Here is a 103,082-nt window from a genome sequence, read left to right as displayed (position 1 = left end):
ATGAGAGGGCGTGGATTGAGCACTACCCAAGCACTGGTCGCACTAGCCCGCAAGCTTGCACGGGTGGTATTTGCTCTGTTGAAAAACCAGAGCGAATACTCACCCAAAGGCGTTTAGGGGCTAGGCATGAACCATAGAATCTCCCACAGGGATTTTGGGTGCGCTGAAGATTGTGGCCTTGCCCCGGACCATTGTGGGAGCGAGCCTGCTCGCGAAAGCGGTGTGTCATTCAACGTGGATATATCTGATCTGGCGCCTTCGCGGGCAAGCCCGCTCCCACAGGGGATTTGGGGTGCGACAAAGATTGCTGATCTGCCCCGGATCTTTGTAGGAGTGAGCCTGCTCGCGATAGCGCTGGGTCAGGCGATAAAGAGGTTGAATGTGCCGGCGCCTTCGCGGGCAAGCCCGCTCCCACAGGGATTTGGGGTGCGACAAAGATCGTAGATCTGCCCCGGATCACTGTGGGAGCGAGCCTGCTCGCGAAAGCGGTGTGTCATTCAATGTGGATGTATCTGATCTGGCGCCTTCGCGGGCAAGCCCGCTCCCACAGGGGATTTGGGGTGCGACAAAGATCGTAGGTTTGCCCCGGATCACTGTGGGAGCGAGCCTGCTCGCGAAAGCGATGGGTCAGGCGATGATGAGGTTGAACGTGCCGACGCCTTCGCGGGCAAACCCGCTCCCACAGGGATTTGAGTTGGATTGAAGAGTTGCGTTTGTCAGCGGTTGTATTTCAGCGCGTCGACAAACGCTGCAAACGCTGCGGAGCTCTGGCGCCTGTTCGGGTAATACAGGTGATAGCCCTGAAACGTCGGGCACCACTCTTCCAGCACTTCCACCAGTCGCCCGTCCGCCAGATACGGCGCGACCAATTGTTCGGGCACGTACGCCACGCCGATGCCGTCCACGGCGGCATTGAGCACATGCATGATGCTGTTGAACACCAGTTGCCCATCGACCTTCACGCTGAAATCCTGACCCTTGTGCGCAAACTCCCAGGCGTAAATCGCGCCGGCCGGTTGGTGGCGGATGTTGATGCAGGTGTGCTCCATCAACTGATGCGGCGTGGCGGGTTTCGGGTGGCGAGCGAAGTAATCCGGCGAGGCCACCACGGCCAGGCGCCAGTCCGGGCCGATGCGCACGGCGATCATGTCTTTGCTGATCGATTCACCGAGACGAATGCCGGCGTCGAAGCGTTCCTTGACCACATTGGTAAATCCGTAATCGACGTAAAACTCCAAGGTGATGTCCGGATAGTCCTGCAAAAACTGCGCAAGCATCGGCCGGATGCACAATTCAATCTGATCGTCCGTGCAGGAAACACGGATCGTGCCGCTGGGCTTGTCGCGCAATTCGCCGAGGGCTTCGAGCTCGGCGCTGATCTGCTCGAACAGCGGCGCAATCGAATGCATCAAGCGTTCGCCAGCCTCGGTCGGCGAGACATTGCGCGTTGTACGAGCGAGCAAGCGGATACCCAGACGCTGCTCCAGCGCGCGCACCGTATGACTCAGCGCAGACGGCGTGACGCCGAGGCGGGCGGCAGCCTTGGTGAAGCTTTGCTCCTGCGCCACCGCCAGAAAGGCCTGCAGGTCGTTGACTTTGGCGTTGCTCATTGCTGAATTTTTCTCAAAAGCACATGAAGATTACCGCTACTAATCAAGTTAAGCCTGATCCGTCAAGCTTTGCAGCCTGAGTAACGGGGCAGAAGTGCCTCGATGATTTCTTCTTCAAGACAGGTTTTCGCATGACGGCTCAAGTAATCGACACCCCGACAGCCCAGCCCATCGAAGCGTCCACTGACGGCGAACAACCGGCGTACTGGAGCGGTGTGTTCGCCATGACCTTGTGTGTCTTCGCGCTGATCGCCTCCGAGTTCATGCCGGTCAGTCTGCTAACGCCAATGGCTACGGACTTGCACATCAGCGAAGGTCTAGCCGGCTACGGCATCGCCCTCTCCGGCGCGTTCGCGGTGCTGACCAGCCTGACGATCAGCAGGCTCGCCGGCTCGATGGATCGCAAGCGCCTGTTGCTGCTGTTGACGGCGCTGATGTGCGCCTCCGGTTTGGTGGTGGGTCTGGCGCCCAATTACACGGTGTACATGATTGGCCGCGCATTGATCGGTGTGGTGATTGGCGGCTTCTGGTCGATGTCAGCGGCGTTGGCCATGCGTCTGGTGCCGTCCGCCAGCGTGCCCAAGGCATTGGCCATTTTTAACGGGGGCAATGCCCTGGCGACCGTCGTGGCGGCGCCGTTGGGCAGTTATCTGGGCAGTGTGATTGGCTGGCGCGGGGCGTTTTTCTGCCTGATACCCGTGGCGTTGATTGCGCTGCTCTGGCAATGGATCAGCTTGCCCGCGCTCCCGGCCGCGCCGCGCAAAGCCAGCGCAGCCAATGTTTTTGCGTTGTTCAAAAGCCGCCGGGTGGCATTCGGCATGCTCGGCGCAGGTCTGTTCTTCATGGGCCAGTTTGTGCTGTTCACTTACCTGCGACCGTTTCTGGAAACCGTGACCCGGGTCGATGTTTCGATGCTGTCGATCATCCTGCTGGTCATTGGTGTGGCCGGGTTTATCGGCACTGTGATCATCGGGTCGGTGCTGAAGTCAGGTCTGTACAGAGTAGTGATCGCCATTCCGCTGCTGATGGCGATGATTGCTGTGGCGCTGATCGGGCTGGGCAGTTCAGTGCTAGCAGTGTTCGTGTTGCTGGGCTTGTGGGGATTGATCGCCACGGCGGCGCCGGTAGGCTGGTGGTCGTGGCTGGCGCGCACGCTGCCCGACGATGCCGAAGCCGGCGGTGGGCTGATGGTGGCGGTGGTGCAGTTGTCGATTGCCTCGGGTTCTACCATCGGTGGTCTGCTGTTCGACGGCAGCGGTTATCGGCTGACGTTTTTCGCCAGCGCGGCATTGCTCGTGCTGGCGGCGCTGATGACCTGGCTGACGTCGCGGCAGACAGCCTGAATCAGCTTTCGGTGTTTTCGGCCGCCGCCTGCGCCGCTTCGGCTTCCAGCTTCAGGCGGTCGGCCTTGCAGATGTATTTGGGCTTTTTCGGCGCCAGTTTGGCATTGGCCTTTTTGGCCTTTTCCTTGAACAACTGCTGCAGCTTCTTTTGACGATTCATGATTTTTCGATCAGGGGTGGAGAGGGTGGGAATCCTGACGCAAGGCCGAGTGGTCAGCAAGAAGAAATCCACTAAGCTGAGCACATTCGCCCATACTCTAGAGCATCCCCCAACCGAAGGAATCGCACATGAGAAAAGCTCGCAGATTGATTACCGCGTTGTCTTGCCTCGCGCTGGTAATCGGCAGCACGACGGCACTGGCTGACCCCGGCAATGGCAAGGGGCAGGGTGGTCAGGGCGGCCAGGGCAACGGCAAGGGCAAACCGCAAAACATGCAGGATCACGGTAAACAGGGCGGGGGCGGCCAAGGCAATGGCAACAAGGGCCAGCAACACTCTGGCAATCGCGGCGGCGGGCCGAGCGTTGATCGCGGCGATATTCTCAGCAGCGTCGGCATCTATCGCGGCCAATACTGGAATCCGGGGCCGCCGCTGCCGCCGGGTATTCAAAAGAATCTGGCGCGGGGTAAACCGTTGCCCCCGGGCATCGCCAAGAAGCTGGACGGGCGAATGCTCGAACATCTGCCTCGTTATGACGGCTACGAATGGCGACAGGCGGGCACTGACCTCATTCTCGTTGCGCTGGCCACCGGGCTGATCTACGAGGTGCTCAACGGCGCGTTCGATTGATTGTTGAAAAAGGAGCGGCCGCACGTGCCGCTCCTTTTTTATGTGTGTATTGCTGCAGCCTTTGCAGCAATGAACTGCATTCAGGCTGGGTTGTTCGTTGAGTGCTGCGCTTTCAGACTGAGCTCAACGCTTAACAAATGAATGGAGATGACCATGGCCAACGCAATCCGCTTCAGCGAAACGGGCGCACCGGATGTCCTGCAATTGCACACTGTCAGCGAGCAAACCCCTGGGCTCGGCGAGGTCTGGCTGGAGCAAGCGGCGGTGGGCGTCAATTACCTCGATGTCAGCCAGCGCAAAGGTGCGGTGCCGGTGGCGTTGCCCTCGGGGCTGGGTCTGGAAGGCGCGGGTCGGGTGGCGGCGGTCGGTGCCGGTGTGAGCAATTTGCGCGTCGGTGATCGGGTCGCTTACGCCACTGGCCCCTTGGGCGGTTACGCCTCGGCGCGGCTGTTTCCGGCAGAGCGGCTGGTGAAGATTCCCGAAGAGTTGTCGTTCGAAGACGCGGCGGCGGTGTTGTTCAAAGGCATCACCGCGCAGTATCTGCTGAAAGCGACTTATCCGGTCGGGCCGGGCACGACGATGCTGCTTTACGGTGTCGCGGGAGGTCTGGGGGAAATCATGGTGCCGTGGGCCAAACACCTTGGCGCGACGGTGATCGGTGTGGTGTCGAAGCAGGCCAGTGTCGACAAGGCGCGCGAGTCCGGTTGTGACGAAGTGCTGGTGTTTGATGCCGAGACCCTCGCCGCCGATGTGGTGCGTATCACCGAGGGGCGCAAGGTCGATGTGGTGTATGACCCGATTGGTCGGGTGTCTTTTCAGGCCTCGCTGGACAGCTTGCGCCCACGCGGATTGATGGTCTCGTTCGGCGCGCAGACCGGCGCGCCGGCAGCGGTGGAAATGGCCACGCTGAACGCCAAGGGCTCGCTGTTCCTGACCCGTCCGTCGCTGGCCGCACACACCGCCACGACAGCTGAATATCAGGAGCGCGCGCAAGATGTGCTGGCCGCTGTTGCCGCCGGTATCATCACGCCGCAAATTCGCGCACGTTATTCATTGGCTGACGCGGCGCAAGCGCACGCCGATCTTGAATCGGGCCGATCATCAGGGGCGATCATTTTAAAACCATGAATCTGGATGTTCTGAGCAACCCGCACAGCGATGAAATCGCTGCTTTCCTGGCCGTCGCCGCGCAAGGCTCTTTTGTCGCGGCGGGGCGTTTGTTGCAGCGCCATCCGACCATCGTTTCCAAGCGCCTCGCGGCGATGGAGAAGCGACTGGGCGTGCGGTTGGTGGAACGCTCGACGCGACACGTGCGTATCACCGAGGCTGGCCTGCAACTCGAACAGCGCCTGCGCGCGGCCGTCGAGTTGATGAACGAAGCGCAGCAGCAAGCGGTGCAGGGTGCCAGCGAAGTACGCGGCACCCTGCGCCTGGCCTTGCCGGCGGCGATGGGGCGGTTATGGCTGGGGCCGCTGCTGCCGGAATTTCTCAAGGCTCACCCGCAGGTCTCGCTGGTCGCCGATTACAGCGAAGGCCTGGTCGACATCATCGAGCAGGGCTTCGACGCGGCTATTCGCATCGGCGAGCTTGATGACAATCGGCTGATTGCAAAAAAGCTCAGTGACCATCGACGGATTCTCTGCGCATCGCCGGCCTACATCGAGGCCCACGGCATGCCGCAAACCCCGCAGGATTTGCTGCAACACAATTGCCTGCGCTTCAGCGGGCTGGCGTCGTTCCCGCTGTGGCGTCTGCATCGCGGCAACGAAGTGCAGACCATTACGCCACACGGCAACCTGACCGCCAGCGACAGCGAATCCTTGCTCGCCGCCGCCCGCGCCGATGCCGGCATACTCGGTGCCGGCGACTGGCTGATGAGCCGCGATCTGGCGACAGGGCGGCTGATTCGCGTGCTGCCCGACTGGCATCTGGATTCGGCGGGCGGCGTTTATCTGGTCAGGCCGTCATCGCGGTTTCCAGCGGCGGCGGTGGTGGCGTTCAAGGAATGGATCGAAGCGAAATTCGATCCGGCGCCACCTTGGGCGGTTTGATCACAACCTGCATCAAGACCGACACTGACCCTGTGGGAGCGAGCCTGCTCGCGAAAGCGGAGTGTCAGTCATAGTTGATGTGGCTGACCTGACGCCTTCGCGAGCAGGCTCGCTCCCACAGGTTTCGTGGCTTGCTCAGAAACTCCCGAACGCCCAAATATCCAATGTGAGAGCGAGGGCCAGTTTGGGCGCCCAAAAAAGCCCGGCATCGCTGCCGGGCTTCGGTGTTTTCAGCGCTTTACGCAGCGATCTTGTTGGCTGCCATTTCCTTTTTGTGACTCGCTTTCATGGCTTCCATTTGCGCGCCCAGTTCCTCGAGCTTGGCCTTGCCCAGAAGCTTCTGCGCTTTCGGGAACATTTCCTGTTCTTCCTCTTCGATGTGGTGCTCCAGCAGTTCCTTGACCACTTTGACCCGACCAGCAAATTCCGGGGTGCCTGGATCGGTTTCTTTCAGATCAGGCAATACCAGTGAGTCCACGGTGCGGTGCTCTTCCTTGGCTTCGTAATACATGATGTCTTCTTCCTTGCTGCCGGCTTCCTTGAACGCAGGATAGAGAATCTCTTCTTCGAGGCGGGTGTGGATGGTGATTTCCATTTCCAGTTTGCCCAGCAACTCGACGCGTTTTTTCAGCGCGCGGTCGGTGGACTCACTCAGTTGGCTGAGGATGGCTTTGACTTTTTCATGGTCGGCTTTGAGAAGGTCGATGGCATTCATTTTTTGAGGCCTCTGCTTATCACGGATTGAACACAGCGTTCTTTTTTTCGCGCTGCTGTGTATTCAGGAAGAGGCTATCGCAGGACTCGTGCCAATTCGCCGACCAAGTCCACCCCGCGTAAATCAGGGCCTGACGGCGAAGCAGGCATAACGCCTTCGTGCAGGCTGCAAGATGTCCGCGTGGCGGGCATTGCATATAACAAGCCCGGCAAAAGCCGGGCTGTGGTGATACTTCAGACGGGCCTGCACCCGTGGGTCACCGGTTAGCCTGGGAAGGCGAAATGCGACCGACATGCTTGGGTCCCGCCAACGCCCAGGCGATCAGGCCGAACAGCGGCACGAACACGATCAGCACGATCCACACGCCTTTATTGCTCGATTTCCCCTCGCTTTTGCGCACCCGGTTGATGGCCCAAAGCTCGATCAGCACGAGAATGACCGCCAATACGATCCACACGGTTTCGATTTGCATAGGCTTAACTCCTGATGGTCTGTGCGTTAGGCGACGAGAGGGGCGTTGGGTTCATTCTTTTTGCCTGGGACAAGCGGACGCGGTGATACCCGGTTGCAAAATAGATGTCTGGTCGCCGCTGCGCCCTATATCCTCTGCGCCACACGTTTAGGCTGGAACAGGGACAGGGCAATGGCATTCAGGGTGATGGTCGTCGGTGGTTACGGCAATTTCGGCAGTATCGTTTGTCGGCATCTGGCGCAGATGCCAGAGATTGAACTGCTGCTGTCGGGCCGCGATGCGCGCAAGCTGCAACACAAGGTCGCCGAGCTGCAAGCGCAGTCGGGCCGAGCTTGCGAAGGCTGGTGCGGTGATGCGATGGGCGCAGGTTTTCAAGCGGCGTTGCGAGAGTTGAATATTCAGTTGGTGGTGCACACCGGCGGGCCGTTTCAGGGGCAGTCCTACGCGGTTGCTGAAAGCTGCATCGATGCCGGGGTCAATTACTGCGATCTGGCTGACTGCCGCACCTTCGTCAACGGCATTGATGTGCTCGACGCCCGCGCCAGGGAGGCTGGTGTGGCCGTGCTCAGCGGTTGCAGTTCGGTGCCGACCTTGTCTTCGGCGATCATCGATGAGCAGCGCTTGCGCTTCGCCCGAATCGACTCGATCGAGCATGGCATTTCTTCCTCGGCGAAGATGCCGGGCCTGTCCACAGTCGAAGGCGTGCTCGCCTACGCAGGCAAACCGATCAAACAATTGAAAAACGGCCAGGTTCACGAAGTATTGGGCTGGCTCGACCTGACCCTGCGCAGCATGCCGCAACTGGGCAAGCGGGTGCTGGCCAATGTCGATGTGCCTGACATGGATATTTTCGCACGCCGCTATGGCGCACAGACGCTGCGCTTCAAGGCTGGCGCCGGCCTGAAGCTCGGCGGTGTCGCCAACGCCTTGCTCGCGCAAGCCTTGCGCTTCGGTCTGGTGCGCGATCACGCGCGCTGGGCGGCGCGCCTGCATCGCTTGGGCACGTGGTTCGAACGCTTCGGTGATGGCAAAAGCGCGATGTACATCGATGTTCGCGGCATCGGTGTCGACGGCCAGCCGCTGAGCATGACCGCGCAACTCACCGCACTGAATGACAAAGGCCCGGAAATCCCCAGCTGCGCCGCCGTCGCCCTCGCGAGCAAAATGGCTCGGGGTTATGTACCGCAGGCCGGCGCGCGGCCGTGTGTTGGCGAAATCAGCGTCGATGAATATCTGGCGGCGATCAACGATCCGGCCAATCTGAGCCTGTCGGTTCAGTTCTTCGAAGGGCAGCGTTGAGATGCTCTATCTCTGCCTGAAGTACCTGCATGTAATCGCGGCGATTTTCCTCTTCGGTTTCGGCATGGGCTCCTACCTCTACCTGATCGCCGCCAGCCGCAGCGGCAACCCGCAGGTGATCGCCCATGTCGCACGAATGGTGGTGCGCTTTGATACGTGGATCACCACGCCGGCCGGGTTTGTGCAGGTCATTACCGGCTATCTGCTGATGAGGCTCTCGGGGCTTTCGATGAGCACCGAATGGCTGCTGACTTCGCTGATCATTTTCTTCTGTGTCGGCGCGTTGTGGCTGCCGGTGCTGGTATTGCAGAAGCGTTTGCAGAGCATGGCGCTGAGCGCGGGCGAGGGCGGCCTGCCTCTGGATGATCGCTACGCGAGCACGTACCGCTGGTGGTTCTGGATGGGCGTCGCCGGGTTCGCCGGGATGTTTGTCATCGTGCTGATGATGGTGACGAAGATGACGCCGCTGCAACTGATCGGGTCAGCCGTGGGCTTTTAGAAAACGGCTTTCATGATCCGCAGTCGGCAGCAGACAAGTGTCGTACTTGCCGAACAGCCGATAGCGGTTCAGCGCGATGCGATCGTAAGCCCAGTCGCGCAGACGACGGGGGAAGATCCGCAGCAGTTTCAGCGGCTGCCAGCGCGTTGGCAGTTGCCCGACCACTTCCAGGAATGCATCTGATCGCTCCCAATAATTGCGGTCGCGGATCACCGCCATGGTGTCGAACTCGTCCAGCGGCAAACCGGCCCACGCCAGCAAGGCCTGGCCCTCGGGCGATTGCACGGTCGCCAGCCGCACATGGCGCTGACGGTCATGGCGAATCAGAAAACGCGCCCAGCCGTTGCACAGTTTGCACACGCCGTCGAACAGCACCACGGTTTCGCCGGGCTTGAGCAATGGCGCGGGGGTGGGGCGGGTTTTCATGGCAGGCATCGGCGGATGTCCTTGGCGGCGGTTGTCGCGATCATAACCTTGATCATCGGACTATAAGAGTAGATCGCGCCGGTATTGCCCCGGCGATATGCCGTGCACGCGGCGGAAGGCAGCGCCAAACGCCGCGTCGGACAGGTAGCCCAGTGACGCGGCGACAGTAGCCACATTCTCCCGACCATTGCGCAAGCGGAACGCGGCCACGCGCATCCGCCAGCGCGTGGCGTACTCGACCGGCGCTACACCCATGCAAGTTTTGAATAACGCGGCGAAACCCGATCGCGACATGCAGGCCATCTCGGCCATTTGCGTCAGTCGCCAAGGCTTCTGCGGAGCAGCGTGAATGGCGCGCAACACGCCGGCAATCGCCGGTTCCCGCAGTCCGCCCAGCCAGGCCAGTTGTTCGGCATCCGCGCTGTTGATGTGATGGCGCAGCGCATGGATGAAGATCAGCCGCAGCAGGTCGTTGCACATCGCCTGCGAGCCAGGCTGATGCGACGGCCACTCGCGCCCCAGTTCATCCAACAGCCAGCCGAACGACGAAGCGCCTGCGGTTTCGGCACGAATGATCAGCGAGGTCGGCAGCACGTCGAGCAGCTCGGTTGCGCCGGGTCCCGACAGCGACACGCTGCCGCCCAGCAACTCGACTTCCTCGCCGACGCCAAAGGTCGCCGAGGCGCCGTCAAGGGCAAAAACATCCGCTGCATTCACCGCCTCGATGTCGGGGCCGCTGGCCAGAATGAACGGCGTGCGCGACACCACAAAACAGTCGCCGGCCTGCAACAGGCGCGCCGGCATGCCTTGCATGCGCAGCCAGCATTCGCCTCGTCGCACCACGTTGAATTTCAGTTCGATGGGTTGAAATCGCAGCGCCCAGACACCGCCCGCTTGCAAGCGAACCGAGCAGTCTGCGCGCAGTTCCGAGAGCGCCAATACGGCAGAAAGTGGATCGCCAGCAGGATTTTGGATGATCACGACAGAAACCTGGACTTATCAGACTGGTTCGTCCCGAGAGCTTAGCCAAGAATGAAGGCATTCGATAGCTCACTCAGGATTACGCCCATGGCCACGCTTCAACAACCTGTGCAATCACCGTTCAACGCCGCCAGCACAGCGGCTGAAGTCATGGCCGGCATTGATCTGCGCGGGCAACTCGTAGTGGTGACCGGCGGCTATTCCGGCCTCGGTCTGCTGACGGTAAAAAGCCTCGCGGCGGCAGGGGCGCAAATTATCGTGCCGGCCAGAGACACCGCGCGAGCTGAGGCTGCATTGGCTGGAGTGGACGGTGTCCGCGTGATGCACATGGACCTCATGCAGGCCGAGTCGGTGGCGGCGTTCAGCCACAGCGTGGTCAGCGCGGGTCAGCCAGTGTCCTTGCTGATCAACTGCGCCGGAATCATGGCCGCGCCGTTGCTGCGCGATGCCGATGGCCATGAAAGCCAGTTCGCGACCAACCATCTCGGTCATTACCGCCTGACCTGCGGCCTCTGGCCCGCGCTGGTCAAGGCTCGACGGGCGCGGGTGCTGTCGGTGTCATCGCGCGGGCATCAGATTGCCGGAGTCGATTTTGACGACATCGATTTCTCGCAGCGGCCGTATGACAAATGGGTCGCGTATGGCCAGTCGAAAACGGCCAATGCCTTGTTCGCGATTGCACTGGATCAGCGTGGGCGTAGCCATGGCGTCCGCGCATTCTCGTTGCATCCCGGGCAGATTCTGACGGATCTGGCACGGCACTTGAGCACAGCGGAACTTGCCGCATTCGACGCGCTGGATGAGCAGGGTCGGCCACGGCTGGATGCGCACAATGGACTGAAAACTGTCGAGCAAGGCGCGGCGACGGGGTTGTGGTGTGCGACCAGTGCATTGCTTGCGGATTTGGGTGGTGTGTATTGCGAAGACTGCAATGTTGCGCCGGTCAATGAACCGAAAGCAGGCCGCAAGGGTGTTGCGAAATGGGCGGCGGATGCTGAGCTGGCTGAGCGACTTTGGGCGGTGTCGGAGCTATGGACGGGGCTCACGGTCGCATAAATCGAGTCAAAGGCCAAAAGCCCCTCACCCTAACCCTCTCCCCAGAGGGAGAGGGGACTGACCGAGGTGTTTAGTAGAAATTCGCCGACCTGAAATACCGGGTCGAACTCAGGTTTTGAACAGCACCCAAATCTGCTCTCTCTCCCTCGGGAGAGGGCTGGGGTGAGGGGCTGCTCGATAGAGTTACTCCCCCAGCTTCGCCCAGAATTCCTCCGCCGAAGGGCTGATCGGTGCCGTCGGGCGAGTCAGGTGTATTTCCAGTGGAATATCCCAACTTTCATCCAGTGCCCTGACCAGACGCCCGTCAGCCATTTCCTGTTCGGTCAGGCTTTTCGGCAGCCAGGCCACGCCTTTGCTTTCCAGCGCCATCGACATCAGCACTGCGGCCAGATGGCTGCTGAACAGCGGTTTCAAATGCAGATAATCGGCCTTGCCGTGCAGTCTGTGGGCGACGATTCGGCCCAGGCCGGATTCGTGGGTGTAGGCCAGATAGGGCAGGGTTTCAGGCGACGTGCCGAACTGGGCTGAAGCACTCGCCAGCGGCACAAGTACGTCCTCGCCGACCTTCTTGCCAATGAACTGATCAGGCGCCAGTAATGGCGGAACGTCGGGGTGGCGATGGCATAGCAGGAACTGCACCTGGCCATGAATCAGCATCTGTTCGCACACGGCCATGCTGTCGGAATGCAGGCGAACCGCATCGATCGGCGCGCCACTTTCGGCGCTGCGCAACCAGCGTGGGAAGAAGGTGAATGACAGCGAGTGAGTGGCAGCGAACTGCAAGGTTTTCGCCGCCATGCCGGCCACTTCCTGAGCCTCGGAGCGCATGCGGTAAAGGCGTCTGGCCGCTTCCTGGGCGCTGGGCAGAATCTGCCGGCCGGCCTCGGTCAACGTCGCACCTTGCGGGGTGCGCACGAACAATTCCACACCCATCCAGTTCTCCAGCGAGCGCACTCGGCGACTGAACGCCGGCTGCGTCACATGGCGTGCTTCAGCGGCCCGGACAAAGCTGCCGTATTCGGCCAGCGCTGAAAAATCCTCAAGCCAAACCAGTTCCAAGGGCAATGCCTCCTGTGCATAGGGCGCGGCATTAATAGCATTGGGCGGGTGCCATCGCAAAGCATAACGTTGGGTCACCACAACAAGAGGAACCCGTCATGCGTATCGTCGATATCCGTGAAAAAACCGTCTCCATTGCTTCCCCGATCGCCAATGCCTACATCGATTTTTCGAAGATGACCTGCTCGGTCGTCGCGGTCATTACCGACGTGATTCGCGACGGCAAACCGGTCATCGGTTACGGCTTCAACTCCAACGGTCGCTACGGCCAGGGCGCGTTGATGCGCGATCGTTTTCTGGCGCGGATCACCGAGGCCGACCCGGAAACCCTGATTGATCACGAGAACAATAACCTCGATCCGTTCGCCATCTGGAAAACCCTGATGACCAACGAAAAACCAGGCGGGCATGGCGAGCGTTCAGTAGCGGTCGGCACCATCGATATGGCGGTGTGGGATGCGGTGGCGAAGATCGAAGGCAAGCCGCTGTATCGCCTGCTTGCCGATCGTTATCGCAACGGCGTCGCCGATGACAAAGTCTGGGTGTATGCGGCGGGTGGTTATTACTACCCGGGCAAGGACCAGAGCAAGCTCAAGGCGGAAATGCAGAGCTACCTGGACCGTGGCTATGACGTGGTCAAGATGAAGATTGGCGCGGTGCCGCTGGACGAAGATATCCGCCGCATTGAAGCGGTGCTCGAAGTGGTGGGCGACGGCCAGCGCCTGGCGGTCGACGCCAACGGCCGCTTCGATCTGCAGACCGGTATCGCCTACGCCGAAGCGATCAAGAAGTACAACCTGTTCTGGTACGAAGAAGTCGGCGACCCGCTGGATTATGCGCTCCAGGCCGAGCTGGCCAATCACTACGAACTGCCGATGGCCACCGGCGAAAACCTCTTCTCTCACCAGGATGCCCGCAATCTGTTGCGCCACGGCGGCATGCGCCCGGACCGCGACTACCTGCAATTCGACTGCGCGCTGTCCTACGGGCTCGTCGAGTACATGCGCACCCTGAAAGTGATGGAAGAGCTGGGTTGGTCTTCGCGTCGCGTAGTACCACATGGTGGTCACCAGATGTCGCTGAACATCGCCGCTGGTCTGCACCTGGGCGGCAACGAATCGTACCCGGACGTGTTCCAGCCATTCGGCGGTTTTGCCGATGGCATCCGCGTGGAGAACGGCTACGTCGGGCTGCCGGATATCCCGGGGGTAGGCTTCGAAGCCAAATCTGCGCTGTATGCCGTCATGCGTGAACTGGGCGAGGGCTGATTCGGTTTTATCTGCGGCCTCGATTTCCGAGGCCGCAGCTTCAGGCGTCATCCTCGACGCCAAAGCCACATGCCCACCACAACAATAAAATGAGGTGCTTCCGTGGAAACTTCAAAATCGCGCTGGTACAGCCAGCTCTATGTGCAAGTGCTGATCGGCATCGTCATCGGCGCTGCCATCGGATACTTCGTGCCGGACATCGGCGCCAAGCTGCAGCCGTTTGCCGACGGTTTCATCAAGCTGATCAAGATGCTCCTGGCGCCGATCATTTTCGGCACGGTGGTGGTCGGTATCGCCAAGATGGGCAGTATCAAGGAGGTCGGCCGCATCGGTGTGAAAGCGCTGATCTACTTCGAGATTCTTTCCACCATCGCTCTGGTGGTCGGCCTGATCGTAGTCAACGTGGTCAAGCCCGGCGCCGGCATGAACATCAACGCCGGCACCCTCGATGGCAGCGCTGTCAACAAATACAGCCAGGCGGCGAGCGAGCAGGGCGGCCTCGTCGAATTCTTCCTCAATATCATCCCGCATACCTTCCTCGGCGCCTTCTCCAACGGCGTGATGCTGCAAGTGATTCTGTTGTCGGTGCTGATGGGCGTCGCCTTGGTGCAAATGGGCGAAACCAGCAAACCGCTGATCAACACCATCGATCTGTTCCTCCAAGGTCTGTTCAAAATCGTCGCGATGGTCATGCGTCTGGCGCCGTTGGGCGCGGGGGCTGGCATGGCATTCACCATCGGCAAATACGGCATCGGCACTCTGCTGTCGCTGGGGCAGTTGCTGGTCGCGCTGTACATCACCACGCTGATCTTCATCGTCGTGGTACTGGGCGCGGTGGCGCGATGGTCGGGCATGCCGCTGATGCAGTTTCTACGTTATTTCAAAGATGAAATCCTGATCACCCTGGGCACCTGTTCGACCGAAGCGGTGCTGCCGCGAATGATGGTCAAACTGGAAAAGCTCGGCTGCAAGAAATCCGTGGTCGGCATGGTCCTGCCGACGGGCTACACCTTCAACGCGGACGGCACCTGCATTTACCTGACCATGGCGGCGATCTTCATCGCCCAGGCGACCAACACGCCGCTGACGTTCATGGATCAGATGATCCTGCTCGGCGTGTTCCTGCTGACCTCCAAGGGCTCGGCCGGTGTGGCGGGAGCAGGGTTCGTGACCTTGGCGGCCACGCTCACCACCATTCACTCGATACCTCTGGTGGGCCTGGTGTTGCTGTTGGGCATCGACCGCTTCCTCAACGAGGCGCGAGCGGTGACCAACCTGATTGGCAACGGCATCGGCACCATCGCCATTGCCAAGTGGGACAACTCCTTCGATGTCGAAGCGTGCGAGCGGGAAATCGCTGCCATGAAACACGCCAAGGCCGAACGTAAATCGATGCTGGCGCACAAGTAATCCGCGCAACGTGGCGATGTTGGCGACAGCTCGCCACGGTTTCCTGGCTAACCATCATGCGACGGCGATAGCGAAGTCATTTCGCAACTCCACAACTGCAAAAACGGCTGGCTGATACTAGCCGGCCCAACCCATCGGCTGACCAATTCGCACTTGCCATCCATGCATAACTGGTAATCGCCGGCCTGCGGGGTTCGGCCCAATTGCAGTGGTTGCAGCGGCGGCAAGTGGCGTCGGAAATGCCAACTGCCGTTCTCCAGTCGGGCATCGTCGGGTATCTCCATGCCAGCGCCGTTGCCGCGAACCCTGGCCTGCTCAAGAACCAGCCCTTGGGCCGTGACGCGGTAGTCCTCCTCCCAACGGATCTTTTCGATGCTGTGGTTCCATGCCAGGGTGAAGTTCGCTACCGGCAATTGTGCCCAAATGCTGCCGGCCAGACCCAGGCACAAGCCGATCATGCATTGGCCGCAGCGGCGCGCCGCGAGCGCCAGAGGTGTTGCACGATGACCAGAATCGCGAGTGCGAAGCCGATTTCATCGGTCACCGGCAGTGCCACGATCAGCAGGGCGCCGGCGCCGAGACTGAGCGCCCGTTCCCAGATCAGCATTTTCTGTTGCAGAAAACCGGTCGACGCCATGCCCCAGAGACCAACCGCCAGAAGAGTCTTGATCAGCATGTAGGCAGTCGCCCACAAGTTGTCGCCTTGCAGCATCAGTGCCGGGTTGTAGACCGCCATGAACGGGATGACGAAACCCGCCAGCGCAATGCGCACCGCCCACAGGCTGATCTTGAAGCCGCTTTCCTTGGCGATCGGCGCGGCGGCAAAACAGGCGAGGGCGACCGGGGGGGTCAGGTCGGCGAGGATGCCGAAGTAGAACACGAACATGTGCGACACGATCAGTGGCACGCCCAGCTCCAGCAGGGCGGGCGCGGCGATCGAGCTGGTGATGATGTAGTTGGGAATGGTCGGAATGCCCATCCCCAGCACCAGGCAGGTAATCATCGTCAGGATCAGCGACAGCAGCAGGTTGTCGCGGCCAATGGCGAGAATGTAGCCAGCGAACGTCGAAGCGACGCCGGTGAGCGAAACGATGCCGATAATGACGCCGACCAGTGCGCAGGCGATGCCCACCGGTACCGCGTGGCGGGCGCCCTCGACCAGCGCGTGCAGGCAGATCAGCAGCGTGTCGCGACCGCCCTTGATGAAAGCGCAGACCAGCACCAGGACGGCAATGACCGCAAAAATCACCGCGATGCCGAGCTGGAAAAAACCTGTGCAGAGCACGCCCAGGGCAATCCAGAACGCACAGCGCAGGCCAAAGCTGTGCACCCGGAAAATAATCGCCGAGCCGAGGATCACGATGGCGGTCAATGCCAGGCCGACCATGCCCGAGAACAGCGGTGTGCGCCCGGAAAACAGCAGGTAAACCAGAACCAGCAGAGGAATCAGCAAATACCAGCGGGCTTTCACCGCGCCCCATGCGCTCGGGCATTGGTCTTTGGGCAAGCCCTTGAGGTTGGAGCGCTTGGCTTCCAGATGGACCATCCAGAATACCGAGCCGAAATACAACAGGGCCGGTATCAGCGCCGCCTTGGCGATTTCGACGAAGGGCACATTGATGGTTTCAGCCATGATGAAGGCGACCGCGCCCATCACCGGAGGCATGATCTGGCTGCCCATGCTGGAGGTGGCTTCCACGCCGCCGGCGAACGCGGCGCGATAGCCAAAGCGCTTCATCAGCGGAATGGTGAATTGCCCGGTCGTCACGACGTTGGCGATCCCGGAGCCGGTGATCGTCCCCATCAGCGCCGACGAGGCCACGGCCACTTTCGCCGGGCCTCCCAGCTTGTGCCCGAACAAGCCCATGGCGAAGTCGGTAAACAGCTTGATCATGCCGGCTTGCTCAAGAAACGCGCCAAACAGGATGAACAGGAAAATGTAGGTCGCCGACACATAGGTCGGCGTGCCGTACAGCCCTTCGGTGCCGAACGACAGTTGATTGATGATCTGGTCGAAACCGTAGCCGCGATGGGCCAGTTCGCCGGGCAGGTATTCCCCGAACAGGCCGTACGCCAGGAACAACCCGCAAATCACCGGCAGCGCGATGCCCATCACCCGTCGCGCGGCTTCGAAGACCAGGGCAATCAATACGATGCCGATCATCAGGTCGGCCGAGGTGAGGTCACCGGAACGCTGGATCAGATCGGCCTCGAACACCCATTGATACAGCGCGGTAGCGATAGCGGCCAGGCTCAGCAGCCAGGCCAGCGGTTGCCACGGACGGTCTGTGCCGTGTGCCGGATAACTGAGAAACACCACCCACAGCAGGAAACCGACGTGCACCGCACGCAGCACCTGGCTGGAGAGAGGAGAGAAGGCTGCGGTGATGATCTGGAAAATCGAGAACAGCAACGCTACGTAAAACAGGGTTTTCGGCCAGTCCCGTGGGTTCGCGGAAATACCGTGATGCTCGTCACTCATTGCCTGCCTTCCTCATCACCACGCAAAGGAATCGACGCTGCAGTGGCCGTTACGCCACTGCGCACAAGCGCTTATAAAGCGCCTTTTTCCTTGTAGTAGCGCTCGGCCCCGGGGTGCAGCGCGATCGGCAGGTTTTTCGCAGCCGCTTCCAGCTTGATGTCCTTGGCCGCCGAATGGGAGTTACCCAAGCGCCCCAGGTTGTCGAACAGCAGGCGGGTCATGTCATAGACGACGTCATCCGGCAGGTCGGCGCGGGTCACCAGAATATTGGTGATTGCCACGGTGGGCACGGCTTCGGCCTGTCCGTCGTAGGTGTTGGCCGGGATCATTGCGCTCTGGTAGGCCGGATTGCCGATTTTTGCCACCACTTCACTCGGGATAGCCACGTAGTTCAGCGGCATCACCGACGACAGGTCACGAATGGCGGCCATGCCCAGTCCCGACGATTGCAGGGTGGCATCCAGTTGTCGGTTCTTGATCAGTTCCACCGATTCGGCAAACGGCAGATATTGCACCTTGCCCATGTCCTCGTAGGTCAGGCCGGCCGCTTTGAATATCGCCCGCGCATTCAATTCGGTGCCGGATTTTGGGGCGCCGACCGAGATGGTCTTGCCCTTGAGATCGGCGAGGCTTTTGATCCCCGACTCTTTGCTGGCGACGATTTGAATGTAATTGGGATAGGCACCGCCCAAGGCGCGCAACTTGGTCAGCGGTGTTTTGAAGCCTGCGTCTTCCACGCCGTTTTTGGCGTCGGCCACTGAGTCGCCCAAAGCCAGGGCCAATTCGCCGCGACCGGCCTGTAGCAGGTTGAGGTTTTCTACCGACGCTTTGGTGGCCTGCACCGATGTCTTCGAGCCGGCAATACCGTCGCTGTAGATTTGCGACAGACCGACCCCGATCGGGTAGTAAACCCCACTGGTTCCGCCGGTGAGAATATTGATGAACACGGGCGCGGCCTGCGCAGCACTGCTAAGGGTCAGCGTGGCGGCGGCCAGCAGGGCAAAGCGTGTTTTGACTCGCATGGGGGCACTTCTCCGTCTTGTTATGGTTTTAAGCAGAGTGATTGCACTCTAGTCGATCCCGGCTGAACGTGATCGCTACATCAGTTCATCCCCAGCCAGTTCGGTAGCACCAGTGAGATCCACGGTACGTAAGTAATCAGGATCAGGAACAGCAGCAGAATCATCAACCACGGCATCGCGGCTTTGACTGTGGCGGGCAAGGACATGCCGGTCACCGCCGAGGTCACGAACAGGTTCAGGCCCACCGGTGGCGTGATCAGGCCGATCTCAAGGTTGACCACCATGATGATGCCGAGGTGAATCGGATCGATGCCCAGTTTCATCGCGATGGGAAAGAGGATGGGCGCCAGGATCAGGATGATCGCTGACGGTTCCATGAACGCGCCGGCAATCAACAGCACAATGTTGACCATCAGCAGAAACGTCACCGGCGTCAGCCCGGCTTCGATCACCCAGGCAGTAATTTGTTGAGGTAACTGTTCGGTGGTCAGCACGTGGGCGAACAGCATGGCGTTGGCAATGATGAACATCAGCATGATGCTCAGCTTGGCCGAGTCGAGCAGAACCTTGGGTGTCTCGCGAAAGGTCAGATCCTTGTAGACGAACAAGGCGATGAAGGCCGAATAGACGGCTGCCACCGCGGCAGCTTCGGTCGGGGTGAACATGCCCGAATAGATGCCGCCGAGGATGATCACCATCAGCAACAGGCCCCATATTGCCTTGCGTGCCGTACTCAGAAACTCGCGAAGCGTCGCACGCGGCAAGGCGGGGAGATTTTTCTTCACCGCGACGATGTAGATCGCCACCATCAATGCGGTGCCCAGCAGCAGGCCAGGCACCACGCCGGCCATGAACAGCTTGCCCACGGAGGTTTCTGTAGCGGCGGCGTAAACCACCATCACAATCGACGGCGGGATCAGGATGCCCAGCGTACCGGCGTTGCAGATGATCCCTGCGCCGAACGCTTGCGGATAGCCGGAACGGACCATCCCGGCAATCGCAATCGAGCCCACCGCAGCGACCGTGGCGGGACTTGAACCGGAGAGGGCGGCAAACAGCATGCAGGCCAGCACCGCCGCGATGGCCAGGCCGCCGCGAATATGCCCGACACAGGCGTTGGCGAAGTCGATCAGCCGGCGGGCGACGCCGCCGGTGGTCATGAAGGCCCCGGCCAGCAGGAAAAACGGAATGGCCAGCAGCGTGTAGTGTTCCGAGGTCTCGAACAGTTTGATCGCCAGCGAGCGCACCGAGTCGGGACTGAAGAAAATGATTGTCAGGGAGCCGGCCAGGCCCAGTGAGATGGCGATCGGCACGCCGATGAACATCAAGGCGAACAAGGCCACGAACAGGAAGGCGATGGTCATGGCTTGTCATCCTCGTGTTCGGCAAGTTTCAGCGCGTCGGCCGCTTCATCGGCCAGCCCGAGGCCGGTCTGACGGTTGAGCAGGATGCGCAGGAGAATTTCAGCGAAGCGGATGAACACCAGCGCGAAGCCCAGCGGCACGATCAACCCGATATGCCACTGCATGACGCCGAAATGGCCGAGATCCTCGGCACCGATACCGGCGTTCATCAAGGTTTCGATCCATTCGAAGCTGGCGACGGCGAGCAGCCCCGCGTAGGCCAGACAGCACAGGCAGGCGAGGATGCCGATGTAACGCTGTACCGATCTGCGCGCCAGTTTGACCAGTGCGTCGACACCGATATGCCCGGCGGTGCGCACGCCATAAGCCAGGCCGAAAAAAATCAGCCAGCCGAACAGCGCTTTGGTCAGGGCAGTGCTCCAGGTCATGGCCTGCGCCATGCCCATGATCTGATCGCCAACGGCGAACAGCGGAACACTGGCCGCCGGCCAATGATCGGCGAGCCAGTAAAACAGACTGTAGAAATTGTTGAGGATCACGTAGACAAACGTGACGAGGGTCATGGCCGCAAGAAGGAAGACGATGAAGCCTTCCTCGAAGTGTTCCCAGATTCGCCGAAGCGCTTTCATGGATGGCATCTCACGTCGAGTGAAGACGGGCAGGCGCCGACGCAGCGGCGCCTGCCTTGCGATTATTGCGCCTGGTTTGCGGCTTCGGCGGCAGAGATCAGCTCAGCGCCGATTTCGCCTTCGAATTTCTTCCACACCGGTTTCATCGCATCGCGCCATTGCGCACGTTCTTCTGGCGTGAGGGTGATGATTTCCGTGGTTTTGGCGGCAAGAATGCGCTGCTTGTCACCCTCGTTCAGTTGCTGGGCTTCCTTGTTCACGTGGGTGGTGACTTCCATGACGATCTTGTCCAGTTCGCTGCGCACATCGGGTGGCAGGCCGTTCCAGAATTTGGTGTTGGTGATCAGCATGTAGTCCAGTACACCGTGGTTGGATTCGGTGATGTACTTCTGCACTTCATGCATCTTCTGGCTGTAGATGTTCGAGTAAGGATTCTCTGCGCCGTTGACCACACCGGTCTGCAGACCTTGGTATACCTCGGCAAAACTCATCTTGCGCGGATTGGCCCGCACCGCCTTGAACTGCTCCTCCAGCACCGCCGAGGCCTGCACCCGGAACTTCAGGCCGCGCGCATCCGCCGGTACACGCAGTGGTTTGTTGGCCGACAGTTGTTTCATGCCGTTGTGCCAATAAGCCAGGCCGGTGATGTTTTTGCTTTCCATGGATTTGAGCAGGCCCTGACCTTGCGGGCTCAGTTGAAAGCGGTCGACAGCGTTGATGTCGTTGAAGAGGAAGGGCAGGTCGAACAGCTGCACGGTCTTGGTGTACTGCTCGAACTTGGCCAGCGACGGCGCAATCATCTGCACATCGCCGAGCAACAGCGCTTCCATTTCCTTGCCGTCACCAAAGAGCGAGGAGTTGGGATACACCTCGACCTTGACCTTGCCCGGCAAGCGTTCCTCGACCAGTTTCTTGAACAGCAACGCACCTTGCCCCTTGGGCGTCTGGTCAGCGACCACATGCGAGAACTTGATGATCACCGGGTCTGCCGCCATGGCCGGGTTCATGCTGCTTACCGCCAAAGCGCAGGCAAGTGCGCTGAACAGAGATCTGAGCATCTGGGTGATTCCTCTTGTTTTTATTGTGATGACCGCTCGACGCGCTGAACGCGTTCAAGTGCCGAGACATGTTCAAGTCTAGGCAGAAATATCTGATTTGCCGGGGAATTGGCGAGAAAGGGTAAAACACCAACGAAAGGTCGAACTCTGATCCGCGCATTGAGCTCTGGCATGATGCATCCAGCCGAGCGAGCTCCCTTCAATGTTTCACCGCATTCTCGATGACCTGATCCCATGGCGGCGTGGCGGGGAACAGTTCAAGCAGGAACGCCGTGAACGCTTTGACATTCGGGCTACCGCGACGGCTCTCCGGCCACAGCGCGGTAATGGCGAAGCGTTCGACGGTGAACTGTGGCAGCACCGGGACCAGTTCGCCCCGACGAACATACGCCGCCGCGACGTAGTGCGGCGAAATACCGATGCCGCCGCCGGCAGCCAGCACCGCCGCGACCGCATCGCTGGCATCAACGGTGAAGGCCGCGTCGGGTGCCAGTTCCAACTGTCTGTCTCCGGCCAGATACGGCCAGCGCAAAGTCTGCCCGGTGCTTTGATAGCGGAAATTCACGCACTCGTGCTCGGCGAGATCCTCGGCCGTAAGCGGAGTACCCTTGCGCTGCAAATAGTCCGGCGAGGCAAACGCACCGATTCGATGTGGCCCAAGCGGCCGAGAGATGAGACGTGAGTCGGCAAGATTGCCAACCCGAACCGCGACATCAATGCCTTGCTCGATGAGGTCGGCATATTGATCGCCGAGCCGCAGATCGACCGTCACATTTGGATATTGCTCGCGAAACCTCGGCAGGGCTGGCGCGAGGATATTCAATCCGATGGGCAACGGCGCTGTGACTTTCAATACCCCCGAAGGCTCGGCGCGGGAGGCGACGGCGGCCTGATCGATGTCTTCGACTTCGCGCAGAATCCGCAGCGCCCGTTCGTAAAGATCACGGCCTTCCGGGGTGAGTACCAGCGAGCGGGTGGTGCGGGTAAACAGCATAAGCCCGAAATGCTCTTCGAGTCGTTGCACGCTTTTACTGATGGCCGACGGCGACACCGACAATGCTCGAGCGGCAGCCGTGTAGCTGCCCAGCGAAGCCGCGCGTGAAAAGGCGATAAGCCCGGTTAAACGATCCAATCCAATTTGTGCCTTCATGGCACTAGTAAAGCGACTTTCGGCCCAATTATCAATGTGGCTTCCAAACCGTAGTCTTTGCCCATCGAACGCCATTCAGGTGTTCCAGACGGAGACTCAGCATGAACATCAGCCAAAACCTGCCATCCACACTCAACGACAAAACCGTGGTCATTTTCGGCGGCACTTCCGGCATTGGCCTTGCCGCTGCGGTGCAAGCGAAAGCCGCCGGCGCCAAGGTCATCGTCATCGGTTCGAACGCCGCACGTGCCGAGCAGGCCGCCAGCGAACATGGGCTCGATGGCTGGCGCGCGGCCGACGTGACTGATAGCCAGGCTCTCGAAACTGCCCTGGCCGATATCCCTAAGGTCGATCACCTCGTTCTGCTCGCCGGCTCGTTTGTGGCTGGCACCGTGCTCGCGGCTGATCTCGATTATCTGCACCGCGCGTTCGATGAACGCATCTGGGCATCGATCAATGCGATTCGGGTTCTTGGCGACAGGCTGGCAAGAGACGGCTCGATCACGTTTATCTCCGGCTCTCTGGCTGATCGCCCGAATGCCTACGGCACCGCCGTGCTCGCCGCCGCCTCGGCAGCGATGGAAGCACTGGCTCGCGGTCTGGCTCTGGAATTGGCACCCGTGCGGGTCAACACGCTGTCGCCCGGCCCGATTAACACCCCGATTCTCGGCAAGGCACTGGGCGAGGGGCGTGATGCGTTCGTCGCTTCTCTTGAGCAGGTGCTGCCCCTGCATCGCCTCGGCACAGCCGCAGAGGCGGGTGCGGCAGCGGTGTTCCTGATGAGCAACACCTTCATGAACGGCGCCGTACTAAACATCGACGGCGGCGCACGCCTGGTTTGACCCACCCCACTTTTTTGAGAGCCTGAACATGACATCGTTATTCGATTCCCTGCGCCTCGGCGCGCTCGATTTGCCCAACCGTATCCTGATGGCGCCGATGACCCGGGCGCGCGGTACCCGTGAGCACGTCCCGACCGAGATGATGGTCGAGTATTACCGCCAGCGCGCCAGCGCCGGCCTGATCATTTCCGAAGCGATCGGCATCAGCCAGCAAGGTCTGGGCTGGCCGTACGCGACGGGCATCTGGTCGGCCGAACAGGTCGCCGGCTGGCGTAAGGTCACCGACGCAGTGCATGGCGCTGGTGGCCGGATCATCGCGCAGCTGTGGCACATGGGCCGGGTCGTGCACCCGAGTTTCCTTGGCGGCGGCCAGCCGGTTTCCGCATCGGTCACCACCGCGCCGGGGCAGGCGCATACGTATGCAGGCAAGCAGCCGTATACCCCGGCGCGCGCGTTACCCCTGGAAGAAATCCCTGCATTGCTGGAAGATTTCCGTCAAGCCACTCGCAACGCAATCGAGGCCGGTTTCGATGGCGTGCAGATCCACGCCGCCAACGGCTATCTGATCGACCAGTTCCTGCGTGACAGTGACAACTTCCGCAGCGATGCCTATGGCGGCTCGATCGACAACCGTATCCGCTTGCTCAAAGACGTGACCGAGGCGGTTGCTGGCGTCATCGGCGCCGACCGCACCGGCGTGCGCTTGACCCCAAGCAGCTATGAACAGGGCATCCGCGACAGTGATCCCGAAACACTGTTCATCCGCGCCGCCGAAGTGCTGTCATTGATCGGCATTGCTCATCTGGAAGTCCGCGAACCGCCGCTGGACGGCACCTTCGGCAAGTCCGAACGACCACCGCTGGCCGGGGCGATCCGCGAAGTGTTCAAAGGCGTGCTGATCCTCAATTCGGATTACGGTTTCGCCAGGGCTCAAGCGCAACTGGATGCCGGATTCGCCGATGCGATTGCGTTTGGACGGCCGTTTATTGCCAATCCAGATTTGCCGCTGCGATTCGCTCGGCAGTTGCCATTGGTGGAAAGCGAAATGAGCACGTGGTTCAGCCAGGGCAGGGAAGGGTATGTGGATTATCCGGGGCTGGATGGCATTTGAATTGAGCGTCAGTGCCAGTCGCCAAGGCAGTGCATGCCTTGGCGCGCTGGTCCGAAGGGGGGCTGACGTCTGCGCTGACAGACCTCAGCCCCTATCTCCGGGTATGGAAAGCAGATCTGCTCTGCTCAGTCAGACTCCCGTTGCCTTGATCAACAGCGAACCGCGCCGGCGCATGAGGGCGTAGTAAGCGCACGCAGGGCACAGCAAGCCAACGGCCCACGCCAGGTCGATGCCTTGCAGGCTGGTGGCAACAGGCCCGACGTACATCGAGGTGTTCATGAACGGAATTTCCAGAGCAATGGTGCAAAGGAATACTGCGATTGCTGTCCAGTTCACCCGACCGTAGATGCCTGCCGGATCGAAGATGTCGGCAATCCGGTAAACGCCTTTGCGCAGCGCGTAGTAATCGACAAGATTGATCGCCGTCCAGGGGATCAGAAAGTAGCTCATGAAAAAGATGAAATTCAGGAAGAACTGTAGAAAGTCGTCCTGCGCCAGAGTGCATAAACCGGTAGCGGTCGTGCAGATGATCAGCAGGAATCCCGCACGTACAGACGGGGTGATTTTGAGCGCAGAGAAAGGCTCGATCATCGTGACCGTCGACATGAAAGCGCCATACAGGTTGAACACGTTGATGGCGATCTGGCCGTAAAGCACGAATGCCACCATCAGCAGGGTGCCTCCTCCGAGCAGGCCTATCAGATGCAGCCCGACGTTATCGGAGAACCCCACCATGCCCTTGGCCAGTACGGCGCCTAACAACATCATCCAGCTTCCACCGATCACGGTACCGGCATAGCTGTACCAGAACACTTGGCGGGTGGATGTGGCGCTCGGCAAATAGCGAGAGTAGTCCGCCACGTAAGGTGCGTAGGACAATTGCCAAGTGACCGCGATGCTGACGGAGGCGAGGAAGCTGACCAGATTGAAACCCTGCGCGGTCCATTGGCCGGTCTCTATCGGCAGCGCGAGGGCGAGCAGGGTGGCGATGCCGAACACCGCAATCGAAATCAGCGAAAGCAGCTTCTGCACGCGATGAATCAATTGGTAGCCGAACAGCGCGACCAGGAAGCATGCCGCGCCCAGCAGAGCGATGTTGCCAGCGGTGCTCAACGGGCTCAGGTCGCTCACCGCCTGAGCAGCCAACAGCGTGTTGCTGACGAAAAAGCCCAAGTAAATAAGCATGACGAACAGCAGCGGGACGATGGCGCCGAAAACCCCGAATTGTGCCCGGCTCTGGATCATCTGCGGAATACCCAGTCTCGGCCCCTGCGCGGAGTGCGAAGCCATGAAGATTGCACCAATCAGCGAACCGATAAGAATCGATAGCGCACTCCAGAAAAGATTGAGTCCCAGGCTGATGGGCAACACTCCAGCCGCTACCGTGGTGATGTTGGCGTTGGCACCAAACCAGACGAAGAACAGGGAACGTGGCCGACCGTGACGCTCGCTCTCTGGGATAAAGTCGATGCTGCGTTTTTCAACTTTCATGTCTGTTCTCCGTTCAGCAGGCGTCGACGAGGCGGCGTTGAAAGCGCGCTACGACTTGTGGGAATTCATCTGGCTGGAAGGCGAGGTGATCGGGTTCTGCGGTTCGAAGCGATGTTGCCGGCTCGTTGTTCCAGCGTCTCGACAATTGCTCGGTGGTGAAGAGCTCCAGCCCGTACAGCCAGTTGGAAAGGATGAACAGTGCCGAGTAATGCGCTCCCTCTGTAGTCGCACTACAGGCGTCAGCGACAAGGCTGATCTGGAAGTCGTGCTGATAGGCGTCGAACAGACTGCTCATGACACACACATCCGTCAGCACGCCGATGACCACCAGGTGCTTGATGCCTCGGCGGTTGAGCATCTGAGCCAAACGGGTGCCGTGGAAGGCGCTGTAGCGGCGTTTATCGATGACGACGTCAGCGTCTCGAGGCGCCAGGGCGTCAATGATCTCGATCGCTGATGTGCCGGTGCGGTAAGTCGTTGGCCTGCCTTGGTCGTCTACCGGTTCGCCCAGCGCCAGATCGCGGCCCGGAGCGTCGTTGACATGGCGGGTATAGAAAATCGGGATATGCAACTGGCGAGCGCGATCGATCAGGGACGCGGCGTTATCGACCACTTGATCGAAGCGTTCGAGCGGGAAGCCATCTTCCTTTTGCATATCGATCACAAGCAAGGCGGTGTCTTGGTTCATCAGGTTTGTTCCGGATGCAGAGCGCCGGGCGAGCCGGAGGGACTCACCTGGAAACTCGGTAATGACGGTGCGCAGCGATTCGCCAAGGCGGAAACTGCGAGAGATCGAGAGAGACTCTCGTGGGGAGGTGTTACCTGACTATCTGCCAGAAACCGTTTTGCTTCGCGCTCACGCAGGATGGCAGCCGCGGCAGCACGATGGAGGACGAAGAGCGGAATCGACGGAGATAACGCGCCATGGCTGCACACGGCAACGCACACGCCGCGCTTGAAGAGCGGGTGTGAGCGTCGCCGAATTGTGCGGAGGATACAGGCATGGCCATAGACCTTGAGCGCGATATGCACTGGAGGAGCAAGATACGGGCCAAGCTGTGCAAGGCCTTCGAAGCCATTGAGCCAGAGCGGACCAAGCGTTTGAAACAGCGTTTTTTGGTATCTGGTATTCCATAATATTGTGTTACGTAGCGTAGCAGCGGCTTGCGTTCTTGCTCCCTTTTGAAGCAGATCCCTCCAGGTTTGCCGCGATCAACGCCGCGCCGTGCGCGTACTCACATCCACCCAGACCGCCAACACCAGAATGCTGCCCTTGACGATCATCTGCCAGTAGCTATCCACGTCGAGCATGGACATGCCGTTATCGAGGCTGGTGATCACCAGCGCGCCGAGGAGGGCGCCGTAGACGGTGCCGGAGCCGCCGCGCATGGAGGTGCCGCCGATGAAGCAGGCGGCGATGGCGTCGAGTTCGCCCATGCTGCCGGCGGACGGTGAGCCGGCGGCGAGGCGTGCGGTGTTGACCACGCCGGCGAGGGCGCACATCACGCCCATGATGCCGAAGATCCACAGCTTGACCGCTTGCACATTGATGCCGGACAGGCGCGTGGCTTCCATGTTGCTGCCGACCGAATAGACCCGGCGGCCGAACACGGTCTGGCTGGTGACGTAGCTGAACACACCGAGCAGAATCAGCAACAGCAGCACCGGCACGGGAATGCCGTCATAGCTGTTGAGGGTCTGGACGAAACCGGCCAGCACCGCGCCGATCACCAGCACGCGCACAACATCACGCACCAGCGAATGCGCCGCCAGGCCATGCAGGGCGCGGTTGCGGCGCTGTCTCCAGGTCAGAAAAATCGTCAGCACGAACAGCACAATCCCCAAACCAGTGCCGATCGCGTGGGGCAGATAACCCTGGCCGACGTAGACCAGTTCCGGCGAAACCGGGGCGATGGTGGTGCCGCCGGTGATCCCCAGCAAAATGCCGCGAAACGCCAACATGCCGCCCAGGCCGACGATAAAGGACGGTATGCGCAAGTACGCCGCCATGTAGCCGTTGGCGAGGCCGATCATCAGGCCGCACAGGGCGACCAGACTGAGATTCGCCAGCAGCGGAATGTGGTAGACCACGTCGAGTATCGCCGCGAGGCCACCGAGCAGGCCGAGCAATGAGCCCACCGACAAATCGATCTCGCCGCTGATGATCACCAGCACCATGCCGCAGGCGAGGATTCCGGTGATCGACATCTGCCGCAGCAGGTTGGAGAGGTTGCGCGGGGTGAGGAAGCCGCCCTCGGTCTGCCAGCTGAAGAACAGCCAGATCAGCACCACGGCAAATACCAGCGCGAGCATCTTGTAGCGGGTGAACAGTTGTTTGACCTGATTCATTTACGCGGTTTTCCGATCATTATTGTTATGGCTGCCGGGCTGGCTGAGGGCGGCGGCGAGTACCTGTTCCTGGGTCAGCTCATGGTTGACGAAGTCGCCGCGCAACTGGCCTTCGCCGATCACCAATACGCGGTCGGAGACGCCGAGTACTTCGGCCAGTTCCGACGAAACCATGATGATCGACACCCCTTCGGCGGCCAGCGCGCCCATCAACTTGTAGATCTCGTACTTGGCGCCGACATCCACGCCTCGGGTCGGCTCGTCGAGAATCAGTACGCGCGGTTTCGCCAGCAGCATTTTCGCCAGCACGGCTTTCTGCTGATTGCCGCCAGACAGGCTGGTGATCGGCAGGGACGGACTTGCGGTCTTCAGATGCAGACGGGAGATTTCCCGGTCGATGCAGCCCAGTTCGGCTTCGGCATCGATGCGGGTCATTTTCGAATAGCTCTCGAGCACGGCGAGGGTGATGTTCTGACCGATACCGAGATCCGGAATGATGCCTTGGCGCTTGCGGTCTTCGGGCACCAGGCACAGGCCGGCGCGGATCGCTTTCAGCGGCGTGCGCGTGTCGATTGGCTGGCCGTCCAGCCAGACTTCGCCCTCGTGGCGGCCGGGGTAAGCGCCGAACAGTGCGGTGACCAGCTCGGTGCGGCCGGCCCCGACCAGCCCGGCAATGCCAAGTATCTCGCCGCGCTTGAGGCTGAAGGAGATGTCGTCGACCCTTTTGCGCTTGGGGTTGTCGACGTCGTAGCAAGTAATGTGGCGCGCTTCGAAAATCACCTCGCCAATCTCGTGCGGCTCGCTGGGATAAAGGTTGCTCATTTCGCGGCCGACCATCTGCGTGATGATCTGTGGAATGTCCATGTCGGCCATGGCGGTGGTGGCGATGTGTTTGCCGTCGCGGATCACCGAAATGGTGTCGCACACGGCGGCGACTTCATCGAGTTTGTGCGAGATGTAGACGCAGGCGACGCCCTTGGCTTTGAGGTCGCGGATGATGTCGAGCAGCACTTCGATTTCCGAGCGGCTCAGGGCCGAGGAGGGTTCGTCGAGAATCAGCAGACGCGCCTGTTTGTTCAGGGCCTTGGCGATTTCCACCAGTTGCTGATAACCGCCGCCGTACTGCGAAACCGGCAGCGACACGTTCATGTCCGGCACTTTCAATTCACGCATCAAGGCTTCGGCGCGGTGGATCATCGCCGGGTAGTTCATGCGCCCGCCGGGCAGCGTCAGCTCATGGCCCATGAAGATGTTTTCCGCCACCGACAGATCCGGAACCAGGGTCAGTTCCTGATGGATGATGACGATGCCGGCGGCCTCGGTTTCGCTGATCGATTGCGCCCGGAGCGGTTGCCCGTCCCAGAGGATTTCACCGTCCCAGGTGCCATGGGGATAGACCGCCGAAAGGATCTTCATCAGCGTCGACTTGCCGGCGCCATTCTCGCCGCACAGGCCCACGCATTCACCGGGCCGGACCTTGATGTCGATGCCGTTGAGCGCTTTGACACCGCCGAAGGTTTTGACGATGCCGTTCATTTGCAGCAGATAGTCGGACATGGAAAAGGCTCGTATACCAGGGACATGAACACCAAAGAGCCCTTGTGGGAGCGAGCTTGCTCGCGAAAGCGTCAGTTCAAGCAATGCATCGCTGACTGATACACCGCCTTCGCGAGCAAGCTCGCTCCCACAGGGTTCTTTGCATAACCAGAGATTTGGGCTCTGGTTATTTCCCGGCAATCTGCGCCTTGGTGTAGAAGCCGTCCTGCTCGAGCAAGTCGATGTTGTCCTTGGTCAACGGCGTTGGCGTGAGCAAGATGGTGTCGACCTTTTTGCTGCCGTTGTCGTACTGCGAGGTGTAGGCGGGTTTCTCGTTGCGTGCCAGTTGCACCGAGAGCTTGGCCGCTTCCGAGGCGATGAGTTTCAGCGGTTTGTACACGGTCATGGTTTGCGTGCCGGCGATCACGCGTTTGACCGCTGCGAGGTCGGCGTCCTGACCGGAAATCGGCACCTTGCCGGCCAGTTGCTGCGCGGCCAATGCCTGGATGGCGCCGCCTGCGGTGGCGTCGTTGGAGGCGACGATGCCGTCGATTTTGTTGTTGTTACGGGTCAGGGCGTTTTCGACGATGCTCAGCGCTTCGGTCGGGTTCCATTCCTTGACCCACTGCTGGCCAACGATCTTGATGTCGCCCTTGTCGATGGCCGGTTGCAGCACCTTCATCTGGCCTTCACGGAGGATCTTGGCGTTGTTGTCGGTGGGCGCGCCACCCAGCAAGAAGTAATTACCCTTGGGCGCCGCTTTCAGCACGCCGCCGGCCTGCATTTCGCCGACCTTTTCGTTATCGAAGGAGATATAGGCGTCGACATCGGCGTTGAGAATCAGCCGGTCGTAAGACACCACTTTGATCCCGGCTTTCTTCGCCTCGGCCACGGCGTTGGTCAGCACTGTCGCGTTGAACGGCACGATGACGATCACGTCGACGCCGCGAGAGATGAGGTTTTCGATCTGGGAAATCTGCTTCTGCTCGTTGGCGTCCGCCGATTGCACGAAGACTTTGGCGTCCATTTTTTCCGCCGCCGCGACGAAGTAATCGCGGTCGCGCGACCAGCGTTCCAGACGCAGATCGTCAATGGAGAAACCGATTTTCGGGTGGGTGGCGTCGGCCATTACCGGCAGGGCCAACAACGCCAGGGCACTGGCCAACAGCGTACGTTTCAAGTTCTTCATGGTGGTGCGTCCTTTTATTTTTGTTGGAAAGACACGGCCTGACGATGAATCGGGCTGGTAGAACTGTAGAGAATCTGCCGACGCAGCAGGCACAGAATTGTCGTGCAATTGTCACAGCGTCGTTGCGTCGGCAGAGGGTCTCGGCGATCAGCGATAGAGATAGCGGTTGACGATGTTTTCGAGCATTTCCTGACGGCCACTGACGGCTTGCGGGTTCAGCTCGTTGGTAAACGCGTGCTCGGCCAGCGACTCGAGATTGAAGTCGCCCGCCATCACCGCTTGCCCGAACGGCTGACGCCAGCCGGCGTAGCGTTGATCCTTGAGCACTTGCAGTTGATCGTTCTCAACCATCGCGGCGGCGCGTTCCAGCGACAGGGCAAGAACATCCATGGCGCCGACGTGGCCGTGGAACAGGTCGATCTCGTCGAGGCTCTGCCGGCGCACCTTGGAGTCGAAGTTGAAACCGCCATTCTTGAAACCGCCGGCCTTGAGGATTTCATAGGTCGCCAGGGTCATTTCTTCGACGCTGTTGGGGAACTGGTCGGTGTCCCAGCCGTTCTGCGGATCGCCACGGTTGGCGTCGATGCTGCCGAAAATTCCCAGCGAGGCGGCGGTGGCGATTTCGTGATGAAAGCTATGGCCGGCCAGGGTCGCGTGGTTGGCCTCGATGTTGACCTTGATTTCCTTCTCCAGGCCGTACTGCTGGAGGAAGCCGAATACCGTAGCGCTGTCGTAATCGTACTGGTGCTTGGTCGGCTCCTGCGGCTTGGGTTCGATCAGCAGGTCACCGGTGAAACCGATCTTGTGCTTGTGCTCGACCACCATGCGCATGAAGCGCCCGAGTTGTTCGCGCTCACGTTTCAGGTCGGTATTGAGCAGGGTTTCGTAGCCTTCGCGACCGCCCCATAGCACGTAGTTGGAGCCCTTGAGCCGATGGGTTGCGTTCATTGCGCTGAACACTTGCGCGGCGGCGCAGGCGAACACTTCCGGATCGGGATTGCTCGCAGCGCCGGCGGCAAAACGCGGATTGCTGAAGCAGTTGGCGGTGCCCCAGAGCAGCTTGATGCCGCTTTGTTCCTGGTGCTGTTCGAGGCGATCGACCATTTGTGCGAAGTGTTCGCGGTACTCCTTCAGCGAATTGCCTTCGGGGGCGACGTCCGTGTCGTGAAAGCAGTAGTAATCGATGCCCAGTTTGCTGAAGAACTCGAATGCGGCTTGAGCCTTGCCGATGGCCAGTTCCATCGGTTCGCCACTGCGTTGCCAGGGGCGTTTGAAGGTGCCGGCACCGAACACGTCGGAGCCCGGCCAGACAAAGGTGTGCCAGTAGCAGGCGGCCATGCGCAGGTGTTCGCGCATGGGTTTGCCGAGGATCAGTTTGTCGGCGTCGTAGTGACGGAATGCGAGGGGCGAATCACTGTTCGGGCCTTCGTAGCGAACCGGCTCGATATTGGGGAAGTACTGCATGGACCTTGTCCTTGTTGTTCTTGGCGGTGTCTCGATACTAGCAACGCCCCCGTGCCCGCTGATTATGAAAAGCCTCAACTGCGAGTGCGATTTTGCGTATTGAGCTTCAGCGCTCGCAGGCCTAGTCTGTGTCCATCGTCGCCGCGACGAAGCGACCCGGAACAGCCTAAAAACAATGAAAAGCCTACCGCCCGTGCACCGCATCGCCCTGTTGTTCAACGGCAGCAAGATCTACGACCGTGGCATCATCAGCGGCATTGGCAACTACCTGAGCAGCACCCGCGCTTCCTGGGACCTGTTTCTGGAAGAGGATTTTCTCTGCCGCTTGAAAGGCATCGAGCGCTGGCAGGGCGACGGGATCATTGCCGACTTCGACGATCCGCTGATTGGCGAGGCGCTGGCCGACATTCATTTGCCGGTGGTGGCGGTGGGCGGTTCCTACGAGGATGCACGCGCTTATCCAAAAGCGATTCCCTACGTTGCCACTGACAACAACGCATTGATCACCCTGGCTTACTCGCATCTGGTCGAGGCGGGGTTGCAGCGCTTTGCCTGTTTCAGCCTGCCGGAAGCGCAGGCCAATCGCTGGGCGCAGGAGCGGGAAAAAGCCTTTCGCAAACTGATGCAGCGCGACGGCCTGCACGCCGAGATCTATCGCGGCATGGGCACCAGCGCGCCGCTGTGGGACAGCGCCGTCGAGCAACTGATCGCCTGGCTGCACAGCCTGCCCAAACCGATCGGCATTATCGCCGTCAGCGACGCCCGTGCCCGGCAGTTGCTGCAAGCCTGCCTGACCGCCGGCATCGCCGTGCCGGAGCAGGTCGCGCTGATCGGCATCGACAACGACCCGCTGACCCGCAGCCTGACGCGTGTACCGCTGAGTTCGGTGATTCAGGGCACCGAAACCATGGGCCGCACCGCCGCGCAATTGCTGCACCAGATGCTCCACGGCATGCCGTCCACCGGCACGCAGATTCTGATTCCGCCTGATGCGGTCAATGTGCAGGTATCGAGCTTGCATCAACCGCTGGGCAATCCCTACGTCATGCAAGCGCTGCTGTTCATCCGCCAATATGCCTGCCAAGGCATCAAGACCGCGCAAGTGGCGGCCTATGTCGGCGTGTCGCGCTCATCGCTGGAAGCGCATTTCCGCGCTGAGCGCGGTTGCAGCGTGCATGATGAGATTCTGCGTTTCAAACTGGCGGCGGCTACCAGCGGTTTGAAGAACACCGATGCGGCGATTGCCGATATTGCCCAGGCCTGCGGCTTCAAGTCTGCGCAATATCTGCACACGGTGTTCCGTCGCGAGTTCGGCTGCACGCCCCGCGAGTATCAGCAGGGCGGCGCATAGCGCTGCGAAGACTTACGCCAGCGCAGCGGCACTGGCTCTGGAGCGCCAGGCGAACGTCAGCACCATCAGCAGGCCCAGACCAGCCATCGCCGCGCCGGCCAGGGAAATCGCCGGATAACCCAGCCCGGCATTGATCACCGCGCCACCCAGCGCCGCGCCGATCGCGTTGCCGAAATTGAACGCGCCGATGTTCACCGCCGAAGCGAGATTCGGCGCGTCCTTGGCGGCTTCCATCACGCGCATCTGCAGCGGCGGCACCAGAGCGAAGCTGGCGATACCCCAGATCAGAATGGCCACCGCGGCCGGCAGCGGCCAGCGCATCAGCACAGTGAATGCGAGCAAAACCACAATCAATGCGCTCAGCGACACGATCAGGGTGCGGTCGATCGAACGGTCGGCAGCCTTGCCACCCCACATATTGCCCAGGGTCAAACCGATTCCGAACAACACCAGCATGGCGGTGATGAACGCGGCGGAGGCGTGGGTCTCGCTGCTGAGGATCGGCGCGATGTAAGTGAACACCGTGAACATCGCACTTGAGCCAACCACGGTCAGGGCCAGCGCGGCCAGTACCGGACCTCGGCCCAATACCCGTATTTCCGCCAGCGCACCCGCGCCTTGCTCTGCTTTCAGATTGGGCAGGGCGAACCACAAGGCGATCATGGTCAGCACGCCGAGGCCGGTAATGCCCCAGAACGCGGTGCGCCAGCCAAACAGTTCACCAAACCAGGCTGCCAGCGGCACACCGCCGATAGTCGCCAACGTCAGGCCCATGAACATTGCCGCCACGGCGCCGGCGCGTTTTTCCGGCGCGACCACGCTGGCGGCGACCACGGAGCCGACCCCAAAGAATGCGCCGTGATTGAGCGAGGTGATCACCCTGGCGACCATCAGGCTGTAGTAGTCGGTAGCCAGCGCCGACATCAGGTTACCCAGGGTGAAAATCGCCATCAGCCCGATCAGCAGATAGCGCCGGGGGATCTTGCCAGTGGTCAGAGTCATCAGCGGCGCGCCGAGCAGAACGCCCAAGGCGTAGGCACTGACCAACAACCCCGCAGCTGGAATGGAAACGCCGAGATCGGCGGCGATGCCGGGCAACATGCCCATCGGCGCGAACTCGGTGACGCCGATGCCAAAGGCGCCGACGGCGAGTGCAACAAGTGGTGGATTGATACGCATGGAAAGTCTCCTCATCTATGCCGCCAATGCTACGATCCATCGTTTTCAGGCGGTAGATGGCGATTTTGGCAATCACCTTTGCGTAAGAGGCACGAATGGACTTCAACGGCAGATCAGGGGAAATGAGCGTGTTCGTCACCGTGGCGCAGGAGGGCAGCCTCTCAGCGGCTGCGCGCGCGTTGGGGCTGACGCCTTCGGCGGTCAGTCGGATCATCGCCCGCGCCGAACAGCGACTCGGCACTCGTCTGTTGCTGCGCACGACCCGCGCGCTGACGTTTACCGCCGAGGGCGAGGCCTTCCTGCGCGGTGCCCGGCGGATTCTCGCCGACATGGACGAGGTCGAAGGGGCCATCACCGATCAAGGCGTACCCAAGGGCCGCTTGCGTGTCAGTGCCGCCCTTGGCCATGGACGGCTGACCATTGTGCCGCTGGTCGCAGCCTTCACCGCCCGTTACCCGAACATCGTCGTCGACCTCAGCCTCGGCGACGAAGTCGTCGACATCCTCGCCGGCCAGGCGGACGTCGCGATCCGCTTCGGCCATCTGCCCGACAGCCCGTTGACCGCACGCCGACTCGGCCACACCGGCCAAGTCGTGGTCGCATCGTCCGACTATCTGAAACGTCACGGCACACCTCTCGAACCGGAAGACCTGCTCAAGCACAACTGCCTGCGCTTCAACTTCCGCCGCGCCGAAGCCAACTGGCCGTTCATCCGCGACGGCAAGGAGTTCTCGCTGAAAGTCAGCGGCAACATCGAATGCAGCAGCGGCGAAGCACTGGCCCAGTTCGCCAGACTCGGCGCAGGCGTTGCACGGATTGGCGAGTTCACCGTCAGGGAAGACTTGCAGCGCGGCACGCTGATCCCGCTGCTCCAAGCTTTTAACCCGGGCGATGAGGAACCGATTCATGCGGTGTTCGTCGGCGGCGCGGCGATGCCGGTGCGGGTGCGCTTGTTTGTGGATTTTTTGCTGGAGCAGCATCGGATGTAAGCGTGCCGGTCGGATTCAGCGAGTCATCCTTGACCCGCAGGCTGGCGGCTAGATTGTCGGGATGGTCCCGCCGTCGATAACAAATTCACTTCCTGTGATCGAAGCCGCTCGCGGCGACGCCACAAACCCGATCAGCTCAGCCACTTCAGCTGGCGTCGATGGGCGGCCGAGCGGGATACCGCCCAAGGCTTGCATGATGATGTCCTTGCCACCCTGATAGTCAGTGCCTGCCTCCTGCGCGAGTCGCTCGGCGAATGCCACCGACGCTTCGGTTTCAACCCAGCCCGGCGATACCCGCACGACGCGAACCCCCTTGGGTGACACTTCTTTCGACAGGCTTTTGCTGTAGGTTGACAGCGCAGCCTTGGCCGCCGCGTACGCCGTCGTTGATTCCGGCAGTGGCAGCCGACTCTGGATGGATGTGACATGGATCACCACGCCATTACGACGCTCGAGCATGTCCGGCAGCAGGGCGCGATCAAGGCGCACCGCCGGCAGCAGATTCAGGTTGAGCTCGCGTTGCCACTGCTCCTCGTCCAGCGCTGCAAAACCACCACCGGGGGCCGACGAGCCACCCAGGACATGGATCACTATGTCGACGCCGCCCAGTTGCTGTTCGACCGCAGCGATGAGTGCATCACAACCTTCCCGTGTCGAAAGATCAGCCGCAACCAGCAGTGCGCCCGGCATTTCGACGTCCACTTGCCGAGCCGAAGTGATGACCTTTGCCTCCTCGGCGAGGAACCACTCGACCACTGCTTTGCCGATTCCCTTGGTGCCGCCAGTGACGAGCACCCGTTTGCCAGTCAATCCTGAATTCAGCATGGCGAGATCTCCAGCGCTCGGAACTGATGGATCGCGTCGTAGATTTTGTTCGCATTGTTAACCGTGACATACGTCTGCACGAAGGCGGGAAGTTGAAGGTTCATTGGCTGACTCCTGATTGATTAACTGGAGTCATCTTGCTGGGCCGCAGATAGTTTGTTCAACTGGGACAAACCTTAATGACCTATCCCGAAAATAAGGACAATCCATGGTTCAGGATCGCTTGGCCCTCAATGAACTGGACGCTGTCATAGCCGTGGCGCGAAGGGGGTCGTTTCGCCAGGCCGCCATTGATCTCGACGTCTCCACCACCGCGCTGAGCAACACCATTGCGCAACTGGAAGCGCGCCTCGAATCGCGACTGTTCAACCGCACGACCCGTAGCGTCGCCATCACCGAAGCGGGGAGAGTGTTTCTCGAACAGGTGGGGCCAGCCTTGCAGGATTTGCGTGCGGCACTCGATGCAGTGCGCTCGCAAAACGCCGGACCCTCGGGCACGTTGCGCATCAACGCCTTCGCCAGCGCTGCGCGTTCGGCGCTGCTGCCACTGGTGATCGAGTTTTTGCAGCAGCATCCGAAAGTCCACATTGACCTTGTGACCGAAGGCCGGCTGGTGGATATCGTGGCTGACGGCTTCGATTTCGGCGTGCGCTCGGCAGGCCTGGTGCCCAACGATGTGATTGTGGTGCCTGTCGGCCCGCCGCAACGTTACGCGGTGGTCGGTTCGCCGGGGTATTTTGCACAACATGGCAAACCGCGCACGCCGTCCGAGCTGCTCGGGCATCAATGTATCCGTGTGCGACTACCGAACGGGGCGATTTTCCCCTGGTATTTCGAGCGGGACGGAGAAGTTACCCGTCTTGATGTGAACGGTCCGCTTACGCTGGATGAATCGAGCGTGGTCAAGGTCGCGGTGCAGGCGGGCATGGGGCTGGGCTTTTTCATGGAGCAGGACGTTCGTGACGAAATCCGCACCGGCGAGTTCGTACAGGTACTCAAGGACTGGACGCCGCCCCGAGACAGGTTGTGCCTGTACTACCCGAACCGCCGCAATCCCTCTGCGGCCGCCAGGGCATTCATTGAGTTGGCGCGCGCCAGTCAGGCTTGACCCCGGCACGGTATTCAGGCGATCAAGCCCATCGTCAGCCCCTTCAGAGTGGCGGCTGCACGGGTCGAGCATTGCAATTTGCGAAAGATGCTTTCCATGTGCGTGCGTACCGTGCTCGGACTGATAGCCAACAGTTGCGCGACTTGTTTGTTGCTGGCGCCACGGCTGATCTCCAGAAGAATGCGGCACTCACGGGCTGTCAGCAGCGAAGGCTTGGGTTGCCGCAGGCGGCGCTCGCCACTGGCGGCGGCGATGACCGCTTCGCAGACATCGTTGTCGAACAGGCCACGGCCAGCATCCTGTCTGAGTAGCGTGGCTGCTGCGGCTTCGTCGTGGGCTGTTCGCCATGGCCGGGCTTGCCTCAACGCTACCCAGGCGACCGAGGTGGCGAACAGCCGATGTTCGGCATTCAGTGCATCACCCGCCACGCCGCGAAAATAGCCGCTGCCATCGAGCCGTTCATAAGCGTGGGTGGCTATCTCGGCGGGCGCGGCCAATTCCGCTACCGGTCGGAGCGCCTGTTGCGTCCAGTAAGGCACCAGGCGCACTCGCTCTGCCGCACCGTAGGGCAGCGGCCCTGGGCTATTCCAAAGATGATTGGAAACGGCTGCGCGGCCGAGACCGTAAATCAGCGCGGACTTGCCAATGTCTGTCAGCGTCGGCTCACCCAGCCCCCACAGGCGCGCAGCTTCCACGGCGACATGGGCGACCTGACGCGAATGCCCGGCTAGCCAAGGCAGCTTCAAGTCAATGACGTCTCCGACCAAAGTCAGTGAGACATGACGCTGCTCAGGCGCGGCTTCAACTTTTGTGCAAAGCGTTTCCAGATCAGCCAGCCAGGCCTTGGCATTGGCCACCAGCAACGACACCAGCGATGCGGGATAGCGCCGATCCGACTGCTCGCTGATCCAGCGCAGCGCCGCGTCCAGGCCATGGGCGCGGGTGAGAATGTCCAGATCACCGGCCATGACCACCTGATAGGCGACTTCCGGGATATGTTCATGCGCCACGCCGAGCGGTCGGCCAGTGCCGTCGTAGGTTTCGAACACCCGACACAGGCCCGCTTCGACGGCGGTTCCGAGCTGGAGGGTTTTGGCGATTGCACCGGACACTTCACAGTGCACCACGGCCAGCGGGGTTGCCTGATGCACCGCGTTCATCTGCTCACTGCCCAGGGTCAGATCGAGCATTGCGCGGCGACCATCGACGTCGTCGCCCAGCAGGTCGGCAAAGCCTTCGGCGTTGGCCGTGCACCCAGACCAGCGCAGCAAGGCAATCTGCTCTGCAACCTGCAAATGCTCACCGGCGCCGTGGCATGCCTGCGCGAGCATCCGCGCCAAAGCGGCAACGCGCCGGGAGTGACCGAGCGGTTGCCCCATGCTGAGGTCGCCGACCTGGGCGATGGTTGCCAGTGCGCCGTCCAGTGAGATGTCCAGTTGCAAGCCACTATCCATGAAAAATGCCCCGGGGTCGGATAATTGACCGATGCCCACATCGCAGTCCGGCCAGCACACTCTGAACTCCCGAACAGGAGCTCATCCAATGAAAACAATCAAATCGAAATTCGCCACCGTCGCCTTTGCCCTGGCCAGTACCTTCATGGCCGGCGCCAGCCATGCGCAGGATACAACGCCTTCGGTGGTAATCGTACACGGCGCCTTCGCCGACGGTTCCGACTGGGCCAAAGTGGTGCCACTGCTGCAAGCCCAAGGCGTGGCCGTTACCGTTGTGCAAAATCCGCTCACCTCGCTGGCCGATGACGTTGCCGCCACGCGCCGCGCGCTGAACAACCAGCAGGGCAAGGTGGTGCTGGTCGGTCACTCGTGGGGCGGCACGGTGATTACCGAAGCCGGTAACGACCAGAAAGTCAGCGCGCTGGTGTATGTCGCCGCCTTCGCGCCAGACGCCGGGCAAACCAGTGGCGAACAGGGCAAAGGTGCGCCGACGCCGCCGGGCATCAGTCAGATCAAGGCCGACGGTAACGGCTTCCTCTATCTCACCGCTGAAGGCATGGCCAAGGACTTCGCTCAGGATCTGCCGGCCGCGCAGACCGCCGTCATGACCGCCACGCAAGGGCCGATCAAGGCCTCGGCTTTCGAAGATAAAACCACCGTTTCGTCCTGGAAAACCAAGCCGTCCTGGTACCTGCTCGCTACCGAAGACCGGATGATTCATCCCGACGTCCAGCGTTCTGCCGCCAAGCGTATCGGTGCGAGCCTTGCAGAGGTGCACGCCAGCCATGTCCCGCAGCAGTCGCAGCCGGCCGAGGTCGCCGCAGTGATTCTCAAGGCCGTGCACAGCGTTGCTGAACAGTGATCGCGCCATCGAAGGGGAGCGGGCGTATGGACCCTCGAAGCGATCACGACTATGACTTCATTGTCTGTGGTGCCGGCACGTCGGGCTGCGTGGTCGCTGCGCGGCTTGCCGACGAATCAGGCGCACGGGTTCTGCTGATTGAGGCCGGCGAAGACTATTCTGGCCCCGAGGTGACAGAACCAGCGCAATGGCCGCTGAACCTCGGCTCTGCGCGCGACTGGGCATTCGAGGGCCAAGCCGATCCACGCTTGAACGGTCGACGGCTCCCGTTGAGCATGGGCAAGGGGCTCGGCGGAGGTTCGAGCATCAACGTGATGGTCTGGTCGCGCGGCCATCGCGCCGATTGGGAGCATTTTGCTGCCGAGTCTGGCGACCCGGCCTGGGGCTACGCATCGGTGCTCGATTACTACCGCAGGATCGAAAACTGGCAAGGCAGCCCGGACGCCACCCGGCGTGGTTCAGGTGGGCCGGTACATGTCGAGCAGCCGGCCACACCTCAACCCCTTGCGTTGGCAACGCTGGAGGCGGCCGGCGATCTGGGCATCCCCCGATTCGACAGTCCCAATGGCGAGATGATGGAAGGCGCAGGAGGGATCGCTGTCACCGACCTGCGCATCAAACAGGGCAAGCGCGAATCGGTTTACGACGCCTACATCCGGCCGCGCTTGCACTATCCGAACCTGACGGTGCTGACCGGGGCGTTGGTGACCCGCGTGTTGCTGGACGGCACCCGGGCCGTCGGTGTCGAAGTGTTGATCGCCGGCGAGCGGCGCCGCTTTCATGCCGCAGCTGAAGTCGTTCTGTCCATGGGCGCGGTGCAATCACCGAAAGTGCTCATGCAGTCGGGCATCGGCCCGGCGGATGAACTGCGAAAACACGGCATCGCACCGGTCGTTCATCTACCCGGTGTGGGCGAGAATTTGCAGGATCATCTGGCTTTCGGCTGCACGTGGGAATACCGACAACCCCAGGCCGTCGCTGGCAGCGGATGCGAAACCACCTTGTACTGGAAAAGCGACAGCCGCCTGGAAGCCCCGGACCTGTTGCAGTGCCAGTTGGCATTCGCGGTACCGTCTCCGCCAGAGGTTGCCATCGAACCGCCGGAGCATGGCTGGACCATGTTCGCCGGGCTGGCCAGACCTGCCAGTCGCGGACGCTTGCGGTTGTCGGGTGCTGGGCCGCTGGATGCACCGATCATTGAGCCGAACTCCCTGAGCGAGCCCGAGGACATGGCCGCAGCCCATGCGTCGATCGAACTGTGCCGCGCACTCGGCAACAGCCAGGCCTTCAATGGGCTGATCAAGCGCGAAGTGGTGCCCGGGCCGAGAGAACACCGCGCTATGGAACAGTTCATCCGCAACTCGGCGATGACCTACTGGCACCTGTCGTGTACGGCAAAAATGGGCCGCGATGCGCTGTCGGTGGTTGACCATCAATTGCGCGTGTACGGGATCGATGGGCTGCGCGTTGCAGATGCCTCGATCATGCCGCGCATTACCGTTGGCAACACGATGGCGCCGTGTGTCGTTATTGGTGAGCGGGCGGCGGATATGCTTCTGGCTGCGTATGGGGTGACGATGGCGAACACAATGCCTTGAAGGTAATGACCGTGCGGGCGGGGCGGCAAATCCCGGCCTGCCGTCCAGGTGGGGCGATGAGTCGAGTCAGTCGATCAATTCATCGGCACCGCGAACACGGCACTGGCGCGCGCAACCGTTCGCTCACCGACGTGCAGACTGACGCCAGCAAACGCCAGTTGGCGGCCCTTTTTGGAGTGTTCAAGACGCACTTCGAGCCACTCGTTGATTTGCACTGCACCGAGATAATCCAGGGTCATGCTCGCCGTGATCAACGGCTGCGGCGGATCGCTGGAGAAGGCCATGGCGTAGCCCATGCCCACGTCCGCTAGTGTCGCCAATACACCGCCATGCAAAGTGCCACGGCCGTTGGCGTGGTGGGAGTCGGTCAGCAAGCCCAGTTCCAATTGCAGGCCGTGGCCTCTGGCGTAGATCGGGCCGAGCAGATCCAGCAACGGACTGCTGCGGGTGAATGGAGTGAAACCTTCGGGAATGGCCGTGGTGTTCATGATCCCATCCTGATGCAGGTGGCTGACCTGTGTGATTGGGCGAGGAAACACAGGAAGGGGCAAGCACTATGCGGATGTGGAATTTGCTGCGATAAGTGCTGTACACGGAACTGACCAACGATAGCGTTCACCTAACGTTTAAGCCTGCCGAATGTGGCTTCCATCGCTGCCCGGTCATGGTCGAGCAACCAGGCATGATGTCGTTGATAAAGCTGCAAAAGTAGTTCGGTGTTGGCTCCAACCACGTCCATACCTCTGTCGTCATAGGGAAAGACCATGACTCGCTTGGGCAGATTGAACAGGTAGACAGCACAGTTCGCACGCGGTTGGATAGCACCGAAGTCCTTGGCCAATGCGCACCAGAGTAATGCTTGAATGCTCGCCACAGACGCTTCGAAGGCGACGTTGACCCAGTATTCCGGTTCTTCCTCGGTGAACCATTCCTCGTTGTCTATTTCTTCGCTCCAGATGCACAGCGCTGATGGAGTGTCGATTCCAGCAGATTTAAGGGCGCGAAGAGTGCTGCGATGGGCGAATCGATTGCGACCGGAATGAATACGCAGACATGCGACAAACGATGCATCCCCCTGGAAAATATCGCCGCAGATGGTTGTGGATTTCCGCACCGCCGTGAGGAATTGCTCGATCATTCCGCCCGTTTCGGAGAGTTCGAAACGCAATCCTCCCGGCCAGGAATAGAAAAGCGGACGGGCGAATGCCTGGGGTCCAAATGCGTTTTCGATCTCAGCTCTCAGATTCACTTTCTTCCCTTCAATGTGGATTTCTGTTTGTTCAAGACGCGGGTGAAGTCAGTGCGAAGACACAAACGGCGAAGCAGTCGTCGGTGCCGGCAGCGCATAGGCCTGTTTCATCCACGCCACTTCCGCCAGGGGTGTGCGGCCGAAGAGGCGTTTGAAGTCGCGGCTGAATTGCGAGGCGCTTTCGTAACCGACCAGAAACGCAGTTTTTGCCGCAGTCAGGTCGTTGCGCAGCATCAGCAATCGCGCCTGGTGCAATCGCGTCGACTTCAGATACTGCATCGGCGAGGAATCGGTAACCTTGCGAAAGTGCAGGTGAAAATTCGGCACGCTCATCTGCGCTTCCTCGGCCAGGGTCTCTACGTCGAGATGTTGGTGATAACAGCTGTGGATCTTGTGGATGGCGCGGGTCACTTTGCCGAACTGGCCTTGTTGGGCGATGGCGGCGCGCAGGGTGCCACCTTGTTCGCCGGTGAGGATACGGTAGTAGAGCTCGCGCAGCATCGCCGGGCCGAGGATTTGCGCGTCGGCATCGTCGCTCATCACTTCAAGAAAACGCAGGGTTGACCGGCGCAGCGGTTCGTCGAGAGGCGAGGCGTACATGCCCATCGGCTGCGCTGTGGGGAAATCCCACCGCTCGTCCACTTGCTGGATCAGCTCGCCAGCCAAAGCGAAATCCAGGCGCACGTACACCGCGAGCATTGGCTCGGCTTCGCTGGCGTCGGTTTCCATGGTGAAGGGTACCGGCACCGACACCACCAGATAATGCTGAGCGTCGTAGACGTAGACTTCATCGCCGAGATAGCCGCGTTTACGCCCCTGACAAAGGATGACGATGCCCGGCTCGTACAACACCGGCGTGCGGGTCAGCGGTCGGTTGGAACGCAGGAAACGCACATCGTCCAGCGGGCTCAGGTTGTAACCTTCCAGCGGGGCGAGCTGGCTCATTAGCTGGACCATGCGCGCTGTGATGGGGTCTTTCGGTTTCGGCATGGGCTGTGGGTTTCCTTGTGAAAAGGCGGGTTTGAACCTGTCTGGCTGATTGGCGGGGTGTCAGACAGAGCCCTCACCCTAGCCCTCTCCCAGAGGGAGAGGGGACTGACCGTGGTGCTTTCTGGTACTACGCCGACCTGTAATATCGTGCCGAACGCGGGGGTTGAATCCACCCGCGATCGGCGCCCTCTCCCTCCGGGAGAGGGCTGGGGTGAGGGTGCTTTTGATCTTTCAGCCATCCGTCGAACGACTGAGCGCTTGCCATTGCTCAATACTCTCCGCCGTCTGCTGCAACTTGTCACGCACCAACGCCAGCGCATCACTACCCAACAGCAGATGAGCGGGCGGGTTTGGACTGTCGATGATCGTCAGCATGACCCGTGCAGCTTTCTGCGGATCGCCCAGCTGATGGCCGCTTTTGTCCTCTCGGGCCTTGCGCACCGGATCGAAGCTTGCGTCGTAGTCACTGATGCTACGCGGCGTGCGTTGCATCGAGCGGCCTGCCCAGTCGGTGCGAAATGACCCCGGCGCCACAGCGGTGACAAAAATATTGAAGGGCGCAAGCTCCTTGCTCAAGGTGTCGGAGATGCCCTCCAGAGCGAACTTGCTGCCGCAGTAATAAGCGATCCCCGGCATGGTGATGTAGCCACCCATGGAGGTGATATTGAGAATATGCCCCGCGCGGCGCTGGCGGAAATACGGGACGAAAGCCCTGGTCACCGCCACCGCGCCGAATACGTTGACGTCGAACTGGCGGCGCATTTCCTGCAGCGATGACTCTTCAAAAATCCCCTCATGGCCATAACCGGCGTTGTTGACCAGCACGTCCACCGGGCCGTGACGATCCTCCACAGCCGCAACCACCCCATCGATGGCATCGAACTCGGTAACGTCCAGCAGCACCCCATGCGCGCGCTCGGGCGACAGCGCTTCGAAAGCTGCCAGCGCGGACTCACTGCGCACTGTGCCGATAATCCTGTGACCTTGAGCGAGCGCTTCCTTGGCCAGCGCCTGGCCGAAGCCGCTGCTGACACCGGTGATGAAAAGAGTCTTCATGGATTTGTACTCCAGCAGGCAATTGGAGAGGCCATGCTAGGGCGGATAACGCTGGCGGACGATGCCGAATCGGATCGAAGTATTGCCTGTTCCTATCAATAGGGTTTTCCAGGTCTTGCCTCAAAAGACGGAAAAGTCCTGCAGGTCTCAAACCCGCAGGACTTTTCCTGTCTCGGCAACACGCGCTTAAGCTGCGCGACGACCCGCTGTACGGTCCGATCCATCAGCGGCGAGGGCCTCACCCAGTGGGGTGCGGTCTGAGCCGTCGGCAGCGATGGCCTGGCCTTGTGGGGTCTTGTCATAACCGTCCTCAACCAGGCCTTGTTCCTCGAGGCGGTTGCGGCCGTTTTCAGCCAGAGCCTGGCCCTGCGGCGTACGTTCCGAGCCATCGGCAGCAACAGTCTGCTGTGGTTCGTTGACCTGGGTGAAGAAACGATCTTCCTGATTGCTCGGTACGGCGAATGCGCTGGCGCTGAGGGCGAAGGTGGCGACGGCGATCAGTTGGCTTACAGTTTTCATGGCGGTGACTCCGGTCAAATTTCGATTGAGGTCCGGGTCGTTCAGATCAGTCTCTGGTTAACCCGTTGCAGTGGTGTGTTCTGCATGGGTTCAGATTAGGGGGCAGGGCGGTGTCGGCGTTAAGCGGATACTGTCGGCGATTTGCCTGATTCTGCTCGCTGAGATGGTTTTACAGACCTTCAGGCTTCAAGGCGAGATTCCGACACTGAATACCGATATTGCATTCGTTGATATTGAAAAGTGGCTTGGAAAGGCTAAGGTTCAGGCTTCCTCTCAAGGACGACCCTCCATGGCTTTGAATATCCGTACGGCGGCGGCAACCGATGCAGATGCCATCCAGCGCATTTATGCCCCAATCGTTCTGAATACTGCGATCTCTTTCGAAGAAACACCGCCGAGCATTACGGAAATTGCGCATAGGATAACTAAGACGCTTCAGACTTATCCCTATCTGGTGGCTGAAGAGCAGGGCGAGATCAAAGGCTATGCATACGCAAGTCAGCATCGCGCACGTCCGGCCTACCGATGGGCCGTTGATGTGACCGTGTACATCGCAGAATCAGTTCGTCGTCAGGGCGTCGGCCGAGAACTTTACGGGACCTTGCTTTCGATTCTCGAAAAGCAGGGATTTCACTCAGCCTACGCTGGGATCGCGCAACCAAATGAAGGCAGCGTGGGCCTGCATGAGTCACTAGGATTCACCCAAATCGGCATGTACCCGGAGGTAGGGTTCAAGCTTGGAAAATGGCACGATGTCGGCTACTGGCGACTCGGCCTGAACCAGGCGACTCCACCGCTGGAGCCAATCATCTTCCCCGAGCTTGAAGTCGCATCACAGTAAGCTCGCGCGAATTTGTCGGCGCGAGCAATCAGGTTCCGCCAGTGAGATAGCTTTGCACTTGCCTGACTACATCCCGGGCGGTGCGGGTTACGCCGATCAATGTGGCAGAAGCGAGCCCCGTCCAGTCGCCGTAACCCACCAGCCACAGATCGGGTACCGCAACGCTTCGGCTTTCGTCCACAATCACTTTGCCATCCCGGCCTACAATGTTCAGGTTGTTCAGGTGATCGAGCGCCGGAGCAAATCCCGTGCACCAGATGACAGCGTCCACCTTTGTCTCGATCCCCGATGACCACACAACCCCTGTCGAAGTAAAGCGCGTGAACGGCCGTACCGCGCTCAACACACCGCGCTCGCGAGCCTCCTTGACCGGTGGCACCATGACAATGTCGCCCAGTCCTCCAACGGGCTGTTGAGGCTCCACGCCATCCTGCTGCGCCTTCAGTCGAGCAGTAGCGCGTTCGAACAGGACGCGTCCATCCACCTCATCAGGTAGGAACGTTGGGGCCTGTTGCGTGACCCAGGTTGCCTGCGCCACTTTGGAGACCTCGGCGTAAATCTGGGCGCCGGAGTTGCCGCCACCGACGACAAGGACGGTTTTACCCGCAAACTCGTTCGGCCCGACGTAATGAGCGGAATGAAGCTGCCTGCCTGCAAACAATGCCTGGCCGGGATAGTCTGGTACGAACGGGCAGCTCCAGGTGCCTGTTGCACTGATAACCGCTTTGGCGTCCCAGTGGTTGTCCTTTGAGATAACACGCAAGCCGCCTTCGATCTTCTCGACACGGGTCACCCGCGTGGGGCGGATGATGGGGAAGTCATACCGGCGCTCGTACTGAGTCAGGTATTCGACAACGTCGTCCCGCCCGGGCGTCCCCTCGGACAGGGCCGGCATCGGCCAGCCTGCAATCGAACTCCATGCCGACGGCGAGAAGAGCCGCAGCGAATCCCAGCCATGCCGCCAGGCGCCTCCTGGTCCCGGCTCGGCATCCAGCAGCACGTAAGACAAGCCTGTGCGCTTCAAAAAATAAGCGACAGTCAGCGCGGATTGGCCACCACCAATGACCACGACATCAAGTTTCGAATTCTGACTCACCAGCATCCTCCCGGCGCAAAGGCCTCAACGTGTGAAAGATCGTGGTGCGCTCATACCGTTGCCCCACACAGGCATCAAATGGAACGCTGGTTGACTCGTCTGGACAGCTCTTCGGCGGATTCCTTGCGCTCGGAATAACGGTCGACCAGGTAATCCTGACGATCGCGCAAGAGCAGCGTGAACTTCATCAATTCTTCCATCACGTCCACCAGGCGGTCGTAGTACGAAGAAGGCTTCATACGTCCGGCCTCATCGAACTCGGTGAACGCCTTGGCCACAGAAGACTGGTTCGGGATGGTGAACATCCGCATCCAGCGGCCAAGTACCCGCAACTGATTGACCACGTTGAAGGACTGCGAGCCGCCGCAGACCTGCATCACAGCAAGGGTTTTGCCTTGCGTAGGTCGTACAGCGCCCAGCGCCAGCGGAACCCAGTCGATCTGCGCTTTGAACACGGCACTCATGGAGCCGTGACGCTCAGGAGAGCACCACACCTGACCCTCTGACCATTGCATCAGCTCGCGCAGTTCCACGACTTTGGGATGCGTGTCGGGTGCGTCATCAGGCAGCGGCAGACCCGCAGGGTCAAAAATCCTGGTTTCGGCGCCAAACTCCTTCAGCAGGCGTGCCGCTTCTTGCGTGACCAGGCGGCTGAATGAGCGCTCTCGCGTCGATCCGTATAGCAGCAGAATGCGAGGCTTATGCTCCGAAGGATTACGAGGCGACAGTTGCTCCAGCGAAGGAATGTCGATCAGTTCGGCATGGACGTTCGGCAATGTGTCTTGCATATAAGCTCCTACGGCGGCGCCTGGTTGGGTGCCGCCTCGGTTGATCTTCAAAGCGAACCGATGCGGTTCAGTTCAGCTTTCAACTGTTCAGCGCTGATGGTCTTCAGTGGCAGCGCAAGAAATGCGCTCACGCGCTCGTGGATTTTGGCGAGTGTGGTTTCAAATGCAGCGGTGATCTCGGCTTCCGACCCGCTAGCCTCAGACGGGTCGGCCAGCCCCCAATGCGCCTTCAGGGCTGGGCCGAAGAAGATCGGGCATGCTTCTCCAGCAGCGCGATCACAGACGGTAATGACGATGTCGGGAGGCGAGCCCTCAAAAGCATCCGAAGCCTTGCTGCTCAAGCCCGCCGTAGAGATGCCCGCCGCCTCCAGCGTTTGCAGTGCCCGTTGATTCACCCGGCCACTGGGAAAGCTTCCCGAGCTGATGGCTTCTAGACCCTCGGGCGCCAAGTGGTTGAAAAGCGCCTCGGACAGAATGCTGCGGCAGCTGTTGTGGGTGCACATGAACAAGATTTTCATCAGACGATTCCTTGATTCAGAAACTTAGGCGCAGTGCCAGGGCGGACAATGTGGCGACGAGGATGGGCAAGGTCAGCACGATCCCGGTCTTGAAGTAGTAACCCCAGCTGATCGTTATGTTTTTCCGGGCGAGCACGTGCAGCCACAACAGCGTGGCCAGGCTCCCGATCGGGGTGATCTTCGGGCCCAGGTCGCAGCCGATGATGTTGGCGTAAACCATCGCTTGCTGGACTACACCGTCGACTTCGGCGGCATGAATGGATAAGGCGCCTACCAGAACGGTGGGCATGTTGTTCATGATCGAAGACAGCAATGCGGTCAGCAGCCCTGTACCAAGGGACGCGCCCCAAACGCCATAACCGGCGAACTCGTTCAGGATCTGCGCGATGTGGTCGGTCAGGCCGGCGTTCTTCAGGCCATAAACAACCAGGTACATACCCAAAGAAAAAATCACCACCTGCCATGGCGCCTCTTTGAGCACCTTGCTTGTGTTGATGGCATGACCACGAGCCGCGATGACATAGAGAATGCAGGCACAGACCGCTGCGATGGCGCTGATTGGCACCCCCAATGGCTCAATGACAAAGAACCCGATCAGCAGTAGTGCCAGCACCCACCAGCCGGCTACGAAAGTGGCACGGTCATGGATTGCGTCATCCGGATTGTCCAGTTGGTTGAGGTCATAGGTCTTTGGTAAATCTTTGCGGAAAAACCACAGCAGCATGGCTAATGTCGCCGCCACGCTGACGATGTTTACCGGCACCATGATCGAAGCATATTCGTTGAAGCCGATATTGAAGTAGTCGGCAGAAACAATGTTGACCAGGTTTGAAACCACAAATGGCAAGCTCGCCGTATCTGCGATAAATCCAGCGGCCATGACGAACGCCAACGTCGCGGCGGGAGAAAAACGCAGCGCCAGCAACATCGCGATTACGATGGGAGTGAGGATCAATGCCGCTCCGTCGTTGGCGAACAGTGCCGACACAGCCGCACCCAGCAGGACGATAAATGCGAACAGCCTGCGGGTGCTTCCGCCTCCCCACCGAGCCACGTGCAATGCAGCCCACTTGAAAAAGCCTGCCTCATCAAGCAGCAAACTGATGATGATGACCGCGATGAATGTCCCAGTGGCATTCCAGACGATGCGCCAGACCTCGGGTATGTCTGCAAGGGTAACGACGCCTGCCAGCAGCGCCACGACGGCACCGAGCGTCGCACTCCAGCCAACCCCGAGTCCCTTGGGCTGCCAGATGACAAGGACGATGGTGGCGATAAAGATCAATACGGCAATCAGCATTTCATTAATCCGGTTGGGCGTGAATCAGTTGCACACGGCTTGGTTGATCGGACGGTCGCTCATGCCGCAAAGGCGCTTGGCCTCGGTTTCCAGCCATTGCTGATTGGCGTCTACCACTTCCTTCAAAACTGCAGCCACCCACGCGGGCAAATCAGGATTCACCCGGTAGTACACCCATTGGCCTTGGCGACGATCCAAGAGCAAACCGGCAGAGCGCAGCAGCGCCAGATGACGAGAAATCTTCGGCTGACTCAGGTCGAGCGCTGCCGTCAGCTCGCATACACAGAGTTCACCTTGGCTCACGACAAGCAGGGAAATTTTGGCTCGGGTGTCGTCGGCCAAGCACTTGAACAAGGTGGTGGGGGTCATGGGTTCTGTCATACGTCCTCCAGAAGCTTCTGTCTTGACCAAAACGAAGTGCCTGATGCGCTTGCGGATGTCGTGACGCGTAATGGTGAAAGGCGGCGGCATGATTGCCGAGCAATGGATACGGATAAGCGAATATACGCATAGTCATATATCTGGTAAAGCGAATATAACAGCGGTTGAACCGTCGAGACTGATAGCGACGGACCGCGCGGATAGTGCCCGCGGTTTGTCTGATTCCAACTGATTGAAAATAGCCATTGACTTAGAGCGCGCTCAAACCTTTACGGTGATGACATGAATCCAAAACTGACAATTTCAAAGTTGGCCAAACGCCTTGATTTGAGCGCTCACACGATCCGCTATTACGAGCGCATCGGGCTGTTCGATCCGGTTGGGCGCGGTGGCAATGGCCACCGGGTGTACGCCGAGAAGGATGTGCTGTGGGCCGAGTTTCTGCTCCGGCTGAAGGCGACCGGAATGCCGATCCAGCAAATGCTGCGGTATGCCGAACTGCGCCGTTCAGGCGACTCGACCCTGGCAGAACGCCGCGAACTTCTCGAGCAGCATCGCCGGGACGTGCAAGCGCAGATCAGCCAGTTGAGCCAGTCCCTGGAGGTTCTGGATAACAAGATTCAGATCTATCACCAACTCGAGCAAAAGGAGCATCACCATGATCCGTAAACTTCCCGGTCTCAATCGTTTGCTGTCCGCCACACTTATTGGTGCAAGCGTGACCAGTGTCGCAGCGCCCGTGGAGATGACTGATCGTCGAGCGCGCGGAGAAGCCGCTCTGACGCAGATTACTGGCGGACCTGGTCAGGCAGTGGTTGATTCATTGAAGGATACTGCTCCAGAACTTGCGGACTGGATTTTGAGTTTTGCCTATGGCGATGTCTTTGCCCGCCCCGGCCTCGACCACTGCACTCGTGAGCTGGCAACCGTTGCGGCACTGACCGCACTGGGCAACGCACAGCCACAACTGAAAGTGCATATCGGCGGCGCCCTGAACGTCGGGTGCACACCGGAGGCGGTGGTCGATGTGATCTTGCAAATGACGGTATACGCAGGGTTTCCCAGTGCCCTGAACGGTATAACGGCTGCGCGTGAAGTCTTTGCTGCTCGCGGGATCAGTGTTAAATCTTGAGTGCGCTGGCCGCTGACCTTGCAACAGGACGGTGCAAGGCCAGATTTGATCGACCTGCCTTAACGCAAATCCTCGGCCTGCATCGTCAGAATAATCTTCCCGACATTCTGCGAAGACTCCATCCGCCGATGGGCATCGGCTGCGCGGGTTAGCGGGAAGGTGCTGTCCACCACCGGTTCCAGACTCGCAGCGCCGGCGAAGCGTTTCAGCCAGTGGTCGCGAAAGCGCTGGATCATCGCGTGCTTCTCCGGCTGGGTGCGTGACTTCATCACCGTGCCGATGATTTGCAGGTGCCGGTAGAGGATGTGCTCCAGCTCCACGTCGACCTTGCCGCCGCCGCCAAGAATGCCGACCTGCACCAAGCGGCCACCGTGGGCCAGCGAGGCGATGTTGCGGGCGAAGTAGGGCGCGCCAATGAAATCAATGATCACGTCGACCCCGCGACCTTGGGTTTTGTCGGCGATGACTGCGGCGAAATCCTCGTTTTTGTAGTCGATGGCCACGTCGGCGCCCAGGTTTTCGACGCGCGACAGCTTGCTGCCTTCGGTGGTCGCGTACACCGTGGCGCCTGTGGCGTAGGCCAGTTGCACGGCAGCGGAACCGACGCCACCGGCGGCGGCATGGATCAGCACTGAGTCGCCTGACTTGAGTCGGGCCAGGTGCAGCATCGCTTCGTGGGCGGTGACAAACACTTCGGGAATCGCCGCGGCGTGCACATAGTCGAGCTGCGCCGGAATCGGCATGGCCATGCGGTAGTCGATGCGCGCCAGTTCGGCGTAGGCGCCGCCGCCGACCACGCCCATCACCCGGTCGCCGACGGCGAATCCGCTGACCTCGCTGCCGGTCTCGAGCACTTCCCCGGCAATCTCCAGACCGATGATCAACGAGTCGCCGAAGTTCGCATGGCCGTAGCCGCCGGTTCGGTGAGTCAGGTCGGCACGGTTCACGCCGGCCGCATAGACACGCACCAGCAGGTCGGTCGCGCGCACTTCAGGGTTGGGCGCTTCGCCGAGTTGCAGCACTTCTGCCGGACCGAACGCTTTCAGGTTGATGGCTTTCATCTCAGCGTTGCTCCGTGTCGGCAAGGGTGGCATTGGCGATGGCCGAGGCGGTGATGGCGCCCGGAAAACCGACGTAAAAGGCCAAGTGAGTGATCGCCGCCGACAACTCTTCATGGCTCACACCATTGCTGACAGCGCGGCGCAGGTGCGCGGGCAACTCTTCGCAGTGGCCGCCGGCAATCAGCGCGGCGACAGTGATCAGGCTGCGCTCGCGGGGTGACAAGGCGGGGTCACTCCAGATCTGCGGGTACAGCGTTGAGTCCACGAATTGCGCTAGTTTCGGGGTGAAGGCGCGGGCGGCTTCGCGTGGGCTGCTGAAATCGATAGTCGACATGGAAATCCCCTTAAACCTGGCTGATGAATTTGTTGGTGAGATAGTGCTCGATGCCTTCGATGCCACCTTCAGAACCGTGGCCGCTTTCTTTCATGCCGCCGAAGGGCAGTTCGGTGGCGACGATGCGGTACTGGTTGATGCCGATCATTCCGGCTTCCAGGCCATCGGCGACGTCGATCGCGGTGCGCGCATTGGAAGTGAACGCGTAGGCCGAGAGGCCGTAGGGCAGGCGGTTGGCTTCTTGCAGGCCGTCGCTCAACTCATCGAAAGGCATCAGTATCGCGATGGGGCCAAAGGGTTCTTCGTGCATGATTCGCGCACTCATCGGCACATCGGCCAATACGGTGGGCTGAAAGAAGAAGCCTGCGCCCGGCAACGCTTCGCCACCGGCCAGCACCCGCGCGCCTTTCTCGACGGCGTCGGCGATCAGTTGCTCCATCTTCGCCAGTTGCCGTGGGTTGGCCAGAGGGCCGACCTGGGTTTGCGGATCCATGCCATCGCCGATTTTCAACGCCTGGGTGGCCGCGACGAAGTGCTCGACAAACTCGGCGTAGGCCTCACGCTGGATGAGAAAACGAGTCGAGGAAATGCACACTTGGCCGGTGCCGCGAAAGCGATTGGCGACGCCTTCCACAGCTGCCTTTTCGATGTCGGCGTCGGCAAACACCAGCACCGGGCCGTGGCCGCCCAGTTCCAGAGTGATCGGCTTGACGCCTTCGGCAGCGCGGGCCGAGAGCAGCCGACCGATCGGCACCGAACCGGTGAAGGTCACTTTGCGAATGATCGGTGAGGCAATCAAATGGCTGGACACTTGATCCGGCACACCGAACACCACTTGCAGCACGCCTTTGGGCAAGCCGGCATCGTCCAGCGCCCGGGCCAGGGCCAGCGCGGTGGAGGGGCTTTCCTCGCCAGGCTTGAGCACCACACTGCAACCGGCAGCCAGCGCTGCCGAGAGCTTGCGCGCCGGGGTGATGGCCGGGAAATTCCACGGTGTGAACGCTGCGACGGGGCCGATGGCTTGGCGTTTGACCAGTTGCAGTACACCCGGACGATTGGCCGGTACGACACGGCCGTCGATGCGTCGTGCGCTTTCGGCGAACCACTCGAAATATTCCGCCGCACGGGTCACTTCATCGAGGCTTTCGCGCAGTGGCTTGCCTTCTTCCAGCGTCATTTGCCCAGCGATGTGCGGGGCGCGTTCGAGGATCAGGTCGGCGGCGCGCTTGAGGATTTTTGCGCGCTGGTCCGGCACGGTCTGGCGCCATTGGTCGAAGCTCAGTCGGGCCACTTCGAGGGCGTGATCCAGGTCTTCGGCGGTGGCCAGTGGCACCTGGCCGATTTCCTCGCCGGTTGCCGGGTTGACCACGGCGGCGGTCGCGCGGTCCTGGGCGGTGAGCCATTGACCACCGATGAAGAGATAGAGCGGATCGTAAGGAGTGTTCATGGATGTCGCCTTCATGGTTGAGGATTCATTCGGCGCCTTGTACGCAGCGGTTCAGGCGTCCCGTGGAATCCAGTCTATGGAAGGCGCGCCGTTTGATTTAGCCGGCCACGAGGGAATCATTGTTGTCCCAGAAGGTAATATCGAGCCCAGGAGCGAGCGTGTAGCATCCGACGTTATCCGCAGTGAGTGGCAGGTCTACAGGACGATCAGGATGGACAAACTTTCAAACATGTCGGTGTACATCAAGGTAGTCGAGATGGGCAGTTTCACTGCCGTGGCCAACCATCTCGACTCCACCGTCGGTAACGTATCGCGTGCGGTCTCGGCGTTGGAAAACGTGCTCGACACTCGGCTGTTGCAGCGCTCGACCCGGCGTCTCTCGGTGACCGATGCGGGCCGGCGGTTTTATGAGCGCTGTGTGAAGATTCTCGCTGACCTGGAAAGCGCCGAAGCCGAGGCGAGCAATGCCGCCTTGCAACCACGAGGGACGTTACGGGTGCACTGCGTGCCCGGACTGGCCCGGCAACTGGTGACCGGCGCGGTGCTGGAATATCGCCAGGCGTTCCCCGAAGTGACCGTCGATTTGATGCTCTCCCAACGCATGCCCAATCTGCTTGAGGATCAGTTGGACGTGTCCATTCTGATCGCGCGAACGCTGCCGGATTCGGCGTATGTCAGCCAGAAGATCGGCGTCAGTCACTGCGTACTGGTGGCCTCTCCGCAATACCTGGCGCGGCATAGCGCCCCCGAAACGCCGGAGCAGCTTCGCGATCATCAATGCCTGCTGCTCGGTACCGTGGATTACGTGCGCGATGAATGGCAGCTCAAAAGCAAGGCGGGCGATGCGACGTTCATCCCGAGCGGGCCGAGTTTCAGCGTGAACGATATGGACGCAATGGCCGTGGCCATTCGCGAAGGGGCGGGGATTGGTCTGTTGGCAGGCTTCACGGCGATCGACGATTTGCGTACCGGCAGGCTGGTGCGGGTGCTGCCCGATTACCACACCTACGAGCGCAATGTTTACGCGGTCTACACGTCTCGCCAGTTTGTCGATGCGAAGATCACGCGATTCATCGATACCTTGAGAACCCGGGTCGGCGCGCAGTTGGCGAGCACTGCTCAGGCGCTTATCGATTGAAGCGGTAAAGGCATTTGCGTCTCAGCGAGCCAACTCTGAGACGCAATGGGTGTGCGAGGTATTGGCCTGATCAGCCGTTGCTGCAGCCGCTGCCCATGACCTCGTATTGCAGGATGTGCTGCTTGCCTTGGGAATCCTGATAAGTCATGTGCACCGGCACTACAGCGCAGACATCCGGCACGGGATCTTCCGAGATGATTTTGGCGACGTCGAGGTGACTGGCGTAGGTGTATTGCTCGACGGGTGGCGTGGTAGTCGATTCCTGAGCCATGACCACCGAGCTGAAGCCGAAGAGTGCGAGGACGAGCATTGAGACTTTCATGGAGGATGTTCCTTTGCTGAAGTTGAGTGTGTTGCTGGAACGAACTCTATGCGGCGGCTGGCGGGGGAAACAGGCGCGGATCGGGTAAAGACTGTTTACGGTTTGAACCACAATCGGCATGGGGTGAACGATCGCGCAGGGTTCAGCGCAAACAAAAAAGGCGCCGGTGAGGGCGCCTTTTGCTTATCTCGGTTTTTTACGGCTCGCCATGCAATCGGCAGCTACGAAAGCGCCGGGCTGATTTCGGCGGATTTCGCTGAGTAGCTTGCCACTTGCGCTGAAATCCACTTGCGGCTGTAAGCCAGCACATGGTCAGCAGTGGCGGTGGGGAAGTGGATGAAGCCATGCGGACACTCCGGCAGCACGTACATCTCCACCGGCGCCGCGTGTTGCCAGTGCTCAGCAATGAGCCGCGTGTCATCCAGCAGCGGATCGAGGTCGCCGGCAAACAGCAGCGCTGGTGGCAGTCCACTGAAATCGCCGTATAGCGGCGACAGCGGTGGCTGGCGTCGTTGTTCGTCGCTGATGTCCGGCGTGAGCAGGCGCAACGCTTCGACCATGCCGGGGCCGTCGAGCACCAGAGTATCGGCGGATGCGGTGCGCACGCTGGGTGTGCCGGTCAGGTCGTAGACGCCGTAATACAGCAGCGCGCCGCAGATCCGTTGCAGCCGTTGCGGCGAAGATTTGAGCGCGAGGAGGGTGGCGGCCGCCAGATGCCCGCCGGCCGATTCACCGACGACAACCACGGGCAGTCCGGCAAATTCGCCATCGTTCAAGATGCCGCGAGTGGCGCGCAGACAGTCGTCCAGCAAGCCCTCGATTGGCGTCGACACGGCCAGCCGATAATCAACCGACACCACCGCCACGTCGCAAGTATTGACGATGGCGATGTTGAAGTTGTCGTTCATCTGCGCATTGCCGATCACCCAGCCGCCACCATGGAAATCCAGCACCACGCCTCTGGCTTTGCCCTTGGGGCGGATGATGCGCACGGGCACCGTGTCGATGATCTTCCGTTCGGCGGTCAGCCCATGCTGGCGCAGCTTGCCGTCGCCGCCGAGCTGACCCGCCCGCAGCAACGCCTGAATCAGCCGTGGGGTGAGGCGATTGCGGATCTTGAAACGCGGCAGCCAGGCGAGCTTTTTGTTGAACGCGCGAACCTGTGCCAGCTCGCGCTCGCCTTGCGGCCATGGGAAGTCGCTCACAGACGATTCTTCATCAGGATCGAGCAGTTCAATGCTGCCGCGACGCATAGCCACGCCAGGTACGGGAACAGAATCAGCCCGGTGACCACGTCCAGTTGCAGGGCGAGCACGACCATCACGGCGACCACCACCCACAGCACCGCCAGAATCACCAGCGCCGCCAGCACCTGATGCGCGCCGAAGAACACCGGCGTCCACAGCGTGTTGAGGGCGATTTGCGCAGCCCACAAGGCCAGCACCGTTTGGCTGCCGGGGATCAGACTCAAGCGATAACCGGCCCAGGCCAGCAGCAGGTAGATGATCGTCCACGCTACGGGAAAGGCCCAGTTAGGCGGGGTGAAAGAGGGTTTGGTCAGCGATTCGTACCACGGGCCGGGTTTGAACATCACGCCAGTGGTTGCCGCCGCCGCGCAGGCCAAAAGGAAGATGAAAAAGGTCATTGCCGGTCCTTAGCTGTGATCAGCTGTTATGGAGAGTTAAGAAGAGGACGCTTCGCTGCGCAAAAAGTTTGTTCGCAAATGCAATTTGGCAGTCAGGTTGAACTATAAGCTGACCGCTGCGTCAGGATAAACACTGCCTTTTCCCACCGACGCGGACGACAACATGTACACCTATCACATCGAATACCGTTTCAACGGCGAGCCTCGTACTTATCTGCTCGAACTCAAGGAAGCGCAACTGGCCGAGCACGACGCGGCGATGCATCTGCTGGAACTGCATCTGGGCGATGCGGAAAACAGCCTGGTCATGCCCACGGCGGATTCGACGCCAGAGCAGATTCTCGAGCAGGCCGAGCGGGTAGGGATTACACATATCCGGGTGGTCAGCCGGACCAATTGACGCCCGCATGCGGCGCAGGCGTCAGCAGAATGTGCTCTGAATTCAGGCCATGCGCCGTAATACCAGCACCATCCCCGCACCCACGAGGCCCATGCAGGCGATCAGCACGGGAAAGGACATCCACCATGGGACGCCGGACGTCATCATGCTGAACTCCGACATGCCACCGATGCTGGCGATCAGGTTCAAGGGAAGGAATACGACGTTGATCAGCGTCAGCTTGCGCAGGGCCCGGTTCATGCTGTTGTTGGCAAGGTTGCCGTGGGATTCGATGAGGTTGGCGAACACCTTGGCGTGAATTCTGGCCTGCTGAAAGCTTTGTTCGTTTTCCACGATCAGATCGTTCAGCGCAGCCAGTTGACCGTCGCTGAAGCCCTGACGCTGACCGTGGTTGCGCAGCAGGGTCAGCACCGCTCCGTTACTTTGAATCGCATTGACGTAGTACACGAGGCTTTCGCTCAGGTTGTACATCTGCGCCAATTGCTGATTGTCCATCGCCCGGGTGAATTGCTGTTGAATCTCCCGGGCGATCTGTTTGACCACGCGCAAATGCCCAAGGTAGTGATGAACGCTTTCAGCGAGTAACGCCATCAGCACGTCCAGCGGCCCGGTCATTTGCGCATCGTGCTCAAGACCCGAGAGCAGCGAGTTGCTCGCACAAATGACCACCAAGCGTTTTTCGCTCAGCACCACTCCGAAGGACGAAACGTTGAATGCGCGCCCGTCGAAGCTTTCCGGGCGCTTCCAGATCATAAACAGGTGATCAGGTTTGACTTCGATGCGGGCCACTTCGTCAGGGTCCAGCGACGACTCTATCGCTTGTGGGCCAATGCCCAGGAGTCTGTGCAGATCCAGTTGCTCGGCTGCGTCCGGGGCGACACACAGCCAGACAGTCGCCTGTTCTCCAGATGTCCTGTGCAGGGCGCCGCAATCAATGCAATAGCCTTCAATCATTGCTCACCACGCTTGGCCACGGTGTTTGAGCTCGAGCCTTTGCGTGAACGCTTGCAGCACGCGCCGATAAAGTTCGTCGCCCAGCATCGCGTCTTCGATACCCGCATCGAGGTTGGGGTTGTCGTTCACTTCGATGACCAGGACCCGATCGCCCGCCTGCTTGAGGTCGACGCCGTAGAGGCCGTCGCCGATCAGTCGAGCCGTCTGTACGGCGAGCTGCACGACTGCCGGCGGAGCTTGCTCGACGGGCACCGCCTCGCACATCCCGTTGATCTCGCCGGGCAGCGCCTTGTGGTTGTAAATCTGCCAATGCCCCTTGGACATGAAGTATCTGCAGGCATACAGCGCCTCGCCATTGAGCACGCCGACGCGCCAGTCGTATTCGGTGTAGCAGTACTCCTGCGCGAGCAGCAGCACCGAGTGTTCGAATAACTCCTGTGCAGCAGTGGCCAGCGCTTGTGCATCGGCGACTTTGATCACCCCCCGTGAAAAACAGCCATCGGGGATTTTCAATACCAAGGGAAAACCGAGGCGACGCCCTGCGTTTTCGAGTTCCTGCGGACGATCCTTGTAGAGTATTTCCGTTGCCGGCATGCCCAGCCCGCGACGCTTGAGCAGGTCGGCCAGATAGACCTTGTTGGTGCAGCGCAGGATCGACGACGGATCGTCAATCACCACAAGGCCTTCGCTTTCAGCCTTCTTGGCGAATCGATAGGTGTGATCATCCACTCGCGTTGTTTCGCGAATGAACAGCGCGTCGAATTCAGCAAGACGCGCGTAGTCCTTTTTCTCGATCAGTTCGACATCGATACCGAGCTGTTCGCCTGCCGCGATGAAGCGCTGCAATGCCTCGGGGTTAGACGGCGGCAGGGCTTCGTCAGGATCATGCAGGATGGCCAGGTCGTAGCGGGCCACGCGTTTGGAAGCGGGCTGACGCCACGTTCTGCGATTGAAGGCATCCAGTGCGTCAGCGAAGACATGCTGCTGTTCGTCGCGAAGCTTGTGCAGCGCTCCGGCTTTGATGCCTGCGATCTGCCAGCTCTCACCACGGCGGAATTCCACCAGCAGGATAGGGCAGGGGAACGCCTCGAACAGTTGACGGCCGATCTCTTGCAGCGGCTCGATCGAGGCCTTGCCGAAGTACAGCGACAGCGTGAACGCTTCGGTTTCGCCGTATGGATGATTGGCCAGCGCCCGCTCCAGGGTGCGTTGCAGATCATTCAGCCCGACCCCGTAAAGCGCTTTGCGCGCCAGCTCGCTGACGGTGCGCACCGAGGGAAAAACCTTGTGCCCGCGCGCCTCGGCGAGCAATGAGCAGTAATAGCCCTGACCGAGGTATTTGTAATTGCGGCAGAGGTTGATGACCTGGGTGCGATGAGGAAAATCATCGCTGTGTTCAAGGTAATCCTGAGCGAGCATCAGGCTCTCGCTGGGCAAGTAATCAGCCCAGTCATCCTTGCGTTCGACCAGTATGAGCAATCGACTTCCCGAGGGCTTGATACTGGGAGGTTCCTCGCTGAGGGAGATTGTCGAATGCTCGGTTTTGTCTAATACTTCGTTCACGTTGGCTTGCACCGCTGACATGAGTAATGAATCCCTGTTGAAGAAGACGCCGCTTCAATAAATCACGGGCCTTTCGGTCTGTCCCGGTTCGTTACTCAAACTTTACGGTGCGGTCATGTCTTTTGATTTTCGCTTTGCATCCACTGACGATATCGACGATCTGGTCGAATTGGAGCGGGTGTGTTTTACCCTCGACCGGTTGAATCAGCGCAACTTCAGCTGGATGCTCAGTCGAGCCAATGCCGCGTTGATTGTCGTCACCTCGGGCGCAATCCTCTGCGGTTATGCACTGGTGCTTTTTCACCGTGGCACCTCACTTGGACGCCTGTATTCGATTGCCGTCAGCCCCGCGTGGCGCGGACATGAGCTTGGCCAGCGTCTGCTGGATCAGGCCCAGGCCTGCGCATTGGCGCGCAACTGCGCATGGCTGCGCCTGGAGGTGCGCGCTGACAACAGCGCTGCCATTCGCCTCTACGAAGCCAACGGCTATCAGCGCTTTGCCAGTGTCGAGGACTACTACGAGGATCACTGCGAGGCGTTGCGCTACGAGAAACGCATCCTGCGCGAAACACCAGCGCCCGCGCGCCAAGTGCCGTATTACCAGCAGACCACCGAGTTCACCTGCGGCGCTGCGTGCCTGCTGATGGCCATGTCTGCCATCGATCCGACCCGTGCCATGGCCCGAGCGGAGGAAATCCAGCTGTGGCGCGAGGCAACCACCATTTTCATGACGGCGGGGCACGGTGGCTGCAGTCCTCAGGGTCTGGCATTGGCGGCCTGGCGGCGCGGTTTCGATGTGCGCCTTGAGGTCAGTCACGCGGGCTCGCTTTTTCTTCACGGCGTACGCAGCACGGAGAAGAAGTCGATCATGAAACTGGTCGAGGACGGCTTTGCCCAAGACCTGGCTGCCACGCAAGTCGATCAGGTGCTGGGTGAATATCTGCAGATCGGCGAGGCGTTGGCGACCGGATACAAACCGCTGGTGCTGATCAGCAGCTACCGATTCACCCGCTTGAAAGCGCCGCATTGGGTCATCATCACCGGGTGCGACGAGGACTTCGTCTACCTGCACGATCCTGATGTCGACCACAGCAAACTCAAGCGCGGCCTGGACTGCCAGCACTTGCCGGTCAGTCACCAGGAGTTTCTGCGCATGACGGTGTTTGGCGTCCAGCGGGTTCGCGCAGCCGTGATGCTGCGCTCCCGTTGAGGAGGGGTGGCTAGGCGCCGAGCACTTCCTCGCCGATACAGCAGCGATCCCTGCCTTTCTGCTTCGCGGCATAAAGCATTTTGTCAGCCGACTCGATAAGAGTGGCGGGGCTCACATCATGTTCGGCCGGTTTGCCAACCGCAATACCTGCACTGGCGGTGACGTGACCCAGCGGATGGGCTCTGTGCTCCATCCGCAAGGATCGAATGGCCTCAAGAATTTCCTCAGCCACAAGCGCCGCCCCGCGAATATCCGTGTTGGGCAGCAACACGGAAAACTCCTCGCCGCCATAGCGCACGGCGAGATCACCCGGCCGTTTTACTGCTTGCGCAATCGCCTGGCCGACGGCGCTCAGGCAATCGTCACCCGCCGCGTGCCCATAGCTGTCGTTGTAGAGTTTGAAGTGATCGACATCGATCATGATCAATGAGATCGACGAACCCTGGCGTCTGGCCAGACGAATTTCGTCAATCAAGGCAGTGTCCAGCCGCCGACGGTTGGCCAGTCCGGTCAGGCTGTCGGTCAAGGCCATGTCCTTCATGGCCTGATGTGCCCGGCGCAGATCCTTTTCCATCACCATCCGTTGGCGCAGTTGCCTCAACACAATCAACCCGAAGACCGTGAACGCGGTGATTACCGACATCAACACAAAACCGGTTTTGATCAGGTCCCAGCGCCACGGCGCGATGATCGATTCGCGGGAAAGGCCGGTTTCGACCACCAGCGGGTAGGTGCTCAAAGCTCTGTAACCGTACAGACGCTGGGTGCCGTCGACGACGGCTCGGACCTCGGCGATCCCTTGATTGGAAAACGGCAGGTAGTTCTTGAACACCTCACTGTCGGCGAGGCTCTGACCGATGACCGAAGCGATGAAGGGACGACGCACGAGGATGGTGCCGTTGCGCAGCGCCAGCACCAGTGCACCCTTGTCGTCGATCTTGAAATCGCCGTAATAGTCGACAAAGTAACTGACCTTGATCGTCCCCAGCAGCACGCCGGCGAAGGAGCCGTCCGGGTTATTCAAGCGGCGGGAAATCGGGATGATCAGGTCGTCGGTGGATTTGCTCTTGACGACATCACCGATACGCACGTTTCGATCGGTGTTGGCGCGGTGATACTGGAAGTAGTCGCGGTCGGCGTTGTTCGCCGGGTCCGGGATCATTTCCTTGTCGGTGACGATCCATTTGCCGTCCGGGCCGTAGATAAACAGTCCATGCAACTGCGGCATCAATTTGGCCTGCTGCACCAGCAAGTTGTGGATGCGCGCTACGTCGATGTTTTGCAAGCCATCACCTTCGACGCGCTCGCCCAGGGCGGCGGTCAACACATCGACCTGGCGGATGGCGTCTTCGGCATGTTGCGCAGTTGCCCGCGCGAGGTTGGTGACCGAATCACGCGCCGACGAGAAGGCTGCATGATAGTCACGCCAGGTTCGCCATCCCTCCACGCCGAGAAACGCCAGAATGACCGTCAGCATGAAGATGACTGTCAGGCGGAAAGCGGCTATCTCGCTGGCAGCTTTGATGGGAGCGGTTTCTGCGGCGTCATGCCCCTTGGTTTTGGGCATCTTACGACCGAGCATTTGAGGGTCCTTATGCTTGTCATCTCTCATCTCTTGAAAGATGACCATCCTTTTCCACCTGGAATTCAATTTACTGCCTTGGCCAGGCTGTCGCGATTGGATCGTTCCAAGCCGTGCCGGGTCAACATCTGTAATTGAAGCGCGCCTTGAGGTGAGACTTGTGAGCGAAATCATCACCGCCGGTGACTTGAACATCGACCTGCACAATGCCAGCGAAACCGGCCTGTTCAAATGGCTGCTGGCGAGTTTTCTGATGGGCAAGAGGATTCAGGGCGCCATCGCCGCCAAGGCGTATCAGGTCATAGTAGAGCAGCATCACAACGACACCCCGCTAAAGCTCGCGCAGTGCACACACCGTCAATTGGTGTCGATGCTGGGGCAGGCGCGTTACGTTCGTTACGATGAAAGCACGGCGTCGCGACTGCTCGCGCTGGCCAACAAGCTCAACAGCGAGTACGCCGGTAAGGTGAGTAACATCGTGGCGGCGAGCGCGGATCGTAAGGCGCTGGAGAAGCGCCTGTCCGAGTTCGAGGGGATAGGGCCGAAGACCGTTGAGATCTTCATGAGGGAAGCGGCTGCGGTGCTGTTTTGAACGCCCGATAGCAAACCAAGGTTCACATCGCAAAGAAGGTTCCCGCCAGTTCGCTCATCAGGATCAGCGTTCCGCCGGCGAATATCGCACAGCCCAGCAGAAACTGGAGTCCCGGGGCGACACCCAGGCTTGAGGGGAAACTCAGGTTTTTATAAGTTCTCATGTCGCGCTCCTGTTACCGATGAAAACTTTCCGCCCCGTCGATGGAACGGTTGCGCTGCGCCAATACGCGCTTGGCGACCACCGGCATCGTGGGCAAGGCGTCGTCGACGGCTGGATGTGCGTCCGCTGGCGGAACGGCAGTCTCCTCAGCGAAATTATTCGGCAGCAGGGTGCCCAGGCCAAATACATTCACCGCCATGCTGACTTTCAATCCCCGACAGGCCTGTTTGCAGTCCAGCTCAAAACCGGCGTATGCGTGCTCCATCAAACGTTGAAAATGTTCAGAGGTCAGTGCCGAGACTTTGCTGTTTTTCATGTTGATCACCTTGAGCAAGTGGCGACCCCGATCCGGGGCCGCCGGACGGGGTTCAGACATCTTTGCCTTGCACGTAACCGGAGCCCAGATCAGCACCGGTCACCGGTTCGCTGAGTGGGTCAGACGCCGTGCGGATCTTCATCGCCTCCAGCACCTGTTGGTCTTCAGTCGGCAGGGTGACGGTCGCCAGACCATCGCCGCCGTCCACCGCAGGTTGTGGGTTTTCCACGTACTCCCACGCGCCGCCCTCGTTCCACGGACCACGAACGTTGGGCTCGCCAGACATGTTGAAGTACTTGTTGGTGAACTCTGGCATGCCCGGCAGTTTGCCCTGCGGGAAGTTCGGCTGGATCGAATGCAGGGCTTTTTCGAAGGACTGTTGATGGGCGATTTCCCGCGTCATCAAAAAGCCCAGCGCCTCTTTGACGCCCGGATCATCGGTGATGTTGATCAAGCGTTCGTAGAGAATTTTCGCCCGCGCTTCGGCTGCGATGTTCGAACGGAAGTCGGCGGTCGGCTCGGTGATCGAGTCAACGTAGGCCGCCGTCCACGGTACGCCAGCGGAATTGACCAGAGGCGCGCCGGCGCCATAGAGCAGGCTGGTGATGTGCGAGTCATTGCCGGCGCCATTAAGCGCGCGGTACAGCTCGCCTTCCTCCTGAACGCCTTCGGCGAGTTGCCCTTTGGCGCCTTTGTTGAGCATGACGATGATCGAGCCGACCACCTCCAGGTGGCTCAACTCTTCGGTAGCGATGTCCAGCAGAAGGTCTTTGCGCCCCGGATCTTCCTCGGCCAAGGCTTGGGTGAAATAGCGCGCTGCTGCGGCCAGTTCGCCATTGGCGCCCCCGAATTGTTCCAACAGCAGATTGGCCAGACCCGGGTTGGGCTCGGCCACGCGAACGGTGTACTGAAGTCGCTTGTTATGTATGAACATTCAAATTTTCCTCAGACCAGGCTATCGCGCCTTGCCCTTGTGGGCGTTGGCGCATGCATAGTTTGTGAGGAGGGCGCGCAGCAGAAATTTCGTTTTTTGCCGAGTGGCAGGACGGGCGGCAGAGCGCGGAAAGTTCCGCAAACAGGACGGTTGGCTTAGGCACGTTCCTCGACCAATGTGGGAGCGAGCCTGCTCGCGAATGCGGTACGTCAGTCACCGATTTGGCGGCTGATCCAGTGCTTTCGCGAGCAGGCTCGCTCCCACCTTGGTTCGTTTGCAATCAAGCGATTTTAAGCGCCCTCAGCACAGGCAGCGTTTGCTCGGCAAACACCTGCGCCTGTGCGGTCAGTGCGGCGATATTGGCTTCGGCAGTGAGCAGCGGCTGGCCATTGTCGACCAGCACTTCACCTTGTTCGCTGATCACCCCCCACGCCAGTTGCGCCCATTCGGCCGGCTGCTGTTTGCCTTGCTTGATCGAGATCAGGAACAACTGCTGGAAGCGGCTGACCGTCACGCCACCACCGGTGACCGGGCTGGCAAGGGTCTGGATGTTGGCGCCGTACAGCGAGCGTTTGCACAGTTGCAGATTGAGCGCGGCGCAGCGACCGCTGACCTGCGACTCGGCGGCCTCGCTCTGGCACGGAGCGACAGCGCCCATACCGATCAGCACGGCCAGGGCTTGTTCGAGGTCGTCGTAAGCCAGCGCAGCCTCGGACAACAATTGGCGCATCGATTTGGCCGCATAGTTCTGTACCGCCAAGGCATCGAGCACCGGGCCGTAGATTTCCGCTTGCAGGGTCGCTTCGCCGGCAGGACCGGTGACCGAGCCTGCGACAGTTTCCCAGGGTTGCAGCAACGCGAAACGGCTGTGCAGCATCCTTGCGCGGCGTTCGGCAGCGGACAGGCGCGTCGCGCCACGCACGTACAGGTCGCGGCGGAAGTGCTGGTTGACGAAGTAGTCCCGCGCTTGCTCGCGCATGATCGGGTGTTCGATGGTTTCCAGAAAGTCCATGCCTTCGGCGCTCAGGTTGAGCGGGTCGATTGAGTCCAGCGGCACTGCCGTGGTGGCGTAGTCGAGTTTGGCCGGGGCCAGCGCGTCGACCATGTCGGCGAAGTACATGCAGTTCCAGTCACGGTTGAAATATTCGTGGGCGACGTAGTGACGATCCTGGCCCTTGATGCTCTGCAGCCGCGCGCCGAGGCTCGGTGCCGCAGCGGCATACTTCGGATTGGCCGCGAGCAACGCTTCGGAAAACTCCAGTGCGGCGTCAATACGCTCATCGGAGCGCGCCGAGGCGTTGGCGAAACGGTCATGCAGGCTGAACAGATTGCGCAGCGGCGCCGACGGCGACCAGCCGGGGAAGCAGTTGTAGCTGACGTAAAGCATGCCGCCCGGTTTCAGGTGACGGCGGGCGAATTCGACGATCAGTTTCTGATTGTCGCGGCTGACCCAGGTCCAGATGCCATGCAGGCTGATGCTGTCGAACTGCGGCAGATCGTTGCGCGCCAGCAGCTGTTCGAAGCTGTCGTCATATAGACGCGCGCCATTGTTGGCGGCAGTCGCGAGGTCGATGGCATGGGCCGCCATACCCGGATGAAAGTCCGTACCGACAAACGAACCCGGGTTGGCGGTGGCGTGGATGTTGATCGACACGCCCTGACCGAAACCCAGTTCGCAGTGCACGCCGTCGCTGCTTTCCAGCGTGGCAAAGCCGCGCAGCAACAGGCAGTAACGCAGGAACACCGGATTGATCTCCCGGCTATAGCTGTAGGTGTAGCCTTCGTCGGTGAAATAACCTTCGTTCCAGGCGTTGCTCATGGGTACAGCCTCTTGTTCTTGAAAGTGATGGCAGTCTTATAAGGGGTTGGCATTGCGCGCGACAAATTGAAAAAACGGATACTTCCCCAAACCCTGTGGGAGCGAGCCTGCTCGCGAAAGCTTTTTTTCAGTTTGAATATAATCGGCTGACACGCCGCTTTCATGAGCAGGCTCGCTGCCACAGGGATCTTCAATACATTCAAGCAGGATTGATGGACCGATCACGCACCCCACGGCCCATTCGCGCAGGCATTTTGTTGCGCGCCAAAACTGTCATATTCCCTCCCACTCGCCTGCCCATAGTGACCAGCCCAACGCTGATTTCATGAGGCTGCACTGTGTTCCAACGTCTTCTGTGTTCGCTGTCCGTTCTGAGCCTGTCCATCGCTGCTGCCCACGCGGCCGAGCCTGTCACCCTCGACACGCCGCGCTTGTCCGGCATCGACAACTTTCGCGACATCGCCGGCATCACCACCGCGTACTCCACCGCCCACGACGGCGTTATGCGCAGCGGCGTGTTCTACCGCTCCAACGCATTGACGCCGTCGGCGGCGGATCTGGCGACACTCAATGGCCTCGGCATCAAAGCCATTTACGACTTGCGCACGCCCAGCGAAATCGCCGCGACGCCCGACACGATGATCACGGGCGCGGCCTACCGCAATATCGACATCATCGGCAGCACCACCTCGGGTGCGGACATCACCAATATCTCGTTCCACAGCGCCGCCGAAGCGGTGGCAATGATGGAGGAAACCAACCGCGCTTTCGTCAGCGATGCCGGCATGCGCGGGCAGTTCGGCCAGTTGTTCAATGAGCTGGCCAGTGTCGACGCCGCGCAGCTGTTCCACTGCACCGCCGGCAAGGACCGCACCGGCTGGACCGCCGCCGTGTTGCAGAGCATCGCTGGCGTCGATGAGGCGACGATCATGGCCAATTATCTGGCGACCAACGACTACACCGCAGCCCGTGTCGCCGCGACCTTGAAAGCGCTGCCGCCGAGCATGGCCGCTGTCTACGAGCCGCTGCTCGGCGTTCAGGCCAGTTACTTGCAGGCCGGTCTCGACCAGGTCGCCGCCGAGTACGGCAGCATGGACAACTACCTCAAGCAGGGCCTCGGTCTGTCCCAGGAAACCATTTACGTATTGCGCGGCAAACTGGTCGAGTACAACAGCTTGCCGGGGCAGGCCGGGCTGATAGGCAATGCCGCCGCTGGTGCCGAGTTGCTGCGGCAGTTGCAGAACTCCGAGCTGTCCGGCACCTACAGCGCCTACAACTACTACCTGCAATCGGCGATCGACGCCGGCACTCTGGGCGGTGTCGAATCTCAAGTTGGCGGACAGGTCCACGCTGATGCGACCAGCTACCTGCTGCGGCAGAACGCGATGATCGAACAAGCCGCCGCACCGTTCGCCAGTGGCAGCGATCTGAAGATCGGCCAATACCGCCTCTGGAGTACCGCGCTCGCCAGCTACGTCGGCACCGACGGCTCAGCCCACGCCGATAGCAGCAACGAGCACAGCCAAGGCCTGATGCTCGGCATCACCCAGCGCTTCAACGAACAACTCAGCGCACGCGGCGGCTTTGGCTACAGCAAGGGCCGCGTGGGCGGCGCGGGTGGCGAGGCCGATACGGACTTCACCTTCCTCAACCTCGGTGCGCGGTACGGCCTCACCAGCCTCGAGCGCGGCATGTTTGTCGATGCCAACGCCAGCGCCGGTTACGTCGACTACGACAGCAAACGCGAGCTCGGCGGTGGTCTTGGCACTGCCAAGGGCGACACTCACGGCAATCTCACTGGCGCGACCCTGGCGCTGGGTTATCGCGCACCGCTCAACGGCGTGATTCTCGAGCCGAGCCTGGGCTTTCGCGTCAGTCATCTCGACTTGCAAGGTTTCAAAGAGAAGGGCAGTGAGCTGGCGCTCGACGTCGATGGCATCAAGCAGACCCGCCGCAGCGCGGTAGCCAATCTCGACGTGTCATTTGCCCCAGTGGCCATGGGTGCGTGGCAGTTGGTCCCGGGCGTTCGCGTGGGCTATGAACGTGCGCTCGGCAATCAGCAAGTCGACAGCGAAGGCCAGCTGCTGGGGCTGGATATCGAGCAGCGCGCGGCGTTCGACAACCGCGACCAGTTCAGCGGCGGCGTTAATCTGATGGCCAACCTCGGTGCCCTGAGTGTGGGCGCTGAGGTCGGCGCCAACGGTGGCGGTGACAGCCATGGTTTCAATGGCGGACTCAAGGCCAGTTACGCGTTTTGAACACAGCGAGCCCGGCAAATTGCCGGGCTCTTGCGCTCAAGCATGCTGCGCACGCGAAGGTTGCTGTGTGCGTGCCGGCTGTGCGCTGGGTTCGGGCAGCGAGGCGACATGCACGGTGCGCGCCGGGAAGGCGAACGTCGCGTCCAGCTCGGCCACCGCTTCCATGATTGCCAGATTGATGCGTTGCTGCACGTCCATGTAGACGTTGTAGCTGGCGTCCAGAACGATATATACCGTCTCGAATTCCAGCGCGCTCTCACCAAAACTGCGGAAATGGCAGCGGTCGAAGCGTGCCTGTTTTTCGTTCTTGATGATGCTTTCAACGCGTTGAGTGATCTGGCGGATCTGTTCGCTGGTGCACTCGTAAGTCAGACGAAACTCGAACACCACTCGGCGTTCCTGCAAGCGTTTGTAGTTCTGAATGGTGCTGCCGATCATGTCGGCGTTGGCCATGACAATCTGCTCACCGCCGAGACTGCGGATGCGCGTGGTCTTCAGGCCGACGTGCTCGACCGTACCGGCCAGCGTGCCGACGACGATGAAATCGCCCACCTCAAACGGTTTGTCGACGGCAATCGACAGCGAGGCGAACACGTCGCCGAGAATGTTCTGTACCGCCAGCGCCACCGCGATACCGCCGACACCCAGGCTGGCGACGAATGCAGTGATGTTGACGCCCAGGTTCGACAGCATCGCCAGCAGAATCACCGCCCACAGCAACACCTTGACGCCCCACAGGCTCAGGGTCGCCAGGGCGCTCGCCTGAAAAGTGCCGGTCGCGTTATGCCGCGAGAAATACCGATGCAACCCCAGCGCCAGCGCGCGGTTGGTCCACAGGCCGACCTGCAACGCCGCCACCACGAACCATAAACTGCTGACCCGCCCGAGCCAGCGCTCCGGCAAATCCAGCAACCCGATGCCGACCAGAATCGACGCCAACAGCAGCAACGTGGTGCTGGTCGCCGCCAGCACTTCGCTGGCCATGTAGGTCAGGTGCCCATTGCCGGCACTGGCCCGGGCCTGCACCTTGCGGAAAACGAAGCGGATCGCTGTGGTGGTCAGCAGATAACTGAGTATCGCGGCGAGGAACGCCAGGACCCAGTTCGCCAGTGAAACTCCTAAAATCGTGTGAGCCGTGAAAAAGCCGATGAAATCCTCGGTCATGGAAACCCCCTTGCGAAGCCTGCACCGACGCGCGCAGAAACGCACCGTCGGTCGCAGCCAGGTAAACGCCGCTTGAATCGGCGATGCCGTCAAACGACCTGTCTGGGGTTAGTCGCCCTGAGATTCCTGCTGTTCAATCAAATGCAGGTTTCGCCGGACCGAATGGTCAACGCCTGGCCTTCAACTCCGCTGGGCTTACGCCGTAAGCGCTTTGAAAATACTGACAAAAGCGCCCGACATTGCTGAAGCCGAAACGCAACGCCACCTCCGTCACAGAGCCTGCATGCCCTCGCGCCAACGCCTCATAGGCGCGCTGCAAACGCACCTGCCGCTGATAAGCGACGATCGACATCCCGACAAAACGTCGAAAGCCTTCCTGCAAGGCGCGCTGGCTGACATGGCTCAACCGCGCCAGATCCACGCCACTGACCAACTGCTGCGGATGCGCCTGAATAAACTCCATCGCCACCTTCACATGTCGCGGCGCCACACACGGCGCCGGGCCCCGTAAAGCCTCGGTGAAATTGTGCGGCCACGCCTCCAGCACCGCATCGATCAACATCTCGCGCAACCGTGACGGCATCAGCGTGCCGCTGTTGATCAAGGCATCGAACTCAGTGCCCGTGGCCAGATCGATCAACGCCTTGAGGCCCTGAAATGCCGGGGTATTCAGATCCACGCTTGGCTCAAACACGATCTTCTGCACGACCGGTTTCTCCAGCAGCGCCGACAACCGCTCGGTGAGCTGCAGACGATTGATCGAAATGCCGTGATGCGCGTGATCGTCAACAAAACGCATCGAACGGATATCCGCCTTGTCGATCGCCAGACCGACATGCTCCATGCCTATGGACTCGGTGGCGTGGTTGAAAACGATCTTGCCGGCGGTGGGGATGACGAAGGTGATTTCGTTCTGCGGGTCGGGAAGGGTGACGCTGAAATCGCCGTGGTAATGCATACGCCGAAAACTCACCCCGTCGTGCCGCCCGTAGACCCCGCCGATGATGATGTTGGAAGGTGGCGGCGGAGTCTCGGCGTAGCGGTTGCCGAAGAGCCTGGAGAACAGGGCGCCGAAGTCGGAAGAGGTGAGGTTGTCGGAGCGCAGGATGATCTTTTGGCGGAGTGGGGAGGTGGCGGTGATGGGCGGCATTTTGGAATGCGGGCTCTTGGGGCGACGGGGGGATGGGAAGATTAGTGAATTGGCGTGACTGTCTGGTGACAAGGCTTTGGAGCATCGTTTGCTTTCGACTTCAGCGGTCATTTCTGATGGCTCGCTATGGGCGGAAATCGCCAATTGGGCGCCAGCACTACATCGTTAAGTTGAATGGTGTGAGTTCGCAAAATTAAATGGCGGCGACGCTACCAAACTAAATCGAATTGTGTCCGATTGCTTTACAGTTTGGGGATGGATAGGTGGGAGTGCTATTGGCTTTATAGTAATCGAATATATTGTCGATCCGTTCCGTGTCTAATATAAGTCCGGTACTTCTATAGCGCTTCAATAAGCGAAAGGGTGATAGTTATGAAAAAGCTCCTTTTTTGTGCGGTTGCCGTTCTATTTATGATTGGCTGCGCTTCGTCCGGTAATCAAGCTGCACTCGACGCCCATGCGGACGCACCGGCGACCGCAAAGCAGCTAACGGGCAGCGAAATAAAAACTACGGTCATAGGCCGAAAACATTCCAGCGTAACTTCCACTGGCTATCCTTTTTCTCAAGTATTAAGCGCTGACGGAACTGCACAGATTCAGATTTCCAGCGAGTCCATGCAGTCAGGAAGTTGGGTGATTACGGGGGATGTGATCTGCGTTGCCTATCAAAAATACGGCAAGGAATGCAGCAGGGTTTTAACAGACGGGGGCGCGATTTGGTTTGTTGACAGTACGACGAATAAAACCAACAACAAATTTACCGTTAATTAAATAAGAGGCTATATGGGCGTCCAAAGCCTGATTGCCGCTTGTTGCTAAAAGAAGACTTTCCCGCTTCGACTCGCCGCGGCGTGCACGCCTGTGCATTTTGGCTGATTGCTATTGATCGTAAGCAAACTGATCAATCAACCACAAGCGAGGAATACGCGTATCGGGCCGCAACAAAGCGCCAGGAGCAATCACAGCGTTTGCGCCAATCTTGCAGCCGTCGCCCACCAGCGCTCCGAACTTGCTGACGCCTGTGTCGATCACCTGATCTTCATGGCGGATCCTGATATCAGCCCCGTCCAGTTCGTTCCGGTAGTTGGCGATGATCGCGCCGGCTTCAATATTGACCGCTTCACCAATCAATGAGTCGCCGACGAAGTTGAAGTGGGCAAGCTTGCTGCCATCGAGCATGAAGGTACTTTTCAGCTCACTGCTGGGGCCAATGATGCAGTTTCTGCCCAGGTAAACGCCTCCACGGAGGTAAGCGCCCGCCGCGACGAAACAGCCTTCGCCGATGATGATTGCGCCTTTGAGAACGGCGCCTTGCTCAACGATGGCGGTTTCATGAATCGCACAATTGTTGTGGCGCCGGTATCCCGGGCCGAGCGTTTCAAGCAATTTCAGAATCCGGCTCTCGCAACCCTGAACCACTGACCAAGGGGCAGCGGAGTCCACGCCCAGTAATGGCCATTGAGCGATGTAATCTTCGATTTTTGGCGATTTCATAAGAGTCTCCCGAATAAGTGAGAGTGGGGCGTGGGTGGACTGTCGACGACTTGAACGACTCGCTATGCCTGCCAGTCGTACCTGTACAAGCATTTTCAAGGTACGGCGCAATGGATAAGACAATTACCGTAGATCAACTGGCAACCACTGATCTTGGATCAATCAACGAGATATGGCTCGGCGGGACCCATACCCAGTTATGCCTATGGCGTGCTGAACAAGTCTTCACCCACGAAATGCTCAGCGAGGGAACCCATGATCAGAATGTCCGACGCCTGTGCTTGCAGCTGGTGGATCCCGACGATCGTGACGCAGTGGCCCGTGTTGAGGCGGTAGCGCGCGAACGGCTGGAAGAAATGGGCAAGCAGGGCGAGTTTTACCCGGCCGAGGAGGCGGACACTCGTCAATAGCCGCTCTGCAGCTGATGTAAAGCGCTGCTGCTAAAGCAGCGCCTCAAGCGTGCTCTTCAACCCTGCGCACATCCCCCAACGAATCACGCTGCATCGATTGCAAGTTCTTTTCGATGGTTTCGCACAGCGCTTCCATTTGAATCTGGTGTTCGCTGTGGCGGAACGGGCTTTGCAGATCGGTGCCGATGCGCTCGATGGCCAGCAGCATGAACCCGACCACAGTCGACGCCAGCGGCGTGAACCAGCCTAGGGATTCCACCAGTCCTATCGGTACGATCAGGCAGAACAGCGAAATGAACAGCCGCGGAAAATACACATAAGGGTAGGGCAGCGGGGTATTGGCGATTCGCTCCATCCCGCCCTGACTGTTGGACAGATCCACCAGGGTCGACTCAAGCCGCGCCAGGCGAATACTGTCCAGATGCCCGGCCTTGTATTCGCGAGCGAGCAGAGTTGCCGAGCCGGTGAGGATATCGTTGGCAAAGTTATTGGTTGTGCCACTGCGGGCGAATTCTTCGGCGGGAATAAACGCCCGTACCTCGTCGGGACACGGCTGACCTTGCAGGTGCGCGGCAAGACAATTCACATAAGCAACATGGCGGCGCAACATCGTGGATTTGACCGGGTTAACCTCGCCACCAGCGTCGTCCAGCAGCGTCAGCACCTGCCGGGCGAAGCTGCGGGAATTGTTGATCATCGACCCCCACAGCGTCCGTGCTTCCCACCAGCGGTTGTAAGCGCTGCTGTTGCGAAAACTGATCAACACGATCAACGCCGAACCGAGCAAGGTCAGCGGCATCAACGGCAGGTTCAGCTTGGCGTTGAGAAACAGCATGAAGTCGACGGTGACGGCGATGTCCCAGAGCAGCAACCAGAACAAAGACCAGCCCACGTAACCCAGGGTCTTGATGATCAGACGGTATTTTTTGACGATGGCAGCTTTCAAACGGAAACCTCGTGGCGAGCAGTTTGCTTAAACGCTTAAGCTCGGACGATGCCTTGCACCCGCAGTTCCCTGGTGGGGCGGTCAGCCGTCAGTCAGTCTGTAAAGTCTGGCCCTGTGCATGGCGAATGCTTTCGAGAAATATCCTCGTCTCTCGATTCGACCGCGTTACGCTGGGTTTTGCCGCGCTCCCGCCACACTGGCTCGGCGGTCCGCCCGTTCGCCGAGCCGCCATCCCAGCAGACCCCACAGCAGTGCACACAACGCGCCGACCAGCGCCGCCACGCCTGCACCTTGGCTGAGGGCGTCCAGCGCGCTTTTTGCCCAGGCACTGATGGCGTCGCCGGCGCGGTAGACCACGGTGTCGATGAAGTTCTTCGCCTTGTACTTGCTTTCGGCATCGAGCGGGGCGAACAGCATCTCCCGGCCTGGGCGCACGAAGGCGTACTCACCGATGCGGCGCACGATCATCAGCGCGGCGATCAGGCCAAAGCTGGGCGCGAAGATCAGTCCGATAAACCCCGCACACATGACCAGCGGCACCATGGCCAACAGCACGCCGACGCCGAGCTTTTGGGCGAGGCGTCCGGTGATGAACAGCTGACAGAGCAGGGCGCCCGCCTGCACGACAAAGTCGATGATGCCGAACACGCGCACCTGCGCCTCGCGGTCCGGGAAGTGTTCGGCGACGACGCGTGCCTGCTCGAAGTAAAGGAAGGTGGAGACTGTCGCCAGCAGCACCACAAAGCCGCAGATGCCGAGCAGGTAGGGTGATTTCAAAACCGCCGTCATACCGCTGAACGGATTGCCCGGCAACGGCCTGCGAGGGCTTTCGCTCGGCGCGGCATCGGGGCGTCCTGCGCCACCCCGTTCACGCCAGCGCATCAACTGGCGCTTGAACCACATCGCAGCGGCCAGCAGAACAGCGGCCAGCAGCATCAGGCCGGACTCACCCAGCGGACCGATCAGCAAGGCGCTCAGCGCAGGGCCACTCAGGCCGCCGACGCTGGCGCCCGCCGCGATGAACGCGAACAGACGTTTGGCCTGGGCACTGTCGAATACATCGGCCATCAGGCTCCAGGCGACCGATACGACAAACAGGTTGTAGACCGATATCCACACGTAAAACACGCGCGCCAGCCAAGGGCTTTCCTCGCCCAGGAACAAGGCGGCGAACAACAGCAGGTTGGTGCAGAAGAATCCGTATACCCAGTCGACGAAATGCAGGCGCGGCACGCGTGCGCTGAGCCAGGCGAACAGCGGAACGGCCGCCAGCATGACCAGGAAGGTCGCGGTGAACAGCCACTGCAAGTTCTCGACGCCGGCAGTGATGCCCATCGATTCGCGGATCGGACGGAGCATGAAATAGCCGGCGAACAGGCAAACGAATAGCAGAAAACCGTTGAGCGCAGGGCGCAGCTCGTGAGCCTCGGCATTGATGATGGCGCCGGCGCGGTGGGCGAGAAGAGACATATCCATGTTGCGCTCCTGTGGGAGTGGCGGGGCAATGGCACGGAGCCTGCCCGTGCCGGGCGGTCAGCGGTAGGTGACGCCGGTCAGTCGCTCGGAGAGTTGCCACAGTGTGGCCGAATTCGAGCGATCGGCAGCGGCCGGCGGCATCTTGGCGAAGCCCAGCGGCCCGCGCTTTTCGTTATCACCGGTAGGGCCGTAGTAGGCGCCGCCAACCGCCTCCAGCGCCGTCGCCGCATACAGCGTGGGCAGCGCGCCCTGCGCTGCGGAATGATACATGTCCCGCTCTACCGCCCATTGTTTGCCGAATTGACTGTCCAGGCCAGGCCCACGGGCGATCAGCTCGGTCACGGCAACGCCGGGGTGCGCGGCGATGCTGCGTATCCCCCAACCGGCGGCATCGCTGCGCTGCTGCAGCTCAATACTCCACTTTAGAACCGCCAGTTTCGATTGGCTGTAGCTGGCGAAAGGGTCGTAATCGCGCTCAGCCTGCAGGTCATCGAAGTTCAGGCTTGCGCGCCCGGCGGCGATGCTCGACAGGCTGACCACCCGACCATCGTCGCTTTTGCGTAGCAGCGGCATCAACAGGCCGGTCAAGGCGAAATGCCCCAGGTAATTGGTCGCCAGTTGCATCTCGTAGCCGTCGGCCGAAACGCCTCGAACAGGCGGCGACATGATCGCGGCATTGTTGATCAGCACGTCCAGCCTCGGCAGGCGCCCTTGCAGACGGTTGGCGAGGTCGCGCACCGATTGCAGATTGGCAAGGTCCAGCGTTTCGAATTGCACGCGCGCCTCGGGCACGGCTTGCTTGATCTTCGTGATCGCTTCGCGGCCGCGCTCGGCGTTGCGTGCGGCGATGATCACCTCGGCACCGGCGCGCGTCAGGGCCAGCGCGTCTTCATAGCCCATGCCGCTGGTCCCTCCGGTCACCAGCACAATGCGGCCTTTCTGGCTGGGCATATCGTGGGTTGACCAGTCCGGCTTCGGCTCCGTTCGGGGAGTCGCCTGGGCAGCCAGCGTGCCGGCCAGCGCGGAAATGGCGAACAGCATTCGGGCGGCCTTGAGGAGGCGTTGGGTCGCGGTATTGCTCGGCGTAGCGGGTGAATGGCTCATCGGGGGATTCTCATTCGCGTGACAGGTCCCGGTTGGCGGGGGCGAGTGAGCAGTATCGGTGTACGAATGCGCGAGGATAAGTCGGGCATTGGTGGATGGCCCGTACGGTATGGCGTACAGTCAGCCGCTTGCAGAGGAAGCGTCCATGCGTAAACCAAACCTTACCGATGTGTCGATATTTGCTGCGGTGGTCGAGGCGGGAGGATTTCGTGCTGCGGCGCAGAAGCGCGGTTTGTCCGCCTCGTCGTTGAGCGACTGCATGCGCCGGCTGGAAAGCGACCTGGGCGTGCGCCTGCTCAATCGAACCACGCGTAGCGTCACGCCGACGGCAGCCGGCGAACGATTGCTCGAGCGCCTGCGCCCGGCCTTGCAAGAAATCGACGCCGCTTTCAACGATCTCGACGACGACGCTCAGCGCCCGGTCGGCACGCTCAAGCTCAATGTGCCAGTGCCGGTGGCACGCTTTCTGTTGCCCGACCTGCTGGCGCGTTTTCTGCGCCTTTATCCAGGGATCAGTGTCGAAATCGTCATGGACAACACCTTTGTCGACGTCAACGCTGGCGGGTATGACGCCGGCGTGCGCTATGAAGAAAGCCTGGCCAAGGACATGATCGCCGTGCCCATCGGCCCGCGTCGCCAACGCTTCGTTGCAGCGGCCGCCCCGGGCTATCTGGCTGAACGCGGTACGCCCACTCACCCCGAAGAACTGCCGGGCCATGACCTGCTTGGCCATCGGTTCGAGAGTGGCAAAGTCGGCGTATTCGAGTTCCATCGAGACGGCCGTATCGTGCGTATCCCGCCTCAGGGGCAACTGCTGACGTCGTCGCACGATCTGAAAATTCGCTCGGCCATCAACGGACTGGGCATCGTCTATACCTTCGAGGACTTCCTGCGCGAGCCGCTCTCCGATGGTCGACTGGTGCCGATTCTCGAGGACTGGTGGCAGGTCTTCGACGGTCCGTTTCTGTATTACCACGGCCGACGCCACATGCCTTCGCCGCTGAGGGCGTTTGTGGATTTTTTGCGGGGGGAAGGGGAGATTGCGGAGAGTGCAGGTGTATTCGGCGCTGTTTCGTGAGGCTAATGCATGGTCTGCCAGCAGGGCGCGCATGGCGACGGGCAGCAATCGGCCAAAAGCAGACTGTTGCGCAGGGTGCCCTAGCAGGTCTGTATTGAGGCTTAGAAGTGTCAACGAAACCCGGGGCGTTTCAGCATTATCGAACGCACCTTGGAAAGTATTGATCAGCGCTATAATGGCTTGTGGCTATTAATTTAACTGCTATGATGCCGTTTCTTGTCAAGGCATGATCAGCTCAGGCGTGTAGCGCACCAATGAAAAAAGAACACTTTAATTTGATGCTTAATATAATCAGAAGTCAGCCATGGCTGGAAGGAAAGATTGATGAGCTTGAACATGTTCTTTTTTCTGATTGTCAGTGCGATACATCAAGACAGCTTATCTCTGACGTAATAAATAGATTTCTTTATATAAATAGAGAAGATAACTATCGACTTATAGATAGCCTCGCCAGCGAAATAGTTGCCAAGTATTATGGTCGGGAAGCTAGTACGCTAATAACTGCGATGGGTACCGGCTCCGCAACTGACAGCTCGCAACTTGTAGCCTACACTCTAAAGCCGATTATGGAGAAAAAAAAGTGGCGACATCATGCGATAATTAATGATTTTGGAGATGTATACAAACAATACAAAAAAACCAAACACAACCAAATAGTGCTAATCGATGAGTTTGTTGGCTCGGGGCAAACCGTTTTAGGTAGAGTTGCGTCAATCCATAGGCAGTTAACAAATGCTGGGGTCGTGGATTATTCTATTGCGGTGAAAGTATTAGTCTCTACTGAGTTTGGTCTGGGGAATGTGACTGCCGCTGGTATCGATATGACTGCGCAAAGGCTTGTCAAAAAGGGCATTGATGACTATTACCCATCAGTAGAGGCTGCTCGGCATCGCGATTTAATGCGACTTGTTGAGGGAAATCTTTCCACTGAGTATGAAGGCAGAGCAATGCCGAGCCTCGGTTATAATGAGGCCCAAGCAACATACTGCCGAGAGGATGGAAACGCCCCCAATAGTGTTTTTCCTATTTTCTGGTGGGCTTTCAATAGTGATGGCGAAGATAGACATGTATTAATGACTAGGGCTATGGGGGATGCATGAATTTTAGTCCTGAAGTGCAACGCGATCTCATACTTGCCGATGTTAAGTTGTTATACATTATTTTGGCGTCGTCAGGCGGATTGGAACCGTTCACTATTTATCGTAGGAGTAGGTTTTCGCTAAAGTTTTTTCTTGAAAGGTATGCTCGACTTCTAAAGTTAAACTTGATTGTCGAAAATTTAGGTGTGGCGCGCTTGTCAGTGGCAGGCGAGATAAATGCTAAAGCAGCATTACCTAGATTGGTTTCAATAAAAAAAGAATGGCGCGAAGCACCTCCGGATTTTTTACGTCCGAAGCTTTTGGATGATTACTACATACCTAACGTGGACCTTTTAAACAAAAAACGCTTTCAACCGAAATAGGAATGCAGTATCATCTCGCGGCCTGCAGAGGCTAGTACGTTGGAGTGTAGTCGCTCCCCGGGTAAGGTTCCCGATAACCAAGTTGTAGTGACTTCAGCGATGAAGCGCACTGAAGTCACTACACTTACAAAACGCTTCGCGTTTTGACGTTGCTCCACCCATCCGCAATTTCGCTGCGCGAAATTACAGATGGGTAAAACAAAGTCAAAAGCCAAGCTGCTAAAGTAAAGAAGGTAGCCTCTGCAGGTTTTCTTATGAATGAAACTCTTATAAAACAATGGCTTGCACACTTCAGAAAAAGAGGGGTGTCGGGACCGCTTGTTGATGTCTATGCAGAATATATTAGGACTCTTGTAGGTAATTCAGTTCCTGTCATTTTTGAGTTTGAACATTTGTCTCGATTGATAGGAATCGATCAGACTCGTTTCCGTGCAATGGTGAATTCAAGCTCTTCTTTTTATAGAACCTTTCATATCAAAAAAAGACTAGGCGGGCTACGTGAAATAAGCAGTCCGTTCCCCTCTTTGCTTATTTGCCAAGATTGGATATATAAAAATATACTATTAAATATACCAGTCCACTCTTGCGTTCACGGATATGTACCTGGTAGATCAATATTCACTAATGCTACCCCGCACTTGAATTCTAAGTGCATATTGAAGATGGATGTAAAAGATTTTTTCCCTTCGATTAAGATTGACTGGGTCGCCAATTTTTTTAACCAGCTAGGATATGCCGATAACGTATCATTCTACTTGGCGGCCTTGTGCTGTAAGGATGGTTGTCTTGTTCAAGGGGCGTCAACCAGCCCTTACTTAACAAATATATTGATGCGTGGGTTGGATCACAGGCTTTATAAGCTCGCTCAAAGTTATAGCATGAAGTACACTCGCTATGCAGATGACTTGACTTTTTCTGGTGAATATATTCCCCATGCAGTTATTGAGGTTGTTGACTCGATAGTGTCCGACTATGGGTTAGAAGTTAATGCTGACAAAACCAGGCTGCAAATAGATAGAAACCAGAAAATTGTCACAGGTCTATCTGTTGCTGGTAAGTCAATAAGTATGCCGAGAAGTTTTAAGCGCGAATTAAAGAAAGAATTGCATTTTATTCAGAAATATGGCTATCAATCCCATTTGTCAAAAAAGAAAATAAGAAAACCTTTTTATATTGACTCTCTTATAGGTAAGGTGAATTTTTGGTTGCAAGCGGAGCCTGCTGATATATATGCAATAAAATCTCTATTTATGCTGCATGAAATACAGAAGGGCAATTCTATTTAGGTCGGCGATTTTACAAGTCTTAGACTTGTTGTTTCTCTAATTGAATAACTCGCTTCTCGTAGATCGCTCATAACCTCAAACCGATGACAGCGTACTTTCCATGTAGGGCAACTGAGGTACGTCTTCTTCAAGGTAATAGACGGTGACTAAGCGGCTGCTTTTGGCCGACTTCCGCCTTTCGTGCCAGACAGGTGGAAGTCGGTCAGATAAAGCGTTCGACAAGGTAGCCATCGACGGATTGCGTTTACTCAATTGCTCTCAACCATTCCAAGCAAGCCTTCAGCAACGGTGCCCTAGCTTCAGTCGATGCACCATCAGCACTGCGCAGAAAATCCTCTTGCTCAAGAATGGCTTCCTCACCTTTTTCCTGAATACCGAATACATCTTCGATACATCCAATAGGCCATACCCATGTAGTTCGGGTCAGAAGTTGGTGATGTACTGCTTCCGCTAATTTGAGGCCTTCAGCGTCCCGTGCAAAAAGCGCCCAGGTATCTGCGGCTCTAAATCCACTAGCATTGACGGGCAGGCCGTTCCCACCCAGCGGTACACCGTGTTCTGCTCCAACTCTGGCCAACACATTTTTCACTTTGGCCATATCCTCACCGTCTTTTGATAACCAAGACTCTGCACCACTTCGAGCGTGTGTGAAAGCAAAATCCAAATCTGCAATTACTCCACAGGTAATACCCATAGCTGAGAGTACCGAAACACCTTTAGGGATGCTGGAGCAACTGCCTAACGCCACAAAACAGATGCGATCAAGTTCTGGCCTCGATCCATACAGCTTTTCGTACACCAATGGCAGCAGACGTTGATCGGTTTTACCTTCACAAAGAATTACTTTCTCAGCGAAGTAAATGTCAGCAACGTTGCCTAACTCGAAAAGAGTCCGCGATTGAGCCTGAGCTTCCTCCATCGCAGCAGTAACAGCTTCGCGTAACTGTGTGCGGACGACAGAGCCATCAACAGGATGCCTACGAACGATGACTGTATCTGGAGCGTTATCCCTGTTAAGCATTAAGGGAGAATGAGTGGTAAATACTACCTGAAAGCCCGCAACTGAAAGTTGCTTAAGCGCTTCTCGAAGCTTGCGGACTCCTTGAGGGTGTAAGAAAAGTTCCGGTTCATCAATTAGCAGCATCCGCCTAGAAATTCCCGGTTCGGTGATTTGGCGCAAATCTGCCAGCAACCGAATCAGCGCCATTTGAATCGCTCGTTGTGCGCCACTTCCTACCTGGTCAAATCGTCGACGATCACCGGACGCTTCGTCGGTAACGTGCAAGTCTCCCGATTTGAAGAATTCTTTTACATCGATTGAGGGGACGTCTAAATCCAAGCGCAATCCTGGAAAGAACTCTCCAAGCGCAGCGGTAGCGTTATTGTCAAAGCCGGCTAATACAGGTGATCTCTGATCGCCATCAACCCTCAAGATACGTCGAACTGCTTCCAATGCTTGTGTGACTTCGATATGTGCTGTGAGGATTGGCGTCATGATTTCATCTAGCAGCCCGCGAATAGTGCTGCCAGCTTTTCCTTTTCCTAGATCCTCCGACACATCGTCCATAGCTTGAATATGAAGAGCTTCCGGAAGCAAAGCAGAAACAACTGATGGCAGTCCCGTCGGGTATACGCGCCAAGTTGTAGGAATGCCATTTGCGTCCTTTTCATCAGGTTGCCAAATTTCCTGAACTGGCTTAGAGGTGCCTGTGCCTGTGGTGCGAATCCATAGCTCTCCGTTAACGCAATAGGGTTCAATAGCTAGGCGATGTCTTGGCTCTGGAATTAACGCGATCAATTCTGGAGTTATTCCAGAAATACAGGCGCTGAGCACTATTGGCAGCGCCGGGTCAGAGGCATCATTTTTTGCGAACGCTTTGGGCGCTAGAACAATTCGGATTGCATCTAGTACTGTGGATTTACCAACGTTATTTTGCCCCACCAGTGGAGTGAAGTTGCCTAGGGATAAAGATACGTTCTTACAGGCCCGAAAGTTTTGAATGTGGATCTGGGTTAATCCATGCATATCGCTTTCTCCTTGTTTCCCTGGCTCTGAAGGCCAGGACTCTGGAGATGAAGCGTAGAACCCTTTTGTCCGATGTGTTTTTAAATACCGTTTTTTTGGATAGCAAAGACTTGTTTGACACTGCAGGGTCAGGTGGGCCTCCTATTTTACAAACCCTACGAGTGCCGGCGTCTGCCCGAAAGCGGTTGTTAGTACGCGGCAGCTTTTGGCCGAAAGCGGCCCGTTACGACTGCTGGCTGATCGCTGGCAGAGCGGCCAAACTGATGATTACAGCCCGTTAATCGCATCGATCGGGACAGACTGGGAGTGGGGAAGTACTTGGTCTCCTGCGCATGGTCATGACCTTCTCCGTCCCTCTTTCAAGCATCGGAGCGTTACACCAGATGGCAGAGTTACACGCCTAAAGGGTTGTGTACGAATCTGATGTAACATCAAAAATATTCAGTAAATACTGTTATTTACCAACCATCGTTACACCAGTTACACCAGTTACACCAGTTACACCAGTTACACCAGTTACACCGCATTTTTGAGGGGTACATACCCCCCACACCCCGTAAGCATTAATTCCACCAGCGAGCGTCAGGTGTATCTCCCGCAGTGCGCCGGGGCCCCTGAGGTTTTCTTCGAGACACGGGGTCGGAAACCCGCGGGACTGTGTTAGCGAAAAGGTACCCATCTCAGTGAACAGGTGAACCGGGTGAACTCACAGTTCACCGGTGCAATTGGGCAATTGCACAAACTTGCCGACCCATTTGCATTCGACCTGACCAGTCATTTGCATCGAATTTGACCAGTACGAGCCGTCGACATGACCGGCAAGGAACACCCAAAGCTGACCTTTTGGGTAAATTTTTGTCACCTCGTGAATGGCATCTTCAAGGACTTTGCGATCCGAGCTAAAATTTTTATGCATTTTTCAGAAACAACGAGCGGTGGTTCGTCAATCATGTAAAGCAGGTGTTCGAACGCTACTCCAGCCTCGTTGTGATCGACATAATCCAGAACTATCTCACCACCATTCTTTAAACCTGCCTGAGCTAATGCATGGTCTTCCGGTACAGGGCCGAGCTGGTCGTATGCAATGGACATCAGCGTCGAGATTTCCTCAAGTGCCTCAACGAAATCGGCCCTCAAGTCGTTGTTAAGGTGGCTCATAACAAACATTCCTTCGATTATGGTGACCTGCGCTCCGTTCCCGTCTGGTCGATTGTTGCCCAAAACCTGGTCTTTGCGCACGCGCTTGGGAAGCTAAGGTCGACTGTCCGTTCTTGGATCACGCTTTACCCATTTCCTCGTACGAAGCATCGACGAACGTGATGTGCTCATCCCAAGCAGCTTCAGCTAGATCCCGGATAATTTCAGCGAGCGTCTCAACATCCACCTCCTGAGCTTCGATGCAGGCCAAGCGTCCGGGCGACCAGTCGATGACGGAACACTGTGGATACTTCCTTAGTAGTGCGGACAGCGCTTCCTGAGGAGGCTCTTTGTAGGTATACATGAAGTCAAAGTACGGGGCACTGGCATTCTGAAGCGGGTACACCAGAGCCCAGGCATTTGATGGGCCGGGAAAGCAAATATGGACATTACGATGCGCCCATTCCGGCCCACTGTGTTTGATGTGGCGAAGTACTTCGATGATCGAATGACAATTGGCTATTCGGATCATGCGATCAGGGTCAAAAACGTCCAGCCAGGCCCAGGCTGGGTTGCTGCGTTGCTGCGTTGCTGGTCAGAGGTGCAGTCATTCTTGTTTTTCTCTTCATCGCATTACCTTAGGTTCGCGTCTGCTCTTGGCCGATGTCTGCCCGTCGCGAAGGGCAGACATCGACCCAATGCTGTCTGTCGCGACCGCAGGCGATTGCGGCCAGTAGCGAAGAACTGCCCGATCTTGTATTAATTTCTTAGCCAATTCAGCCAGAGCGTTCCAGGGACGTCGGATCGAATGACACATTCGCCTTACTTTGAGCATCAGGCACAGGCTGCCATTCAGCAGTGGTGGAGTCGATTTCGCGCAGAGTCCATTGCTGGGGGCCGGACCAGGACAGTTCTATGTAGGGGCCTTCAAGTACTTCGTTCGCTATTAACATCTCGACTTCGTCGGCAGGTCCCGGGAGCATGCCTCCGACAGCAATGGGCATGCGCTGACGCAAAAGGATGTTGAGCATGCACAACAGCTCGGCATGTGATGTGTAATGCACTCTGTGCTCCCCGACTTCCGTGTAGGCAAACACCAGATTGCCCGATACTGAGTCTACGGAGCTGATCAAAGTGAGATGCGCCGGTGGCCGGCCTGACCCCTTTGAATAACGTAGTTTGATAACCGCGCCCCTCTATATATTTCGCTTTATGAAATCGGAGAGCTTCGCGGCTTCATTGCGTAATTCGTCGAATCTTTCGTTTAGCTCAACATGGCCCGGCTTCCAGCAAAGAACGCCATTGTCATGGCTTTGACCAAGAATGAGATCATTGAATGAGCCCATTCCGCCATAGGCTGACTGTAGGTACTCAATTCCGGAGTAATCAGACGCCATTAAGCGTGCTCTTGCCTTACGCATCCACAGGCTCCAGTGAGTATCTCCATCGCTCTCAAGCATTGCTGCAAGCTGATCAAGAACGCAGATCAGTTCTTCGGTTTTCGGTCCCATTTCTTAACATCCTTCAAGTGAAACACGGTATGGGAAGTAAGTCCCGCTGCCGAGTGTTTCTTGTCAGTCTCGCTGCATAAGCTACTGTTTCGCCATCAGGTTGTCCAAGGGCCGCTTTTGGCCGAAAGCAGACATTCGCTGACATGTCCACCTGCGTAATATCTCGCAGCTTCCTACAAGCAGAACCTTCAGCCGATTGTGGCGGGCTTATCTATTCAACATCGCCAGCTTCAAGCGGAATTCGCCTGATAACGTCGTCATAAGGCACCAGATCGAGAAAGGCAGTGACCTCAACTGCCTGCAGATTTTGCATGCGCATGATCCATACGTAGCTGTTGCGATAAGGCGCGCCGTCGGCTGCGGTGGCGGTGCCGTTCCAGTGCACAACGACGTCATCGCCTTCAGCCCAGATATCCGTCACCGTCGGGCGGACGGGCGAGGCGAGCCGTTTTGCGAAGGGTTGAACTGCGCGTTTCAGGAAGTCATCCCGGCCGCGATAAGTGCCCGCCGAAGGGCTCGTCCCCTTGATTGTCCAGATCACATCGGGAGCCCGCACATCTGTGAAGAACGTCCGGCCGCCTTGAGCCCACTGGTTGAACGCTTGCGCAATGAATTGGCGGTTGCGTTCCGTAGTCGGTTCGCTGGCCACGGCGGGCGCCGGCCCTGCAATGAGTGTAGTGAGGACCAGTGCTAGCGCTGTAGAGAGGCGTTGAACAAACGTCATTTCCTGTGCTCCTTAATCTGTCCGATGAGCCCCGTCGAGTTGGATGGGCCGTTGTTGTTATCTGTAAGCCGCTAGTTGCGTTCCCCGACATATGGGGCATTGGCAAAGAATCGTTGGCGCGGGACATGGATAGGCCGCAAGTACCTCGGGCCTCATCTGAAGTGTGACTTACGAGCGGAGGAGGGCTGTTGCACGATCCTCCTGACTTCTTGCTTGATCATCCGATACCAGATGTTTAACCGCCGCATCGCCACGTTATGGAGTTGTGTTTGAATTCCCTTTCAAACCTTGTCGATATCGTTGGTCCTCACGCCCGGCATGGCGGCATTCACATTCCGGGTGTAAGGCTGATTCGTTTGGCTACGGCCACGATACCTATGCCGGTGGTGTGCGACTCGCTTGGCTGTCATGCCCTGATAGCTATACTCGCTGATAACTCGCCGACCCCTTGGCTCCTCGAGGCTGAGGGCACTTCAAATCAAAGGAAGTCTTCGTAGGTGCGCGATTGATAGGTCAGGCTTTTCAACAACTTGGGATCAAATGACAGTTGAAAAAGGCTCTGCGGCAAGAGCTGGGGGGATTCGATCACGCTTGTCGATATCCGCCCTGTATTCGCATCACGCCAGGTCGCGCTGAGCCGATGCCCCTCTGGAACGGTTTCGACCCTCAACCACACTTGGCCACGTACGTCGCTGGCGCCGAGGGCACCCTGCTGGGTCAGCAGGCGGTCTTTGCCTCGAAGCGAGAGCTGCAGTGTCGCCAGTTCGTAGCCTTGATCCTCAACCTGGAAGAACGAAACTACCGTGGACAGCCAGTCAGGTGAAAGTGGCCGATGTCGAACTATCGCACCAATCACGAGTGGGTCATTCAGCCAGCGGCCAGCTTCGGCCAGCGTTGCGTAGCCTCCATCCAGCTCAAGCGCTAAGCGTCTGCCGTCAAACATATCTGTCAAACGAATGCCTGCCCCCAACAGCACGCTATCACCGATCAGGGTGCTGATATCGTCTAATGGCAGCTCCCCGGTACTCGGCAAGATTTCACCCAGGCCTCCTACGAGTCCCAGAAGATCGGACTGCCAGAACTCGGGCTTGGTCTTGCGCAGGAACTGCGCATATTCATTCACCGCCGCATAGGACCCTGTCTTCTGCGCAATATAGAGCGCCAGCTTGGAGCGATAATACCGGTCCACCGTCCCCACATTGGCTTCGGCGAACGTCAAGGCTTTGGGGGCGTCGAACAGTTTGAGGTTATCGAATGCCAGCATCTTCATCGACCAGTCGTAATCGGCGTCAGCGATGATATTGCGCGAAAACGGGAGGAAAGCGCGGTCGACCTTGAGCCGCTCCAGCAACAGTCCCTGCTTCCGCTGCCCCAAGGATGAGTCGTTAACCAATTGTGTAAGAATTTTGCCGGTCGGGTCCTCTGTCCAGGATGGTGCGAATAGGCCGCGACTACGCGTAAGGATGGTCAAGGCGTCGGAGAACTGTCCGACATCCGATGAAGGATCCTGAAGGATGGCGAGCAGACGCTGCCGCTCAGCTTCTGTCAGCGAAAATGAACCACCACGCCCATTCAGATGCTCACGAGCGAAACGCACCGTGTAGGCGTCCAGCAGCGCTTGGGTGCGCATTGCATCAAGAGCCTTGCTTTCATCGCTATTGCCATCCTCGAAGCGTAACCACCGATCAACTTTATTTGTGAAGGTGTTAGTCAGGCTATCAGTAAGGTTCTTGTAGCCGAAGAATGCTCCCACGGCCAATAGCAGGGTGATGAAGGTTCCGACCGCGAGAATCCACTGCTTGATGTGCTGAAGAATCGACAACGTCTTCTCAATGGCCCGCTCGGAGACCTTCGCTTCGGCATTGCCGATCTGGCTTTGGACTTCGTAGAGCAGACGAGCGCTCGACGTCTTGAGCTCTTCCAGCTCCAGGTGGAGGGCTCGGTTTTGCTCAAGCGCCTCGGCACGCAGTTGCGCCGCCGCCTTATCCAGATGCAGGGAAATGAGGTCATTGGTATCAGACAACAGTTTTCTTCCTTCTATGTTCAGCCATATTCAAGGCTCCATTGATCTCCTGTAACCGGCAGCCGTTATTCATCGCCGACGGGCAGCTCTTCCGTTACGGGCCTGCTGCGAAACCGGGTATTTTCAACTTGGAAATGCGCCACAAGTTTCGATAACTTCACCATCCGTACGCCCATCAAGACCACCGTCTGCCCCGATATACACATCCGTACTTGGCCACTTCGGCTTAACCCGAACACAGTGCGCTTTCCCTGCGTTATTCCAATCAAACTCCATAAAGAACTGATCACTAGGAAAAATGTGTCCGGCGCCTCCCGTGGTTTCACCCGGGTAGATCTCGCCCTTTGAAATCTCGTGCTGAACGTTGAGGATGTAACCGAGGCGCCCCTGTCCCTTGTCAGAAAAATGAAAGCTCACTTGGGGAGTGGCGACGTACCAGAGGATGATGGGAGCAACCAAGAGTGCTCCTGCCCAGCGCCAGATACGCCGTTTCGGTTTATTTGCAGACATGATCACGCGTGCCGTCTCCCCAGCTTGAACGTGGTAGCGCCAGGACTTCGTCCATGAGCATTTTTGCGGTTACTCCACCGGTAGGATGCTGCTCGTACAATTTGATGCCGATACTGATCGAAACCCGATCGCCAATGTCATCCCACGCCCGCAGCCCTTCAATATCAGATGAGCGGTGAGGACCTTTTCGCTCGTCCCACTTCTGAATTTTCCTGATGGAGTCTGACGCAATCTGCTCGAGGCCGGCACCGTCCAGAAGAGCGCTTTCGGTGAGGCCACCCGCGCGTCCCACGTAGCCATAGTGGATGTTGGACCAGATGTCGTAAAAGTAGTCGAGCTGACCATGCTTCTGCCATGCGCCACCGAACTGTTGCCCAATCGTGACTTTATGATCCCAAGGTCTGTTCTGTCCGACGCGCTCAGTCCAAAGTGCCATTGCTGTAACGGTATTACCTAGTTGCATCGCCTGAAAATTCGGCGGTGAAAGGCGCGCATACCAAGGTAGCTTTTGAAACTTCGCATTCTCCGCTGCGGCGTCGAAGCTATTGAGCTGTTTCATTTTGAGAATCGATGGATGGTTGATATTTCGGTTCATCTCTCCGGCGATGTAGGTGGCTACCTGCTCCATCATGTCCGGGTCTTTGCATGTCTTTGGAGGTTGGGGTTCAGGCTTTAAGTCTGGTTTTTTCGAGGCGGCTTGGGGAGTTACCAGCGCGTTGGCGGCAACAGCTTTTTCTTTCAGCTTTGGATCGGCGAGCAATGTGGCCATCTTCTGGTCGTCCACTGTTCCGTCAGGACGAAATGCTCCAAGGGCCATGAAATTGATGATGGTTGCGCCACCCGCATCGCCCATTACGAAGCCGCCGCCCACATTGCCTGAGCCGGTTATGATCGTTCCACCATGGCTGGTGGGACTGCCCAAGTGAGCCATCGGCCGTCCGTTCACTTGGATAGATGGAAAGCCAGTGGTGATTACAGCGCCACAGCCGCAGGTGTCACCAACCCGAGCAGACCCCATGAAATTGATGTTCACATCACCGCTGGCAGATGCGATCGGTGTTGTAGCATGACCGGGCAGTGGGCAGACGTGCTTGTCGCCCAGTCGAGCGGAGGGAGTCATTCGTCATCCTTGTTGTGTAGTTACAGCCTCCATTCTTGAGGCTTAAGGCGTTTTTTCAGGTCGTGGAGATTAACGCAACGAACGGCGGCGAGTCAGCAGGAAATGACCGCCGCCAGATCGAGGCGAATGCTTACTCCACCGGCACGACGTTATCCAACGCCTGATTAACCGCCAGCTCGCCGAGCATCACTACCTGCGCGATACCTTGCAGTGTCTTGCGAGCAGATCCTTCAACCATCCCAATCACGTCACTCAGCATCACCGAGGCCGAGCCCAGCGATTCGCTGGCGTTGACCAGCAATTCTTCAGTCGCGGTTTTCGGGTTGGCGAGGAACATGCTGCTGGTTTGGTAGGGCGGGGTTTTGAGGGTGTCGGTGGGTTTGAGGTAGTGGTCGAGGGCGCGGTCGGCGGCTTCGTGGAGTTTTTTTGAGTCGAGGGATTCGTAGGGGGAGGTTGCGTCTGACTGTGGCGGGTTGGGCGTTACTTTGAACATGGTGAAGCTCCATATGTGACCAAGGGAGCCATCACTCTCGCTACCAAACGAAGGGTGGTGGCCATACGAAGGTTGGTAGACCGGCCCACATGGAAAAACCGGCGCGCTCGAAAACGCCCTGCGCATGGCCACCATAAAACCGATGCGAAAGCATCTGCATAGGATGACGTTATGCGCCATGTGGAAAGCGGGCTACCAAACCCGATCACTGCTTTCAGTGACCGGCCAACGATAGAACCCCGGCCCGAGGCGCACAAGCCGGCGGATTCTGGCGTAGTCGTAGGCAATGGCGCAAGGCGTTGTAGCTTGCTGGAATAGTCTGGATGTCGGTTTTAAACGCGGTGTTTAGGGAATTGGTTTTGGCTGATGTTTTGTGTTGATCGGGCTGCGGTCTTCGCGAGCAGGCTCGCTCCCACAGGTGTCGAGTTGGCAATGTTTATAGCGCCGTGCCGACAAGCCCCATCACAGATTTTGAACTTTGCTTTCGGCGCCATTTCCATTGTTTGAGGTGCCACCCTCCAGCTCCTACCCACCTGAACCAAGGAATGACCGTGACGGCTCCCACTCATAAACCTGCTCTGCGCCGGGCAATCACTTTCCCGATGCTGTTTCTGTTTATTCTCGGCGATGTACTCGGCGCGGGTGTTTACGCACTCGCCGGAACGATCGCGGGGGAAGTGGGCGGCGCGATTTGGGTGCCGCTGCTGATCGCATTGTTCTTCGCCATGTTGACGGCAGGTTCCTACGCGGAGCTGGTGACCAAATATCCCCACGCCGGCGCCGCTTCGGTGTTCGCGGAAAAGGCGTTCAAGTCGCCGCTCATTTCCTTCCTCGTCGGTTTCTGCATGCTGGCGGCTGCGGTCACCAGCGCTGCGGGTTTGTCGCTGGCGTTTGCCGGTGATTACCTCAACGCCTTCGTTGACGTATCGCCGCAGATTGCAGCGCTGGTGTTTCTCCTGGCTATCGGCCTGCTCAACGCGCGGGGGATCAAGGAGTCGCTCGGGGCAAACCTGGTGATGACCGTGATTGAACTCTCCGGGCTGATTCTGGTGATCGTGGCTGCGGTCTGGTATTTCCGCACAGGCGATGCGGATCTGGGACGGACGCTCACGTTCAAGCCGGGCGTCAGTCCCGTGCTGGCGGTGCTGGGGGCGGCATTGTTGGCGTTCTATTCCTTCGTAGGCTTCGAAACCTCGGCCAATCTTGCGGAGGAAATCAAAGACGTGCGCAAGGTCTACCCGCGCGCCTTGTTCGCCGCTTTGCTCACCGCTGGCGTGGTTTACATGGCGGTGGGTGTGGCGGCTTCTTCGGTGTTGCCTACCGAGAAGTTGGTGGCAACATCAGCGCCTTTGCTCGAAGTTGTCCGCGCATCGACCCTCGCAATCCCGCCGGCGCTGTTCTCCTTTATTGCGCTGATCGCTGTGGCCAACGGTGCGTTGTTAACCATGATCATGGCCAGCCGATTGACCTATGGCATGGCGAATCTGGGGCTGTTGCCGAGCGTTCTGGGCGCTGTGCTGCCTGAACGAAAAACTCCATGGGCTGCCATTGTCGCAACGACCTTGGTCGCCATTGCCCTGACACTTACAGGGACGCTGGCAACGCTGGCAGAGACGGTGGTCTTGCTGTTGCTGTTCGTTTTTCTGAGTACCAATGTGGCGGTGCTGGTTCTTCGTCGTGACAGGGTAGAGGAGGACCACTTTCGCGTGCCGACCTTTGTCCCGGTGCTTGCGATCGTGTCGTGTCTGGTGCTGCTCAGTCAGCAGGGGTGGGAGACGTGGTTGCGGGCGGGGGCGTTGATCATTGTCGGGATGTTGCTGCATGGCTTTTCTCGTATCAAATTTTCCGCGATCAGTAAGGCCGGGTAGTGCAGCAGCTTGGGGAATTGGTGTTGTTTGGGCGGGCGTATTCGCGAGCGGGCTCGCTCCCACAGTGGATGGGTGGTGTTTTTCAGAATGAGTCACACGTTGTCAGTCGGCGGGCGGGTGAGTAAGCTGCCGACATGAATCAGTCCTCAGTTTCCCCATCCTTCCCCGGCCCGCGTGGTCCCGTTGATCACGACATTCGTGATCAGATTGTCGCGGCGGCCAACGAGCATTTCAGCCAGTACGGCTACGCCAAGACCACGGTGTCCGATCTGGCCAAGGCCATCGGTTTCTCCAAGGCGTACATCTACAAATTCTTCGATTCCAAACAGGCGATTGGCGAAGCCATCTGCGCGAATTGTCTAGGGCAGATCGTTGCGGCGGTCGAGGAGGCGATAAACGAGGAAGAACTAACGCCCACCGAGCGTTTCCGCCGACTGGTAAAAACCGTGATCGCCACGGGTGTGAATCTGTTCTTCAACGATCGCAAACTCTACGACATTGCCGCGTTTGCAGCGGGTGAGAACTGGCCAAGTGCGCAGCGTTACGATGCGCAGATCAAGCGCTTTATCACCGACATTGTCCGCGAAGGGCGCGAGGCCGGTGAGTTCGAGCGCAGGACGCCGCTGGACGAGACGGTCGAGTCGATCCACTTGGCGCTGCGGCCCTTCGTCAATCCACTGATGCTGCAACACAACCTCGACTTTATCGAAGTGGCGCCCACGCTGACTTCGAACCTCATCTTGCGCAGCTTGATGCCTTGACCCTCTGCTGATCCGAATACTCGGATCAGTCGCCCCAACCCCATCCTGTTCCTGACGCAACGACATTTCCGCTGTCCTGATGGTGACTCTTGACTGGTATGGTCACTAGGGAAACATGGCCGCCGCAGTTTGGTTATTTCAGTGCTGGGTACCGGGGTTCGTACAGCGCGAAATACAAGAACAGCGCCAGCGGGCTCGGTACTTCTGTCAGCTATCGCTTCTGATTCAGCGCTGAACATCGGGCCGGTGACCGTGTGACTGTTGACGATATCGGTCACAAGACTGAGAATATGATGATCATCCTATTTTCAGTAAAGGAATTCCATGCGCCGGCTCCGACCTTTCCCCCTCGCGGTATGTTTGTTGCCCTTGGCCCTGACGGCGTGCGGGGATTCCTCCAGCGCAAAAGATCCACGTACCTTGGCGCCGATTGTCAGATCGGCAACGGTGCAACCGGCAGAAAATGGATCTCGATCATTCACCGGCGTCGTCGCTGCGCGCACCCAGGGCGATCTGGGCTTTCGCGTTTCGGGCAAGCTGCTCGAGCGTCTGGTTGATACCGGTCAGACGGTCAAGCGCGGCCAGCCACTGATGCGCCTCGACCCGATCGACCTCGGCCTGCAGGCGCGAGCCCAGCAAGAAGCGGTGAGCGCCGCTCGCGCCCGAGCCATACAGACTGCCGGTGACGAAGCGCGCAATCGCAAACTCGTCGCCGCCGGCGCTATTTCGGCATCGGCCTACGATCAGTTCAAAGCCGCCGCTGACACCGCCAGGGCGCAGCTCAATGCCGCTGTGGCGCAAGCGGACGTAGCGCGCAACGCCTCGGGTTACGCGGTTTTGCTGGCGGACGCTGATGGCGTGGTGGTGGAAACTCTCGCCGAACCGGGGCAAGTCGTCAGCCCGGGACAACCGGTGGTGCGGCTGGCGCGGGCCGGTCAGCGGGAGGCCATCGTCCATCTGCCCGAGACCTTGCGCCCCGCGCCGGGCTCAACCGCTCAGGCAAAACTGTATGGCGATACGTCGGCTGCCGTGAGCGCAAAACTGCGTCTGCTTTCCGATTCGGCCGACAGCACAACTCGTACTTTTGAGGCGCGCTATGTGCTTGAAGGCAGGTTGGCCAATGCGCCGATCGGTTCGACAGTCACCCTTGATATCGCCCAAGGTTCTGCACCAAAACAGGCGCTTAAGGTGCCCGTCGCCGCGATCTACGACCCGGGCAAAGGCCCCGGCGTGTGGGTCATCGCCGGCACACCGGCGACAGTGGCCTGGCGCCCGGTCGAGGTGCTGGGCTTGAGCGATGACTCGGCCCGTGTCGCTGGCCAGCTCAACGTCGGTGAACCGATTGTCGCGCTGGGCGCGCATCTGCTGCGTGATGGCGAAGAAGTGCGCTTGCTTGCCCGCGACGACGGCCAGATTGCCGGGAGTCGTCCATGAGCGAGGGCCGGTTCAACCTTTCCGCCATCGCCGTGCGCCAGCGTGCGATCACGGTGTTTCTGATTTTTCTGATCGCCGTGGCCGGCGTCCTGTCGTTCTTCAAATTGGGCCGGGCGGAAGATCCGCCGTTCACGGTCAAGCAGCTGACGGTGATCACGGCGTGGCCGGGGGCGACCGCGCAGGAGATGCAGGATCAGGTTGCCGAACCCCTCGAAAAACGCTTGCAGGAACTGAAGTGGTACGACCGCTCGGAAACCTACACGCGACCGGGACTGGCATTCACCATGGTCTCGTTGCTCGACAGCACACCGCCGTCACAAGTGCAGGAAGAGTTTTATCAGGCACGCAAGAAGCTCGATGATGAAGCGATCAGGCTGCCGGCGGGTGTCATCGGGCCGATGGTCAACGACGAGTTCTCCGACGTGACCTTCGCGCTGTTCGCCTTGAAAGCCAGGGGCGAGCCGCAGCGCTTGTTGGTGCGCGACGCGGAAACTTTACGCCAGCGCCTGTTGCACGTGCCGGGGGTGAAAAAGGTCAACATCATCGGCGAGCAGGCCGAGCGGATATTCGTTTCGTTTTCCCATGATCGGCTGGCGACGCTGGGCTTGTCGCCGCAGGACATCTTCGCCGCGCTGAACAATCAAAACGTGCTGACACCCGCCGGATCGGTCGAAACCAAAGGGCCGGAGGTTTTTCTGCGCGTCGATGGCGCGTTCGACACGCTGCAGAAAATCCGTGACACGCCTGTTGTCGCCCAAGGCCGAACACTCAAGCTGTCTGACGTGGCCACGGTCGAGCGCGGCTACGAAGACCCGGCGACCTTCCTGGTGCGCAACAACGGCGAAGAAGCGTTATTGCTCGGCGTGATCATGCGCGAGGGCTGGAACGGTCTCGACCTGGGCAAGGCGCTGGATGCCGAGACAGTCAGGATCAACGAAGAAATGCCCTTGGGCATGACGCTGTCGAAAGTCACCGATCAGGCAGTGAATATCGACTCGGCCGTCGGCGAGTTCATGGTCAAGTTCTTTGTCGCGCTGCTGGTGGTCATGCTGGTGTGTTTTCTCAGCATGGGCTGGCGTGTCGGCGTCGTTGTGGCAGCGGCGGTGCCGTTGACCTTGGCGATCGTGTTTGTGGTGATGGCGGCCACCGGCAAGAACTTTGACCGGATCACTCTCGGCTCGCTGATTCTGGCGCTCGGCTTGCTGGTCGATGACGCGATCATCGCCATCGAAATGATGGTGGTGAAGATGGAAGAGGGCTACGACCGCATCAAGGCCTCCGCTTATGCCTGGAGTCATACGGCAGCGCCAATGCTGGCCGGTACGCTGGTGACGGCGATTGGCTTTTTGCCCAACGGATTCGCGCAATCAACGGCGGGCGAATACACCAGCAACATGTTCTGGATTGTCGGCATCGCGCTCATTGCTTCGTGGGTCGTCGCCGTGGCTTTTACGCCGTACCTGGGCGTGAAGCTGTTGCCGGACATCAAGAAAGTCGAAGGCGGGCACGCGGCAATCTACGACACGCCGCGCTACAACCGTTTCCGGCGCGTTCTGGCGTGGGTGATCACGCGCAAATGGCTGGTGGCCGGTGCGGTGGTCGCGCTGTTTGCCGTTGCGATTCCAGGCATGGGGCTGGTGAAGAAGCAGTTCTTTCCGACCTCTGACCGCCCCGAAGTGATGATTGAAGTGCAGATGCCCTACGGCACGTCCATCGAGCAGACCAGCGCCGCGGCGGCCAAAGTCGAAGCCTGGCTGCACAAGCAGGATGAAGCCAAAATCGTCACCGCCTATATCGGTCAGGGTGCACCACGGTTTTTCCTGGCAATGGCGCCGGAGTTGCCGGATCCGTCGTTCGCCAAAATCGTCGTGCTGACCGACAACCAGGACGCTCGCGAAACCCTCAAGTTGCGTTTGCGCGAAGCGGTCGCCGCAGGGCTTGCTCCAGAGGCGCGGGTTCGGGCGACGCAAATTGTCTTCGGTCCATATTCGCCATTCCCGGTGGCCTACCGGGTGATGGGGCCTGTTCCGGCGAAATTGCGCGACATCGCCGAGCAGGTCAGGGCGGTGATGCAGATCAGCCCGATGATGAGAACCGTCAACACTGACTGGGGGCCGCTGACGCCGACGTTGCATTTCAACCTGGATCAGGACCGCTTGCAGGCAGTGGGGCTGACGTCCAGCGCAGTCGCCCAGCAGTTGCAGTTTCTGCTCAGCGGCGTGCCGATCACGGCGGTGCGCGAAGACATCCGTCCCGTGCAGGTCGTCGGCCGTGCGGCGGGCAATATCCGCCTGGACCCGGCGCAGATCGAAGGCTTCACCCTGGTCGGCGCAGCGGGGCAGCGCATCCCGCTGTCGCAGATCGGCCAGGTCGAAGTGCGCATGGAAGACCCGATCCTGCGCCGCCGCGATCGCACGCCGACCATCACCGTCCGTGGCGACATCGCCGAAGGTTTGCAGCCACCGGACGTTTCCGGCGCAATCATCCAGCAGTTGCAGCCGATCGTCGAAAAACTGCCTTCCGGCTACCGGATTGAACAGGCGGGCGCCATCGAAGAATCCGGCAAGGCCGGCAAAGCGATCCTGCCGTTGCTGCCGATCATGATCGCCATGACGCTGCTCATCATCATCGTCCAGGTACGCTCGATCTCAGCGATGATCATGGTCTTCCTTACCTCGCCGTTAGGCCTGATCGGCGTGGTGCCGACGCTGCTGATCTTCAACCAGCCATTCGGCATCAATGCGCTGGTCGGGTTGATTGCGCTGTCGGGGATTCTGATGCGCAACACGCTGATTCTGATCGGGCAGATCCATCACAACGAGCAGGAAGGGCTGGCGCCGTTCCACGCCGTGGTTGAAGCGACAGTGCAAAGGGCGCGGCCAGTGTTGTTGACCGCGCTGGCGGCAATTCTCGCGTTCATTCCGCTGACCCACTCGGTGTTCTGGGGCACGCTGGCGTACACGCTGATCGGCGGCACGTTTGTTGGCACCATCATCACGCTGGTGTTTCTGCCGGCGATGTATGCGATCTGGTTCAGGATTCGGCCTGAGAACAGGGGGCAGGTTCAACCCTCGCGTTCGGTATAAGGTCAGGTTTGAAAGAGGCCCGTCAATGACGGGCCTTTTGCTATCCGCGACTAACTCTCTCTCTTGGCTATTGGAGATTTTCAAGTGTGCGAGTTGACCCTCGTCATTAACCAGGTCCGCCGCTTATACAGGATGTGATTAATAAGCATCACAGTTGTTTGCGAATTTTGCGGATCAGATTTTCCCGTCATTGAAAGAATGCGTTTTGCTGTGGCTAACTTGCTGAAATATAAGTGCGAAAATTCATTTATATCTGTTTGAAATAATGCGCCTGATGTTTTGCGCGACTTTCTCTTAAGAAAAACAGTTTTCATTGGCAAACAAGCTGTTAGGCGGCCATTTATTTTTTAAATTGACGCGACGTAGATGGCGGGGCTAGTTTTTTCTCCAACTTGCTGCGCTGCTTTCTACGTTATTGCGTATCGCACGATCGAATCTTGTTCGAATGCCATGGCGAATTTCATTTGCCTGGGTATTGGACTTTGTTCGCTCTAAACTTTTTAAAGGGAGAGTCAGTCGTCATGGATTGTTTAAAGGAAACACGTGTTGGCAATGTTCTATCGGGATGGAATCACTTGTCGGTAGTCGGGCCGATAAATGTGCAGAATACCGCCGGCGCGCGCGTTCAGCTGTCATCGGGCGAATGGCGCGATGATTATATTATGGGCTGGGGATCCTGCCTGTTGGGGCACGATAGTCCGGTCATCAAAAACTCCATTCTCAAGGCACTGGAGCGGGGCTTTCTTCAGCAGTATGAGACCGATGAACATCGTCTGTTGAGTGAGCGGTTCTGTGCGGTCCTCCCCTGCGCCGAAAAGTTGCGGCTGGTCAACTCCGGACTGGAAGCGACCATGTATGCGACGCGTATCGCCCGTGCCGTTACCGGTCGACGCATCATCATCAAGTTCGAAGGGCATTTTCATGGGCTGAATGATTCTTTGACCTGGAACGTGGATTCTTCACCGCGCTCTGGCGCGTTATTGGCGGGAAGAGAACTGGAACGTTTATCGGGCACTGTGGGAATTCCTGACGAATTCGGCAACTTGACGGTTTCGGTTTCATGGAATGATCTGGAAGCGCTGGAAAATGCTTTTGAAAAATACAAGGACGATGTGGCAGGGGTGATCCTGGAACCTGTTGCATTGAATATCGGATGCATCAGACCGGATGAAGGTTTTCTGCAAAATGTGCGTGCGCTGACCAGTCGTAAGGGTGCGCTGCTGATCTTCGACGAAGTGCTCACCGGTTTCCGCGCAAACATTGGTGGTGCGCAAAAGGACTTCGGTGTCGTACCCGACATCGCCGCCTTCGGCAAGGCGTTCGGCTGCGGCATGCCGATCGCGGGTATTGCCGGTAAAGCCGAATACATGGACGTAATCGCACCACGCGGTCCTGTTCAGGTCAGCGGGACCAATACGGGGCGATACCTGTCCGTGTCCGCCGCGCTTGCCGCCATCGAGCATTTGCAGGATGGAGCGGTGCACCGCCACATCGCCGCGCTGGAATCGCGCTTGAAGGCCGGGCTTAGGGACGTTTTCGATAAACACCACATACCCTGTCATATCGATGGGTACGGCGGTCGAATCGGCGTCCACATCGGAACCTCCGAACGTCCTCGAACCATGAGGGAGATAGAGCATTTCTACCCGATCGACTTTGCCCAGAAGTTGTTCGCCCTGCTATCCCGTGAGTACAACTTGTATGGCTTTTTGATGCCCCTCAGTTATTGCCCAGAGCCTGTCACCCTGAGTGCATCGCATACGGCTGAAATGTTGGCGGACGCCTGTGAGCGGCTTGATTCGGCACTCAAGAGGGTTCAGTACCATGCCAAATGAACCTGTTACGAAGATTCGCCTGCGGCGATTTGCAAAGGCTGACATGGAAGCTGTTCTGGGGTTGGTCGCCCAGATTGCCTCTGGCGAAGATCTTACCGAGTCTGCGGGTCAGCAATTTGCCAATGAACTTGCCAATCCTCAATTTGAGGGGGGGCGATTTGTCGCCACAGTAGACGGACGGGTGATCGGGACGATGGGCTGCGCCGCAGGTCCGATCCCCTCGAAGTATGTCCTGTGGGCAGACTGGTTGATTGTTGATAGCCAATACCGTCGATACGGGGTGGCTTCGTTGTTATATGACGAAATTGAAAAGTATGCTCTGGCAAATGAAAAGACATGGTTATGTCTGGATATAGGAAATATTGACAAAGAACGTGCAGCCTACCGTTTTCATTTACGCAATGGTTTTCAAATCGTCGGGCAGCTTCCCGATTACTGGGGAGAACTTGAACACCTGAACATCATGGCTAAATCTCTTATCTCAAAGGAATGAATAATCATGGGCGTTTTAAGTGACATCACTGCATTGCAGGATGAGGCGGTTTATTGCCGCGAAAAAGGTTTGACTATCGGTCTTTGTCACGGCTGTTTCGACATCGTACATCCTGGGCACCTTTATCATTTGCAACGTGCCAGAACAATGGTGGATCGATTGTTCGTGTCAGTTACCGCCGACCCATATGTCAATAAAGGAGCGGACCGGCCGGTATTCCCCGATCAAAAACGCGCAGAGTTTCTTGCCTCTATTCGCTATTGCGATCATGTCATCGTAAATCACACACCCACTGCTGAATTGATGATCAAGACGCTACGTCCCAACCTCTATTTCAAGGGTGCGGATTACAGTGACGGGTCAGACGTGAGACTTCAGGCGGAGCGCGCACTGGTTGAAAGCGCAGGGGGGCGAATGATCTTGACGGACGACAAGATATTCGACTCGACGTCCAGAATCGCCCGGCTCGTCATGTCCACGCACAGATGACAGGTAAGCAATCATGTCGAAACTTTTGCTGATTGACCTCGACGGAACAATGATCGACACGCCGCATTTTCAAGCGTGGAGCAACGCCGCTCACAGACTTGCCGGCAAACAACTGACTCAGCGCGAATACATTGACCACATTGCCGGACGTCCTCGCATGGAAGGCGCTTCACGATTGCTGGCGCTGATCACCGATGACATCGGCGCTCAAAGGAGCGGCTCGCTCAGCGCAGACGAACTGGCGGAGTACAAACAAAGGGAATTTCTTCAGCTCTCCCAAGGCACTGAGCTGTTCGAGGATGCAAAGCGCTTGCTGGAACGCATTGCACAAGCCGCACAGCCAGTGATGTTTTATACGGCGTCTCTGAATGCGCCGCAGTTGTTCGAGGCGGCTATCGAGCGCTCCAGTCTGCGGCAAGAATCCAGATTATCGATTACCCGACAGGCGCCCGGTCAGAGCCGCGAAGCGCTGATTCAACAACTGGTCGGAAGCCGCGATCCGCAGGATGTCGAGCTGATTGACGACAGTCCCTATGCAACGGATCTGGCCTGTGGCCTGGGGCTCCATGCCTGGCAGATCCGCCGGCATGATCTTGAGCCCAAGGCTGCTCATCCACAGGCATCAATACTGTCATCGCTTGATGAATACCCCCTGGCAAACCCATCCCAAGGAAGGACCATGAATAATCAATCCGCTGTTCTCGTTACAGGCGGTGCGGGCTACATTGGCTCGCGTCTGGTACCAAAACTGCTGGCTGCCGGTTACCGGGTCCGGGTACTGGATGCGCTTTATTTCGGCAACGGCCTGGAGGGCGTGATGAACCATCCGGCACTGGAATTCATAAAGGGCGATATTCGCGATCCGCTGCTCGTCGAGCAGTCGCTTCGGGGGATGCACACCGTTGTCCATCTTGCTGCAGTGGCCAATGATCCCAGTTTCAATTCGGCACCCGAACTCGGCCAGTCCATCAATATCGATTGTCTGCCGCATCTCATGAGCAGTGCAAAGCGCCTTGGCTGCCGGCGCTTTATCTATGCTTCCTCAGCCAGTGTCTATGGCGTCAATACAGAACCGTTTGTCGATGAGCGCCAACCCTGCGTGCCCATCACCGACTACAACCGCTTCAAGGCTGACGGCGAAAAAATACTGTTCGGGCTCACTGATGCATCCTTTGAAACCGTCGCGGTTCGAGCCGCTACCGTGTGCGGCTGGTCGCCCCGCCAGCGCCTGGATCTGACCGTCAATATCCTTACCGCCAGTGCGCTGGCGCGCGGTGAAATTACCGTGTTCGGCGGCAGTCAATACCGCCCCAATGTGCATATCGGCGATCTGACCCGGCTGTATACGATGCTCGTGGAGCGCGAATCGCTGGACGAAGTCTGCGGAACCGCAATCAACGTCGGCTACGAAAACCACACGGTGACCGAGATAGCCGATCAGGTAAAACAGGTTGTCGATCGTTACTTCCTCGTCAACGTGCCGATCACCACTACCCGCAGCGATGATGTTCGGTCTTACCGTCTGGATTCGCGACGGGTGCAGGAGACACTGGGTTTCGAGTTCATCTATTCGATCAGGGATGCCATCGTGGAAATCTGCGAGCAATGGCAATCCGGGAACTTCAACGACAGTGACGATGTGTTATCCGACACCCGCTATCACAATGTGCGCAACATGCTGCACAAAGACTGGTCGTTCCAGCCGTCGGGGGACACGTCGTGCTGACCATCGCTTATGGAGAGGAGTGCGAGGATATCGTCGGTATCGAGCCGCGGACATCGTCCTTCGCAGCCTGCGTGGCAATGCTGGCCAATCCCTTGATCGGCGTGCGCCCGCATGTGCCCAGTGCCTCGCCGCGCACACGGCGCACGCAACTGCTCTGCGCGGGGGTCTATGCACCCGGGGTCGGCGTTTCGCGGGAGATCATTTCTTTGCCAGCGCCGGCAGTCCTGCGCCTCTACGATGTGGACACGGGCGAACCTCTCGAGCCATCAGGCGATGGACCGGCGGTGGTGTTGGCGATGGATCAGGCGACAGTCAGCAGCCGCGAGCTGTTCCAACTGCGGGGCGTCCGTTATGAGCTGACGATTGATCAGTTCATTGATGCCCCTGATGACAGCGCCGTGTCGACCCGCATCAGTCTGACTCGACTGGGCGAGCCGACCGGTGCGCACCGATTGCGACTGGATTACGGCGTGGATGGCAGTGCCGAGAATGAATACCTGGGCACCAGTGACTGGCTGACCGCCCGACATTACCGTTTTGGGCAAAGTGTCGTCGATCGAACGGCCTTCACTGTGGATGTCGATGCCGCAGAGTATCGGCTGCGCTACCACGTACGTGTCGAACAGTCCGGTTCAGCG

100 protein-coding genes and 1 pseudogene (1 of these 101 only partly in view) are annotated in these 103,082 nt (G+C 58.9%); 40 read left to right on the top strand and 61 right to left on the bottom strand.

The window, feature by feature from the left end:
• A pseudogene (locus AAEZ10_RS20305) lies at window positions 1-117 on the top strand (IS110 family transposase); the annotation flags it as partial.
• Between the two features lie 599 nt (window positions 118-716).
• Here AAEZ10_RS20305 and AAEZ10_RS20300 read toward each other — a convergent pair.
• On the bottom strand, window positions 717-1,610 hold the full coding sequence (locus AAEZ10_RS20300; RefSeq protein WP_350570716.1) for a LysR family transcriptional regulator: 894 nt from the start codon (window positions 1,608-1,610) through the stop codon (window positions 717-719).
• Window positions 1,611-1,741: 131 nt separating this feature from the next.
• On the opposite strand from AAEZ10_RS20300, the gene AAEZ10_RS20295 reads away from it, so the two are divergent.
• Window positions 1,742-2,953, top strand: a complete 1,212-nt coding sequence (locus tag AAEZ10_RS20295; RefSeq protein WP_502947700.1) for an MFS transporter — start codon at window positions 1,742-1,744, stop codon at window positions 2,951-2,953.
• 1 nt (window position 2,954) lies between these two features.
• On the opposite strand, the gene AAEZ10_RS20290 is transcribed toward AAEZ10_RS20295, so the two are convergent.
• A complete protein-coding gene (locus AAEZ10_RS20290; RefSeq protein WP_110645778.1) occupies window positions 2,955-3,113 on the bottom strand; it encodes a DUF2986 domain-containing protein in 159 nt (52 codons plus the stop codon).
• Window positions 3,114-3,241: 128 nt separating this feature from the next.
• On the opposite strand from AAEZ10_RS20290, the gene AAEZ10_RS20285 reads away from it, so the two are divergent.
• The 3 genes from AAEZ10_RS20285 to AAEZ10_RS20275 all read left to right on the top strand — a co-directional run bounded on the left by AAEZ10_RS20285 (window position 3,242) and on the right by AAEZ10_RS20275 (window position 5,793).
• Window positions 3,242-3,742: an anti-virulence regulator CigR family protein gene (locus AAEZ10_RS20285; RefSeq protein WP_071171916.1), complete on the top strand. Its 501-nt coding sequence runs from the start codon at window positions 3,242-3,244 to the stop codon at window positions 3,740-3,742.
• Window positions 3,743-3,895: 153 nt separating this feature from the next.
• Window positions 3,896-4,870, top strand: coding sequence for a quinone oxidoreductase family protein (locus AAEZ10_RS20280; protein WP_350570713.1), 975 nt, complete (start codon window positions 3,896-3,898; stop codon window positions 4,868-4,870).
• On the top strand, window positions 4,867-5,793 hold the full coding sequence (locus AAEZ10_RS20275; protein WP_273525557.1) for a LysR family transcriptional regulator: 927 nt from the start codon (window positions 4,867-4,869) through the stop codon (window positions 5,791-5,793). The genes AAEZ10_RS20280 and AAEZ10_RS20275 overlap by 4 nt, the downstream gene beginning before the upstream one ends.
• Window positions 5,794-6,031: 238 nt before the next feature.
• Here AAEZ10_RS20275 and AAEZ10_RS20270 read toward each other — a convergent pair whose 3' ends face one another.
• Both AAEZ10_RS20270 and AAEZ10_RS20265 read right to left on the bottom strand, forming a co-directional pair.
• Window positions 6,032-6,508, bottom strand: a complete 477-nt coding sequence (locus tag AAEZ10_RS20270; RefSeq protein ID WP_024012575.1) for a PA2171 family ribosome-binding persister protein — start codon at window positions 6,506-6,508, stop codon at window positions 6,032-6,034.
• A gap of 256 nt (window positions 6,509-6,764) precedes the next feature.
• Window positions 6,765-6,980 (bottom strand): PLD nuclease N-terminal domain-containing protein, encoded by a 216-nt coding sequence (locus AAEZ10_RS20265; RefSeq protein WP_039764119.1) that lies wholly within the window; start codon window positions 6,978-6,980, stop codon window positions 6,765-6,767.
• A gap of 171 nt (window positions 6,981-7,151) precedes the next feature.
• Here AAEZ10_RS20265 and AAEZ10_RS20260 point away from each other — a divergent pair, with 171 nt between their 5' ends.
• Together AAEZ10_RS20260 and AAEZ10_RS20255 are read left to right on the top strand one after the other, a co-directional pair.
• A complete protein-coding gene (locus AAEZ10_RS20260; protein WP_350570710.1) occupies window positions 7,152-8,279 on the top strand; it encodes a saccharopine dehydrogenase family protein in 1,128 nt (375 codons plus the stop codon).
• Between the two features lies 1 nt (window position 8,280).
• Window positions 8,281-8,778, top strand: coding sequence for a DUF2269 family protein (locus AAEZ10_RS20255; protein WP_071171920.1), 498 nt, complete (start codon window positions 8,281-8,283; stop codon window positions 8,776-8,778).
• On the opposite strand, the gene AAEZ10_RS20250 is transcribed toward AAEZ10_RS20255, so the two are convergent.
• Both AAEZ10_RS20250 and AAEZ10_RS20245 read right to left on the bottom strand, forming a co-directional pair.
• Window positions 8,761-9,213, bottom strand: a complete 453-nt coding sequence (locus AAEZ10_RS20250; protein ID WP_110645773.1) for a thiol-disulfide oxidoreductase DCC family protein — start codon at window positions 9,211-9,213, stop codon at window positions 8,761-8,763. The genes AAEZ10_RS20255 and AAEZ10_RS20250 overlap by 18 nt on opposite strands.
• A gap of 51 nt (window positions 9,214-9,264) precedes the next feature.
• Window positions 9,265-10,185, bottom strand: a complete 921-nt coding sequence (locus tag AAEZ10_RS20245) for an AraC family transcriptional regulator (protein WP_241149609.1) — start codon at window positions 10,183-10,185, stop codon at window positions 9,265-9,267.
• Between the two features lie 87 nt (window positions 10,186-10,272).
• Between AAEZ10_RS20245 and AAEZ10_RS20240 the strand changes: the two genes are divergently transcribed.
• Window positions 10,273-11,241, top strand: coding sequence for an oxidoreductase (locus tag AAEZ10_RS20240; protein WP_350570707.1), 969 nt, complete (start codon window positions 10,273-10,275; stop codon window positions 11,239-11,241).
• A gap of 183 nt (window positions 11,242-11,424) precedes the next feature.
• On the opposite strand, the gene AAEZ10_RS20235 is transcribed toward AAEZ10_RS20240, so the two are convergent.
• On the bottom strand, window positions 11,425-12,300 hold the full coding sequence (locus tag AAEZ10_RS20235) for a LysR family transcriptional regulator (RefSeq protein WP_024012581.1): 876 nt from the start codon (window positions 12,298-12,300) through the stop codon (window positions 11,425-11,427).
• A gap of 98 nt (window positions 12,301-12,398) precedes the next feature.
• On the opposite strand from AAEZ10_RS20235, the gene AAEZ10_RS20230 reads away from it, so the two are divergent.
• Window positions 12,399-13,568 carry a mandelate racemase/muconate lactonizing enzyme family protein gene (locus tag AAEZ10_RS20230; RefSeq protein ID WP_024012582.1) on the top strand — a complete coding sequence of 390 codons (1,170 nt, stop codon included), beginning with the start codon at window positions 12,399-12,401 and terminating at the stop codon, window positions 13,566-13,568.
• Between the two features lie 102 nt (window positions 13,569-13,670).
• A complete protein-coding gene (dctA, locus tag AAEZ10_RS20225) occupies window positions 13,671-14,978 on the top strand; it encodes a C4-dicarboxylate transporter DctA (protein WP_110599133.1) in 1,308 nt (435 codons plus the stop codon).
• 47 nt (window positions 14,979-15,025) lie between these two features.
• On the opposite strand, the gene AAEZ10_RS20220 is transcribed toward dctA, so the two are convergent.
• The 7 genes from AAEZ10_RS20220 to AAEZ10_RS20190 form a co-directional block, all read right to left on the bottom strand.
• Window positions 15,026-15,436, bottom strand: coding sequence for a DUF1850 domain-containing protein (locus tag AAEZ10_RS20220; RefSeq protein WP_110599135.1), 411 nt, complete (start codon window positions 15,434-15,436; stop codon window positions 15,026-15,028).
• Window positions 15,433-17,460: a TRAP transporter permease gene (locus AAEZ10_RS20215; protein WP_350570704.1), complete on the bottom strand. Its 2,028-nt coding sequence runs from the start codon at window positions 17,458-17,460 to the stop codon at window positions 15,433-15,435. The genes AAEZ10_RS20220 and AAEZ10_RS20215 overlap by 4 nt, the downstream gene beginning before the upstream one ends.
• 71 nt (window positions 17,461-17,531) lie before the next feature.
• The gene (locus AAEZ10_RS20210; protein ID WP_110645770.1) at window positions 17,532-18,482 is read right to left on the bottom strand and encodes a TAXI family TRAP transporter solute-binding subunit; all 951 of its coding nucleotides are present in this window, start codon (window positions 18,480-18,482) and stop codon (window positions 17,532-17,534) included.
• Between the two features lie 80 nt (window positions 18,483-18,562).
• Window positions 18,563-19,846: a C4-dicarboxylate TRAP transporter large permease protein DctM gene (gene dctM / locus AAEZ10_RS20205; protein WP_071171931.1), complete on the bottom strand. Its 1,284-nt coding sequence runs from the start codon at window positions 19,844-19,846 to the stop codon at window positions 18,563-18,565.
• Window positions 19,843-20,475: a TRAP transporter small permease gene (locus AAEZ10_RS20200; RefSeq protein ID WP_024012587.1), complete on the bottom strand. Its 633-nt coding sequence runs from the start codon at window positions 20,473-20,475 to the stop codon at window positions 19,843-19,845. The genes dctM and AAEZ10_RS20200 overlap by 4 nt, the downstream gene beginning before the upstream one ends.
• A gap of 62 nt (window positions 20,476-20,537) precedes the next feature.
• Entirely contained in the window at window positions 20,538-21,533 is a 996-nt protein-coding gene (gene dctP / locus AAEZ10_RS20195) for a C4-dicarboxylate TRAP substrate-binding protein DctP (RefSeq protein ID WP_502947699.1), read from the bottom strand.
• A 199-nt stretch (window positions 21,534-21,732) separates the two neighbouring features.
• Window positions 21,733-22,758: a LysR family transcriptional regulator gene (locus AAEZ10_RS20190; protein WP_350570701.1), complete on the bottom strand. Its 1,026-nt coding sequence runs from the start codon at window positions 22,756-22,758 to the stop codon at window positions 21,733-21,735.
• 26 nt (window positions 22,759-22,784) lie between these two features.
• Between AAEZ10_RS20190 and AAEZ10_RS20185 the strand changes: the two genes are divergently transcribed.
• Both AAEZ10_RS20185 and AAEZ10_RS20180 read left to right on the top strand, forming a co-directional pair.
• On the top strand, window positions 22,785-23,525 hold the full coding sequence (locus tag AAEZ10_RS20185) for an SDR family oxidoreductase (protein WP_110645769.1): 741 nt from the start codon (window positions 22,785-22,787) through the stop codon (window positions 23,523-23,525).
• Between the two features lie 28 nt (window positions 23,526-23,553).
• Complete coding sequence (locus AAEZ10_RS20180; protein ID WP_350570699.1) at window positions 23,554-24,636, top strand: alkene reductase; 1,083 nt, start codon at window positions 23,554-23,556, stop codon at window positions 24,634-24,636.
• A gap of 129 nt (window positions 24,637-24,765) precedes the next feature.
• On the opposite strand, the gene AAEZ10_RS20175 is transcribed toward AAEZ10_RS20180, so the two are convergent.
• From AAEZ10_RS20175 to xylA, 6 genes are all read right to left on the bottom strand, one after another.
• Window positions 24,766-26,127 carry a purine-cytosine permease family protein gene (locus tag AAEZ10_RS20175; protein ID WP_350570697.1) on the bottom strand — a complete coding sequence of 454 codons (1,362 nt, stop codon included), beginning with the start codon at window positions 26,125-26,127 and terminating at the stop codon, window positions 24,766-24,768.
• A gap of 13 nt (window positions 26,128-26,140) precedes the next feature.
• Window positions 26,141-26,815 carry a cysteine hydrolase family protein gene (locus tag AAEZ10_RS20170; protein WP_151550634.1) on the bottom strand — a complete coding sequence of 225 codons (675 nt, stop codon included), beginning with the start codon at window positions 26,813-26,815 and terminating at the stop codon, window positions 26,141-26,143.
• A gap of 524 nt (window positions 26,816-27,339) precedes the next feature.
• Window positions 27,340-28,476: a sugar ABC transporter permease gene (locus AAEZ10_RS20165; protein WP_071171937.1), complete on the bottom strand. Its 1,137-nt coding sequence runs from the start codon at window positions 28,474-28,476 to the stop codon at window positions 27,340-27,342.
• Complete coding sequence (gene xylG / locus AAEZ10_RS20160) at window positions 28,477-30,033, bottom strand: D-xylose ABC transporter ATP-binding protein (protein WP_350570695.1); 1,557 nt, start codon at window positions 30,031-30,033, stop codon at window positions 28,477-28,479.
• A gap of 166 nt (window positions 30,034-30,199) precedes the next feature.
• On the bottom strand, window positions 30,200-31,201 hold the full coding sequence (xylF, locus tag AAEZ10_RS20155) for a D-xylose ABC transporter substrate-binding protein (protein WP_110645764.1): 1,002 nt from the start codon (window positions 31,199-31,201) through the stop codon (window positions 30,200-30,202).
• A gap of 147 nt (window positions 31,202-31,348) precedes the next feature.
• Entirely contained in the window at window positions 31,349-32,665 is a 1,317-nt protein-coding gene (gene xylA, locus AAEZ10_RS20150; protein WP_110599155.1) for a xylose isomerase, read from the bottom strand.
• Window positions 32,666-32,840: 175 nt separating this feature from the next.
• Between xylA and AAEZ10_RS20145 the strand changes: the two genes are divergently transcribed.
• The gene (locus AAEZ10_RS20145) at window positions 32,841-34,016 is read left to right on the top strand and encodes a XylR family transcriptional regulator (protein WP_016774329.1); all 1,176 of its coding nucleotides are present in this window, start codon (window positions 32,841-32,843) and stop codon (window positions 34,014-34,016) included.
• A 12-nt stretch (window positions 34,017-34,028) separates the two neighbouring features.
• Here the strand turns inward: AAEZ10_RS20145 and AAEZ10_RS20140 are convergent, their stop codons facing one another.
• Entirely contained in the window at window positions 34,029-35,195 is a 1,167-nt protein-coding gene (locus AAEZ10_RS20140; RefSeq protein ID WP_016774330.1) for an MFS transporter, read from the bottom strand.
• Window positions 35,196-35,290: 95 nt separating this feature from the next.
• Between AAEZ10_RS20140 and AAEZ10_RS20135 the strand changes: the two genes are divergently transcribed.
• The gene (locus AAEZ10_RS20135) at window positions 35,291-36,184 is read left to right on the top strand and encodes a LysR family transcriptional regulator (protein WP_130930042.1); all 894 of its coding nucleotides are present in this window, start codon (window positions 35,291-35,293) and stop codon (window positions 36,182-36,184) included.
• Between the two features lie 48 nt (window positions 36,185-36,232).
• Here AAEZ10_RS20135 and AAEZ10_RS20130 read toward each other — a convergent pair whose 3' ends face one another.
• A complete protein-coding gene (locus AAEZ10_RS20130; protein WP_350570691.1) occupies window positions 36,233-37,009 on the bottom strand; it encodes an SDR family oxidoreductase in 777 nt (258 codons plus the stop codon).
• Between the two features lie 208 nt (window positions 37,010-37,217).
• Between AAEZ10_RS20130 and AAEZ10_RS20125 the strand changes: the two genes are divergently transcribed.
• The gene (locus AAEZ10_RS20125) at window positions 37,218-38,117 is read left to right on the top strand and encodes a LysR family transcriptional regulator (RefSeq protein ID WP_110645760.1); all 900 of its coding nucleotides are present in this window, start codon (window positions 37,218-37,220) and stop codon (window positions 38,115-38,117) included.
• Between the two features lie 14 nt (window positions 38,118-38,131).
• Here the strand turns inward: AAEZ10_RS20125 and AAEZ10_RS20120 are convergent, their stop codons facing one another.
• Window positions 38,132-39,571, bottom strand: a complete 1,440-nt coding sequence (locus AAEZ10_RS20120) for an HD domain-containing phosphohydrolase (RefSeq protein ID WP_350570689.1) — start codon at window positions 39,569-39,571, stop codon at window positions 38,132-38,134.
• An 88-nt stretch (window positions 39,572-39,659) separates the two neighbouring features.
• Here AAEZ10_RS20120 and AAEZ10_RS20115 point away from each other — a divergent pair, with 88 nt between their 5' ends.
• Window positions 39,660-40,433, top strand: coding sequence for an alpha/beta fold hydrolase (locus AAEZ10_RS20115; RefSeq protein ID WP_350570687.1), 774 nt, complete (start codon window positions 39,660-39,662; stop codon window positions 40,431-40,433).
• Window positions 40,434-40,459: 26 nt separating this feature from the next.
• The gene (locus tag AAEZ10_RS20110; RefSeq protein WP_350570685.1) at window positions 40,460-42,031 is read left to right on the top strand and encodes a GMC family oxidoreductase; all 1,572 of its coding nucleotides are present in this window, start codon (window positions 40,460-40,462) and stop codon (window positions 42,029-42,031) included.
• A 74-nt stretch (window positions 42,032-42,105) separates the two neighbouring features.
• Here AAEZ10_RS20110 and AAEZ10_RS20105 read toward each other — a convergent pair whose 3' ends face one another.
• The 5 genes from AAEZ10_RS20105 to AAEZ10_RS20085 form a co-directional block, all read right to left on the bottom strand.
• Window positions 42,106-42,519 carry a PaaI family thioesterase gene (locus tag AAEZ10_RS20105; protein ID WP_350570683.1) on the bottom strand — a complete coding sequence of 138 codons (414 nt, stop codon included), beginning with the start codon at window positions 42,517-42,519 and terminating at the stop codon, window positions 42,106-42,108.
• Window positions 42,520-42,650: 131 nt separating this feature from the next.
• Window positions 42,651-43,280 (bottom strand): DUF3885 domain-containing protein, encoded by a 630-nt coding sequence (locus tag AAEZ10_RS20100; protein WP_280036534.1) that lies wholly within the window; start codon window positions 43,278-43,280, stop codon window positions 42,651-42,653.
• A 48-nt stretch (window positions 43,281-43,328) separates the two neighbouring features.
• Entirely contained in the window at window positions 43,329-44,270 is a 942-nt protein-coding gene (locus AAEZ10_RS20095) for an AraC family transcriptional regulator (protein WP_122746494.1), read from the bottom strand.
• A 231-nt stretch (window positions 44,271-44,501) separates the two neighbouring features.
• Window positions 44,502-45,326, bottom strand: coding sequence for an oxidoreductase (locus tag AAEZ10_RS20090; protein ID WP_350570680.1), 825 nt, complete (start codon window positions 45,324-45,326; stop codon window positions 44,502-44,504).
• A gap of 186 nt (window positions 45,327-45,512) precedes the next feature.
• Window positions 45,513-45,845 carry a hypothetical protein gene (locus AAEZ10_RS20085; protein ID WP_073475050.1) on the bottom strand — a complete coding sequence of 111 codons (333 nt, stop codon included), beginning with the start codon at window positions 45,843-45,845 and terminating at the stop codon, window positions 45,513-45,515.
• 289 nt (window positions 45,846-46,134) lie between these two features.
• Here AAEZ10_RS20085 and AAEZ10_RS20080 point away from each other — a divergent pair, with 289 nt between their 5' ends.
• On the top strand, window positions 46,135-46,686 hold the full coding sequence (locus AAEZ10_RS20080) for an arsinothricin resistance N-acetyltransferase ArsN1 family B (protein WP_073475408.1): 552 nt from the start codon (window positions 46,135-46,137) through the stop codon (window positions 46,684-46,686).
• Between the two features lie 28 nt (window positions 46,687-46,714).
• On the opposite strand, the gene AAEZ10_RS20075 is transcribed toward AAEZ10_RS20080, so the two are convergent.
• The 5 genes from AAEZ10_RS20075 to AAEZ10_RS20055 all read right to left on the bottom strand — a co-directional run bounded on the left by AAEZ10_RS20075 (window position 46,715) and on the right by AAEZ10_RS20055 (window position 50,769).
• Window positions 46,715-47,788 (bottom strand): ArsO family NAD(P)H-dependent flavin-containing monooxygenase, encoded by a 1,074-nt coding sequence (locus AAEZ10_RS20075; RefSeq protein ID WP_350570677.1) that lies wholly within the window; start codon window positions 47,786-47,788, stop codon window positions 46,715-46,717.
• Between the two features lie 68 nt (window positions 47,789-47,856).
• Window positions 47,857-48,570: an arsenical resistance protein ArsH gene (gene arsH, locus AAEZ10_RS20070; protein WP_073475046.1), complete on the bottom strand. Its 714-nt coding sequence runs from the start codon at window positions 48,568-48,570 to the stop codon at window positions 47,857-47,859.
• Window positions 48,571-48,617: 47 nt separating this feature from the next.
• Window positions 48,618-49,088, bottom strand: coding sequence for an arsenate reductase ArsC (locus AAEZ10_RS20065; protein WP_073475044.1), 471 nt, complete (start codon window positions 49,086-49,088; stop codon window positions 48,618-48,620).
• Between the two features lie 16 nt (window positions 49,089-49,104).
• Entirely contained in the window at window positions 49,105-50,388 is a 1,284-nt protein-coding gene (locus AAEZ10_RS20060; RefSeq protein ID WP_350570674.1) for an arsenic transporter, read from the bottom strand.
• A 24-nt stretch (window positions 50,389-50,412) separates the two neighbouring features.
• Window positions 50,413-50,769 (bottom strand): metalloregulator ArsR/SmtB family transcription factor, encoded by a 357-nt coding sequence (locus AAEZ10_RS20055; protein ID WP_122610110.1) that lies wholly within the window; start codon window positions 50,767-50,769, stop codon window positions 50,413-50,415.
• Between the two features lie 282 nt (window positions 50,770-51,051).
• On the opposite strand from AAEZ10_RS20055, the gene AAEZ10_RS20050 reads away from it, so the two are divergent.
• Both AAEZ10_RS20050 and AAEZ10_RS20045 read left to right on the top strand, forming a co-directional pair.
• Window positions 51,052-51,438, top strand: a complete 387-nt coding sequence (locus AAEZ10_RS20050) for a MerR family transcriptional regulator (protein WP_350570671.1) — start codon at window positions 51,052-51,054, stop codon at window positions 51,436-51,438.
• A 70-nt stretch (window positions 51,439-51,508) separates the two neighbouring features.
• Entirely contained in the window at window positions 51,509-51,901 is a 393-nt protein-coding gene (locus AAEZ10_RS20045) for a carboxymuconolactone decarboxylase family protein (protein ID WP_016774346.1), read from the top strand.
• Window positions 51,902-51,960: 59 nt separating this feature from the next.
• Here AAEZ10_RS20045 and AAEZ10_RS20040 read toward each other — a convergent pair whose 3' ends face one another.
• From AAEZ10_RS20040 to AAEZ10_RS20030, 3 genes are read right to left on the bottom strand one after another with little or no spacing between them, the layout of a single operon-like run.
• Window positions 51,961-52,962 (bottom strand): NAD(P)H-quinone oxidoreductase, encoded by a 1,002-nt coding sequence (locus tag AAEZ10_RS20040; RefSeq protein WP_350570669.1) that lies wholly within the window; start codon window positions 52,960-52,962, stop codon window positions 51,961-51,963.
• A gap of 1 nt (window position 52,963) precedes the next feature.
• Window positions 52,964-53,296, bottom strand: a complete 333-nt coding sequence (locus AAEZ10_RS20035; RefSeq protein WP_110599182.1) for a carboxymuconolactone decarboxylase family protein — start codon at window positions 53,294-53,296, stop codon at window positions 52,964-52,966.
• Window positions 53,297-53,306: 10 nt separating this feature from the next.
• Window positions 53,307-54,743 carry an NAD-dependent succinate-semialdehyde dehydrogenase gene (locus tag AAEZ10_RS20030; RefSeq protein ID WP_350570667.1) on the bottom strand — a complete coding sequence of 479 codons (1,437 nt, stop codon included), beginning with the start codon at window positions 54,741-54,743 and terminating at the stop codon, window positions 53,307-53,309.
• Window positions 54,744-54,954: 211 nt separating this feature from the next.
• Here AAEZ10_RS20030 and AAEZ10_RS20025 point away from each other — a divergent pair, with 211 nt between their 5' ends.
• Entirely contained in the window at window positions 54,955-55,881 is a 927-nt protein-coding gene (locus AAEZ10_RS20025; protein ID WP_350570665.1) for a LysR family transcriptional regulator, read from the top strand.
• 70 nt (window positions 55,882-55,951) lie between these two features.
• On the opposite strand, the gene AAEZ10_RS20020 is transcribed toward AAEZ10_RS20025, so the two are convergent.
• The 3 genes from AAEZ10_RS20020 to tspO all read right to left on the bottom strand — a co-directional run bounded on the left by AAEZ10_RS20020 (window position 55,952) and on the right by tspO (window position 57,848).
• Window positions 55,952-56,203, bottom strand: a complete 252-nt coding sequence (locus AAEZ10_RS20020) for a DUF2790 domain-containing protein (RefSeq protein ID WP_016774351.1) — start codon at window positions 56,201-56,203, stop codon at window positions 55,952-55,954.
• A gap of 221 nt (window positions 56,204-56,424) precedes the next feature.
• Window positions 56,425-57,456 (bottom strand): alpha/beta hydrolase fold domain-containing protein, encoded by a 1,032-nt coding sequence (locus AAEZ10_RS20015; RefSeq protein ID WP_502947698.1) that lies wholly within the window; start codon window positions 57,454-57,456, stop codon window positions 56,425-56,427.
• Window positions 57,405-57,848: a tryptophan-rich sensory protein TspO gene (tspO, locus tag AAEZ10_RS20010; RefSeq protein WP_041480509.1), complete on the bottom strand. Its 444-nt coding sequence runs from the start codon at window positions 57,846-57,848 to the stop codon at window positions 57,405-57,407. Before tspO ends, AAEZ10_RS20015 begins: the two co-directional genes overlap by 52 nt.
• Before the next feature lie 163 nt (window positions 57,849-58,011).
• Between tspO and AAEZ10_RS20005 the strand changes: the two genes are divergently transcribed.
• Entirely contained in the window at window positions 58,012-58,248 is a 237-nt protein-coding gene (locus tag AAEZ10_RS20005; RefSeq protein WP_016774354.1) for a DUF6555 family protein, read from the top strand.
• Between the two features lie 42 nt (window positions 58,249-58,290).
• Here the strand turns inward: AAEZ10_RS20005 and AAEZ10_RS20000 are convergent, their stop codons facing one another.
• Complete coding sequence (locus AAEZ10_RS20000; protein ID WP_122750705.1) at window positions 58,291-59,202, bottom strand: magnesium transporter CorA family protein; 912 nt, start codon at window positions 59,200-59,202, stop codon at window positions 58,291-58,293.
• 3 nt (window positions 59,203-59,205) lie between these two features.
• Window positions 59,206-60,786 (bottom strand): RimK family ATP-grasp domain-containing protein, encoded by a 1,581-nt coding sequence (locus AAEZ10_RS19995; RefSeq protein ID WP_350570661.1) that lies wholly within the window; start codon window positions 60,784-60,786, stop codon window positions 59,206-59,208.
• A gap of 94 nt (window positions 60,787-60,880) precedes the next feature.
• Here AAEZ10_RS19995 and AAEZ10_RS19990 point away from each other — a divergent pair, with 94 nt between their 5' ends.
• Window positions 60,881-61,975 (top strand): GNAT family N-acetyltransferase/peptidase C39 family protein, encoded by a 1,095-nt coding sequence (locus tag AAEZ10_RS19990; RefSeq protein WP_350570659.1) that lies wholly within the window; start codon window positions 60,881-60,883, stop codon window positions 61,973-61,975.
• A 10-nt stretch (window positions 61,976-61,985) separates the two neighbouring features.
• Here AAEZ10_RS19990 and AAEZ10_RS19985 read toward each other — a convergent pair whose 3' ends face one another.
• Window positions 61,986-63,557, bottom strand: a complete 1,572-nt coding sequence (locus AAEZ10_RS19985; RefSeq protein ID WP_350570657.1) for a sensor domain-containing diguanylate cyclase — start codon at window positions 63,555-63,557, stop codon at window positions 61,986-61,988.
• A 160-nt stretch (window positions 63,558-63,717) separates the two neighbouring features.
• On the opposite strand from AAEZ10_RS19985, the gene AAEZ10_RS19980 reads away from it, so the two are divergent.
• Window positions 63,718-64,149, top strand: coding sequence for an HhH-GDP family DNA glycosylase (locus tag AAEZ10_RS19980; RefSeq protein ID WP_122746482.1), 432 nt, complete (start codon window positions 63,718-63,720; stop codon window positions 64,147-64,149).
• Between the two features lie 22 nt (window positions 64,150-64,171).
• On the opposite strand, the gene AAEZ10_RS19975 is transcribed toward AAEZ10_RS19980, so the two are convergent.
• The 4 genes from AAEZ10_RS19975 to AAEZ10_RS19960 form a co-directional block, all read right to left on the bottom strand.
• A complete protein-coding gene (locus AAEZ10_RS19975; protein WP_163012312.1) occupies window positions 64,172-64,312 on the bottom strand; it encodes a hypothetical protein in 141 nt (46 codons plus the stop codon).
• Between the two features lie 12 nt (window positions 64,313-64,324).
• Window positions 64,325-64,687, bottom strand: a complete 363-nt coding sequence (locus tag AAEZ10_RS19970) for a hypothetical protein (RefSeq protein ID WP_073475017.1) — start codon at window positions 64,685-64,687, stop codon at window positions 64,325-64,327.
• Window positions 64,680-65,561, bottom strand: coding sequence for a manganese catalase family protein (locus AAEZ10_RS19965; RefSeq protein WP_350570654.1), 882 nt, complete (start codon window positions 65,559-65,561; stop codon window positions 64,680-64,682). Before AAEZ10_RS19965 ends, AAEZ10_RS19970 begins: the two co-directional genes overlap by 8 nt.
• Before the next feature lie 280 nt (window positions 65,562-65,841).
• Window positions 65,842-67,380, bottom strand: a complete 1,539-nt coding sequence (locus AAEZ10_RS19960) for a methyltransferase regulatory domain-containing protein (RefSeq protein WP_350570652.1) — start codon at window positions 67,378-67,380, stop codon at window positions 65,842-65,844.
• A 338-nt stretch (window positions 67,381-67,718) separates the two neighbouring features.
• On the opposite strand from AAEZ10_RS19960, the gene AAEZ10_RS19955 reads away from it, so the two are divergent.
• Entirely contained in the window at window positions 67,719-69,638 is a 1,920-nt protein-coding gene (locus tag AAEZ10_RS19955; protein WP_350570650.1) for a tyrosine-protein phosphatase, read from the top strand.
• Window positions 69,639-69,674: 36 nt separating this feature from the next.
• On the opposite strand, the gene AAEZ10_RS19950 is transcribed toward AAEZ10_RS19955, so the two are convergent.
• Both AAEZ10_RS19950 and AAEZ10_RS19945 read right to left on the bottom strand, forming a co-directional pair.
• Window positions 69,675-70,802 carry a mechanosensitive ion channel family protein gene (locus AAEZ10_RS19950; RefSeq protein WP_350570648.1) on the bottom strand — a complete coding sequence of 376 codons (1,128 nt, stop codon included), beginning with the start codon at window positions 70,800-70,802 and terminating at the stop codon, window positions 69,675-69,677.
• A 166-nt stretch (window positions 70,803-70,968) separates the two neighbouring features.
• Window positions 70,969-71,952, bottom strand: coding sequence for a helix-turn-helix transcriptional regulator (locus AAEZ10_RS19945; protein WP_122708116.1), 984 nt, complete (start codon window positions 71,950-71,952; stop codon window positions 70,969-70,971).
• A 372-nt stretch (window positions 71,953-72,324) separates the two neighbouring features.
• On the opposite strand from AAEZ10_RS19945, the gene AAEZ10_RS19940 reads away from it, so the two are divergent.
• Window positions 72,325-72,723: a hypothetical protein gene (locus tag AAEZ10_RS19940; protein WP_350570646.1), complete on the top strand. Its 399-nt coding sequence runs from the start codon at window positions 72,325-72,327 to the stop codon at window positions 72,721-72,723.
• A 108-nt stretch (window positions 72,724-72,831) separates the two neighbouring features.
• On the opposite strand, the gene AAEZ10_RS19935 is transcribed toward AAEZ10_RS19940, so the two are convergent.
• Window positions 72,832-73,446: a DapH/DapD/GlmU-related protein gene (locus tag AAEZ10_RS19935; protein ID WP_350570644.1), complete on the bottom strand. Its 615-nt coding sequence runs from the start codon at window positions 73,444-73,446 to the stop codon at window positions 72,832-72,834.
• A 110-nt stretch (window positions 73,447-73,556) separates the two neighbouring features.
• On the opposite strand from AAEZ10_RS19935, the gene AAEZ10_RS19930 reads away from it, so the two are divergent.
• The gene (locus tag AAEZ10_RS19930; protein ID WP_236169219.1) at window positions 73,557-73,856 is read left to right on the top strand and encodes a hypothetical protein; all 300 of its coding nucleotides are present in this window, start codon (window positions 73,557-73,559) and stop codon (window positions 73,854-73,856) included.
• A 43-nt stretch (window positions 73,857-73,899) separates the two neighbouring features.
• Here the strand turns inward: AAEZ10_RS19930 and AAEZ10_RS19925 are convergent, their stop codons facing one another.
• The 3 genes from AAEZ10_RS19925 to AAEZ10_RS19915 all read right to left on the bottom strand — a co-directional run bounded on the left by AAEZ10_RS19925 (window position 73,900) and on the right by AAEZ10_RS19915 (window position 77,382).
• On the bottom strand, window positions 73,900-74,802 hold the full coding sequence (locus AAEZ10_RS19925; protein WP_350570641.1) for a bestrophin family protein: 903 nt from the start codon (window positions 74,800-74,802) through the stop codon (window positions 73,900-73,902).
• Between the two features lie 165 nt (window positions 74,803-74,967).
• Window positions 74,968-76,278: an NTP/NDP exchange transporter gene (locus tag AAEZ10_RS19920; protein ID WP_350570639.1), complete on the bottom strand. Its 1,311-nt coding sequence runs from the start codon at window positions 76,276-76,278 to the stop codon at window positions 74,968-74,970.
• Between the two features lie 57 nt (window positions 76,279-76,335).
• The gene (locus tag AAEZ10_RS19915) at window positions 76,336-77,382 is read right to left on the bottom strand and encodes an SDR family oxidoreductase (RefSeq protein ID WP_350570637.1); all 1,047 of its coding nucleotides are present in this window, start codon (window positions 77,380-77,382) and stop codon (window positions 76,336-76,338) included.
• 145 nt (window positions 77,383-77,527) lie between these two features.
• Between AAEZ10_RS19915 and AAEZ10_RS19910 the strand changes: the two genes are divergently transcribed.
• From AAEZ10_RS19910 to AAEZ10_RS19895, 4 genes are all read left to right on the top strand, one after another.
• The gene (locus AAEZ10_RS19910) at window positions 77,528-78,460 is read left to right on the top strand and encodes a LysR family transcriptional regulator (RefSeq protein ID WP_350570635.1); all 933 of its coding nucleotides are present in this window, start codon (window positions 77,528-77,530) and stop codon (window positions 78,458-78,460) included.
• A 254-nt stretch (window positions 78,461-78,714) separates the two neighbouring features.
• Window positions 78,715-79,560, top strand: a complete 846-nt coding sequence (locus tag AAEZ10_RS19905) for a phosphoribosyltransferase-like protein (RefSeq protein WP_258606141.1) — start codon at window positions 78,715-78,717, stop codon at window positions 79,558-79,560.
• Window positions 79,557-79,922: a hypothetical protein gene (locus tag AAEZ10_RS19900; RefSeq protein ID WP_350570632.1), complete on the top strand. Its 366-nt coding sequence runs from the start codon at window positions 79,557-79,559 to the stop codon at window positions 79,920-79,922. Before AAEZ10_RS19905 ends, AAEZ10_RS19900 begins: the two co-directional genes overlap by 4 nt.
• 254 nt (window positions 79,923-80,176) lie before the next feature.
• Window positions 80,177-81,208, top strand: a complete 1,032-nt coding sequence (locus tag AAEZ10_RS19895) for a reverse transcriptase family protein (protein ID WP_350570630.1) — start codon at window positions 80,177-80,179, stop codon at window positions 81,206-81,208.
• A 244-nt stretch (window positions 81,209-81,452) separates the two neighbouring features.
• On the opposite strand, the gene AAEZ10_RS19890 is transcribed toward AAEZ10_RS19895, so the two are convergent.
• From AAEZ10_RS19890 to AAEZ10_RS19850, 9 genes are all read right to left on the bottom strand, one after another.
• Window positions 81,453-83,234 (bottom strand): ATP-dependent nuclease, encoded by a 1,782-nt coding sequence (locus AAEZ10_RS19890; RefSeq protein WP_258606144.1) that lies wholly within the window; start codon window positions 83,232-83,234, stop codon window positions 81,453-81,455.
• Window positions 83,235-84,092: 858 nt separating this feature from the next.
• Window positions 84,093-84,392 carry a MafI family immunity protein gene (locus tag AAEZ10_RS19885; RefSeq protein ID WP_071171977.1) on the bottom strand — a complete coding sequence of 100 codons (300 nt, stop codon included), beginning with the start codon at window positions 84,390-84,392 and terminating at the stop codon, window positions 84,093-84,095.
• Window positions 84,393-84,510: 118 nt separating this feature from the next.
• Window positions 84,511-84,903 carry a hypothetical protein gene (locus tag AAEZ10_RS19880; protein ID WP_256205732.1) on the bottom strand — a complete coding sequence of 131 codons (393 nt, stop codon included), beginning with the start codon at window positions 84,901-84,903 and terminating at the stop codon, window positions 84,511-84,513.
• A gap of 664 nt (window positions 84,904-85,567) precedes the next feature.
• A complete protein-coding gene (locus tag AAEZ10_RS19875) occupies window positions 85,568-85,882 on the bottom strand; it encodes a DUF6966 domain-containing protein (protein ID WP_071171979.1) in 315 nt (104 codons plus the stop codon).
• Window positions 85,883-86,093: 211 nt separating this feature from the next.
• Window positions 86,094-86,606 (bottom strand): nuclear transport factor 2 family protein, encoded by a 513-nt coding sequence (locus AAEZ10_RS19870; RefSeq protein ID WP_350570626.1) that lies wholly within the window; start codon window positions 86,604-86,606, stop codon window positions 86,094-86,096.
• Between the two features lie 478 nt (window positions 86,607-87,084).
• Window positions 87,085-88,629 (bottom strand): hypothetical protein, encoded by a 1,545-nt coding sequence (locus AAEZ10_RS19865; RefSeq protein ID WP_071171981.1) that lies wholly within the window; start codon window positions 88,627-88,629, stop codon window positions 87,085-87,087.
• Between the two features lie 123 nt (window positions 88,630-88,752).
• Window positions 88,753-89,139 (bottom strand): hypothetical protein, encoded by a 387-nt coding sequence (locus AAEZ10_RS19860; RefSeq protein WP_071171982.1) that lies wholly within the window; start codon window positions 89,137-89,139, stop codon window positions 88,753-88,755.
• Window positions 89,126-90,259: a polymorphic toxin type 44 domain-containing protein gene (locus AAEZ10_RS19855; protein ID WP_258717490.1), complete on the bottom strand. Its 1,134-nt coding sequence runs from the start codon at window positions 90,257-90,259 to the stop codon at window positions 89,126-89,128. Before AAEZ10_RS19855 ends, AAEZ10_RS19860 begins: the two co-directional genes overlap by 14 nt.
• Before the next feature lie 130 nt (window positions 90,260-90,389).
• Window positions 90,390-90,752 (bottom strand): DUF6124 family protein, encoded by a 363-nt coding sequence (locus AAEZ10_RS19850; RefSeq protein WP_151551890.1) that lies wholly within the window; start codon window positions 90,750-90,752, stop codon window positions 90,390-90,392.
• Window positions 90,753-91,297: 545 nt separating this feature from the next.
• Here AAEZ10_RS19850 and AAEZ10_RS19845 point away from each other — a divergent pair.
• The 9 genes from AAEZ10_RS19845 to AAEZ10_RS19805 form a co-directional block, all read left to right on the top strand.
• The gene (locus tag AAEZ10_RS19845) at window positions 91,298-92,620 is read left to right on the top strand and encodes an APC family permease (RefSeq protein ID WP_350570622.1); all 1,323 of its coding nucleotides are present in this window, start codon (window positions 91,298-91,300) and stop codon (window positions 92,618-92,620) included.
• 134 nt (window positions 92,621-92,754) lie between these two features.
• A complete protein-coding gene (locus AAEZ10_RS19840; protein ID WP_122507016.1) occupies window positions 92,755-93,381 on the top strand; it encodes a TetR/AcrR family transcriptional regulator in 627 nt (208 codons plus the stop codon).
• 324 nt (window positions 93,382-93,705) lie between these two features.
• Window positions 93,706-94,815 (top strand): efflux RND transporter periplasmic adaptor subunit, encoded by a 1,110-nt coding sequence (locus AAEZ10_RS19835; protein ID WP_110645719.1) that lies wholly within the window; start codon window positions 93,706-93,708, stop codon window positions 94,813-94,815.
• Window positions 94,812-97,901, top strand: a complete 3,090-nt coding sequence (locus tag AAEZ10_RS19830) for an efflux RND transporter permease subunit (RefSeq protein WP_350570619.1) — start codon at window positions 94,812-94,814, stop codon at window positions 97,899-97,901. Before AAEZ10_RS19835 ends, AAEZ10_RS19830 begins: the two co-directional genes overlap by 4 nt.
• A gap of 521 nt (window positions 97,902-98,422) precedes the next feature.
• Window positions 98,423-99,736, top strand: coding sequence for an aspartate aminotransferase family protein (locus AAEZ10_RS19825; protein ID WP_350570617.1), 1,314 nt, complete (start codon window positions 98,423-98,425; stop codon window positions 99,734-99,736).
• Entirely contained in the window at window positions 99,726-100,229 is a 504-nt protein-coding gene (locus tag AAEZ10_RS19820; protein WP_039758832.1) for a GNAT family N-acetyltransferase, read from the top strand. The genes AAEZ10_RS19825 and AAEZ10_RS19820 overlap by 11 nt, the downstream gene beginning before the upstream one ends.
• 6 nt (window positions 100,230-100,235) lie before the next feature.
• Window positions 100,236-100,718 carry an adenylyltransferase/cytidyltransferase family protein gene (locus AAEZ10_RS19815; protein WP_039758830.1) on the top strand — a complete coding sequence of 161 codons (483 nt, stop codon included), beginning with the start codon at window positions 100,236-100,238 and terminating at the stop codon, window positions 100,716-100,718.
• A gap of 13 nt (window positions 100,719-100,731) precedes the next feature.
• Entirely contained in the window at window positions 100,732-102,444 is a 1,713-nt protein-coding gene (locus AAEZ10_RS19810) for an NAD-dependent epimerase/dehydratase family protein (protein ID WP_350570614.1), read from the top strand.
• Window positions 102,438-103,082 carry the start of a glycosyl hydrolase family 65 domain-containing protein gene (locus AAEZ10_RS19805; RefSeq protein WP_350570613.1) on the top strand. 1,620 nt of this gene lie beyond the right edge of the window, so only the first 645 of its 2,265 coding nucleotides appear in the window; it begins with the start codon at window positions 102,438-102,440; its stop codon lies off the right edge, out of view. The genes AAEZ10_RS19810 and AAEZ10_RS19805 overlap by 7 nt, the downstream gene beginning before the upstream one ends.

Origin of the sequence: Pseudomonas sp. H26/SER47-MNA-CIBAN-0231, assembly GCF_040310465.1 — a bacterium.
Taxonomy (GTDB): Bacteria; Pseudomonadota; Gammaproteobacteria; order Pseudomonadales; family Pseudomonadaceae; genus Aquipseudomonas; species Aquipseudomonas atacamensis.
Note: the sequence above shows the minus strand (reverse complement) of the source record. Positions and strands in the feature narration are given on the sequence as shown.

What these genes read in the sequence shown, in the direction of transcription:
- AAEZ10_RS20255 (WP_071171920.1), top strand. Translation starts at nt 8,281, where the DNA reads ATGCTCTATCTCTGCCTGAAGTACCTGCATGTAATCGCGGCGATTTTC.
- dctP (WP_502947699.1), bottom strand. Translation starts at nt 21,533, where the DNA reads ATGCTCAGATCTCTGTTCAGCGCACTTGCCTGCGCTTTGGCGGTAAGC.
- AAEZ10_RS20065 (WP_073475044.1), bottom strand. Translation starts at nt 49,088, where the DNA reads ATGAAAATCTTGTTCATGTGCACCCACAACAGCTGCCGCAGCATTCTG.
- AAEZ10_RS20170 (WP_151550634.1), bottom strand. Translation starts at nt 26,815, where the DNA reads ATGAACCAAGACACCGCCTTGCTTGTGATCGATATGCAAAAGGAAGAT.
- AAEZ10_RS20140 (WP_016774330.1), bottom strand. Translation starts at nt 35,195, where the DNA reads ATGCGTATCAATCCACCACTTGTTGCACTCGCCGTCGGCGCCTTTGGC.
- AAEZ10_RS20085 (WP_073475050.1), bottom strand. Translation starts at nt 45,845, where the DNA reads ATGAAAACTGTAAGCCAACTGATCGCCGTCGCCACCTTCGCCCTCAGC.
- AAEZ10_RS20175 (WP_350570697.1), bottom strand. Translation starts at nt 26,127, where the DNA reads ATGAAAGTTGAAAAACGCAGCATCGACTTTATCCCAGAGAGCGAGCGT.
- AAEZ10_RS20165 (WP_071171937.1), bottom strand. Translation starts at nt 28,476, where the DNA reads ATGAATCAGGTCAAACAACTGTTCACCCGCTACAAGATGCTCGCGCTG.
- AAEZ10_RS20090 (WP_350570680.1), bottom strand. Translation starts at nt 45,326, where the DNA reads ATGAAGACTCTTTTCATCACCGGTGTCAGCAGCGGCTTCGGCCAGGCG.
- AAEZ10_RS19855 (WP_258717490.1), bottom strand. Translation starts at nt 90,259, where the DNA reads ATGACTCCCTCCGCTCGACTGGGCGACAAGCACGTCTGCCCACTGCCC.
- AAEZ10_RS20025 (WP_350570665.1), top strand. Translation starts at nt 54,955, where the DNA reads ATGGACAAACTTTCAAACATGTCGGTGTACATCAAGGTAGTCGAGATG.
- AAEZ10_RS20135 (WP_130930042.1), top strand. Translation starts at nt 35,291, where the DNA reads ATGGACTTCAACGGCAGATCAGGGGAAATGAGCGTGTTCGTCACCGTG.
- AAEZ10_RS19895 (WP_350570630.1), top strand. Translation starts at nt 80,177, where the DNA reads ATGAATGAAACTCTTATAAAACAATGGCTTGCACACTTCAGAAAAAGA.
- AAEZ10_RS19890 (WP_258606144.1), bottom strand. Translation starts at nt 83,234, where the DNA reads ATGCATGGATTAACCCAGATCCACATTCAAAACTTTCGGGCCTGTAAG.
- AAEZ10_RS19845 (WP_350570622.1), top strand. Translation starts at nt 91,298, where the DNA reads ATGACCGTGACGGCTCCCACTCATAAACCTGCTCTGCGCCGGGCAATC.
- tspO (WP_041480509.1), bottom strand. Translation starts at nt 57,848, where the DNA reads ATGACCTTTTTCATCTTCCTTTTGGCCTGCGCGGCGGCGGCAACCACT.
- AAEZ10_RS20020 (WP_016774351.1), bottom strand. Translation starts at nt 56,203, where the DNA reads ATGAAAGTCTCAATGCTCGTCCTCGCACTCTTCGGCTTCAGCTCGGTG.
- AAEZ10_RS19830 (WP_350570619.1), top strand. Translation starts at nt 94,812, where the DNA reads ATGAGCGAGGGCCGGTTCAACCTTTCCGCCATCGCCGTGCGCCAGCGT.
- AAEZ10_RS19900 (WP_350570632.1), top strand. Translation starts at nt 79,557, where the DNA reads ATGAATTTTAGTCCTGAAGTGCAACGCGATCTCATACTTGCCGATGTT.
- AAEZ10_RS19970 (WP_073475017.1), bottom strand. Translation starts at nt 64,687, where the DNA reads ATGTCTGAACCCCGTCCGGCGGCCCCGGATCGGGGTCGCCACTTGCTC.
- AAEZ10_RS20095 (WP_122746494.1), bottom strand. Translation starts at nt 44,270, where the DNA reads ATGCCGAAACCGAAAGACCCCATCACAGCGCGCATGGTCCAGCTAATG.
- AAEZ10_RS19825 (WP_350570617.1), top strand. Translation starts at nt 98,423, where the DNA reads ATGGATTGTTTAAAGGAAACACGTGTTGGCAATGTTCTATCGGGATGG.
- AAEZ10_RS19905 (WP_258606141.1), top strand. Translation starts at nt 78,715, where the DNA reads ATGAAAAAAGAACACTTTAATTTGATGCTTAATATAATCAGAAGTCAG.
- AAEZ10_RS20180 (WP_350570699.1), top strand. Translation starts at nt 23,554, where the DNA reads ATGACATCGTTATTCGATTCCCTGCGCCTCGGCGCGCTCGATTTGCCC.
- AAEZ10_RS20200 (WP_024012587.1), bottom strand. Translation starts at nt 20,475, where the DNA reads ATGAAAGCGCTTCGGCGAATCTGGGAACACTTCGAGGAAGGCTTCATC.
- AAEZ10_RS20120 (WP_350570689.1), bottom strand. Translation starts at nt 39,571, where the DNA reads ATGGATAGTGGCTTGCAACTGGACATCTCACTGGACGGCGCACTGGCA.
- arsH (WP_073475046.1), bottom strand. Translation starts at nt 48,570, where the DNA reads ATGCAAGACACATTGCCGAACGTCCATGCCGAACTGATCGACATTCCT.
- AAEZ10_RS19920 (WP_350570639.1), bottom strand. Translation starts at nt 76,278, where the DNA reads ATGGATATGTCTCTTCTCGCCCACCGCGCCGGCGCCATCATCAATGCC.
- AAEZ10_RS20185 (WP_110645769.1), top strand. Translation starts at nt 22,785, where the DNA reads ATGAACATCAGCCAAAACCTGCCATCCACACTCAACGACAAAACCGTG.
- xylG (WP_350570695.1), bottom strand. Translation starts at nt 30,033, where the DNA reads ATGTCCGACTATCTGCTGCAAATGAACGGCATCGTCAAAACCTTCGGC.
- AAEZ10_RS19860 (WP_071171982.1), bottom strand. Translation starts at nt 89,139, where the DNA reads ATGTCTGCAAATAAACCGAAACGGCGTATCTGGCGCTGGGCAGGAGCA.
- AAEZ10_RS20110 (WP_350570685.1), top strand. Translation starts at nt 40,460, where the DNA reads ATGGACCCTCGAAGCGATCACGACTATGACTTCATTGTCTGTGGTGCC.
- AAEZ10_RS19880 (WP_256205732.1), bottom strand. Translation starts at nt 84,903, where the DNA reads ATGATCCGAATAGCCAATTGTCATTCGATCATCGAAGTACTTCGCCAC.
- AAEZ10_RS20145 (WP_016774329.1), top strand. Translation starts at nt 32,841, where the DNA reads ATGAAAAGCCTACCGCCCGTGCACCGCATCGCCCTGTTGTTCAACGGC.
- AAEZ10_RS20050 (WP_350570671.1), top strand. Translation starts at nt 51,052, where the DNA reads ATGAATCCAAAACTGACAATTTCAAAGTTGGCCAAACGCCTTGATTTG.
- AAEZ10_RS20295 (WP_502947700.1), top strand. Translation starts at nt 1,742, where the DNA reads ATGACGGCTCAAGTAATCGACACCCCGACAGCCCAGCCCATCGAAGCG.
- AAEZ10_RS20005 (WP_016774354.1), top strand. Translation starts at nt 58,012, where the DNA reads ATGTACACCTATCACATCGAATACCGTTTCAACGGCGAGCCTCGTACT.
- AAEZ10_RS19835 (WP_110645719.1), top strand. Translation starts at nt 93,706, where the DNA reads ATGCGCCGGCTCCGACCTTTCCCCCTCGCGGTATGTTTGTTGCCCTTG.
- AAEZ10_RS19910 (WP_350570635.1), top strand. Translation starts at nt 77,528, where the DNA reads ATGCGTAAACCAAACCTTACCGATGTGTCGATATTTGCTGCGGTGGTC.
- AAEZ10_RS20285 (WP_071171916.1), top strand. Translation starts at nt 3,242, where the DNA reads ATGAGAAAAGCTCGCAGATTGATTACCGCGTTGTCTTGCCTCGCGCTG.
- AAEZ10_RS20035 (WP_110599182.1), bottom strand. Translation starts at nt 53,296, where the DNA reads ATGTCGACTATCGATTTCAGCAGCCCACGCGAAGCCGCCCGCGCCTTC.
- AAEZ10_RS20290 (WP_110645778.1), bottom strand. Translation starts at nt 3,113, where the DNA reads ATGAATCGTCAAAAGAAGCTGCAGCAGTTGTTCAAGGAAAAGGCCAAA.
- AAEZ10_RS19820 (WP_039758832.1), top strand. Translation starts at nt 99,726, where the DNA reads ATGCCAAATGAACCTGTTACGAAGATTCGCCTGCGGCGATTTGCAAAG.
- AAEZ10_RS20300 (WP_350570716.1), bottom strand. Translation starts at nt 1,610, where the DNA reads ATGAGCAACGCCAAAGTCAACGACCTGCAGGCCTTTCTGGCGGTGGCG.
- AAEZ10_RS20125 (WP_110645760.1), top strand. Translation starts at nt 37,218, where the DNA reads ATGGTTCAGGATCGCTTGGCCCTCAATGAACTGGACGCTGTCATAGCC.
- AAEZ10_RS20060 (WP_350570674.1), bottom strand. Translation starts at nt 50,388, where the DNA reads ATGCTGATTGCCGTATTGATCTTTATCGCCACCATCGTCCTTGTCATC.
- AAEZ10_RS20130 (WP_350570691.1), bottom strand. Translation starts at nt 37,009, where the DNA reads ATGCTGAATTCAGGATTGACTGGCAAACGGGTGCTCGTCACTGGCGGC.
- AAEZ10_RS19965 (WP_350570654.1), bottom strand. Translation starts at nt 65,561, where the DNA reads ATGTTCATACATAACAAGCGACTTCAGTACACCGTTCGCGTGGCCGAG.
- AAEZ10_RS19915 (WP_350570637.1), bottom strand. Translation starts at nt 77,382, where the DNA reads ATGAGCCATTCACCCGCTACGCCGAGCAATACCGCGACCCAACGCCTC.
- AAEZ10_RS20055 (WP_122610110.1), bottom strand. Translation starts at nt 50,769, where the DNA reads ATGACAGAACCCATGACCCCCACCACCTTGTTCAAGTGCTTGGCCGAC.
- AAEZ10_RS19850 (WP_151551890.1), bottom strand. Translation starts at nt 90,752, where the DNA reads ATGTTCAAAGTAACGCCCAACCCGCCACAGTCAGACGCAACCTCCCCC.
- AAEZ10_RS20265 (WP_039764119.1), bottom strand. Translation starts at nt 6,980, where the DNA reads ATGCAAATCGAAACCGTGTGGATCGTATTGGCGGTCATTCTCGTGCTG.
- AAEZ10_RS19875 (WP_071171979.1), bottom strand. Translation starts at nt 85,882, where the DNA reads ATGGGACCGAAAACCGAAGAACTGATCTGCGTTCTTGATCAGCTTGCA.
- AAEZ10_RS20105 (WP_350570683.1), bottom strand. Translation starts at nt 42,519, where the DNA reads ATGAACACCACGGCCATTCCCGAAGGTTTCACTCCATTCACCCGCAGC.
- AAEZ10_RS19885 (WP_071171977.1), bottom strand. Translation starts at nt 84,392, where the DNA reads ATGAGCCACCTTAACAACGACTTGAGGGCCGATTTCGTTGAGGCACTT.
- dctM (WP_071171931.1), bottom strand. Translation starts at nt 19,846, where the DNA reads ATGACCATCGCCTTCCTGTTCGTGGCCTTGTTCGCCTTGATGTTCATC.
- AAEZ10_RS20250 (WP_110645773.1), bottom strand. Translation starts at nt 9,213, where the DNA reads ATGCCTGCCATGAAAACCCGCCCCACCCCCGCGCCATTGCTCAAGCCC.
- AAEZ10_RS20220 (WP_110599135.1), bottom strand. Translation starts at nt 15,436, where the DNA reads ATGATCGGCTTGTGCCTGGGTCTGGCCGGCAGCATTTGGGCACAATTG.
- AAEZ10_RS19950 (WP_350570648.1), bottom strand. Translation starts at nt 70,802, where the DNA reads ATGACCGAGGATTTCATCGGCTTTTTCACGGCTCACACGATTTTAGGA.
- AAEZ10_RS19945 (WP_122708116.1), bottom strand. Translation starts at nt 71,952, where the DNA reads ATGCCGCCCATCACCGCCACCTCCCCACTCCGCCAAAAGATCATCCTG.
- AAEZ10_RS20275 (WP_273525557.1), top strand. Translation starts at nt 4,867, where the DNA reads ATGAATCTGGATGTTCTGAGCAACCCGCACAGCGATGAAATCGCTGCT.
- AAEZ10_RS19810 (WP_350570614.1), top strand. Translation starts at nt 100,732, where the DNA reads ATGTCGAAACTTTTGCTGATTGACCTCGACGGAACAATGATCGACACG.
- AAEZ10_RS20190 (WP_350570701.1), bottom strand. Translation starts at nt 22,758, where the DNA reads ATGGCGTTCGATGGGCAAAGACTACGGTTTGGAAGCCACATTGATAAT.
- xylF (WP_110645764.1), bottom strand. Translation starts at nt 31,201, where the DNA reads ATGAAGAACTTGAAACGTACGCTGTTGGCCAGTGCCCTGGCGTTGTTG.
- AAEZ10_RS20230 (WP_024012582.1), top strand. Translation starts at nt 12,399, where the DNA reads ATGCGTATCGTCGATATCCGTGAAAAAACCGTCTCCATTGCTTCCCCG.
- AAEZ10_RS20040 (WP_350570669.1), bottom strand. Translation starts at nt 52,962, where the DNA reads ATGAAAGCCATCAACCTGAAAGCGTTCGGTCCGGCAGAAGTGCTGCAA.
- AAEZ10_RS20030 (WP_350570667.1), bottom strand. Translation starts at nt 54,743, where the DNA reads ATGAACACTCCTTACGATCCGCTCTATCTCTTCATCGGTGGTCAATGG.
- AAEZ10_RS20015 (WP_502947698.1), bottom strand. Translation starts at nt 57,456, where the DNA reads ATGCGTCGCGGCAGCATTGAACTGCTCGATCCTGATGAAGAATCGTCT.
- xylA (WP_110599155.1), bottom strand. Translation starts at nt 32,665, where the DNA reads ATGCAGTACTTCCCCAATATCGAGCCGGTTCGCTACGAAGGCCCGAAC.
- AAEZ10_RS20075 (WP_350570677.1), bottom strand. Translation starts at nt 47,788, where the DNA reads ATGCTGGTGAGTCAGAATTCGAAACTTGATGTCGTGGTCATTGGTGGT.
- AAEZ10_RS20270 (WP_024012575.1), bottom strand. Translation starts at nt 6,508, where the DNA reads ATGAATGCCATCGACCTTCTCAAAGCCGACCATGAAAAAGTCAAAGCC.
- AAEZ10_RS19935 (WP_350570644.1), bottom strand. Translation starts at nt 73,446, where the DNA reads ATGAAATCGCCAAAAATCGAAGATTACATCGCTCAATGGCCATTACTG.
- AAEZ10_RS20080 (WP_073475408.1), top strand. Translation starts at nt 46,135, where the DNA reads ATGGCTTTGAATATCCGTACGGCGGCGGCAACCGATGCAGATGCCATC.
- AAEZ10_RS19985 (WP_350570657.1), bottom strand. Translation starts at nt 63,557, where the DNA reads ATGCTCGGTCGTAAGATGCCCAAAACCAAGGGGCATGACGCCGCAGAA.
- AAEZ10_RS20000 (WP_122750705.1), bottom strand. Translation starts at nt 59,202, where the DNA reads ATGATTGAAGGCTATTGCATTGATTGCGGCGCCCTGCACAGGACATCT.
- AAEZ10_RS19960 (WP_350570652.1), bottom strand. Translation starts at nt 67,380, where the DNA reads ATGAGCAACGCCTGGAACGAAGGTTATTTCACCGACGAAGGCTACACC.
- AAEZ10_RS20280 (WP_350570713.1), top strand. Translation starts at nt 3,896, where the DNA reads ATGGCCAACGCAATCCGCTTCAGCGAAACGGGCGCACCGGATGTCCTG.
- AAEZ10_RS20215 (WP_350570704.1), bottom strand. Translation starts at nt 17,460, where the DNA reads ATGAGTGACGAGCATCACGGTATTTCCGCGAACCCACGGGACTGGCCG.
- AAEZ10_RS20240 (WP_350570707.1), top strand. Translation starts at nt 10,273, where the DNA reads ATGGCCACGCTTCAACAACCTGTGCAATCACCGTTCAACGCCGCCAGC.
- AAEZ10_RS20260 (WP_350570710.1), top strand. Translation starts at nt 7,152, where the DNA reads ATGGCATTCAGGGTGATGGTCGTCGGTGGTTACGGCAATTTCGGCAGT.
- AAEZ10_RS20210 (WP_110645770.1), bottom strand. Translation starts at nt 18,482, where the DNA reads ATGCGAGTCAAAACACGCTTTGCCCTGCTGGCCGCCGCCACGCTGACC.
- AAEZ10_RS19840 (WP_122507016.1), top strand. Translation starts at nt 92,755, where the DNA reads ATGAATCAGTCCTCAGTTTCCCCATCCTTCCCCGGCCCGCGTGGTCCC.
- AAEZ10_RS20115 (WP_350570687.1), top strand. Translation starts at nt 39,660, where the DNA reads ATGAAAACAATCAAATCGAAATTCGCCACCGTCGCCTTTGCCCTGGCC.
- AAEZ10_RS19995 (WP_350570661.1), bottom strand. Translation starts at nt 60,786, where the DNA reads ATGTCAGCGGTGCAAGCCAACGTGAACGAAGTATTAGACAAAACCGAG.
- AAEZ10_RS19930 (WP_236169219.1), top strand. Translation starts at nt 73,557, where the DNA reads ATGGATAAGACAATTACCGTAGATCAACTGGCAACCACTGATCTTGGA.
- AAEZ10_RS19990 (WP_350570659.1), top strand. Translation starts at nt 60,881, where the DNA reads ATGTCTTTTGATTTTCGCTTTGCATCCACTGACGATATCGACGATCTG.
- AAEZ10_RS19940 (WP_350570646.1), top strand. Translation starts at nt 72,325, where the DNA reads ATGAAAAAGCTCCTTTTTTGTGCGGTTGCCGTTCTATTTATGATTGGC.
- AAEZ10_RS19815 (WP_039758830.1), top strand. Translation starts at nt 100,236, where the DNA reads ATGGGCGTTTTAAGTGACATCACTGCATTGCAGGATGAGGCGGTTTAT.
- AAEZ10_RS19975 (WP_163012312.1), bottom strand. Translation starts at nt 64,312, where the DNA reads ATGAGAACTTATAAAAACCTGAGTTTCCCCTCAAGCCTGGGTGTCGCC.
- AAEZ10_RS19870 (WP_350570626.1), bottom strand. Translation starts at nt 86,606, where the DNA reads ATGACGTTTGTTCAACGCCTCTCTACAGCGCTAGCACTGGTCCTCACT.